The organism is Leisingera sp. MMG026, from assembly GCF_021654205.1.
Lineage (GTDB): Bacteria > Pseudomonadota > Alphaproteobacteria > Rhodobacterales > Rhodobacteraceae > Leisingera.
The window spans coordinates 1-113,970 of the sequence record NZ_JAKFZM010000006.1 but is presented as its reverse complement, the minus strand read 5'-3'; the positions used below and the strand labels follow the sequence as shown (position 1 = coordinate 113,970).

At 62.5% G+C, this 113,970-nt stretch carries 104 protein-coding genes, 1 tRNA gene, 2 pseudogenes and 1 riboswitch (1 of these 108 only partly in view); of the genes and pseudogenes, 42 read left to right on the top strand and 65 right to left on the bottom strand.

Translation table 11 applies throughout. From position 1 onward, the window contains the following. Positions 1–546, top strand: the final stretch of a protein-coding gene (locus tag L1069_RS04930) for a DUF2254 domain-containing protein (RefSeq protein WP_237454987.1). Its footprint begins 648 nt before the window's first position; 546 of the gene's 1,194 nt are visible here — the last part of the coding sequence; its start codon lies beyond the left edge, outside the window; its stop codon occupies positions 544–546. Between the two features lie 241 nt (positions 547–787). Here the strand turns inward: L1069_RS04930 and gltX are convergent, their stop codons facing one another. Together gltX and L1069_RS04920 are read right to left on the bottom strand one after the other, a co-directional pair. Further along, the gene (gene gltX / locus L1069_RS04925; RefSeq protein WP_237454986.1) at positions 788–2,113 is read right to left on the bottom strand and encodes a glutamate--tRNA ligase; all 1,326 of its coding nucleotides are present in this window, start codon (positions 2,111–2,113) and stop codon (positions 788–790) included. 123 nt (positions 2,114–2,236) lie between these two features. Continuing rightward, a complete protein-coding gene (locus L1069_RS04920; RefSeq protein ID WP_237454985.1) occupies positions 2,237–2,665 on the bottom strand; it encodes a DUF1801 domain-containing protein in 429 nt (142 codons plus the stop codon). A 110-nt stretch (positions 2,666–2,775) separates the two neighbouring features. Between L1069_RS04920 and L1069_RS04915 the strand changes: the two genes are divergently transcribed. Next, positions 2,776–3,708, top strand: coding sequence for an MBL fold metallo-hydrolase (locus L1069_RS04915; protein WP_237454984.1), 933 nt, complete (start codon positions 2,776–2,778; stop codon positions 3,706–3,708). Positions 3,709–3,718: 10 nt separating this feature from the next. On the opposite strand, the gene L1069_RS04910 is transcribed toward L1069_RS04915, so the two are convergent. Next, positions 3,719–5,050: an FAD-binding oxidoreductase gene (locus L1069_RS04910; protein ID WP_237454983.1), complete on the bottom strand. Its 1,332-nt coding sequence runs from the start codon at positions 5,048–5,050 to the stop codon at positions 3,719–3,721. Between the two features lie 178 nt (positions 5,051–5,228). After that, a complete protein-coding gene (locus L1069_RS04905; protein ID WP_237454982.1) occupies positions 5,229–6,887 on the bottom strand; it encodes an NAD+ synthase in 1,659 nt (552 codons plus the stop codon). 180 nt (positions 6,888–7,067) lie between these two features. Here L1069_RS04905 and L1069_RS04900 point away from each other — a divergent pair, with 180 nt between their 5' ends. Beyond that, positions 7,068–8,489 (top strand): 2-isopropylmalate synthase, encoded by a 1,422-nt coding sequence (locus tag L1069_RS04900; RefSeq protein ID WP_237454981.1) that lies wholly within the window; start codon positions 7,068–7,070, stop codon positions 8,487–8,489. A gap of 58 nt (positions 8,490–8,547) precedes the next feature. Here the strand turns inward: L1069_RS04900 and L1069_RS04895 are convergent, their stop codons facing one another. After that, the gene (locus L1069_RS04895) at positions 8,548–9,213 is read right to left on the bottom strand and encodes a pyridoxamine 5'-phosphate oxidase family protein (RefSeq protein WP_237454980.1); all 666 of its coding nucleotides are present in this window, start codon (positions 9,211–9,213) and stop codon (positions 8,548–8,550) included. 96 nt (positions 9,214–9,309) lie between these two features. Here L1069_RS04895 and L1069_RS04890 point away from each other — a divergent pair, with 96 nt between their 5' ends. Together L1069_RS04890 and L1069_RS04885 are read left to right on the top strand one after the other, a co-directional pair. Then, entirely contained in the window at positions 9,310–10,683 is a 1,374-nt protein-coding gene (locus L1069_RS04890) for a PLP-dependent aminotransferase family protein (RefSeq protein WP_237454979.1), read from the top strand. 241 nt (positions 10,684–10,924) lie between these two features. After that, on the top strand, positions 10,925–12,523 hold the full coding sequence (locus L1069_RS04885) for a 2-isopropylmalate synthase (protein ID WP_129369533.1): 1,599 nt from the start codon (positions 10,925–10,927) through the stop codon (positions 12,521–12,523). A gap of 99 nt (positions 12,524–12,622) precedes the next feature. Here L1069_RS04885 and rlmJ read toward each other — a convergent pair whose 3' ends face one another. Beyond that, entirely contained in the window at positions 12,623–13,417 is a 795-nt protein-coding gene (gene rlmJ, locus L1069_RS04880) for a 23S rRNA (adenine(2030)-N(6))-methyltransferase RlmJ (RefSeq protein WP_237454978.1), read from the bottom strand. A gap of 120 nt (positions 13,418–13,537) precedes the next feature. Between rlmJ and L1069_RS04875 the strand changes: the two genes are divergently transcribed. The 7 genes from L1069_RS04875 to L1069_RS04845 all read left to right on the top strand — a co-directional run bounded on the left by L1069_RS04875 (position 13,538) and on the right by L1069_RS04845 (position 21,166). After that, on the top strand, positions 13,538–14,320 hold the full coding sequence (locus tag L1069_RS04875; RefSeq protein WP_134828906.1) for a hypothetical protein: 783 nt from the start codon (positions 13,538–13,540) through the stop codon (positions 14,318–14,320). A 220-nt stretch (positions 14,321–14,540) separates the two neighbouring features. Beyond that, on the top strand, positions 14,541–15,587 hold the full coding sequence (locus L1069_RS04870) for a rod shape-determining protein (protein WP_027257685.1): 1,047 nt from the start codon (positions 14,541–14,543) through the stop codon (positions 15,585–15,587). Positions 15,588–15,652: 65 nt separating this feature from the next. Then, a complete protein-coding gene (mreC, locus tag L1069_RS04865) occupies positions 15,653–16,594 on the top strand; it encodes a rod shape-determining protein MreC (protein WP_237454977.1) in 942 nt (313 codons plus the stop codon). Continuing rightward, positions 16,587–17,126 (top strand): rod shape-determining protein MreD, encoded by a 540-nt coding sequence (locus L1069_RS04860; RefSeq protein ID WP_237454976.1) that lies wholly within the window; start codon positions 16,587–16,589, stop codon positions 17,124–17,126. Before mreC ends, L1069_RS04860 begins: the two co-directional genes overlap by 8 nt. Then, positions 17,123–19,069 (top strand): penicillin-binding protein 2, encoded by a 1,947-nt coding sequence (mrdA, locus tag L1069_RS04855; protein WP_237454975.1) that lies wholly within the window; start codon positions 17,123–17,125, stop codon positions 19,067–19,069. The genes L1069_RS04860 and mrdA overlap by 4 nt, the downstream gene beginning before the upstream one ends. Further along, complete coding sequence (gene rodA / locus L1069_RS04850) at positions 19,066–20,217, top strand: rod shape-determining protein RodA (RefSeq protein ID WP_237454974.1); 1,152 nt, start codon at positions 19,066–19,068, stop codon at positions 20,215–20,217. Before mrdA ends, rodA begins: the two co-directional genes overlap by 4 nt. A gap of 16 nt (positions 20,218–20,233) precedes the next feature. Then, the gene (locus tag L1069_RS04845; protein ID WP_237454973.1) at positions 20,234–21,166 is read left to right on the top strand and encodes a glyoxylate/hydroxypyruvate reductase A; all 933 of its coding nucleotides are present in this window, start codon (positions 20,234–20,236) and stop codon (positions 21,164–21,166) included. 132 nt (positions 21,167–21,298) lie between these two features. Here L1069_RS04845 and L1069_RS04840 read toward each other — a convergent pair whose 3' ends face one another. Next, positions 21,299–23,314, bottom strand: a complete 2,016-nt coding sequence (locus L1069_RS04840; RefSeq protein ID WP_237454972.1) for a M3 family metallopeptidase — start codon at positions 23,312–23,314, stop codon at positions 21,299–21,301. A gap of 139 nt (positions 23,315–23,453) precedes the next feature. Between L1069_RS04840 and L1069_RS04835 the strand changes: the two genes are divergently transcribed. Beyond that, on the top strand, positions 23,454–23,576 hold the full coding sequence (locus L1069_RS04835; RefSeq protein WP_217621269.1) for a PLP-dependent aspartate aminotransferase family protein: 123 nt from the start codon (positions 23,454–23,456) through the stop codon (positions 23,574–23,576). 18 nt (positions 23,577–23,594) lie between these two features. Here L1069_RS04835 and L1069_RS04830 read toward each other — a convergent pair whose 3' ends face one another. The 6 genes from L1069_RS04830 to L1069_RS04805 form a co-directional block, all read right to left on the bottom strand. Then, on the bottom strand, positions 23,595–23,945 hold the full coding sequence (locus tag L1069_RS04830) for a hypothetical protein (protein ID WP_129369524.1): 351 nt from the start codon (positions 23,943–23,945) through the stop codon (positions 23,595–23,597). Between the two features lie 12 nt (positions 23,946–23,957). Next, on the bottom strand, positions 23,958–25,007 hold the full coding sequence (locus L1069_RS04825; protein ID WP_237454971.1) for a HesA/MoeB/ThiF family protein: 1,050 nt from the start codon (positions 25,005–25,007) through the stop codon (positions 23,958–23,960). After that, a complete protein-coding gene (dut, locus tag L1069_RS04820; protein WP_237454970.1) occupies positions 25,007–25,462 on the bottom strand; it encodes a dUTP diphosphatase in 456 nt (151 codons plus the stop codon). Before dut ends, L1069_RS04825 begins: the two co-directional genes overlap by 1 nt. A gap of 38 nt (positions 25,463–25,500) precedes the next feature. Continuing rightward, positions 25,501–26,697 carry a bifunctional phosphopantothenoylcysteine decarboxylase/phosphopantothenate--cysteine ligase CoaBC gene (gene coaBC, locus L1069_RS04815; RefSeq protein WP_237454969.1) on the bottom strand — a complete coding sequence of 399 codons (1,197 nt, stop codon included), beginning with the start codon at positions 26,695–26,697 and terminating at the stop codon, positions 25,501–25,503. A gap of 219 nt (positions 26,698–26,916) precedes the next feature. Next, positions 26,917–27,753: a ChaN family lipoprotein gene (locus L1069_RS04810; RefSeq protein ID WP_237454968.1), complete on the bottom strand. Its 837-nt coding sequence runs from the start codon at positions 27,751–27,753 to the stop codon at positions 26,917–26,919. Continuing rightward, entirely contained in the window at positions 27,750–28,628 is an 879-nt protein-coding gene (locus tag L1069_RS04805) for an RNA polymerase factor sigma-32 (RefSeq protein ID WP_129369519.1), read from the bottom strand. Before L1069_RS04805 ends, L1069_RS04810 begins: the two co-directional genes overlap by 4 nt. 280 nt (positions 28,629–28,908) lie before the next feature. On the opposite strand from L1069_RS04805, the gene cobU reads away from it, so the two are divergent. The 4 genes from cobU to L1069_RS04785 all read left to right on the top strand — a co-directional run bounded on the left by cobU (position 28,909) and on the right by L1069_RS04785 (position 32,370). Further along, positions 28,909–29,427: a bifunctional adenosylcobinamide kinase/adenosylcobinamide-phosphate guanylyltransferase gene (cobU, locus tag L1069_RS04800; RefSeq protein WP_237454967.1), complete on the top strand. Its 519-nt coding sequence runs from the start codon at positions 28,909–28,911 to the stop codon at positions 29,425–29,427. Continuing rightward, on the top strand, positions 29,424–30,005 hold the full coding sequence (locus tag L1069_RS04795) for a histidine phosphatase family protein (protein ID WP_237454966.1): 582 nt from the start codon (positions 29,424–29,426) through the stop codon (positions 30,003–30,005). Before cobU ends, L1069_RS04795 begins: the two co-directional genes overlap by 4 nt. 58 nt (positions 30,006–30,063) lie before the next feature. Continuing rightward, on the top strand, positions 30,064–30,747 hold the full coding sequence (locus tag L1069_RS04790) for a glutathione S-transferase (protein ID WP_237454965.1): 684 nt from the start codon (positions 30,064–30,066) through the stop codon (positions 30,745–30,747). 114 nt (positions 30,748–30,861) lie between these two features. Next, the gene (locus L1069_RS04785; protein ID WP_237454964.1) at positions 30,862–32,370 is read left to right on the top strand and encodes a YifB family Mg chelatase-like AAA ATPase; all 1,509 of its coding nucleotides are present in this window, start codon (positions 30,862–30,864) and stop codon (positions 32,368–32,370) included. Here the strand turns inward: L1069_RS04785 and L1069_RS04780 are convergent. The 4 genes from L1069_RS04780 to rsmI all read right to left on the bottom strand — a co-directional run bounded on the left by L1069_RS04780 (position 32,359) and on the right by rsmI (position 35,509). Continuing rightward, a complete protein-coding gene (locus L1069_RS04780; RefSeq protein WP_237454963.1) occupies positions 32,359–33,267 on the bottom strand; it encodes an alpha/beta hydrolase fold domain-containing protein in 909 nt (302 codons plus the stop codon). The two genes, L1069_RS04785 and L1069_RS04780, sit on opposite strands and share 12 nt — an antisense overlap. Then, positions 33,267–34,202 carry a glutathione synthase gene (gene gshB, locus L1069_RS04775; protein ID WP_237454962.1) on the bottom strand — a complete coding sequence of 312 codons (936 nt, stop codon included), beginning with the start codon at positions 34,200–34,202 and terminating at the stop codon, positions 33,267–33,269. The genes L1069_RS04780 and gshB overlap by 1 nt, the downstream gene beginning before the upstream one ends. Before the next feature lie 71 nt (positions 34,203–34,273). Next, complete coding sequence (locus L1069_RS04770; RefSeq protein WP_237454961.1) at positions 34,274–34,648, bottom strand: YraN family protein; 375 nt, start codon at positions 34,646–34,648, stop codon at positions 34,274–34,276. Between the two features lie 3 nt (positions 34,649–34,651). Next, positions 34,652–35,509 carry a 16S rRNA (cytidine(1402)-2'-O)-methyltransferase gene (gene rsmI / locus L1069_RS04765; protein WP_237454960.1) on the bottom strand — a complete coding sequence of 286 codons (858 nt, stop codon included), beginning with the start codon at positions 35,507–35,509 and terminating at the stop codon, positions 34,652–34,654. Between the two features lie 87 nt (positions 35,510–35,596). Between rsmI and L1069_RS04760 the strand changes: the two genes are divergently transcribed. The 3 genes from L1069_RS04760 to murJ are packed head-to-tail and all read left to right on the top strand — an operon-like array spanning position 35,597 to position 41,110. Then, a complete protein-coding gene (locus tag L1069_RS04760) occupies positions 35,597–36,763 on the top strand; it encodes a penicillin-binding protein activator (RefSeq protein ID WP_211038006.1) in 1,167 nt (388 codons plus the stop codon). Next, on the top strand, positions 36,723–39,563 hold the full coding sequence (locus L1069_RS04755; protein ID WP_237454959.1) for a [protein-PII] uridylyltransferase: 2,841 nt from the start codon (positions 36,723–36,725) through the stop codon (positions 39,561–39,563). Before L1069_RS04760 ends, L1069_RS04755 begins: the two co-directional genes overlap by 41 nt. Then, entirely contained in the window at positions 39,560–41,110 is a 1,551-nt protein-coding gene (gene murJ, locus L1069_RS04750; protein WP_237454958.1) for a murein biosynthesis integral membrane protein MurJ, read from the top strand. The genes L1069_RS04755 and murJ overlap by 4 nt, the downstream gene beginning before the upstream one ends. 85 nt (positions 41,111–41,195) lie before the next feature. On the opposite strand, the gene L1069_RS04745 is transcribed toward murJ, so the two are convergent. Next, positions 41,196–41,882, bottom strand: a complete 687-nt coding sequence (locus tag L1069_RS04745) for a rhomboid family intramembrane serine protease (RefSeq protein ID WP_129369507.1) — start codon at positions 41,880–41,882, stop codon at positions 41,196–41,198. A gap of 100 nt (positions 41,883–41,982) precedes the next feature. On the opposite strand from L1069_RS04745, the gene trpS reads away from it, so the two are divergent. Next, complete coding sequence (trpS, locus tag L1069_RS04740; RefSeq protein ID WP_129369506.1) at positions 41,983–43,011, top strand: tryptophan--tRNA ligase; 1,029 nt, start codon at positions 41,983–41,985, stop codon at positions 43,009–43,011. A gap of 67 nt (positions 43,012–43,078) precedes the next feature. Here trpS and L1069_RS04735 read toward each other — a convergent pair whose 3' ends face one another. The 5 genes from L1069_RS04735 to paaG all read right to left on the bottom strand — a co-directional run bounded on the left by L1069_RS04735 (position 43,079) and on the right by paaG (position 46,549). Continuing rightward, a complete protein-coding gene (locus L1069_RS04735; RefSeq protein ID WP_237454957.1) occupies positions 43,079–43,294 on the bottom strand; it encodes a hypothetical protein in 216 nt (71 codons plus the stop codon). Positions 43,295–43,397: 103 nt separating this feature from the next. After that, positions 43,398–43,994, bottom strand: coding sequence for a TetR/AcrR family transcriptional regulator (locus L1069_RS04730; protein ID WP_129369504.1), 597 nt, complete (start codon positions 43,992–43,994; stop codon positions 43,398–43,400). Between the two features lie 15 nt (positions 43,995–44,009). Beyond that, a complete protein-coding gene (gene paaK, locus L1069_RS04725) occupies positions 44,010–45,320 on the bottom strand; it encodes a phenylacetate--CoA ligase PaaK (RefSeq protein ID WP_237454956.1) in 1,311 nt (436 codons plus the stop codon). Between the two features lie 15 nt (positions 45,321–45,335). Next, the gene (paaI, locus tag L1069_RS04720) at positions 45,336–45,761 is read right to left on the bottom strand and encodes a hydroxyphenylacetyl-CoA thioesterase PaaI (protein ID WP_129372811.1); all 426 of its coding nucleotides are present in this window, start codon (positions 45,759–45,761) and stop codon (positions 45,336–45,338) included. Between the two features lie 2 nt (positions 45,762–45,763). Beyond that, positions 45,764–46,549 (bottom strand): 2-(1,2-epoxy-1,2-dihydrophenyl)acetyl-CoA isomerase PaaG, encoded by a 786-nt coding sequence (gene paaG / locus L1069_RS04715; RefSeq protein WP_237454955.1) that lies wholly within the window; start codon positions 46,547–46,549, stop codon positions 45,764–45,766. Positions 46,550–46,675: 126 nt separating this feature from the next. On the opposite strand from paaG, the gene paaZ reads away from it, so the two are divergent. The 3 genes from paaZ to L1069_RS04700 all read left to right on the top strand — a co-directional run bounded on the left by paaZ (position 46,676) and on the right by L1069_RS04700 (position 49,868). After that, positions 46,676–48,706: a phenylacetic acid degradation bifunctional protein PaaZ gene (paaZ, locus tag L1069_RS04710; protein ID WP_237454954.1), complete on the top strand. Its 2,031-nt coding sequence runs from the start codon at positions 46,676–46,678 to the stop codon at positions 48,704–48,706. 84 nt (positions 48,707–48,790) lie between these two features. Further along, a complete protein-coding gene (locus tag L1069_RS04705; RefSeq protein WP_237454953.1) occupies positions 48,791–49,591 on the top strand; it encodes a PaaX family transcriptional regulator C-terminal domain-containing protein in 801 nt (266 codons plus the stop codon). A 200-nt stretch (positions 49,592–49,791) separates the two neighbouring features. Further along, a tRNA-Met gene (locus L1069_RS04700) sits at positions 49,792–49,868 on the top strand. A gap of 341 nt (positions 49,869–50,209) precedes the next feature. On the opposite strand, the gene L1069_RS04695 is transcribed toward L1069_RS04700, so the two are convergent. From L1069_RS04695 to L1069_RS04685, 3 genes are all read right to left on the bottom strand, one after another. Then, positions 50,210–51,193, bottom strand: coding sequence for a GlxA family transcriptional regulator (locus L1069_RS04695; protein ID WP_164982668.1), 984 nt, complete (start codon positions 51,191–51,193; stop codon positions 50,210–50,212). 22 nt (positions 51,194–51,215) lie between these two features. Beyond that, positions 51,216–53,690, bottom strand: coding sequence for an FAD-dependent oxidoreductase (locus L1069_RS04690; RefSeq protein WP_237454952.1), 2,475 nt, complete (start codon positions 53,688–53,690; stop codon positions 51,216–51,218). 75 nt (positions 53,691–53,765) lie between these two features. Then, the gene (locus tag L1069_RS04685; RefSeq protein ID WP_237454951.1) at positions 53,766–55,286 is read right to left on the bottom strand and encodes a trimethylamine methyltransferase family protein; all 1,521 of its coding nucleotides are present in this window, start codon (positions 55,284–55,286) and stop codon (positions 53,766–53,768) included. A 94-nt stretch (positions 55,287–55,380) separates the two neighbouring features. Here L1069_RS04685 and L1069_RS04680 point away from each other — a divergent pair, with 94 nt between their 5' ends. Continuing rightward, on the top strand, positions 55,381–56,295 hold the full coding sequence (locus L1069_RS04680; RefSeq protein WP_237454950.1) for a LysR substrate-binding domain-containing protein: 915 nt from the start codon (positions 55,381–55,383) through the stop codon (positions 56,293–56,295). Between the two features lies 1 nt (position 56,296). On the opposite strand, the gene L1069_RS04675 is transcribed toward L1069_RS04680, so the two are convergent. The 4 genes from L1069_RS04675 to L1069_RS04660 all read right to left on the bottom strand — a co-directional run bounded on the left by L1069_RS04675 (position 56,297) and on the right by L1069_RS04660 (position 59,952). Then, positions 56,297–57,157 (bottom strand): metal ABC transporter permease, encoded by an 861-nt coding sequence (locus L1069_RS04675; protein ID WP_129369496.1) that lies wholly within the window; start codon positions 57,155–57,157, stop codon positions 56,297–56,299. Beyond that, a complete protein-coding gene (locus tag L1069_RS04670; protein WP_237455006.1) occupies positions 57,157–58,035 on the bottom strand; it encodes a metal ABC transporter permease in 879 nt (292 codons plus the stop codon). Before L1069_RS04670 ends, L1069_RS04675 begins: the two co-directional genes overlap by 1 nt. Further along, positions 58,035–58,952, bottom strand: a complete 918-nt coding sequence (locus L1069_RS04665; protein WP_275423049.1) for a manganese/iron ABC transporter ATP-binding protein — start codon at positions 58,950–58,952, stop codon at positions 58,035–58,037. Before L1069_RS04665 ends, L1069_RS04670 begins: the two co-directional genes overlap by 1 nt. A gap of 97 nt (positions 58,953–59,049) precedes the next feature. After that, positions 59,050–59,952, bottom strand: a complete 903-nt coding sequence (locus tag L1069_RS04660; protein WP_237454949.1) for a metal ABC transporter substrate-binding protein — start codon at positions 59,950–59,952, stop codon at positions 59,050–59,052. A 280-nt stretch (positions 59,953–60,232) separates the two neighbouring features. Here L1069_RS04660 and L1069_RS04655 point away from each other — a divergent pair, with 280 nt between their 5' ends. Together L1069_RS04655 and L1069_RS04650 are read left to right on the top strand one after the other, a co-directional pair. Continuing rightward, positions 60,233–60,637 (top strand): hypothetical protein, encoded by a 405-nt coding sequence (locus L1069_RS04655; protein ID WP_129369494.1) that lies wholly within the window; start codon positions 60,233–60,235, stop codon positions 60,635–60,637. A gap of 27 nt (positions 60,638–60,664) precedes the next feature. After that, positions 60,665–63,721, top strand: coding sequence for a M10 family metallopeptidase (locus tag L1069_RS04650; protein WP_237454948.1), 3,057 nt, complete (start codon positions 60,665–60,667; stop codon positions 63,719–63,721). 84 nt (positions 63,722–63,805) lie between these two features. Here L1069_RS04650 and L1069_RS04645 read toward each other — a convergent pair whose 3' ends face one another. The 6 genes from L1069_RS04645 to L1069_RS04620 form a co-directional block, all read right to left on the bottom strand. Then, on the bottom strand, positions 63,806–65,377 hold the full coding sequence (locus L1069_RS04645; protein ID WP_237454947.1) for an alkaline phosphatase family protein: 1,572 nt from the start codon (positions 65,375–65,377) through the stop codon (positions 63,806–63,808). Positions 65,378–65,519: 142 nt separating this feature from the next. Then, complete coding sequence (locus L1069_RS04640; protein WP_237454946.1) at positions 65,520–66,275, bottom strand: aspartate/glutamate racemase family protein; 756 nt, start codon at positions 66,273–66,275, stop codon at positions 65,520–65,522. A gap of 13 nt (positions 66,276–66,288) precedes the next feature. Beyond that, entirely contained in the window at positions 66,289–67,455 is a 1,167-nt protein-coding gene (locus L1069_RS04635; protein WP_237454945.1) for a Xaa-Pro peptidase family protein, read from the bottom strand. Beyond that, positions 67,448–68,638, bottom strand: a complete 1,191-nt coding sequence (locus tag L1069_RS04630) for a diaminopropionate ammonia-lyase (RefSeq protein WP_237454944.1) — start codon at positions 68,636–68,638, stop codon at positions 67,448–67,450. Before L1069_RS04630 ends, L1069_RS04635 begins: the two co-directional genes overlap by 8 nt. A 2-nt stretch (positions 68,639–68,640) precedes the next feature. Next, a complete protein-coding gene (locus L1069_RS04625; RefSeq protein ID WP_237454943.1) occupies positions 68,641–69,786 on the bottom strand; it encodes an amidohydrolase in 1,146 nt (381 codons plus the stop codon). 167 nt (positions 69,787–69,953) lie between these two features. After that, positions 69,954–70,496: a hypothetical protein gene (locus L1069_RS04620; RefSeq protein ID WP_237454942.1), complete on the bottom strand. Its 543-nt coding sequence runs from the start codon at positions 70,494–70,496 to the stop codon at positions 69,954–69,956. Positions 70,497–70,730: 234 nt separating this feature from the next. Between L1069_RS04620 and L1069_RS04615 the strand changes: the two genes are divergently transcribed. Further along, a complete protein-coding gene (locus tag L1069_RS04615) occupies positions 70,731–71,210 on the top strand; it encodes a YHS domain-containing (seleno)protein (RefSeq protein WP_237454941.1) in 480 nt (159 codons plus the stop codon). A 107-nt stretch (positions 71,211–71,317) separates the two neighbouring features. On the opposite strand, the gene L1069_RS04610 is transcribed toward L1069_RS04615, so the two are convergent. The 12 genes from L1069_RS04610 to miaB form a co-directional block, all read right to left on the bottom strand. Further along, positions 71,318–71,950 (bottom strand): d(CMP) kinase, encoded by a 633-nt coding sequence (locus L1069_RS04610; RefSeq protein ID WP_129369485.1) that lies wholly within the window; start codon positions 71,948–71,950, stop codon positions 71,318–71,320. Next, positions 71,947–73,293 carry a 3-phosphoshikimate 1-carboxyvinyltransferase gene (gene aroA / locus L1069_RS04605; RefSeq protein ID WP_237454940.1) on the bottom strand — a complete coding sequence of 449 codons (1,347 nt, stop codon included), beginning with the start codon at positions 73,291–73,293 and terminating at the stop codon, positions 71,947–71,949. Before aroA ends, L1069_RS04610 begins: the two co-directional genes overlap by 4 nt. 100 nt (positions 73,294–73,393) lie before the next feature. Next, the gene (locus L1069_RS04600) at positions 73,394–74,170 is read right to left on the bottom strand and encodes a tRNA (guanine(46)-N(7))-methyltransferase TrmB (RefSeq protein ID WP_237454939.1); all 777 of its coding nucleotides are present in this window, start codon (positions 74,168–74,170) and stop codon (positions 73,394–73,396) included. A 90-nt stretch (positions 74,171–74,260) separates the two neighbouring features. Beyond that, complete coding sequence (locus tag L1069_RS04595; protein WP_237454938.1) at positions 74,261–74,917, bottom strand: hypothetical protein; 657 nt, start codon at positions 74,915–74,917, stop codon at positions 74,261–74,263. A gap of 260 nt (positions 74,918–75,177) precedes the next feature. Next, positions 75,178–76,359 (bottom strand): methionine adenosyltransferase, encoded by a 1,182-nt coding sequence (metK, locus tag L1069_RS04590; protein ID WP_134828865.1) that lies wholly within the window; start codon positions 76,357–76,359, stop codon positions 75,178–75,180. A 6-nt stretch (positions 76,360–76,365) separates the two neighbouring features. Further along, positions 76,366–76,415: riboswitch (SAM-SAH riboswitch) on the bottom strand. Between the two features lie 61 nt (positions 76,416–76,476). Then, on the bottom strand, positions 76,477–77,976 hold the full coding sequence (lnt, locus tag L1069_RS04585) for an apolipoprotein N-acyltransferase (RefSeq protein WP_237454937.1): 1,500 nt from the start codon (positions 77,974–77,976) through the stop codon (positions 76,477–76,479). Continuing rightward, positions 77,973–78,872, bottom strand: coding sequence for a hemolysin family protein (locus L1069_RS04580; protein ID WP_129369479.1), 900 nt, complete (start codon positions 78,870–78,872; stop codon positions 77,973–77,975). Before L1069_RS04580 ends, lnt begins: the two co-directional genes overlap by 4 nt. A 22-nt stretch (positions 78,873–78,894) precedes the next feature. After that, on the bottom strand, positions 78,895–79,407 hold the full coding sequence (ybeY, locus tag L1069_RS04575; protein WP_237454936.1) for an rRNA maturation RNase YbeY: 513 nt from the start codon (positions 79,405–79,407) through the stop codon (positions 78,895–78,897). A gap of 80 nt (positions 79,408–79,487) precedes the next feature. Then, positions 79,488–80,498: a PhoH family protein gene (locus L1069_RS04570; RefSeq protein WP_134828862.1), complete on the bottom strand. Its 1,011-nt coding sequence runs from the start codon at positions 80,496–80,498 to the stop codon at positions 79,488–79,490. A gap of 141 nt (positions 80,499–80,639) precedes the next feature. After that, the gene (locus tag L1069_RS04565; RefSeq protein ID WP_129369476.1) at positions 80,640–80,945 is read right to left on the bottom strand and encodes a hypothetical protein; all 306 of its coding nucleotides are present in this window, start codon (positions 80,943–80,945) and stop codon (positions 80,640–80,642) included. A 13-nt stretch (positions 80,946–80,958) separates the two neighbouring features. Next, positions 80,959–81,540 (bottom strand): OmpA family protein, encoded by a 582-nt coding sequence (locus tag L1069_RS04560; protein WP_237455005.1) that lies wholly within the window; start codon positions 81,538–81,540, stop codon positions 80,959–80,961. A 273-nt stretch (positions 81,541–81,813) separates the two neighbouring features. Further along, positions 81,814–83,136 carry a tRNA (N6-isopentenyl adenosine(37)-C2)-methylthiotransferase MiaB gene (gene miaB, locus L1069_RS04555; protein ID WP_237454935.1) on the bottom strand — a complete coding sequence of 441 codons (1,323 nt, stop codon included), beginning with the start codon at positions 83,134–83,136 and terminating at the stop codon, positions 81,814–81,816. Positions 83,137–83,264: 128 nt separating this feature from the next. Here miaB and L1069_RS04550 point away from each other — a divergent pair, with 128 nt between their 5' ends. Next, the gene (locus L1069_RS04550) at positions 83,265–84,134 is read left to right on the top strand and encodes a hypothetical protein (RefSeq protein WP_134828860.1); all 870 of its coding nucleotides are present in this window, start codon (positions 83,265–83,267) and stop codon (positions 84,132–84,134) included. 61 nt (positions 84,135–84,195) lie between these two features. Here L1069_RS04550 and L1069_RS04545 read toward each other — a convergent pair whose 3' ends face one another. Further along, positions 84,196–85,530, bottom strand: a complete 1,335-nt coding sequence (locus tag L1069_RS04545) for a PLP-dependent aminotransferase family protein (protein WP_237454934.1) — start codon at positions 85,528–85,530, stop codon at positions 84,196–84,198. A gap of 89 nt (positions 85,531–85,619) precedes the next feature. On the opposite strand from L1069_RS04545, the gene L1069_RS04540 reads away from it, so the two are divergent. Continuing rightward, positions 85,620–86,798 carry an MFS transporter gene (locus tag L1069_RS04540; RefSeq protein ID WP_237454933.1) on the top strand — a complete coding sequence of 393 codons (1,179 nt, stop codon included), beginning with the start codon at positions 85,620–85,622 and terminating at the stop codon, positions 86,796–86,798. A 26-nt stretch (positions 86,799–86,824) separates the two neighbouring features. On the opposite strand, the gene L1069_RS04535 is transcribed toward L1069_RS04540, so the two are convergent. The 9 genes from L1069_RS04535 to L1069_RS04495 form a co-directional block, all read right to left on the bottom strand. Then, the gene (locus tag L1069_RS04535; protein ID WP_237454932.1) at positions 86,825–87,619 is read right to left on the bottom strand and encodes a hypothetical protein; all 795 of its coding nucleotides are present in this window, start codon (positions 87,617–87,619) and stop codon (positions 86,825–86,827) included. Then, a complete protein-coding gene (locus L1069_RS04530) occupies positions 87,619–87,999 on the bottom strand; it encodes a hypothetical protein (RefSeq protein WP_237454931.1) in 381 nt (126 codons plus the stop codon). Before L1069_RS04530 ends, L1069_RS04535 begins: the two co-directional genes overlap by 1 nt. Before the next feature lie 65 nt (positions 88,000–88,064). Beyond that, a complete protein-coding gene (locus L1069_RS04525) occupies positions 88,065–89,024 on the bottom strand; it encodes a dynamin family protein (protein ID WP_237454930.1) in 960 nt (319 codons plus the stop codon). Further along, positions 89,021–91,066, bottom strand: a complete 2,046-nt coding sequence (locus tag L1069_RS04520; protein ID WP_237454929.1) for a dynamin family protein — start codon at positions 91,064–91,066, stop codon at positions 89,021–89,023. The genes L1069_RS04525 and L1069_RS04520 overlap by 4 nt, the downstream gene beginning before the upstream one ends. Positions 91,067–91,151: 85 nt before the next feature. Beyond that, positions 91,152–92,345: a hypothetical protein gene (locus tag L1069_RS04515; protein WP_237454928.1), complete on the bottom strand. Its 1,194-nt coding sequence runs from the start codon at positions 92,343–92,345 to the stop codon at positions 91,152–91,154. Next, complete coding sequence (locus L1069_RS04510; protein WP_237454927.1) at positions 92,342–93,325, bottom strand: protein phosphatase 2C domain-containing protein; 984 nt, start codon at positions 93,323–93,325, stop codon at positions 92,342–92,344. Before L1069_RS04510 ends, L1069_RS04515 begins: the two co-directional genes overlap by 4 nt. Next, complete coding sequence (locus L1069_RS04505; RefSeq protein ID WP_237454926.1) at positions 93,309–94,688, bottom strand: FHA domain-containing protein; 1,380 nt, start codon at positions 94,686–94,688, stop codon at positions 93,309–93,311. Before L1069_RS04505 ends, L1069_RS04510 begins: the two co-directional genes overlap by 17 nt. A gap of 11 nt (positions 94,689–94,699) precedes the next feature. Continuing rightward, complete coding sequence (locus L1069_RS04500) at positions 94,700–96,058, bottom strand: protein kinase (RefSeq protein ID WP_237454925.1); 1,359 nt, start codon at positions 96,056–96,058, stop codon at positions 94,700–94,702. A 600-nt stretch (positions 96,059–96,658) separates the two neighbouring features. Beyond that, entirely contained in the window at positions 96,659–97,249 is a 591-nt protein-coding gene (locus tag L1069_RS04495) for a TetR/AcrR family transcriptional regulator (protein WP_237454924.1), read from the bottom strand. Between the two features lie 96 nt (positions 97,250–97,345). On the opposite strand from L1069_RS04495, the gene L1069_RS04490 reads away from it, so the two are divergent. Continuing rightward, a complete protein-coding gene (locus L1069_RS04490; protein WP_237454923.1) occupies positions 97,346–98,209 on the top strand; it encodes an NADP-dependent oxidoreductase in 864 nt (287 codons plus the stop codon). 76 nt (positions 98,210–98,285) lie between these two features. Here the strand turns inward: L1069_RS04490 and L1069_RS04485 are convergent, their stop codons facing one another. Genes L1069_RS04485 through gstA form a run of 4 tightly spaced genes read right to left on the bottom strand, consistent with a single transcriptional unit; the run spans position 98,286 to position 100,446 of the window. Further along, complete coding sequence (locus L1069_RS04485) at positions 98,286–99,236, bottom strand: nitronate monooxygenase (RefSeq protein WP_237454922.1); 951 nt, start codon at positions 99,234–99,236, stop codon at positions 98,286–98,288. Next, positions 99,233–99,454: a 4-oxalocrotonate tautomerase family protein gene (locus tag L1069_RS04480; protein ID WP_237454921.1), complete on the bottom strand. Its 222-nt coding sequence runs from the start codon at positions 99,452–99,454 to the stop codon at positions 99,233–99,235. Before L1069_RS04480 ends, L1069_RS04485 begins: the two co-directional genes overlap by 4 nt. A gap of 3 nt (positions 99,455–99,457) precedes the next feature. After that, positions 99,458–99,838 carry a nuclear transport factor 2 family protein gene (locus L1069_RS04475; protein WP_237454920.1) on the bottom strand — a complete coding sequence of 127 codons (381 nt, stop codon included), beginning with the start codon at positions 99,836–99,838 and terminating at the stop codon, positions 99,458–99,460. Next, positions 99,835–100,446, bottom strand: coding sequence for a glutathione transferase GstA (gstA, locus tag L1069_RS04470; protein WP_237454919.1), 612 nt, complete (start codon positions 100,444–100,446; stop codon positions 99,835–99,837). The genes L1069_RS04475 and gstA overlap by 4 nt, the downstream gene beginning before the upstream one ends. 108 nt (positions 100,447–100,554) lie before the next feature. On the opposite strand from gstA, the gene L1069_RS04465 reads away from it, so the two are divergent. Both L1069_RS04465 and L1069_RS04460 read left to right on the top strand, forming a co-directional pair. Continuing rightward, the gene (locus L1069_RS04465) at positions 100,555–101,439 is read left to right on the top strand and encodes a LysR family transcriptional regulator (RefSeq protein ID WP_237454918.1); all 885 of its coding nucleotides are present in this window, start codon (positions 100,555–100,557) and stop codon (positions 101,437–101,439) included. Between the two features lie 206 nt (positions 101,440–101,645). Continuing rightward, entirely contained in the window at positions 101,646–102,665 is a 1,020-nt protein-coding gene (locus L1069_RS04460) for an AraC family transcriptional regulator (protein WP_237454917.1), read from the top strand. 446 nt (positions 102,666–103,111) lie between these two features. Here L1069_RS04460 and bla read toward each other — a convergent pair whose 3' ends face one another. Beyond that, complete coding sequence (bla, locus tag L1069_RS04455) at positions 103,112–103,993, bottom strand: class A beta-lactamase (protein ID WP_237454916.1); 882 nt, start codon at positions 103,991–103,993, stop codon at positions 103,112–103,114. A 126-nt stretch (positions 103,994–104,119) separates the two neighbouring features. Here bla and L1069_RS04450 point away from each other — a divergent pair, with 126 nt between their 5' ends. Next, entirely contained in the window at positions 104,120–105,028 is a 909-nt protein-coding gene (locus L1069_RS04450; RefSeq protein WP_237454915.1) for a LysR family transcriptional regulator, read from the top strand. Between the two features lie 13 nt (positions 105,029–105,041). After that, positions 105,042–105,182: pseudogene (locus L1069_RS04445) on the top strand (integrase core domain-containing protein); the annotation flags it as partial. A 201-nt stretch (positions 105,183–105,383) separates the two neighbouring features. Here L1069_RS04445 and L1069_RS04440 read toward each other — a convergent pair. After that, positions 105,384–106,031 (bottom strand): TetR family transcriptional regulator C-terminal domain-containing protein, encoded by a 648-nt coding sequence (locus L1069_RS04440; RefSeq protein WP_237454914.1) that lies wholly within the window; start codon positions 106,029–106,031, stop codon positions 105,384–105,386. Between the two features lie 243 nt (positions 106,032–106,274). Here L1069_RS04440 and L1069_RS04435 point away from each other — a divergent pair, with 243 nt between their 5' ends. The 6 genes from L1069_RS04435 to L1069_RS04410 all read left to right on the top strand — a co-directional run bounded on the left by L1069_RS04435 (position 106,275) and on the right by L1069_RS04410 (position 113,539). Then, positions 106,275–107,138, top strand: coding sequence for an ABC transporter permease (locus L1069_RS04435; RefSeq protein ID WP_237454913.1), 864 nt, complete (start codon positions 106,275–106,277; stop codon positions 107,136–107,138). A gap of 32 nt (positions 107,139–107,170) precedes the next feature. Further along, positions 107,171–107,986 carry an ABC transporter permease gene (locus L1069_RS04430; RefSeq protein WP_237455004.1) on the top strand — a complete coding sequence of 272 codons (816 nt, stop codon included), beginning with the start codon at positions 107,171–107,173 and terminating at the stop codon, positions 107,984–107,986. Between the two features lie 14 nt (positions 107,987–108,000). Further along, positions 108,001–109,107 (top strand): ABC transporter ATP-binding protein, encoded by a 1,107-nt coding sequence (locus L1069_RS04425; protein WP_237454912.1) that lies wholly within the window; start codon positions 108,001–108,003, stop codon positions 109,105–109,107. Positions 109,108–109,120: 13 nt separating this feature from the next. Next, complete coding sequence (locus L1069_RS04420) at positions 109,121–110,179, top strand: extracellular solute-binding protein (protein WP_237454911.1); 1,059 nt, start codon at positions 109,121–109,123, stop codon at positions 110,177–110,179. Positions 110,180–110,264: 85 nt separating this feature from the next. Then, positions 110,265–112,340: an FAD-dependent oxidoreductase gene (locus tag L1069_RS04415; RefSeq protein WP_237454910.1), complete on the top strand. Its 2,076-nt coding sequence runs from the start codon at positions 110,265–110,267 to the stop codon at positions 112,338–112,340. Beyond that, positions 112,340–113,539 carry an aromatic ring-hydroxylating dioxygenase subunit alpha gene (locus L1069_RS04410; protein WP_237454909.1) on the top strand — a complete coding sequence of 400 codons (1,200 nt, stop codon included), beginning with the start codon at positions 112,340–112,342 and terminating at the stop codon, positions 113,537–113,539. Before L1069_RS04415 ends, L1069_RS04410 begins: the two co-directional genes overlap by 1 nt. Here the strand turns inward: L1069_RS04410 and L1069_RS04405 are convergent. Further along, positions 113,526–113,750: pseudogene (locus L1069_RS04405) on the bottom strand (IS481 family transposase); the annotation flags it as partial. The gene L1069_RS04410 and the pseudogene L1069_RS04405 overlap by 14 nt on opposite strands. Before the next feature lie 57 nt (positions 113,751–113,807). Here L1069_RS04405 and L1069_RS04400 point away from each other — a divergent pair. After that, on the top strand, positions 113,808–113,970 hold a 163-nt coding region (locus L1069_RS04400), incomplete at its 3' end, for a transposase (protein WP_237455003.1).

The window sequence follows — 113,970 nt, the reverse complement described above, 5'->3', positions numbered from 1 at the left end:
CTGACCCAGCTGAACGATCTGGCTGAGGAAGCCGGCACGCAGATCACCCTGGCGCGCGCTCCCGGCGAATACATTCTGCGCGGCCAGCCGGTGGCCTGGGCCACCGCCGGGGACAATGACTTCTGCAAGGCGGCTTCAGCTGCGATCGACATCGGGGATGTACGCAGCTTTGATCAGGACCCGTCTTTCGGCCTGACATTGCTGGCAGAGACCGCGCAAAAGGCGCTGTCGCCCGGCGTTAATGACCCCGGCACCGCGGTTGAAGTCATGGGCCGGCTGGAACGGTTGCTGTGGGAGAACACGCCCGCGGATGAGACCAGCGACGCCCGCAAGGCTGCCTTTCCCAATGTCTGCATCCCGCCGGTCACCGCACAGCATCTGCTGGCCTGCGCCTTTCCCCCGATTGCCCGCTGCGGCAGTGATGCCCCATCAGTCATGCGCTGGATGGGAAAATCCCTGGACGCGCTTGGCGAGCATCCGAACCCGGATATGGCCAAAGCCGCCACGGAAATGTGCCGGGAACTGAAGGATGGCAGCTGGGGCTAAGCGGCCTGTGACTGGCAAAAGGGTGTGCTCCCGCCTGTTCCGGCGCATGAAATATGCGCTTTGCACAGTTGGGCATGGCACCGCTCCCTATGGGAGCGGTGCAGCGCCGCGCCTCCGCGCGGCGCCGGGCCCAACCGGCGGCACGGCATCTTTGATGCCGGTCCGGCGGGCGGGAGCCCCCGATAGCAAATAGGCGGCCCCCTGAAGCGCCGCCTATTTTTTAAATTCTGGCGAACCTCAATCAGCCGCGGGCGCGGACAGTTTCCATCAACGCCAGAAGCGCCGACATGTCCGGGCCGCGCTCCATGCCGGTGACCGCCTTGCGCAGCGGCATGAACAGGCCTTTGCCCTTGCGGCCGGTCGCCTCTTTCACTGCGGTGGTCCAGTTCTTCCAGCTGTCCGCGTCATACGGGCCTTCCGGCAGCAGCGCCATCGCTTCGGCGATGAACGCCTTGTCCTCGTCGGCTACCAGCGGTTCGGCACCGTCGCGGCACAGCTCCCACCAGCCCGCCAGATCCTTCAGCGTGGTGATGTTTTCCTTGGCCACATCCCAGAAGGCTGCCTGTTTCGCGGCAGGCACGCCCAGTGCGTCTACATGGCTTTGCACCGCCTCCAGCGGCAGCGACTGCAGGTAGCGGGCGGTCAGCGGATAGAGATCCTCGACATCGAATTTGGTGGGGGCTGCCCCAAAGCGGTTGATGTCGAAGCCATCGATCAGCCCGGCCAATTCCGAACGCAGCTCCACCGGGTCGGAAGAACCAAGGCGGGCCATCAAGGACAGCAGCGCCATCGGCTGCACCCCGGCTTCACGCAGGTCGCGCAACGCAAGCGTGCCCAAACGTTTGGACAGCGCCTCGCCCTGCGGGCCGGTCAGCAGCGAGTGGTGGGCAAAGGACGGTACGGTACCGCCCAACGCTTCGATGATCTGGATCTGAGTGGCAGTGTTGGTCACATGGTCCGAACCGCGCACCACATTGGTCACGCCCATTTCGGTGTCATCGACAACCGAGGCCAGCGTGTAGAGGAACTGGCCGTCACCGCGGATCAGCACCGGGTCCGAGACCGAAGCCGCGTCGATGGAGATATCGCCCAGAATGCCGTCAGGCCATTCGATGCGCTGATGATCCAGCTTGAAGCGCCAGACGCCATCGCCGCGCTCGGCGCGCAAAGCGGCTTTTTCGTCCTCTGACAGAGCCAGCGCAGCGCGGTCATAGACCGGCGGCTTGCCCATGTTCAGCTGTTTCTTGCGCTTCAGGTCCAGCTCGACCGGGGTCTCGAACGCCTCGTAGAAACAGCCGATTTCGCGCAGCTTGTCCGCGGCTGCGACATAGCGGTCGAGACGCTCGGACTGGCGCTCCACCTTGTCCCAGGTCAGGCCCAGCCATTCCAGGTCCTGCTTGATGGCATCGACGTATTCTTCCTTGGACCGCTCCGGGTCGGTGTCGTCAATGCGCAGGATGAAAGTGCCGCCGGCCTTGCGGGCGATCAGGTAGTTCATCAGCGCGGTGCGTAGGTTGCCGACGTGGATATAGCCGGTCGGCGACGGGGCAAAACGGGTGGTGGTCATCACGGTTCTCCTGTTGCCGATGCCTTGTCACATGGGCGGCGGATTGTCCAGTTTCAGCAGGGTTAACGCGCCTCGCGGCGCGTGCCTCCGGCGGGGATATTTGGGGCAAGAGGAAAGCGCGGGTCAGCTTGGCTGCACCGGCCAGATTGCGTTGAGGTCTTTCAGGCCGGTGCGGATCAGTTCAGCCAGGACTTCCAGATCGATATCGGCCAGCTTGTTCACGTAAAGACAGCTTCTGCCCAGCTTGTGTTTACCCAGGCGCGCCAGGATAGCGCCGTAGTCCTGATAGCCCGGCATGATGTAGATCGAATGGCGCGCCTTGCGTGGCGAGAAGCCGGTGGCGAGGAAGTCTCCCTCGCGTCCCGTGGCATAGCGGTAGTGGTAGCGCCCGTAACCGATGATGGAAGGCCCCCACATCTGCGGCATAAAACCGGTGGTTTGGCGGAACAGGGCATCCAGCTCTTGTGCTTCTGCCGCCTTGCGCTCTGGTTCAACCGTGGCAAGGAAATCTGCAACGCTTGCTCCGGTCGGGACGGTCTTGTTCTGGCTCATGGCGGGGGCCCTCCTGCCTGCATCCTAACCCGCATCACGGGATTGTTTACAGTCCTCTGCCGACGCGGCGCTAGGATGCGGGCAGTCCAATGCAACTTGGAGGTTCCCAAATGACTGTTTCCCTGTCCCGCCGTGCGGCCCTGGCCGGTGCCGCCGCCCTGCCCCTTGCCGCTACCGCAACACCGCTTCTGGCCGGCGCCCACGGCGGCCGCGCCGAAGCACCCATTGCCCATACATTCAAGCTGGGCGAGATGCCGGTCACCACGCTGCTGGATGCCTCATCCTTGCGTGACGGACCGAAACCGCTGTTTGGCCCGGCGGCCAGTGATGCGGAGTTTGCCGAAGTTTCTGCTGAGAACTTCGTCTCAGCAGAAACACTGCAATTCTACTTCACGCCTACGCTGGTGGATACCGGGGCGGAGCTGGTGCTGTTTGATACCGGGCTTGGCGCAGGCGGTATTGCCAAGGCGCTGGCCGCAGCCGGAGTCACCCCGGACCAGATCAATGTGGTTGTGATCACCCATATGCACCCGGACCACATTGGCGGGCTGATGACAGACGGTGCGCCCACCTTTGCCAATGCCCGCTATATCATGGGATCTGCCGAGTATAATTTCTGGTCCCAGATGGAGGCAGGCAACCGGGTTGGTGATCTGGTAGCCAGCAATGTGACGCCGCTGGCAGAGAAAACCACATTCATTGACGACGGCGCCAGCGTGGCGCCGGGGATCACTGCGATGGCAAGCTTTGGCCACACGCCGGGGCATATGGGCTTCATGCTGGAAAGCGGCAACCGGCAGCTGTTGCTGACGGCGGATCTGGCCAATCATTATGTCTACAGCTTTGCCCGGCCCGACTGGGCGTTCAGTTTTGATGCCGATGCAGAGGCCGCCAGCGCGTCGCGCCGGCGGGTGCTGGGGATGCTGGCTGCCGACAAGGTGCCGATGATCGGATATCACATGCCCTTCCCCGCCGCCGGTTTTGTCGAGACACGCGGCGAGGGCTTTCGCTATGTGCCGGTCAGTTATCAGCTGATGGGCTGAGCGGCCCGGTTCAATAGCCGGTTTGCGGCCCGTATCTGCTGCCGTCCGTAAACCGCGACAGGCGGAAGGCGTACGGATCCACCACGGGGGCGTCGCCAGTCACCAGATCGGCGGCCAGTTTACCTGCCGCCGGTCCAATGCCGAAACCATGGCCGGAGAAGCCCGTGGCAACAAACAGCCCCGGCAGACCGTCGGCCTGCGAGATCACCGGGATCGCATCCGGAGTGACATCGATCAGCCCGCCCCAGCTTTGCACCACATCGGCGCCTTGCAGCACTGGGAATGCCTTTTGCGCCGTTGACCAGCCGCTTTTCAGCGCCTTTTGCGACGGCGCAGGGTCCAGCACCCGGCACAATTCAAACGGGGTGGTCTGGTTCGGCTGCCAGTGGCGGGCCTGCGCCGCCTCTTCGCGCCAGCGGTCTGACAGGCGGAACTGCAGCGCACGCCATTCCTGGCGGTAGCTGGGCAGGAATTTCCAACCCAGCCGGAAACTGTCGGGCACGATATCGACAATGTTTTCATGAGCATCGGCCACGGTGTAGCCGCCGTCAGCGCGCTTGCGCAGGCCAAGGTTGGCGGCACGGATGGCTGTTTCCGGACCGCCCTGCACCGGCGACGTGCGCAGGACCGAGTTCAGAACCTTGAGCTGCGGCAGGTTGATACCGGCATTGCCCAGGAACAGTCGCGACCAGGCACCGCCAGCCACCACCACGGTGGAACAGGCCACGCGGCCGCGTTCGGTCATCACGCCGCTGATGCGGCCTGCAGCGGTTTCAACGCTGCGCACGGCACATTCGGTCATCACCTTGGCACCTGCCGCCTGCGCTGCGGTGGCGATGGCATGGGTGGCCAATTGCGGCTCCGCCCGCCCGTCTATCGGCGTCAGCAGCGCGCTGCGGGTCTTGGTCTGATGGCCCGGCATCAGCTGCTCGATCTGGTCACTGCGGATCATACGGGCGTTCTGCCCCCAGTTGTCAAGATTGCGCAGCCAGCGCTCCAGCTGTGCCTCGCGCATGGCGGTTTCCGCAGTGTAGAGGATGCCGGAGCGGGTAAAGCCGGTTTCCTTGCCGGTGCGTTCGGCCAGCCCTTCCCAGAGCCTGAGCGCCTCGGCCATCAGCGGAATTTCGCGGGGATCGCGGCAGGACATCCGCACCCACCCCCAGTTGCGCGAGCTTTGCTCTGCTGCAATCTGGCCTTTTTCGCACAACAGCACGGAATGTCCGCGTTCAGCCAGTTCCAAAGCCGTCGCTGCGCCAATGATACCACCGCCGATCACAACGGCGTCGACGGCCTTAGGCAGGGCCAGATCGGATTGAAAGTGAGGCAGCTTTGGTCCGGGCATGCGGGCATCTATGCCCGCTGCGGAAACGCCGGTCCAGCATGCAGGCACGCGCCATGCGCTGGTTTCCGGCATTGTGATTTTTCCGCCGCATATCAGAGCGTTGCCGACACCGGGGCAAGGCTTTAGCGGCGGCCTGGATACTGTAAAAATCTACGCCCTCAAGGGGTTAGCGCCTGAATCAGGACGGGTCGCGCCAGCGGTTCACGATCGGATAGCGCCGGTCCAGCCAGAACGCGCTTGGGGTCAGGCGGGCGCCGGGCGCGGACTGGAAGCGTTTGTATTCGCTGATGTAAACCAGATGCTCGACCCGTTTGGCCACATCCCGGTCGAAACCGGCGGCAACACAATCTGAGATTGAACCATCCTGATCGACCAGAATATCCAGGATCGCGTCCAGCTCAGGGTAGTCCGGCAGGCTGTCGCTGTCCTTCTGATCCTCGCGCAGCTCGGCACTGGGCGGCTTGTCGATCACATTGGGGCGGATCACCTCACCCTCCGGGCCCTTCATCCAGGGGCGGTGATTGGCGTTGCGCCAGCGGCAGGTCTCAAACACCCGGGTTTTGTACATGTCCTTGATCGGATTATAGCCGCCGTTCATGTCGCCGTAGATGGTGGCATAGCCCACCGCGACTTCGGATTTATTGCCGGTGGTCAGCAGCATTTCCCCGAACTTGTTGGACATCGCCATCAGCAGCAGCCCGCGCAGGCGGGATTGGATGTTTTCTTCGGTCAGGTCCGGCTCCATGCCTGCGAACAGCGGCGCCAGCGTGCTGGTGATCGCTTCGCGGCCTTCGGAGATCGGCACATAGTCGTAATGAACGCCCAGCGCCTTTGCGACGGCTTCGGCATCCTCCAGCGATTCCCGGCTGGTGTATTCCGAAGGCAGCATCACGCAGCGGACATTCTCGGCACCCAGCGCATCCACCGCAATCGCCGCGACAATCGCCGAATCGACACCGCCGGACAGTCCCAGCAGCACCTTCTTGAAGCCGGTCTTGCCCATGTAGTCGCGCAAGGATTCGACCATCACCCGGTAATCCTGTTCCCACGCGTCCGGCAGATGCGCCTTAGCGCCCTCCACCGCGCGCCAGCCGTCTTCGGTGCGCTCCAGGTCGAGATGGGCATAAGCCTCGTCAAACACCGGCATCTGCAGCGCCAGGGCGCCGCCCGGGTTCAGCACAAATGAGCCGCCATCAAACACCTGATCGTCCTGGCCGCCGACCATGTTGAGGTAGATCACCGGCAAATGGGTTTCGACCGCGCGCGCCACCATGTGGTTGAAACGCACCTCCATCTTGTTGCGGAAATAGGGCGAGCCGTTGGGGATCAGCAGAAATTCGGCACCGGTTTCGGCAAGGGTTTCCGCGACATCCTCGTGCCAGCCATCCTCGCAGATAGGTGAGCCGATACGGGTGTTGCCGACTGCATAGGGACCGCCCAAGGGGCCGGCATCAAAAATCCGCACCTCGTCGAACACAGTTTCATTGGGCAGGTGGTGCTTGAGGCTGCGCGATGCGATCTTGCCGCCCTTGAGGATCAGGTAGGCATTATAGAGCCGCCCGCCCTCGATCCAGGGGCCGCCGATTGCCAGCGCGGGACCATCGGCACAGTCTGCTGCCAGCCTTTCAACTTCGGCGATGGCCGCCGTATGAAAGGCCGGTTTCATCACCAGATCCTGGGTGTTGTAGCCGGTGATGAACATTTCCGGCAGCGCCACCAGATCGGCGCCGGCGGTGCGGCCCTCCTCCCAGGCGGCTTTGGCCTTGGCGGCATTGCCCGCCAGATCGCCCACGGTTGGGTTCAGCTGCGCCAGTGTCACGCGGAAACGGTCTGCCATGCTGCTTGGGCCCTTTGCAAAACTCACTCAGAGCCATTTACCAGATTGACCGCCAAGTAAAAGAGCAAGGCGCGGAGGCCGGGTAAAAGACATTGCGGCCCCGCCTGCGGTAGCTTAGTTTCCGGGCGAGCAACCCACTATGGCAGCAGCACCGTAATTCCTGGGCAGGCAGAGGTTTCAATGACCCGTTTCGGCACCGCATTCGCGCTTACCACACTTCTGGCACTGGCCGCACCGGCGCTGGCCCAGGAGAGTGACGTCATAACCACCCAGGACGAAATCGGCGGTGTCTACCAAGGCACCTTCAGGGGCGGGCTGCAGCATGGCACCGGCACTTACAAGCTGCCAAGCGGCTATGAATACACCGGTGAATGGGTCGATGGTGAAGTGCGCGGCCAAGGCGTGGCGCGCTTTCCGGACGGCTCGGTCTATGAGGGCGGGTTTGCGCAAGGCAAGCCGCACGGGCTGGGCAAACTGACCCGCGCCGACGGCAGCACCTATGAGGGCGGCTGGCAGGATGGGCAAATCCACGGCGACGGCACCTCGGTCTATGCCAGCGGCGTGCGGTATCACGGCAGCTTTGCCGATGGTAAGCGGCACGGCAAGGGCGCAATGTCCTCCCCCGACGGCTATTCCTATGATGGCGATTGGGTTGCGGGCCGCCAGCAAGGCCAGGCCAAGATCACCTACGGCGAGGGCACTGTTTATGCGGGCGCTGTGGCTGACGGCCAGTTGCAGGGCCAAGGCAAGCTGGAGACCTCGGACGGGCTGGTCTACGAGGGCGAATGGGCCGCAAGCCAAATGCATGGCACCGGCCGCCTGATGCAGCCCAACGGCGATATCTACGAAGGCGAGCTGCAAAACGGCCGCCGTCATGGCACCGGCAAGCAGACCTATGCCAACGGCGATGTCTACGCCGGCGATTTCCTGGACGATCAGCGCCACGGCATGGGCACTTTCACCGAGAAAGACGGCTACACCTATACCGGCGAATGGGTGAAGGGACAGATCGAAGGCAAAGGCAAAGCGGTCTATCCGGACGGGTCGGTTTATGAGGGTGACTTCCGGGACGACCTGGCTGAGGGTCAGGGCAAGATCACCTATCCCGACGGCTCTACCTACCAAGGCGCTTGGATGGCCGGCGTGATCGAAGGCAAAGGCACCGCGACCTATCCCAACGGCATCACCTATTCCGGGGATTTCCAGAATGCCAAGAACCACGGCCAGGGTGTCATGACCTATGCCGACGGTTACCGCTATGAGGGCGGCTGGCAGAACGGGCAGCGCCATGGCGACGCCAAGGTGACCTATGCCGACGGCTCGGTCTATACTGGTGCGTTTGCGGACAGCCAGCGGCACGGTCAGGGCAAGATCGAAATGCCCGACGGCTTCGTCTACGAGGGCAGCTGGCAAGAGGGTAAGATCTTTGGCGACGGTGTCGCGACCTATGCCAACGGCGACGTCTATGAGGGCAGCTTTGTCAACGGCAAGCGGCAGGGGCCGGGCACGATGAAATACGCCAGCGGCCAGCAGGCGGACGGCACCTGGGAAAACGGCGCGCTGGTGAGCCGCGAGGCCGGGGACGCCGCGCAGACCGAGTAAGCCTGGCGGGAATTCCGGGCCGGAATTCAGGCGCGCCGGAGTGGCGCGCCTTTTCGTTTCAGCCAATGCGGATGCGGCTCAGGTGGTCGGGCATCGCCACGCCTTCCAGATTGGCAGGGTCCGGCTGCGGCGGCTTCAGCTCCAGTGCCATCGGCACCACCCCGGCCCAGATCGGCAGCGCGTAATCCTCCTCGTCGTCCTTGGGCGGGCCGGACCGGACCTTGGCGGCGCCTTCCTCGATCGGCATTCGCAGCAGGGCTGTTGCTTTCAGCTCCTGGCTGGTCATCGGGCGCAAAGCCTCCCAGCGGCCGGGGAAGATGTGGTCCACCATCGTCTTGAGGCTAGCAGCCTTGGCGTCTTCATCCGTCACTTTCTCAGCCACCCCAAACAGCATGGCAGAGCGGAAATTGACCGAGTGGTGAAAGGCCGAGCGCGCCAGCACATAGCCATCCATGCAGGTGACAGTCAGGCAGACCTCGGCCCCTTCCATCGCGCGGATGGCGCGGCTGGCTGCGGAACCGTGCCAATAGACGTGATCGCCCTCGCGCCACTGCAGCGTCGGCAGAACCGATGTGCTGCCATTGATCTGATAGCCGATATGGCCAAGCGGCATGGCATCCAGCACCTGATACACGGCTTCGCGGTCGTATACCCCGCGTTCATGCGCGCGGCGCAGACGGCTGCGTTCGGATTTCAAGGCGGTTTCCACATCGGACTGGCTCATCGGCTGATCTCTTGTTGCTGATTGTCTTTTCACGACAGCTATGCGCAAATTGGCCTATGATTAAGCTCCAGTTCCTTGCAAAATGAGCAGTCCACTATGATTGATCTGTCCGGTATGCTCTCCGGTGAAAATGCTGAACCGCTGTATCAGCAGATCGTCACCGCACTGCGCGGGCGGATCAGTGAAGGCAGCCTGGCTATCGGCGCCCGGCTGCCGTCATCGCGGGCGCTGGCGCAGGATCTGGGGGTGGCACGATCCACTGTGGTGACGGCCTATGATCAATTGGTGGCCGAGGGGTTCGCCGAACCCCGGCGCGGCGCGGGGATCTTTGTCTGCGATGTCGCCCCGATCCGCCCGCCGGCGGCCCCGTCCCGGCCTCTGCCGACGGTGACAGCGCCAGCCCCGGGGATGCTGCTGCCCGGCGCGCCGGATCCGGCGGTGTTTCCGGCGCGGTCCTGGGCGCGCTGTGTTTCACGTGCGGCAAGGATGGATCCGCTTAGCCTCAGTCACCAGGAAGATGCTTTTGGCGATCCTGAGCTGCGCCGCGAGATTGCTGCATATGCCGCCCGCTGGCGCGGGATCGACTGCAGTGCCGAACAGGTTCTGGTCACCAGCGGCGCCCGCGAAGCGCTGGAGCTGACGATGGATTTCCTGGTTGGCGGCGAAGACATCGCGCTGGAGGCACCCGGTTTCACCCCGACGCAGCGGTTTGCCCTGTCGCGCGGCTGGGAGGTGCGCTGGCTGCGGGCCGGGGAACGCGGCGCGGAAGTGCCGCCGCAGATGGCCAAGGTCACGCTGCTGACCCCGTCGCATCAGTTTCCCCTCGGCGGCACCCTGCCCGTTCCGCAGCGGCAGGCCTTTCTGCAAGCGGCCAAGGACCGGGACGGCTGGATTATCGAGGATGATTTCGACAGTGAGTTCCGCTATGCCGGGCAGCCGGTTCCCGCCATGGCCGCGCTCGACCGCGAGGGGCGCTGCATTTACGCAGGCACGTTTTCCAAGACATTCTCCCACGCTTTGCGGCTGGGATATGCGATCCTGCCGCCCGCGCTGGTGCCGCAGTTCCGCGCCCGGTTCATCCATCCCAGTGCAGGCGCCGCGATCACCGCACAGCGGCCCCTGGCCGAGTTCATGGCCTCGGGGCAGTACGACCGCCACATCCGCCGCGCCCGCAGGCTCTATGCCGAACGTTATGCTGCCGCGGCAGAGGCGCTGGCCGCATGGCCTGAGGATTTGGGTTCCTTCCAGCGCCACAATGCCGGGATGCAGATCGCCTTTCACTTGGCAGACGGACACAGTGACACGCGGATCTGCCGCAATGCTGCCAAAGCGGGCTACGCCGTCCGGCCTTTGTCGCCGCATGATCCGGCCAAGCAATCCCAGGGGCTGCTGATCGGATTTTGCCAAAGCCAGCCCGATGTCCTGCCCGGCCAAATTGGAGCGCTGCGCCGGATCGTGGCACAAAGCTGAAATTCTCTGCCTATGGGCTTTTCATTTACCATTGCCTCTGTATAAATCCCTGCATGACCATTTGCGCAGATATCCCCCTTGCCGCCACCGCGTCCCGCGGTGCCGCTCTGCGCGCCCTACTGATCCTAGCCCGCCTCTGAGCGTGCCCTTCCGGCGCGCCCGCTCAGAGGATTGCCGCACGCGCGCCACGATAGGCTTATGATGCCCCAAAGGGCTTAGGACAGAGACAAGAGATACCGACATGACCAATAATTCCCCGACTGCCGGCGCAAATTCCGGCGACAAATCCCGTGTTGTCATTTTCGACACAACCCTGCGCGACGGCGAACAAAGCCCCGGCGCCACCATGACCCATGACGAGAAGCTGGAGATTGCCGGGCTTCTGGACGATATGGGCGTGGACATCATCGAGGCCGGCTTCCCGATTGCGTCTGAGGGCGATTTCCGCGCGGTGTCCGAGATTGCGGAACGCTCCAAGAATTCGGTGATCTGCGGCCTGGCACGCGCCAGTTTTAAGGATATCGACCGCTGCGCCGAGGCCGTGCGCAAGGCCGCGCAGCCGCGCATCCATACCTTTATCGGCACCTCGGCCCTGCACCGCGCCATCCCGAACCTGACCATGGATGAGATGGCCGACAAGATCCATGAGACGGTCACTCACGCCCGCAATCTGGTGGACAACGTGCAGTGGTCGCCGATGGATGCGACCCGGACCGAGTGGGACTACCTGTGCCGGGTGATCGAGATCGCGATCAAGGCCGGCGCCACCACCATCAACATCCCCGACACTGTGGGCTATACCGCGCCGATGGAGTCGGCCGACCTGATCAAACGCCTGATCGAAACCGTGCCTGGTGCTGACGAGGTGATCTTTGCCACCCATTGCCACAACGACCTGGGCATGGCGACCGCCAATGCGCTGGCCGCGGTTGCGGGTGGTGCGCGCCAGATCGAATGCACCATCAACGGCCTGGGCGAGCGTGCCGGCAACACCGCGCTGGAAGAGGTGGTGATGGCGCTGAAGACGCGCAATGACATCATGCCCTGGCACACCGGCATCGACACCACCAAGATCATGCATATCTCGCGCCGGGTTTCGACTGTCTCCGGCTTTGTGGTGCAGCCGAACAAGGCGATTGTCGGCAAGAACGCCTTTGCGCACGAGTCGGGCATCCACCAGGACGGCATGCTGAAGAACCGCGAAAACTTTGAAATTATGCGGCCCGAGGACGTGGGCCTCTCCGGCACTTCGCTGCCGCTTGGCAAACATTCCGGCCGCGCCGCGCTGCGTGATAAGCTGGAGCATCTTGGCTATGAAGTTGGCGACAACCAGCTGAAGGATGTCTTTGTCCGCTTCAAGGAACTGGCCGACCGCAAGAAAGAGGTGTTTGACGACGACCTCATCGCGTTGATGCGCACCGGGGTAGACGCCGAGAACGACTACCTCAAGATCGTTTCCATGAAAGTGGTCTGCGGCACCGGCGGCCCGGCAGAATCTACAGTCGAGATGGAGATCGACGGCAAGGACGTCACCGAGACGGCTGAGGGCGACGGCCCGGTTGATGCGACCTTCAAGGCGATCCGCATGATCCACCCGAACTCTGCCCGGCTGCAGCTGTATCAGGTGCATGCGGTGACCGAAGGCACCGATGCGCAGGCAACAGTGTCGGTGCGGCTGGAAGAAGACGGCATCATCGCCACCGGCGAAAGCGCCAATACCGATACGGTGGTGGCGTCTGCCAAGGCCTATGTGAACGCGCTGAACCGCCTGATCGTGCGCCGTGGCCGGGTTGGCGAAGGCGCTGACACCCGCGAGATTTCCTATAAAGACCTCGCCTAAGCCACTGCTGGCTGGACAGTACAAACAAAGGGCGCCCGCTGCGGCGCCCTTTCTTGTTCTATGCGAAACCTCTGGCCGCACAGATCGGGTGGTGCGCGGTTACTTGCGGGAAATCCCCTCAAACAGCGCCGACAGCCGGGCAGCTTCTTCTTCGATGCCAAAGGGAGCGTTGACCACAAACATGCCGCTGCCAATCATCCGGTGCCCGTCACGGACCGGCGGAAAGGAAACCTCATGGCGAAGGGCACCAGGCAGGTCTTGCGCCTCCAGCGCTGTCAGCATCTGCCGGTGCGCACCGTCCTTTAGGATCGGATACCACAAGGCGATGATCCCCACATTCCACTTCTTGTGCAGCTGGCCGATGATGCCGGGAATGCGGGCATAGTCGGTTTTGATCTCGTAGCTGGGGTCGATCAGCATGAGGCCGCGGCGGGGTGCTGGCGGCGCCAGTGACATGGCCAGCTCAAACCCGTCTTGCTGATGCACCTTGGCTTTCCAGGGTCTCAGCGCGGCGCGCAGGGCGGCATGTTCCTGCGGGTGCAGTTCGGCAAAATGCATCGCATCGCCCGGGCGCAGCAAAGCGGCCGCAACCAGCGGCGACCCTGGATAGGCAGCCCCGCCATGCCGATTGCGGGTTTCCGTCAGGGCGTGGTGCAGCGGGTGATCCGCAGCCAGGCCCTGGTCCGCCAGAATGCGGGTGATGCCCTGCTCCGCCTCGCCGGTCTTGACCGCCTCAGCCGCGTCCAGCCGATAGAGACCCCGGCCTGCATGAGTCTCAATATAACTGAGCGGTTTGTCCTTGCGGGTGAGATAGGCCAGCATCCAGGCAAGCAGCGCATGCTTTTGGACATCGGCCAGATTCCCGGCGTGGTATATGTGCTGATAAGAGAGCATAGGCCCCCTCTAGCGGCAATTACCGCAGGGCGGAAGGGGCAGCGGACGCAGGATAAACGGAATCTCAACCCCGATGGGGCAGACTGCAGCCAGTCGAGATACCGCAGAATGCAGGTCCCTATGCCCCTCAGAACGAGCGCCGTTGCCCTCTTCCTTACATTTCTGGCTATGCTGCTGTGCGCCGCAGGGGCCGTCAGCGCACAGGGGTATTCGCTGGTTGGCAACCAGTTCTTCCTGCACAAGGCTTCTGCCCCCCAGCCCGGCGCAGCGCCGGGCCCGGCGCCTCAGGCGCTGGCCAGCATTTTACCCGATACGCTGCCTGGTGCAGATCCCGGGCGCGGCGCGGTCTCGCTTGATCCCGGAGCCGCCAGCCTGTTCCGCGGCCGCAGCGGCGGCAGCCTGTTCGCCCCGCTTCTCAGCGCGCCGCCAAGCGTAAGCCGCCTGCTGACGCTGATCGCCAGCGCCGAGGCGGGCAAGGCAAATTATGATGCCGTGCAGCACGGCGCCAAACGCAAGCCGCCAAAGAAACCCACGCAGATGACCGTTGCCGAGATCAACGCCTGGATCAAAGCAACGCCGGGACAGCCCCATGCCATCGGGCGCTACCAGCTGATCCCCGCAACCTTCCGGCGGCTGGTCAAGCATCAGGGTGTGAAACCGCAGGCCCGCTTTTCGCCCGAACTGCAGGATCAGCTGGCGCATCAGCTGATCGAAGAAGCCGGCTACAGCGCTTTTCTGCAAGCTGAAATGCCGCGCAAGACCTTCATGCTGAACCTGGCCAAGATCTGGGCCGGGCTGCCGACCTCCAGCGGCAAATCCTATTATGAGGGTTATGCCGGCAACAGCGCCAGCCTGACCTGGTCGCATTTTGACACTGAAATGAAGCGGATTTTCTCCAGTTGACCTGATCCCGCTGCTGCCCGCCCAGGCGGGCTTCTGCGCCCATCCTGGCCTGACCGCTTGGACGGGGCCTGTAATGACGCCGTGGACTTGGCGGAAAGGCGCTGTTTCACCATAATACGCCCTTTCGCGGCACTGCACTGCCGCTTATAAGGTTGGTGCTGGCGGCCCCACCGGGAGTCGCCTAAGGTAAAAATGACAGCACTCACAGGATCCCTTCTATATGGCGCTTTTCGGAAACTTGGGCGGTCTGTTCTCTTCGGACATGGCCATCGACCTCGGCACTGCGAACACGCTGGTTTACGTCAAGGGCCGCGGTGTCATCCTTTCCGAACCGTCGGTGGTGGCCTATCACGTCAAGGATGGCGTCAAAAAGGTGCTGGCCGTGGGCGAAGACGCCAAGCTGATGCTGGGCCGCACCCCCGGCTCGATCGAGGCGATCCGCCCGATGCGCGAAGGCGTGATTGCCGATTTCGACACTGCCGAAGAAATGATCAAGCATTTCATCCGCAAGGTGCATAAACGCTCGACCTTCTCCAAGCCCAAGATCATCGTCTGCGTGCCGCATGGCGCCACTCCGGTTGAAAAGCGTGCGATCCGTCAGTCGGTTTTGTCCGCTGGTGCGCGCCGCGCCGGGCTGATTGCCGAACCGATTGCCGCAGCCATCGGTGCAGGCATGCCGATCACCGACCCGACCGGCAACATGGTTGTCGACATCGGCGGCGGCACCACCGAGGTGGCAGTTCTGTCATTGGGCGATATCGTCTATGCCCGTTCTGTCCGCGTCGGCGGCGACCGTATGGATGAAGCGATCATCAGCTACCTGCGCCGCCAGCAGAACCTGCTGGTGGGTGAAGCCACCGCTGAACGCATCAAGACCTCAATCGGTACCGCCCGGATGCCCGACGATGGCCGCGGCCAGTCGATGCAGATCCGCGGCCGCGACCTGCTGAATGGCGTGCCGAAGGAAATCGAGATTTCCCAGGCCCAGGTGGCCGAGGCGCTTGCCGAACCGGTGCAGCAGATTTGCGAGGCGGTGATGACCGCGCTGGAAACCACCCCGCCGGATCTGGCCGCCGACATTGTCGACCGCGGCGTGATGCTGACCGGCGGCGGCGCGCTTTTGGGTGATCTGGATCTGGCCCTGCGCGAACAGACCGGCCTGGCCGTATCCATCGCCGACGAAAGCCTCAACTGCGTGGCGCTGGGGACCGGCAAGGCGCTGGAATATGAAAAGCAGCTGGCCCACGCCATCGACTACGACAGCTAAACGCCCCTGACCGCCTGAATGGCGCCAGCTGACAACGGGCTGGAGGGGCGGCTGGAAGGAGAGACGTGGCAAAGGACAAGTCACAGCGCGACGATTATGCAACCCCGCTGCGGCGTCTGCTGACAGCGGTTTTGTGCCTGTGCCTGGCTGCTGTGTTCATCGTCTGGCGGATCGACAGCCCGCGCGTGGAACGGTTTCGCGCCCAGGTGGCTGACCGCGTGGTGCCCAGCATGGATTGGGCCATGGTGCCGGTCACCGCCGCCGTAAACTTGATGCGCGATTTCCAAAGCTATCAGCGACTGGCCGAGCAGAACCGCGAGCTGCGCAGCGAACTGCGGCAGATGCGGGCCTGGAAAGAGGCCGCACTGCAGCTGGAACAGGAAAACGCCCGGCTGCTGGATTTCAACAACGTGCGGCTGGACCCGCAGCTTACCTATATCACCGGGGTGGTGATGGCCGACAGCGGTTCACCCTTCCGGCAATCGGTGCTGCTGAATGTGGGTAGCCGCGACGGGGTGCATGACGGCTGGGCCGCGATGGACGGGATCGGGCTGGTGGGCCGGATTTCAGGCACCGGGCACGACACCGCGCGGGTGATCCTGCTGACCGACGCCGCCAGCGCAGTGCCCGCCACCATTCAGCCCTCCGGACAGACAACTCTTGTCACCGGTGACAACAGCGCCGCGCCAGTGCTGAGCTTTCTGGAAAATCCCGACCTTGTGCGGCCCGGCGACCGGGTGATCTCCTCCGGTGACGGATCGGTGTTTCCAGCGGGCCTGCTGATCGGCCAGGTGGCCAAGGACCGCTCGGGCCGGATGCGGGTGCGGCTGTCCGCCGATTACAGCCGGCTGGAATTTCTGCGGGTGCTGCGCCATCACGGCACCGAGGTGATCCAGGATCCCGGCGGGCTGGTCGGAGCAGCCCCGGGTGATCCGGTTCCGCAGCCGCGGCCCGAAGGGCTGGGCGGCGGCAGCGCCGAAGGCACTGCTGAGGCCGGCAATGGCTAATACCTCGCCCGCCCGGATCTGGGCTATGCGCGCAGCCTTTCCCGCGCTGGCGCTGCTGATCATGTTTTTTCATCTGCTGCCGTTGAACACCGAGCCGAGGTTCTGGGCGCCGCCGGATTTCCTGCTGCTGCTGGCAATCACCTGGTCGCTGCGGCGGCCCGATTTTGTGCCTGCGCTGTCGATTGCGCTGGTCATGCTGCTGGCCGATCTGCTGTTTCATCGCCCGCCTGGATTGCTGGCGTTGCTGACAGTGCTGGCCTGCGAGTTTCTAAAGGCGCGTGCGGCCCCGCACCGGGAAAGCACCTTCGTCAGCGAATGGCTGGCAGCCGGCGTGACCCTGATCGGGATGGCCGTTTTGAACCGGCTGGTTCTTGTGGTTTTTGGCGTGGCGCAAGCGCCGCTTAGCCTGACCGTGATCCAGATTGTGATGACCATCGCTGCCTATCCGCTGGCAGTTTGGGTCAGCCAGGCTATTCTGGGTGTGCGCAAATTGTCCCCTTCCGAAGCCGAAACCCTGATGAGCCGCCGATGAAACGCAATTCCAAGGATCTGGACGTCTCTCATGGCAAGATGACCCGGCGGGCACTGCTGCTGGGCGGGCTGCAGGTGGCCTTTGCCGGCGGGCTGGCAGCAAGGATGCGCTTTCTGCAGGTGGATCAAGCGGATGAATTCCGCCTGCTGGCCGAAGAAAACCGGATCAACATCCGCCTGCTGCCGCCTGCCCGCGGGCAGATCTTCGACCGCAACGGATTGATCATCGCGCAGAACTCCCCCTCCTACAGGATTACCGTGGTACCCGAGGACGCCGGCGATGTGGAGGCGGTGATTGATAAACTGTCGAGCCTGCTGCCGCTGGACCCGGAAGACCTGGAGCGCGCCCGCACCGAGATGCGGCGGTCGCCGCCATTCCTGCCGATCACTCTGGCCGACCGGATCGGCTGGGAGGATATCTCCAAGGTGGCGGTGAACGCCCCCGCCCTGCCGGGTGTAACCCCCGAGGTCGGCCTGACGCGGATTTATCCGCAGCTTGGTGATTTCGCGCATGTAGTGGGCTATGTCGGGCCGGTGTCCGACTATGACCTGAGCAAGATGGAAGACCCCGAGCCGGTGCTGCTGATCCCGCGTTTCCAGATCGGCAAGGTTGGATTTGAGGCCAAGCGCGAAGACGTGCTGCGCGGCAAGGCCGGCGCCAAGCGGGTGGAAGTGAACGCCACCGGCCGGGTAATGCGTGAACTGGACCGGCGCGAGGGTATTTCCGGTGCAGACATGCAGCTGACCACTGACGCTGAGCTGCAAAACTACGTGCAGGCCCGGCTGGGCCGGGAAAGCGCCGCAGCGGTGGTGATTGACTGCGAAGACGGCGATATCCGCGCGATCTGCTCTTCTCCCAGTTTCGACCCCAATCTGTTTGTGCGGGGCATCTCAGTCGCTGACTACCGGATGCTGACCGAGGACAACTATAGGCCCCTGTCCAACAAAACCGTGCAGGGCACCTACCCGCCCGGCTCCACCTTCAAGATGATCACGGCGCTGGCAGCGCTGGAACAGGGTGTAATCGGGCCGGAGGAAACTGTTTGGTGCCCGGGCCATCTGAAAGTTGCCGGCCGCCGCTTCCATTGCTGGAAACGGGCAGGCCACGGGCATGTGGACCTCAACACTTCGCTGAAACGGTCCTGCGATGTTTATTACTACGACGTGGCGATCAAGACCGGGATCGACAATATCTCGGCGATGGCCAACAAATTCGGGCTGGGCATCAGGCACGATTTGCCGATGTCGGCTGTGGCTCAGGGGATTACGCCGACCAAGGAATGGAAAGCACGTTCCTATGGCAAGGACTGGCTGATCGGCGACACCGCAAACTCCTCGATCGGCCAGGGCTTCACCCTCGCTTCGCCGTTGCAGCTGGCGGTGATGACCGCACGGATCGCCACCGGACGCAGTGTAACGCCGCGGCTGCTGAAATCGCTCGACGGGGTGGAACTGCCCAGCGGCGCGGGCGACCCTTTGGATGTCAGCGAAAACAGCCTGCGCATGGTGCGGCGCGGCATGTATTCGGTCAGCAACGACCGCCGGGGCACCGGCTACCGCTCCCGCATCATCGCTGACAACATACGGATGGCCGGCAAAAGCGGCACCAGCCAGGTGCGCAACATCACCGCCGCCGAACGGGCCGCAGGGGTGATCCGCAACGAGGATCTGCCCTGGGACCGGCGCGACCATGCGCTGTACGTCTGTTTTGCTCCCTATGATAAGCCGAAATACGCGGTGGCTGTGGTGGTTGAACATGGCGGCGGCGGCTCCAGAGCCGCTGCGCCGATTGCCCGCGACGTGCTGCTGCAGGCGCTTTACGATGGCACCCCGCCGCTGGAGGCCTACCCCAAAGGGGACCGCAGCCGCATCAAGGCACAGCAGGAGCGGCTGGAGCGCGAGCGCGTCAAGCGCCCCTTGGGCAGCAGGAGCAGCAAGGCATGAGCTATCTGGAGTATCACGCCAAATCGACGCCCTCCGGCCTGCGCAAGATACTGTATTTGAACTGGGGGCTGACACTGCTGCTGATCACGGTGTCCAGCGTCGGCTTTCTGATGCTCTATTCGGTGGCCGGCGGATCCTTCAGCCCCTGGGTCGAGCCGCAGGTCAAACGCTTTGCCCTGGGCCTGGGCGTCATGTTTGTGGTGGCGATGATCCCGATCTGGTTCTGGCGCAATGTGTCGGTGCTGGCCTATTTGGGATCCTTGGCGCTGCTGGTCGCGGTGGAGCTGTTCGGCACCGTGGGCATGGGCGCACAGCGCTGGATCGACATCGGTTTCATGCGGCTGCAACCCTCAGAGGTGACCAAGATCGCCTTGGTAATGCTGCTGGCGGCCTATTACGACTGGCTGCCTGCCGAGAAGACCTCGCGGCCCATGTGGGTGCTGCTGCCGGTGGCGCTGATCCTGGTGCCAACGGCGCTGGTGCTGAAACAGCCGGACCTTGGCACCTCGATCCTGCTGATGGCGGCCGGCGGCGGGGTGATGTTCCTTGCGGGCGTGCATTGGGCTTATTTCGTGGCGGTGATCGCAGCCGGCGCGGGGCTGGTCAGCGCGGTATTTCAAAGCCGCGGCACCGACTGGCAGTTGTTGAAGGACTACCAGTTCCGCCGCATCGACACTTTTATGGACCCCTCGCAGGATCCCTTAGGCGCGGGCTACCACATCACCCAGTCGCAGATTGCGCTGGGATCCGGCGGCTGGTCCGGACGGGGCTTCATGCAGGGCACGCAATCGCGGCTGAACTTCCTGCCGGAGAAACACACCGACTTCATCTTTACCACCCTGGCGGAGGAGTTCGGCTTCATCGGCGGCGTTACCCTGCTGTTCATTTACATGCTGATCATCCTGTTCTGCATTGCCTCGGCGATTGCCGCCAAGGACCGGTTTTCTTCGCTGGTGATCCTGGGCATTGCCATCACCTTTTTCCTGTTCTTTGCCGTCAACATGTCGATGGTGATGGGTCTGGCACCAGTGGTCGGCGTGCCGCTGCCGATGGTCTCATACGGCGGCTCGGCAATGCTTGTGCTGCTCGGGGCCTTCGGCATTGTGCAAAGCGCCCATATCCACCGCCCGCGCCAATCCTCGCGCTGAAGATCAGGGAGTTTCCATGACCGCCAATGTCCTGTTTGCCGGCCGCGCCGATGCATGGCCCGTTTACCAGCCGCTGCTGAACGCGGAATTCGCCCGTTTGGGTCTGGATGCCGAACTGCGTAATGGTTTCGCTCCGGAAGATGTGGATTACATCGTCTTTGCGCCCAGCGGACCCATCAGCGACTTCACCCGCTTTGATCGCTTAAAGGCCGTGCTGAGCCTTTGGGCGGGTGTGGAAAAGGTCGTGCCCGCCGTGCCTGCCTCCGTGCCGCTCACGCGGATGGTGGATAGCGGGCTGGAGCAGGGCATGACCGAATGGGTGGTTGGCCACACTCTGCGCTATCACCTTGGAATGGATGCGCATATCCTTGGGCAAAACGGGCAATGGGAACCAAAGGCGCCGCCCCTGGCCAAGGACCGCCATGTGACCGTATTGGGTCTGGGCGCCCTTGGAACTGCTTCGGCCAGTGCGCTGTCAGCCCTGGGGTTTCAAGTATCGGGCTGGAGCCGGTCGCAAAAAGAAATCGAAGGCATCACCTGCCACGCCGGGCCTAAGGGTATGAAGGACGCGCTGGCGCAAGCGGAAATTGTGGTCCTACTGCTGCCCGATACACCCGCCACCGAAAACACGCTGAATGCCGAGACGCTTGGCTGGCTGCCCAAGGGGGCAAAGATCATCAACCCTGGCCGCGGACCGCTGATAGATGATGACGCCCTGCTGGCGGCACTCGGCAACGGCCGGATCGGGCACGCAACTCTGGATGTGTTCCGCGTTGAGCCGCTGCCGCCGGAGCATCCCTTTTGGGCGCACCCCAATGTGACAGTGACTCCGCATATCGCCTCGGAAACCCGCGAAAGCACCGCTGCCGAAGTGATCGCCGAGAACATCCGCCGCGCCGAGGCTGGAGAGCCGCTGCTGCATTTGGTGGACCGCAACCTCGGTTATTAGGGCGGGGCTTTGCCCCCTGCGCCTGACGGCGCATTCCCCCAGAGTATTTTCGACCAGAAAGAAGCCCGGGGTCTATCGCTTCTTTCTGGTCCTAAATACCCAGTTCAGGGGCATCGCCCTGCGCAATGCCGGCTATTGTGCGGTCAAGCCGCGGCCTTGCAGCAGCGCTTCCACACCGGGCAACCGCCCGCGGAACGCCGTGTAAAGCTCAGCCGGGTCAACCGAACCGCCAGTGGATAGAATATGCGCCTCCAACGCCTTAGCGCGTTCGGCATCAAAGGCACCGCCTGCTTCCTCAAAAGCCGCAAAGGCATCAGCATCCATCACCTCAGACCACATGTAGCTGTAATAGCCCGAGGAATAGCCGTCGCCGGCAAAGACATGGGCGAAATGCGGGGTGGCGTGACGCATGATAATCGCCCGCGGCATCCCGAGTTCTGCGAGCACTTCAGCTTGCTTTGCCATAGGGTCGGAAGGCGCAGGACCGTCGTGAAAGGCCAGATCCACCAGGGCGGAGGCGACGTATTCCACCGTCTGGAACCCCATGTCGAAGTTGGCGGCACCCAGCACCTTCTCCAGCATCTCCTGCGGCATCGGTTCGCCGGTTTCCGCATGGGTGGCAAATTCCTGCAGCACCTCCGGCACTTCCAGCCAGTGTTCATACAGCTGGCTCGGCAATTCGACAAAATCACGCGCGACCGAGGTGCCCGAGATGCTTTCATAGGTCACATCCGACAGCATTTGATGCAGCGCGTGGCCGAACTCATGAAACAGGGTGCGGGCGTCGTCCCAGGACAGCAGCGCCGGGTCGCCCTTGGCGAAGTTGCAGACGTTGATCACCACCGGCGCCTGTACCTGCGGGAATTTCGCCTGCTGGCGCATTGCCGAACACCAAGCGCCCGAGCGTTTGGAACCGCGGGCAAAATAGTCGCCGATGAAGACCGCCACATGGGCACCGTTCCGGGTCACCGCCCAAGCGCGGCAATCCGGGTGGTAGAGCGGCACGTCCAGCGGCGCGAACTCCAACCCGAACAGACGGTTTGCGCAGGCAAAGACGGCCTCGATCATCCGGTCAAGCTGCAGGTAAGGTTTCAGCGCCGCTTCATCCAGATCGTGCTCGGCCTTGCGGCGTTTCCCGGCGTAGTAGCGCCAGTCCCAAGGTTCCAGGTCACCGTTGATGCCGTCCGCCTGCATCATCGCGGTCAGGACCTTGGCGTCTTCATCGGCGCGGGCCTTGGCCGGGCCCCAGACATCCATCAGCAAGCCGCGTACCGCGTCCGGCGTCCTGGCCATTTCGGTTTCCAGTTTGTAGGCAGCGAAATTCTTATACCCCAATAGCCGGGCACGCTCTTCGCGCAGCTGCAGAGTTTCCGCTGCAATGGCGCGGTTGTCGGTTTCGCCGCCGCCCGCACCGCGGGCTGCCCAGGCGTTAAAGGCTGTCTCGCGCAGATCCCGGCGCGGGGAAAACTGCAGGAACGGCGTGATCAAGGACCGCGACAAGGTCACAACCGGACCGTCCTTGCCCATTTCCTGCCCCGCCGCACGGGCCGCGCTGATCACGAATTCCGGCAGGCCTTCCAGATCCTCTTCGGTCAGCTCCATGAACCAGCTGCGCTCATCAGCCAGCAAGTTCTGAGTGAACTCAGTGCCGAGTGTCGCCAACCGCCCCTTGATCTGCTGCATCCGCGTATCCGCCTCGCCTTCCAGCGCCGCGCCGCCACGGACAAAGCCGCGGTGGGTCAGCATCAGGACGCGCTGCTGCTCCTGCGTCAGATCCAGCACATCGCGCTGATCCCAGACCGCCTTGACCCGTGCATACAGCGCCTTGTTGGCGGTGATCGCCGAGAAATGCGCGGCAAGTCTGGGCGAGAACGCCCGCTGCAGCTCCTCGCGCTTGGGGTTGCTGTCGGCGCCTGCCACAGTAAAGAACACACCCAGCACCTGCTCCAACTCACGGCAAGGAGTTTCCAACGCCTCGATCACATTAGCAAACCCAGGCGCCTCGCTGCTGTTTGCGATGGTGTCGATCTGTGCGGCGTGCGCCGCAAGTGCTTGCTCCAGCGCAGGGGCAAAATCGTCGTCAGAGATGCTGTTGAACGGGGCAATTTCAAACGGCGTGTCCCAGCGGGACAGAAGCGGATTGGACATATACGGGTCTCCTTTGCCGGGAACGCTAACGGGAAAGCCATGGAGCTGCAATTGGGCTTGCAAATGACTGGACGCACCAGTCTGGAATTTGCGGAACGTCAGTTGGTTCCGATCGCCCAGGGCAATATCTGCAAAGGCATTGCGTCCCGACCCGGCGCAGGAGGCAGAATACCGCATCTATGCAGGCGACGGCATTTTCCGCCTGTCCGCCGTACTGGAGGACACCGAAGACCTGATCGCCGCTCGGAACCGGTTGCTTTGACCTTGTGGCACGGGCGGGTCAGCCGCCAGCGCCATCGCCTTTGGTCAGTGCCGCTGGCACGATGCGGATCGGAACATCCGCGATATTGGCCGCCCGGGCGATCCGCCACTCGAAACGGCCCATACGGCTATCGGTATCGATAAGAACCACCACCGGCTCCTTACCGGTGATCTCTGCCGCAAACAACGCCTGCTGAATGCTGTCCAGGCTGCTGCGCTTATCGAGGCCGAACTCGATGACCCGGTTACTGTTTTCGCAATCTGTGCGGATCGACGCCGCACCGCCGGGATAGGTGAACTTATGCACTGTCTCCGGCTGGCCGCCGAACAGGGCGCCGCAGAGCAGCGAAATGAAATAGGCTTCGTTCACGGGGAGGTCTCGTCAGGAGTGTCCGGCGCTGCCGCAAACCGGGCAATCTTGCCGCCTGGCCATGCGGATTTTGCGGGTTTCGCCATAGAGCCCGTCATAGATCAGCATCTCACCTTGCAGAACCGCACCGGCACCGGTGATCTGCTTGACCGCCTCGACTGCCATCATTGCCCCGACAACACCGGGCAGCGGGCCAATCACCCCGGCCTCCGAGCAGCTGGGGGCAAGACCGGGCGCCGGTGCCTCGGGGAAAATGCACTGGTAGCAGGGTCCGCCCTTGGCCGGGTGAAAAACGCTCAGCTGGCCTTCCCATTGCGACAGCGCGCCAGAGATCAGCGGCTTGCCCAGCGCCACTGCGGTGCGGTTGGCGAGATAACGGGTTTCGAAATTGTCGGTGCCGTCGAGGATCAGATCATATTCCGCAAACAGCTCCTCCGCGGCCTCCCCGGTCAGGCGCCGGTTGTAAGGGCGCACGTCGGCATAAGGGTTCTGCGCCTGCATCGCGGCCTGGGCCGAAAACACCTTGGGCTTGCCGATGTCTGCGTCGCGGTGGATCACCTGTCGCTGCAGGTTGGCATTATCGACCACGTCGTCGTCGATCACCCCGATTGTGCCCGCGCCGGCGGCAGCCAGATACTGCAGCGCAGGCGCACCCAGCCCGCCGGCACCGATCACCAGGACCTTGGCCTGCTTCAGCTTCTTTTGTCCCGCCCCGCCCAGTTCCCGCAGGACAATATGACGGGCATAGCGGTCAAGCTCGCTTTCGGTGAAGGTGCTGGCAGGCTGGCTCATGTTCGTTTCCTGAGGCTGGGCGCGGGTCTTCAGGGCGGCCACGATACGCGCATAGAAACCAGCCACAATGGCAAAACCGCCCAAGAGAAGCCAAGGCGCTGCCGAGCCCCCGGTGCCCTCCCGCAAACCGTGCCCGTCCGGCAGGGTCAACTGCACCGCCAGTACAGCCGCAAACAGCACAACCAGCAAACCAAAACGCAGATTGCGCGGCAGGCCAAGGAAACGCCCGCCCCACCAGATCAGCGCTGCCAGGATCAGAATGCGCAGCATCAGCCGCGCCCGGTTGAACCAAAGCCGCCGTCGCCGCGGGTGGTGCCGGAGAGCGCCTCCGCGCGCTCAAACCGGGCTTGAAGCACCGGCGCCACAACCATCTGCGCGATGCGTTCGCCATGGCGGATTTCAAAGGATTCCTGTCCTGCATTCAAGAGGATCACCCCTAGCGGCCCGCGGTAGTCACTGTCGATTGTGCCGGGCGTGTTGGGCAGAGTGATCCCGTGCTTCAGAGCCAGGCCCGAGCGCGGGCGGATCTGCACCTCGTAGCCTACAGGAATTTCGATGCGCAGCCCGGTTTGCACCAGTGCCCGTGCCCCCGGTTCAAGCGTCAGCGTGCCCCCGCCCGGCAGGTTAGCGCGCAGGTCCGCTCCCGCAGCGCCAGCTGTCTCATATGCCGGCAGCGGCACATCCCGGTCCGCGCCTTCGTCGTGGATCACACGGATTGTTACCATCCCCGTCCCCTGCTTCATCTTTGTTCAAATACTCAATTTCACCCGGCCAGCGCCGCAGCGATCCGCGCAGCCAGTTTACGGGCGACGTCATCCTTGCCCATGCGCGGCCACTCCTCGGCACCGTCATCAGAGATCAGGACAACTGCGTTTTCGCTGCCGCCCATGATGCCGGTTGCGGGAGAGACGTCATTTGCAACGATCCAGTCGCACCCCTTGCGCTTGCGCTTGGCGGTGGCGTTTTCCACCACGTCGTTGGTCTCGGCGGCAAATCCAACCACTAGCTTGGGACGGCCCTTTGGCATCCGTGCAACTGTTTTCAGAATGTCCGGGTTTTCTGCAAATTCCAGCACCGGCAACCCGTCCTTGGACTTCTTCAATTTGCGGTCCGAGGCGCTGGCGACCCGCCAATCCGCCACCGCCGCGGCAAACACCCCGGCATCAACAGGCAGTGCCGCTTGCACAGCCGCTTCCATTTCGCGGGCGCTTTCAACCGCCACAACCTGCACGCCCTCAGGCGGGCGCACCGCTGCCGGGCCCGTGACAAACACCACTTCCGCGCCAGAATCGCGCAGAGCACGGGCCACCGCTGCCCCTTGCGCCCCGGAGGAGCGGTTGGCGATATAGCGCACCGGATCAATCGGCTCATGCGTCGGGCCGGAGGTCACCAGAATGCGTTTGCCTCTCAATGGTCCATCCGAAAATTTGGCAGTGATCGCAGTCACGATCTCATCCGGTTCCGCCATCCGGCCCGGGCCGAATTCACCGCAGGCCATGCTGCCGTCATTCGGACCCGCGAAAGACACCCCATCCTCCTTCAGGACCGCGATGTTGCGCTGTGTCGCCGGATGCTCCCACATCCGTACATTCATCGCAGGTGCCAGCATCACCGGGGTGTCGGTGGCCAGCAGCAAGGTAGAGGCAAGATCGTTTGCCAGCCCCTGCGCCATCTTGGCCATCAGATCCGCCGTGGCCGGCGCTACAACCAAGAGGTCGGCGCTGCGCGACAGCTGAATATGGCCCATCTCGGCCTCGGAGGTCAGATCGAACAGTTCCTGATGCACAGGGGTTCCGGCAAGTGCCGAGACAGACAGGGGTGTCACAAATTCCGCGCCGGACTTGGTCAGCACCGGGGTCACGCGCGCCCCTTGGTCCTGCAAGCGGCGGATCAGCTCCAGCGACTTATAGGCCGCGATACCGCCGCTGATTATCAGGAGAATATGTCTGCCAGCCAGCATTTGTCCGCCCTTGTCCCGTTTCCCGCGACCTTACTGCGCTGCGGCGAAAGTGTGAAACGGTTTTCCCAGCGAGAGACGGCCTAAGCCAAAGCAAAGGCTCCCGCCCCCGCGCGGCAGGGGCCCGCGGCCCCCGCCCCTGACGGTGTTGGGCCGGGCGCCGTGCTGCGCACGGCGCGGTACCGTTTCCAATCAGACCGGCCCTGTGCTGCACAGAGGCCTTCAGCCGCCTTTTTGGAAGGCCAGGCAGGGATCAGGGCGGCTGACCGCGTCCGCGTCCAGCAGCAGATCGAAAATCCCGCTGATCCGCCCGCCCTCGGACTGGCCCAAGCTGCGGATCTGCACCCCCGGACGGGCCTTGGCCAAATAGACTGCCAGCCCGCGGTCGGTGCGGGCATGGCCATTGCCGGTGATCACAGCCACTGGACCGCCGGTTTCCGCAATTGCCATATCCGCGGCCTCTGCCAGGGCGGCGTCCCGCAGACGTTGAAAGTCCACCAGGACAGGCAGCATCTCAACCGGCATCGCATTGCAGTGATTCGCCTGCTGGTCCGCCTCGCGCGCGGCCTGTTCTGCCTCCGGCAACGGCTGATCAAGGCCAAAGCGGGCGGCGTCTTCAGCCCCGAAATAGACAGCAACGCCGCGTTCCAAGGCCTTCGCAGCCTCTGTCCGCGGCACCTGTGCGCCATACTGGCGGGCATTGGCAGCAGCTGCAAACACCGGCGCGTAAAGGCTGAAGTCCGGCCAGCCGGAATTCGGCCAATCCAGTTGCCGGGCCGTCAGCTGTGCATTTGCCAGCGTTTCAGGATCCAGTGCGGCTGCCTGCTTTGGAGTGATCATCTCCCAGACCACCGCCTTAGGCTGCAGCTTTGCCAGCAGAATTGCCTGCTGCTGGTGATGCACTGGATTGTCATGCACCTCGCCGAGAATCACTACGTCAGCGCCGCTCAGCAGCCGGGCTGCCGCGGACACATCATCCGCTCGGGCGCCAGACAGGCTAAGCGCCGCCAAACAGGCAGCGCTTAACATTACTTTCAGGAAATTGATCTGCTTTCTCATGAAAGCAATCTGTGCACCTCGCGCGACTGTCCTTCAAGGCATTTGCGCATTTTCTGGAACGCCCCGGCCTCCAGCTGGCGGACCCGTTCCTTGGACAGCCCCAGTTCGGTTCCCAGGCTTTCCAAAGTGCGCGGGCGTTCGCGCAGCTTGCGTTCCGTGATGATAAAGCGCTCACGGTCATTCAGCGCCTGCAACGCCCCCACCAGCCATTTGCGCAGCTGGCGGCGGTCGTGCCGCTCCTGCACCAGTTCATCGGCCTGAGACGTGTCATCTTCCAGAGCGTCGATCCACTCGCGGCCCTCTTCATCGGTGGACTGCACCGCGTTGAGCGAAAAGTCGGCACCCGACAGGCGCCCCTCCATCATCTCAACATCACGCAACGGCACCCCGATTTCAGTCGCAATCTTCTGATGCAGCTGATGCCGGTCCAGCCGCGCCCCCGAGGCACGCGCCTCGCGTTCAAGCTGCGCCTGTACCCGGCGCATGTTGAAAAACAGCGATTTCTGCGACGACGTGGAGCCTGTGCGCACCATGGACCAGTTGCGCATCACGTAGTCCTGAATCGACGCCTTGATCCACCAGACCGCATAGGTCGAGAACCGCACCCCCCGGTCAGGGTCGAATTTGTCGGCGGCCTTCATCAGGCCCAGGCCCGCCTCCTGTATCAGATCGTTCATCGGCGCGCCGTACCGCTTGAACTTGGACGCCATGGAAATCGCCAGACGCATGTAGGCATTGATGAGCCGGTGCAGCGACTTCACATCGCGGTCATCGCGCCACGCGTAAGCCAGACGCCGTTCGGTTTCGGCGTCCAAAAGTTCTGCCTTCATTGCCTGCCGCGGCAATGGGTTTTCGATTGTGGAATCTAGTGCCATTTTATTTCCCCCCGGAAACTAATTAACAAACTACCGGCGCCTGGGGACGCGCATGAAACAAAGTTGAGCCCGGGTCTTCTGCAGACCGGCAGTATCAATGCACTGGATACGACTCTCGGCACATCCACGGGCCAAAAATGGAAAACAAAATGGTTTTTTGGCCCCTGTGCAGACTTTCCCGGCCTTAATAAGTGGAACCCCGGGATACTGCGGTCTCTTGTCTTAACCGGGCCCTGCGTTTACCCACAGGAACGGCTTCGTTCTTACAGGTTAGCAAAAAATGCCTGCAAATGTAACTTTTATTCTGGGCGGGGCGGCCTCTGGAAAGTCGGCCTTTGCCGAACAGCTCTGTATAAACACTGAAAAAGACAGGGTTTACTGGGCGACTGCACAAATTTTTGACAGCGAAATGCGCGAAAAAGTGTCCCGCCACCTCGAACAAAGGGGGGAAGGCTGGGCAACTGTCGAAGAACCGGAAACAGCCGGCCGGGTTCTGGACGCGCTGGCTGCGGGGCAAATCTGCCTGATGGACTGTGCAACCATGTGGCTGACCAACCATCTGCTGGCCGGGCATGATTTGGCGTTTGCACAAGAGGACCTGCTGGCCGCAATCGGCCGCTGCCGCGCGGATCTGGTGATCGTCTCGAACGAAACCGGTCTTGGCATCGTGCCTGAGAACAAGCTGGCCCGCCGCTTCCGCGAAGCGCAGGGGCGGCTCAACATCGCACTGGCAGCACGTGCAGAGACTGTTGTGCAAGTGACCGCCGGGCTGCCGCTGGTGCTGAAGGGGGCGTTATGACAAGCCGGCTGTTTCTGGTACGGCACGGGCCAACGCACGCAAAATGCATGGTGGGCTGGTCCGACCTGCCCGCGGACCTGTCTGACACCGCCGCGCTGAAACGCCTGTCGGATTACCTGCCGGCCGACGCGCTGATCGTGTCGTCCGACCTGTTGCGCGCAGTGGAGACTGCCAACGCCATCCAAGGCAGCCGACAGCGCCTGCCCCATGTTGAAGCGCTGCGCGAGATCCATTTCGGCGCCTGGGAGCTAAGAACCTGGGCCGAGGTGGACGCCGAGGATCCGGACCGGATCCGGGCCTATTGGGAGACGCCGGGTGATGTAACACCGCCGGGCGGCGAGAGCTGGAATCAGGTCCGAAACCGGGTGAACGCAGCAATTGACGGGCTGATCATTGCGAATCAGGGTCGCGATTTGATTGTTGTCGGGCATTTCGGTCAAATCCTGACCCAGGTTCAGCGGGCGGAGATGCTGACCGCAGAGGAAGCCTTTGCCCACCGAGTCGACAATCTGTCGGTCAGTGAAATCGCGTTCGGCCCCGAAGGCTGGCGGGCGGGGGCTATCAATCATCTGCCGTGACGGATGCCATCACAAACATTCCGTTTCACGATGGAACACACCGCGCTAGCCTTTGCGCATGGCTTATGAAATCTATATCGGCGACCGCATGTTCTCCAGCTGGTCATTGCGCGGCTGGCTCATGCTCGAAAAATTCTCCCTTCCCCATACGGTGCATCTGGTGGGGCTGTACTCAGGAACCATGGCGCAAGAGATGGCGCATCTGGCCCCGGCACGGCTGGTGCCCGCGTTGCGCACGCCTGAAGGCACGGTTGTTGGCGAAAGCCTGGCGATAGCCGAGACCCTGGCCGAACAGAACCCGGACGCCGGGCTTTGGCCCGCGGACCCGGCACAGCGTGCCGCTGCACGCTGGCTGGCGGCAGAGATGGTTGCGGGCTTCAGCGCGCTGCGCAGCGAATGCCCGATGCAGCTGGCCCATATCTACGAAGGGTTTGAGACCTCCGGCGCGGTTCAGGCGGATCTGGACCGGATCGAAACGCTGTTTGGCCATGCGCGCCAGGTGTCCGGCCAGTCAGCGGGCTGTCTGTTCGGAGAGTATTCGCTGGCGGATGCGTTCTATACCCCGGTTGCCGCACGCATCATCGGTTACGGGCTGCCGGTTTCTGCCGCCACGCGTGCCTATTGCAAGCTGCTGCTGTCCGACCCGGCAGTACTGCGCTGGCAAGAGCAGGCGCATGAGGTCAGCTATGACCCGGAGCCTTATGCGCGGGATCTGCCGCGGCGGCCCTGGTCTTTGGACTGAACCGGCGGCCAGCGCGAATTCTGCGTGAATTCGCCGGGCGGCACCGCTGGCGTTAACACTTCGGAAACCACGATCGCCAAGCATTTCTCCCTGAACCAGAAGGGGCGGGGAGAAATGACGGCACGGTCGTACACAGTTGCCTTTCAAGGGGTTGAGGCCCGGCTGGTCGAGGTGCAATGCGCAGTCGCCCCCGGCCTGCCAGCGTTCTCGGTAGTTGGATTGCCGGACAAAGCCGTCTCCGAGGCCCGCGAACGGGTGCGGGCGGCCTTTGCGGCGATGTCGATTGCCCTGCCCTCCCGCCGGATCACCATAAACCTGTCACCCGCGGACCTGCCCAAGGAAGGCAGTCATTTCGACCTGCCGATTGCGCTGGCCTTGCTGGCGGCAATCGGCATCATCCCAGCGGAAAAGGCCGAGGAGACCATAGCCCTGGGTGAACTGTCGCTGGACGGCCAGCTGATGCCTGTCGCGGGCGCCCTGCCCGCAGCCGTCACCGCGGCAGAGGAAGGGCGCATGCTGCTCTGCCCGGAACCATCCGGACCCGAGGCTGCCTGGGTCGATGCGGCACAGGTCATCGGTGCGGCCACACTGACCGAGGTGGTCCAGCATTTCACCGGCCAGCGGCGTATTGAGCCGTCCATGCCCGGTGAAGCCCTCAGCGGGCTTGGCGGCAAGGACCTGCGCGACGTCAAAGGCCAGGAGCAAGCCAAGCGCGCGCTGGAGATTGCTGCCGCCGGACGCCACCACATGCTGATGATCGGCCCGCCCGGATCCGGCAAATCGATGCTGGCGGCACGGCTGCCATCGATCCTGCCGCCGCTGTCTCCTGCCGAGGCATTGGAAACCTCGATGATCCATTCCTTATGCGGGCTGATCGATGCGGGCGGCATCAGCCGCGCCCGCCCTTTCCGCGAACCGCATCACACTGCCTCCATGGCGGCGATTGCCGGTGGCGGGCGGCGGGCGCAGCCGGGGGAAATCAGCTTGGCGCACAATGGCGTGCTGTTTCTGGATGAGCTGCCGGAATTCGGCCGTCCCGTGCTGGAAACCCTGCGCCAGCCGCTTGAGTCCGGAGAGGTGATGGTGGCACGCGCCAATGCCCATGTGAAATACCCCAGCCGTTTTATGCTGATCGCTGCGGCCAACCCCTGCAAATGCGGATATCTGGCTGATGCCAACCGCGCCTGTTCGCGGGCACCATTGTGCGGTGCGGATTACCTGGGGCGGATTTCCGGCCCGCTGCTGGACCGGTTCGACCTGCATCTGGACGTGCCGCCGGTGGATGTGTCCGACCTGGAGCTGCCCGCCAGCGCCGAAGGCTCGGCGCAGGTGGCGCAACGGGTCGCAGTTGCCCGGAACACCCAGGCTGAGCGGTTCCGCAGCCATCCCGGCCTGCGCCAGAACGCAGATGCCGAAGGCGCAGTGCTGGAAGATATTGCAGCGCCGGATGCCGAAAGCCGTGATCTTTTGCTGCGGGCCGCCGAAAGGTTTGGCCTCAGCGCCCGCGGCTACCACCGGATTCTGCGCGTTGCGCGCACCATTGCCGATCTGGCCTGCGAAGACCGGGTGCAACGCCCGCATTTCGCCGAGGCGCTGAGTTTCAGGCTGCCCTCAGCCCGCTGAGTCGCCGTCGAAGGCGGATATGGCGAAGGTGGCAGCTTCGTCCAATGCTGCCTGCCCCTCGGGCAGCTGACCCGCCATAAATTGCCAGACATGCGGCACATCGCGCCACAGGCTGAGCCGCACAGCGCCGCCTGCCTGCTCCAGACGCTGCACCATACGCTGCGCATCCGACAGCAACACCTCGGTATCCCCGGCTTGGATCAGCACCGGCGGCGGGTTCGGGAAGTCAGCGAACAAGGGCGAGGCGCGGGCATCTGATGGATCCGCACCCGCGAGATACTGATCAACGGCTTCCTTCATCCGCCCTGCCGGGATGATCACATCCCTGGAACGGTTGACCTCAATACTTGCCCCGCTCAGCGTCAGATCGCACCAGGGGGATAAGGCCACAAGGCCGGCGGGGCGTTCCCCTTCCCCCAGCAGGGCCGCGAGCAAGGCCAGCGCCAGCCCGCCGCCGGCACTGTCGCCTGCCAGCAGGATATCGGCGGCGGCATAGCCCGTGCTTCGCAGGTATTGCCAGGCTGCCAGCGCATCCTCGAAAGCCGCCGGAAACGGTGCCTCTTGCAGCAGCCGGTAGTCGGGCACAGCAATCTCCATGCCCGCGGCAAAAGAAAGACGGGACAAAACCCCCTGATAGGCACGGGCGCTGCCTGCCAGATAGGCGCCGCCGTGCAGGAACAAAATGATCTGCTTGCGGCGCGTCCGGCCCACTGAAATCAGGTTCAGCGGCACCGGCGCGGGCCGCGGCAACAGCCGGGTATAGGGCAGCGGCGGGCAGAACAGCGGCGCCAGCAGCTCGAAACTCCGGCGTGCCAGTTCCGGGCTGCTGGTGCGCTGCAGCACCGGCTTCATGCCATAGCGCATCCACGCGTTCAGGGCCCGGCGCCGCCAGCTCATCAGCTGATCTTGGCTTCGATCGCCTGCCAGACCTTTTCGGCGATGTTCACACCGTCAAAACGCTCCAGCTCCTGAATACCTGTCGGCGAGGTCACGTTGATCTCGGTCAGGTAGTCGCCGATCACATCAATGCCAACAAAGATCTGGCCTTTTTCGCGCAGCAGCGGGCCGATGGCGGCGCAGATCTCCAGATCGCGCTCGCTCAGCCCGATTTTCTCGGGCCGTCCGCCCACATGCATGTTCGAACGGGTCTCGCCCGCTGCAGGCACCCGGTTGATTGCGCCCACGGGCTCGCCGTCGACCAGAATCACCCGCTTGTCGCCGTTGCTGACGTCCGGCAGGAACTTCTGCACAATCAGCGGCTCGCGGCTGAAACCGGTGAACAGCTCATGCAGCGAGGTGAGGTTGCGGTCGTTTGCATCCAGCCGGAACACCCCGGCGCCGCCATTGCCGTAAAGCGGTTTCAGGATCACATCGCCATGCTTTTCCTTGAACGCCTTGATGGTTTGCAGGTCGCGGGCAATGGTGGTCGGCGGGGTCAGGTCCGGGAAGGTCAGAACCAGCAGTTTTTCCGGATAGTTACGCACCCAGAACGGATCATTTACCACCAGCGCCTGGCCCTTCAGCATGTCCAGCAAGTGGGTCGAGGTGATGTAATGCATATCAAACGGCGGGTCCTGCCGCAGCCAGACCACGTCGAAATCCGCCAGATCCACCTCGCGCTCCGGGCCAAGCACCGCCGGAGCATCTGCCACCCGCTGCACGGTCATGTCATAGCCACGGGCGGTGATGCGGCCCTCCTGATAGGCCAGCTGGTCGGGGGCGTAGTAGAACAGATCGTGCCCGCGCGCCTGCGCTTCTTCGGCCAGGCGGAAGCTGCTGTCCGCGTTGATGTCCACGCCCATGACCGGATCCATCTGAAAGGCGATTTTCATGGCAGTATCCCTTGTAAACTGGCCAGATACATGGCCCACCGCGCCCCGGGGTTCAATGGGGCGGCAGCGGATCAGTCCAGGCCGATGGCGTTTTCGATGATCTCAACCGCGCCGGTGCCGTCCACCAGTGCGGCGTCGAACCGGGCAGGGGTCAGCTGTCCTTGCGGCTCGTTTTCCAGATATTGCCCGGCGCTGGCATAGATGCGCTCCACTTGCCGTGGCGTAATCCGCAGGGCCGCAGCGGCGCTGGTAGAGCTGTGTTTCACTTCCACAAACACCAGCTCTTCCGGACCGCGCAGGATCAGGTCGATCTCGCCACCCGGCCCGCGCCAACGGCGTTCCGCAACGGTGTAGCCGCGGTTTTCATAGTGGCGCGCAACAATCTCTTCCGCCGCCTCTCCCGCCAGATGGGCACGGGCACCGCGATTCTGCCGGGCACGGGACACGGCCTAACTGTCCTTCGCCAGCTGCAACGCCAGCTGATAGATCTTGCGGCGCGGCAGCCCGTGCATCTCAGCCACGATCCCGGCGGCGTCCTTGACCGAATTTTCCTTTAGAGCTGCCTGAAGATCGGTTTCCAGATCACCCTCGCTCACCTCGGTCTCTTGCGCCCGGTCGACCAGCAGCACGATCTCGCCCTTGACCGGTTTTTCCTCCAGCCCCGCGGCCAGATCCGCCAGCGGCGCGCGGCGCACTTCTTCGAATTTCTTGGTGAGCTCCCGGCACATTGCCGCCGGGCGGTTGCCCAGCACCGCCGCCATATCCGCGACCGAAGCCGCAACACGTTTCGGGGATTCATAGAAGATCAGCGTGCCGGGGATTTCCCGCAGCTCTTCCAGCCGTTTGCGCCGGGCACCGGAGGCATTGGGCAGGAAACCCGCAAAGAAAAACGCATCAGTCGGCAGCCCCGCCAGCGTCAGCGCCGTGGCTGCGGCCGAGGCGCCGGGGGCGCAAGTGACAGTGTACCCTGCCTCCGCCGCCTCCCGGCTGAGATGATAGCCCGGATCAGCAATCAGCGGCATGCCAGCTTCAGACGCATAGGCAACCGACTTCCCTGCGCCCAGCGCCTCCAGCAGTTTCGCCCGCGCGCCGGTGCCGCTGTGGTCATGGTAAGCAATGATCCGCCGCCCGCCCAGCGGCACGCCGTGAATCTCCATCAGCTTGCGCAGCGAGCGTGTATCCTCAGCCGCAAGTACATCGGCCGAGGCCAGCACATCCAGCGCACGCAGGGTAATGTCGCGGGCCGTGCCAATGGGCGTGGCAACAAAGTAAAGCCCTGGGGCCAATATGACATTCTGGTGATTCAACGCTGGACCCGCCTTTTTGGTCGTTTATGATCCGCCCATAAACCCACACGGCGCAACGCGCCGGGAGAACGGAGTTTCAAGTCCATTATGTTTGCTGTTTTCAAACGCGCCCGCAAGGCGGCACTGACAGCTGCCGCGGCAGTTTCCGCCATTGCCCTGACTGCCTGTGACCCGGTTTCCCTCGGCACTGGTCCGACAATCAACACCTCCAAGCCGGTGCCGGTGGCGCTGCTGGTGCCGCGCGGATCGGCGCAGCAGGGCGACAGCGTGCTGGCGCAAAGCTTGGAAAACGCGGCCCGCATGGCGATTGCCGATCTGCAAGGCGTGCAGATCGATCTGCGGGTCTATGACACGGCGGGCAGTCCCGAAGTGGCCTCGGGTGCAGCGCAACAGGCGCTGAAGGACGGCGCCCGTATCATTCTGGGCCCGGTATACGCCGAAGCCGCAAATGCCGCGGGCATTGCAGCACGCCAGCGCGGCGTCAACGTGCTGGCCTTCTCGAACAACCCTGCGATTGCCGGCGGCAATGTCTTTATCCTGGGCCCGACCTTTGACAATACTGCGCGCAGGCTGACCGGTTTTGCATCCCGCAACGGCAAACGGAACATTCTGATTGTAGGCGGCAATGATGCTGCCGGGGTTGCCGGGCGCACCGCCATTCAGCGCGCCGCAAGCCAGACCGGGGCCAATATCGCTGGCAGTGTCGGTTATGAGCTGTCCCAGCAGGGGGTGATCAACGCCATTCCTGCCATCCGCAATGAATCGCGCCAGGCGGATGCGGTATTCCTGACCTCGACCACCGCCGGAGCACTGCCGCTGCTGGCGCAACTGCTGCCCGAAGCCGGTGTGGACCCGGCAGAGAAGCAGTATATCGGCCTGACCCGCTGGGATATTCCGGCCCAGACCCTGGCCCTGCCCGGCGTGCAGGGCGGCTGGTTTGCGATGCCCGACCAGGGCAAGGTGCAGCAGTTCAGCGCCCGCTACCAGGCAAGCTATGGCGGATCGCCGCATTCGATCGGCAGCCTGGCCTATGACGGGATTGCCGCAATCGGCGCGCTGGTGGCTGCTGGCAAATCCGATGCTCTGACCGGCGCGGCCCTGACACAAGGGGCCGGTTTCCAGGGGGCCGGCGGCATCTTCCGACTGCTGCCTGACGGCACCAACGACCGCGGCCTGGCGGTTGCCACCATCCAAGAACAGAAGGTCGTGATCATTGACCCTGCCCCAAGCAGCTTCACCGGCGCCGGATTCTGAACCCGCTGCCGGCCCCGCGCAGCCCGCCGCCAACGGCTTTCCCGAACCGCAGGGTCCGCTGATCTGCGATCCTGCGGACATCTTTGATGCCGCAGCCGTGCGGTCCCGGATCATAGCCTTGGCGGAAGACAACACCCCCGCGGCCCTACGCGCGGAAACGGTGAAGATCCTGAAGGCGGCAAACAAGGCCGGCCGCGCAGCGATCGCCGAAGCCTTCGCCGCGGCCCCCTTTGCTGCGCGGGACTTGACCCGCTCTTACACTTTCCTGACCGACGGCCTGGTGACCACGGCACTGTATGTCGCCGGCGAATTGCTTCACCCGCTGGCCAACCCGACCCGCGGCGAACGCATCGCGGTCATCGCGGTCGGCGGCTATGGCCGGGGGGAAATGGCCCCGGCCTCGGATGTCGATCTGCTGTTTTTGACCCCCTACAAGATCACCGCCTGGGCCGAGAGCGTGATCGAATCCATGCTCTATATCCTGTGGGACTTGCGGCTGAAGGTCGGCCATTCCAGCCGCACCATCAAGGACTGCATCCGGCTGGGCGGCGAAGATTACACGATCCGCACTGCGATGCTGGAACAACGGTTTCTGGCCGGGCACGCGCCGCTGGCCAAGGAGCTGGAAAAGCGGCTGAAGTCGGAGCTGTTCTCGAAGGATGCGCCTGATTTCATTGAGGCGAAACTGGCCGAACGCGACGCCCGCCACCTGAAGCAGGGCCAGCGGTATATGGTTGAGCCTAACGTGAAAGAGGGCAAAGGGGGCTTGCGCGACCTGCAATCGCTGTTCTGGATTGCCAAGTATCTGTACCAGGTGCAAGACGCCGAAGACCTGGTGCCGCTGGGCCTGTTCCGCCCGGCAGAGCTGGAGCGGTTCGCCAAAGCCGCGACTTTCCTCTGGGCGGTGCGGTCGCATCTGCACCTTGCCACCGGCCGCGCCACGGAACAGCTGACCTTTGATTTGCAGGTCGAGGTTGCCAGCCGCATGGGATACAAGGACAAGGCCGGCCGCCGCGGGGTGGAAATCTTCATGCAGGAGTATTTCCGCCATGCGACGCGGGTCGGCGACCTGACTCGGATTTTCCTGACCAAGCTGGAGGCCAGTCAGCAAAAAGGCGCACCGCTGCTGGAACGCATCTTCCGCCGCCGCCCGCGAATCAAGCCCGGCTACAAGGTGGTGCACAACCGGCTGGATGTGCTGGACCCGGCGGCATTTTTGGCCGACCGGGTGAATTTGCTGCGGATTTTCGAAGAAGCCCTGCGCACCGGCATGCTGATCCACCCCGATGCCATGCGGCTGGTCACCGCCAATCTGCGCCTGATTGATGACGGCATGCGCAACGACAAAGAAGCCCGGCGCATCTTTCTGGACCTTTTGCTGAAACACGGCAATTCCGAACGCGCGTTGCGGCGGATGAACGAACTTGGCGTGCTATCCGCCTTCCTGCCCGAATTCGAACCCATCGTGGCGATGATGCAGTTCAACATGTATCACTCCTATACCGTGGACGAGCACACCATCCAGGTAATCGCCAACTTTGCCGCAATCGAGCGCGGCGAGCTGGAGGATGAGCTGCCGCTTTCTTCCTCAATCCTGCGCAAGGGGCTGAACCGCAAGGTGCTGATGGTGGCGATGCTGCTGCATGACATCGGCAAGGGACGCGAACAGGACCATTCGATCCTTGGTGCGCAGATCACCCGCAAGGTGGCGCCGCGGCTGGGGCTGAAGCCATCCGAATGCGAGACCGTGGAATGGCTGGTGCGCTACCACCTGCTGATGTCGGATATGGCGCAGAAACGCGACATTGCCGACCCGCGAACGGTGCGTGACTTCGCCAAGGCGGTGCAAACGGTCAAACGGCTGGATCTGCTGTTGCTGCTGACTGTCTGCGATATCCGCGGCGTTGGTCCGAACACATGGAACAACTGGAAGGCGGCCCTGCTGCGGGCGCTTTACGGCCAGACCCGTGCAGCGCTTGAGGGCGGCATGGAAGCCTTGAACCGCGAACACCGCGGTGCGTCGGCCAAGAAGGCCCTGCGCGAGGCGTTGCAGGACTGGACCAAAGCCGACCTCAAAACCGAAACCGCCCGGCATTATCCGCCGTACTGGCACGGGCTGCACATTACCGCGCATGTGGATTTCGCCGAGATGCTGCGCGACTACATCGCCAAGGGCGACGCGGGCGAGGTGATGATCCGGCTTTATCCGGACGTGGACCGTGACGCGACCCGCGCTTGTTTCGTGATGGAGGATCACCCCGGCATCTTTGCCCGCATTGCCGGCGCGCTGGCGCTGGTCGGCGCCAATGTGGTGGATGCGCGCTCCTATACGACCAAGGACGGATATGTGACCGACGCCTTCTGGATCCAGGACAGCGAAGGCCACCCTTTCGACCCGATGCGCCTGCACCGGCTTAAGCAGATGATTGAAAAGACCCTGAAGGGCGAGGTGATCACCCGCGACGCGTTGAAGGCCCGTGACAAGATCAAGAAACGGGAACGCGCCTTCAAGGTCCCGACCCATATCACCTTCGATAACGACGGCTCGGAAATCTACACCATCATCGAGGTCGACACCCGCGACCGGCCAGGGCTGCTCTATGATCTGGCCCGGGCACTGGCGGCCGCCAATGTCTATATTGCTAACGCAGTCATCGCGACCTATGGCGAGCAGGTGGTGGACGCCTTTTATGTCAAAGACATGTTCGGCCTGAAATACTATGCGGAGTCTAAACAGCGGACTCTGGAGAAGAAACTGCGCGAGGCCATCACCGCAGGCGCAAAACGGGCGGATGTATGAAACCGATCAAACTGCTTTCGGGCTTCCTGACCGTCGGGTTCTGGACGCTAGCCAGCCGCGTGCTAGGGTTCGCCCGCGAGATCCTGATTGCCGCCTTCATCGGCCCCGGCCCGGTGCTGGATGCCTTTATCGTGGCCTTCCGCCTGCCCAACATGTTCCGCCGCTTCTTTGCCGAAGGTGCATTTAACGCCGCCTTTGTGCCCGCTTTCTCCAAGCGGTATGAGGCCGGTGAGGACGCCAGAACTTATGCCCAGCAGGCCTTCAACCTGCTTGCCGCTGCGGTGCTGGCGCTGGTTGGCCTCGGCATGGTGTTCATGCCGGGACTGGTCTGGCTGACGGCCGGCGGATTTGTCGGCGATGCCCGGTTTGATATGGCGGTGGGCTACGGCTACATCGTCTTTCCATACATCCTGTTCATGTCGCTGGCCGCATTGTTCTCAGGCGTGCTGAACGCCACCGGCCGCTTTGCCGCCGCCGCGGCGGCGCCGGTCCTCCTTAACATTTTTGCCTGTGCGGCGATGACAGCCGGCGCCCTCATGGGCGGCGATGTTGTCCTGTGGCTGGTCTGGACCATCCCGGTGGCGGGCGTCGCGCAGCTGGCGCTTGTCTGGGCCGCCGCCGCCCGTGCTGGTATAACCTTGCGGCCCGGTCTGCCCCGTTGGAACACCGAAATGCGCAGCCTGATGCGTGTTGCCGTGCCCGCTGCTCTGGCCATGGGAGTCACCCAGATCAATCTGGTGGTCGGGCAATACGTGGCCTCTGACATCGAAAAGGCGGCCAGCTGGCTGTTCATCGCCGACCGTCTGTATCAACTGCCTTTGGGCGTGGTTGGCATTGCTGTCGGCATCGTGCTGCTGCCTGCCCTTTCCCGCCGCCTGCGGGCCGGGGACAGCGCCGGTTCACAGGGCGCCTTGTCCCGCGCCGGAGAATTCTCGCTGCTGCTGGCCGTGCCCTCTGCCGTCGCCTTCATCACCGTGCCCGTGCCGCTGGTGTCTGTGCTCTATGAGCGCGGTGCAACCGGCCCCGAAGACGTGGCCGCCATCGCCATCGCCGTCGCTATCTATGGCGCAGGCCTGCCAGCCTTCATGCTGCAAAAGGTCCTGCAGCCGCTCTACTTCGCGCGGGAGAACACCAAAACCCCCTTTCGCTACGCGCTGGTTGCGATGGCTGTCAACGCCGCGCTGGCCTTTGGCCTGAAGCCTGTATTGGGCTGGATCGCCCCCGCAATCGCCGCCTCCGCTGCCGGCTGGGTTATGGTGGCACTACTGGCACTCGGCGCCCGCGGCATGGGGGAAGAGGCCCGCTTCGACGCCCGCTTCCGCACCCGCGCCTGGCGCATCCTGGCAGCCTCTGCTGTGATGGGGGCAGTGCTCTATGCTGTTGCTTCGGCTGCGGGCTGGCTGTTCACGCTGGGTTACTGGCGCTACCTGTCCCTGCTAGGCCTGGTGGTGCTGGGCGGCCTGGTCTACTTCGCCGCAGGCCAAGCGCTTGGCGCCTTCCGCCTGTCCGAGTTCCGCACCGCCCTAAGCCGCCGGAAACAGGCCTGACGCCGGCGCCCCTTCAGGCCGGCCCCGGCCCAACGGCTGGAAATGCCCCGCCAGGGGCTTTGACAGCAGGCGGAAGCCCCCGGCGTCAATCGTGCCGGATGCGGTTGCGGATCCGCGCCCAGCCGCCCGGCGCCAGGAAGAACGACAGACCGAACCCGGTGGCAAAGCCTGCCAGATCCGCAACCCAGTCCTTCTGGCCGCCAAACAGCAGCCCGAACAGCAGCTGCGCCCCCATCAGAAAGGCAATCAGCGAGAACGCCCGGCTTTGCTGCGCCCCGACCAAAGCCAGCGAGCGCCACAACAGAAAGGTAAAGGCCCCGATCAGCCCGTAGACCGCCGGAAAGCCGCCGATCAAAGGCTGGCCGCCGCTGACCAGCAGCGCATAGCCCAGTGCGCCGCCGGCACCGGACAGCACAAAGATGATCACCATCGCCAGATCGCCCATCACCTCGCCCACCATCTTGCCCATCGCCAGCACAAAGACGCAGACAAACAGCGCATGGGTAAAAGCGCCATGCACAAAGATGTAAGAGACAAAACGCTTCAGATGCTCAGGCAGCCAGCGGCCGCTTTCCTGCATCCACCAGAAGATCTCGCTGGAAAACGCATAGGATTGGACTGCCTCCAGCCGCCAGCCGATGGCCTCAGGCCCGCCCAGGATTCCGCGGGCGCCAAGCGAGAACACCGCTTCGATCCCGATGATGATCAGCACTATCGCAACGACGGCTGCAGGCAGCGGGTTGACGGGTGCGGTGTTATTCGGGCTGCTCATTGAGTCTCCTTGCAGTGCAGAACCCTCTGCACCTGTTGACCTATCCAAGCCCCATGGGTAAGCCACCGGGGTCGCTATTTCCAGACGGGAGTTACGCTAGATGAGCGAAACCACATTCACCCCGCGCGTCTTTTCGGGGATTCAGCCCTCCGGCAACCTGCACCTGGGCAACTACCTTGGTGCCCTGAAGCGGTTCGTCGACTGGCAGGCCAAGGATGTGGAGTCCATCTATTGCATGGTGGACCTGCATGCGATCACTGTCTGGCAAGACCCCAAGGACCTGATGAAATCCACCCGCGAGCTTTGCGCAGGTTTCATCGCCGCTGGCCTGGATCCGGAAAAATCCATCCTGATCAATCAGTCCCAGGTGCCCGAACACGCGCAGCTGGCCTGGATTTTCAACTGCGTCGCCCGCATGGGCTGGATGCAGCGGATGACCCAGTTCAAGGACAAGGCCGGCAAGAACGCCCAGAACGCCTCGCTTGGGTTGTTCGCCTATCCGGCGCTGATGGCAGCTGATATTCTGACCTACCACGCCACCCATGTGCCGGTGGGCGAGGATCAGAAACAGCATCTGGAGCTGACCCGCGACATCGCCGCCAAGTTCAACCATGACTATGGCGTCGATTTCTTCCCGATGACCGAACCGGTGATCGAGGGCGCCGCCACCCGTGTGATGAGCTTCCGCGACGGCTCCAAGAAAATGTCGAAATCTGACCCGTCGGATGCCAGCCGCATCAATATGACGGATGACGCCGACACCATCGCCAAGAAGATCCGCAAGGCCAAGACCGATCCGGAAGGGCTGCCGTCCGAAGCCAAGGGCCTGGAAGACCGCCCCGAGGCGCGCAATCTGGTGAACATCTATGCGGCGCTGAACGAGCAGACCGTGGATCAGGTGCTGGCGGATGTCGGCGGCAAGCAGTTCTCGGAATTCAAGCCGATGCTGGCGGATCTGGCAGTGTCGAAACTGGCGCCGATTTCGACCGAGATGGCGCGGCTGATGGGTGAACAGGACGAGATCGACCGCATTCTGACCCGCGGATCCGAGCGTGCGCGCGAAATCACCGCGCCGATCCTGCGCAAAACTTATGAAATCGTCGGTATGGTGCCGCCGGTCCAGATCTGACAAAACCGGTTACGCCATTGGCCTTGCACAAGGCTGGTGGCGTAGCCTTTGCTATCCCTGCGAGCGCCTATTCCGCGTCCGGGGACGGCCGGCGCCGGGAGATCAGCCCGTACTTCAGCGCAAAAGACCGCAGTGAAAATCTGCGGCCAAAGGATTTCAGCTGCGGGTGGCCCGATTGACGGTCGAATTCGTGGTTGTCGATCACCCGCTCGGCGCAGCCGCAGCCCTCGCCCAGCCCGACCTTCTTGTAGTAGAATTTTTCGAAACTTTCAGGGTTTGACATGCCGCCCTCCTATTGGGGCGATAGCTTAGCGCGAAGCGGCGCAAACGCAAAAGAAACTGTGCCGCCTGTTAGCTTCAAGCATTTGTGCAGGCCTGCGCGGGCGTCAAAGCCCTTTGACGCCATTCAAAACCAGATCTGCCGCCAGCCGCGCATAGTCATCACGTGCCTTCGCACCAGCACCGGAATTCCACATGTAGTACCAGTTCAGCATGCCGAAAACCGACATGGTGGCGCCGCGCAGCTTGGCCGTTTCGCCCGCAAACACCCCGGGTGCCACAGCCGCCAGCGCGTCGCTGACAAACTGCACCATTTCACGCTGATAGGCGCGCAGCAGCTTTTGCTGATCCTCGGGCAGCGCGCCCATGGCGCTGATCTGCACCTGATGCTCATGATCCGCGCCCTGATAGGCCAGCATGATTTCCGACACGATACGGCGCAGCCGGTCCTCGGGGCCAAGCCCCTCCAGCTCCGCCCCGCAGACCCGGTCGCGCAACTCGCATAGATAGGTATCAAGAAGGCCGAAGAGAACGGCATCCTTGCTGTCATAGTAGTGGTAGATATTCGCCTTGGAGATCCCGCATTCCCGCGCCAGCTGGGTCATTGACGCGCGGTCATAGCCTGCCTCCGCAAATACTTTGGCTGCGGATTTCAGGATCTGCACGCGTTTCTGATCATGGTCTTTTGCGATGGTGCGGGCCAAAACTCACTCCCCTGTTCAGGACTTGCCGCGGTTGTCGACGACACGCTTGGCCTTGCCCTGGCTGCGCTCGACCGATCCCGGGTCGCCTACAATGATCTCAGTGGAAACACCAACCATATCCTTGATCCGCTTGGTCAGCATCCGCGCCGCGGCGGTTTTGCTCAGCTCATCCGTGGCATCAGGATTGGCCTCCACATAGACCCGCATCGCATCCATCCGGCCGGATTTATACAGCTCGATCTGGTAATGCGGCGCCAGCCCGCCGGTGGCCATCAGCTGCTCCTCCACCTGGCTGGGAAAGACGTTGACGCCGCGCAGGATGATCATGTCGTCGCTGCGCCCGGTGATCTTCTCCATCCGCCGCATCGTGCGCGCAGTGCCCGGCAGCAGCCGCGTCAGGTCGCGGGTGCGGTAGCGCACCATCGGCAGGCCTTCCTTGGTCAGCGTGGTGAACACCAGCTCCCCCATCTCGCCGTCCGGCAGCACCTCGCCGGTCTGCGGATCAATGATTTCCGGCAGGAAGTGGTCCTCCCAGATCACCGGGCCGTCCTTGGTCTCGACGCATTCATTGGCCACCCCTGGCCCCATAATCTCGCTGAGCCCGTAGATATCGACCGCATGCATGTCGAAAGCCTGTTCAACCTCTTTGCGCATCGCATCTGTCCAGGGTTCGGCGCCGAAGATGCCGACCTTCAGCGAGCTTTCCCGCGGGTCCAAGCCAACCTTGTGGTACTGCTCCAGGATGTTGAGCATGTAGGAGGGCGTCACCATGATGCCATCGGGCTGGAAATCGGTGATCAGGCCAACCTGTTTTTCGGTTTGCCCGCCGGACATCGGCACCACGGTCGCGCCCAGGCGTTCGATCCCGTAATGGGCGCCCAGGCCGCCGGTGAACAGCCCGTAGCCATAGGCGTTGTGCACCATGTCGCCCTTGCGCAAACCAGCCGCGCGCAAAGACCGCGCCACCAGATCGGCCCAGTTGCTGATATCATTTGCCGTATAACCCACCACCGTCGGCTTGCCGGTGGTGCCAGAGGACGCGTGCAGGCGCATAATCTGTTCGCGCGGCACCGCAAACAGGCCAAAGGGGTAATTGTCGCGCAGGTCGTTTTTGTAGGTGAAGGGAAACTTGGCCAGATCCGGCAACTGCTGCAAGTCGTCCGGATGCACACCCGCCTCGTCGAACCGCTGCTTATACATCGGCACGTTGTCATAGGCGTGCCGCAGCGACCATTTCAGCCGTTCCAGCTGCAGAGCGCGGATTTCGTCGATTGAGGCGATCTCGATCGGATCCAGATCAGCCTTGTTGGGGGTCAGGTCTTTCATGGCATCCTCCACGCCTTATTCGTCGAACAACTGGCCTTTGACCGCCCGGGAAAAGCCCCGGAATTCGGCAATCTGCCGGCCGTCCTGATTGGTCACAGCCACATCATAAATGCCGCTGCGCCCGGTCAGGGAAATCTCGCGGGCCTTGGCAATCAGCCGATCACCCAGCCGTCCCGGCGCGGTGAAGCTGATCACGTTGTGCTGCGCCACGGTCGCCTGATTGCGGCTGTTGCAAGCAAAGGCAAAGGCGCTGTCGGCCAGCATAAACGTGACGCCGCCGTGGCAGATGCCATGGCCGTTGCAGTGATGCTGGGCGATGGTCAGCTCCAGCGTCGCCTCGCCCTCGTCCGCATGGGTGATCTCCATCCCCGCCCACTTGGATGCATGGTCGTCCGCCCACATGGCAGCTGCGGATTTTTCGGCGCGTTCCTTGGGGGTCATGGTCATTTCCCCATGAACGCGGGGGCGCGTTTTTCCAGGAAGCTGGCAACGCCCTCGGCATAATCCGCGCTCTCACCGCAGGTTTTCATCGCATCCGCTTCAATCTCCAACTGATCGGACAGCGTGTTGACTGCCGCAGCCTGAATGCACTGTTTGGTCAGGCCCAGCCCCAGCGTCGGGCCGTTGGCGAATTTCTCCGCCATTGCGCGGGCCTCGGCCATCAGTTCCTCATCCGGCAATGCCTTCCAGATCAGCCCCCAGTCCTCAGCCTTCTTGGCAGGCAAAGGTTCGGCGGTCAGCGCAAGCCCCTTGGCGCGCGCCTCGCCCAGCAGACGCGGCAAGTGCCAGCTGCCGCCGGTATCGGGGATCAGGCCAACCTTGGAGAATGACTGGATGAACTTGGCGCTTTCGCCAGCCAGAACCATATCGCAGGCCAGCGCCAGATTGGCCCCCGCCCCGGCCGCCACACCGTTCATCGCGCAGATCACCGGGAAGTTCAACTCGCGGATCAGCCGCACCAGCGGCGCGTAGAATTTGCGCACGGTCTGGCTCAGGTCCGGCGGCCCGTCCATCTTGCGCGGATCGCGGTCGCCCAGATCCTGCCCGGCGCAAAAGCCCCGCCCGGCGCCGGTCAGCAGCACCGAACGGGTACCGCCATCGCGCGCCGCCTCAAGCGCTGTGCGCAAAGCGTTGTGCATCTCTTCGTTAAAGCTGTTCAGCCGGTCCGGGCGGTTCAGGGTGATCTCCACCCAGGTCCCGTGATCCTCCACCAGAATTGTATCGCTCATCGCTCCCTCACCCTGTCAGCGGCGCATTTGACAAACTTCTTGCATAAACCGACCGGACGGTCAATATATCTCAGCATCGGATTCCACCAGCCGGCCCGGCGCCGGCCTGATGAAAAGGACAGCATCATGAGCCTTCTTGAGATTTCCAGCTTTGCAGCGGGTCAATGGGTCGCACCGGGCGCAGGTGCCCGCAACATCGCCAGCGCCATCACCGGCGAGGTCATGGCCACAGCCGGCAACGATGCGCTCGATGTGCAGGGAATGCTCGACTACGCCCGCAGCGTGGGCGGTGCAAACCTGCGCAAGCTGACCTTCCACGACCGCGCCCGGATGCTGAAGGCGCTGGCGGGTCATCTGAACCAGCACAAGCAGGCGCTGTATGATCTCAGCTTCAACACTGGCGCCACACAAAGCGATCACATGATCGATATCGACGGCGGCATCGGCACCATGTTTGTCTTCGCCTCCAAAGGCCGCCGCGAGATGCCGGATGGGCATGTCTATCTGGATGGCGAAGTAGAGCAGCTCAGCCGCAACGGCACCTTTCTGGGCCAGCACATCTGCACCCCGCTGCGCGGCGTTGCGGTGCATATCAACGCCTTCAACTTCCCGGTCTGGGGCATGCTGGAAAAACTCGCCCCGACCCTGCTGGCCGGCGTTCCGGCCATCGTGAAGCCCGCCACCAACAGCTGCTATGTAACAGAGCTGGCGGTGAAACTGATGCTCGACAGCGGCATTCTGCCCGAAGGCGCTCTGCAGCTGGTCTCCGGCGGCTTGGGCGACATGCTGGACCACCTGACGATGCAGGACGTGGTCAGCTTCACCGGCTCTGCCAATACCGCGCTGAAACTGCGCGCCAACCCGGTGATCCTGGAAAACTCCATTCGCTTCGTTGCCGAACAGGACAGCCTCAACGCCTCGATCCTTGGCCCCGACGCGGCCCCCGGCACGCCGGAGTTCGACCTCTTCGTCAAGGAAGTCAGCCGCGAGATGACTACCAAGGCGGGTCAGAAATGCACTGCCATCCGCCGCATCATCGCACCGCAGTCGCAGGTGGACGCGGTGATCGAAGCGCTCTCTGCCCGGCTCGCCAAGACCACAATCGGCGATCCCCGGCTGGAAACCACCCGCATGGGCGCGCTGGTCTCAAACAGCCAGAAACGCGACGTGCTGGAAAAGGCCGCGATCATCGGCCAGGAAGCCGAGCGCGTCTTTGGCGACCCGGAAAACTTCTCCGTTGACGGTGCCGACGCAGACAAAGGCGCCTTTGTGCCGCCGATGCTGTTCCACTGCGCCGGCCCGGACAATGCGAGCCGCGTGCACGACACCGAGGCCTTCGGCCCCGTCTCTACCATCATGGGCTACCGCGATCTGGACCACGCCATCGACCTTGCCAACCGCGGCCAGGGCTCGCTGGTGGCCTCAGTCATCACCCATGACCCGGCCGTCGCCCGCGAGGTTGCCATTGGTGCGGGCGCGTACCACGGCCGCCTCTATTTCAACAACCGCGACTCGATGAAGGAATCGACCGGCCATGGCTCCCCCCTGCCCCATATGGTGCACGGCGGTCCGGGCCGCGCCGGCGGCGGCGAGGAACTGGGCGGCGTGCGCGGCGTCAAACATTACATGCAGCGCACAGCGATACAGGGTTCCCCGGATATCCTGTCGGCGATCGGTGAGAAATGGGTCCCCGGCAGCGCTGAGGTCACAGGCCCCGCGCACCCCTTCACCCGCAAATTCGGCGAGCTGTCCATCGGCGAGACCCTGCACACCGCGCCGCGCACCGTGACGCTGGAGGATATCGAAACCTTCGCCCATTTCACCGGCGACACCTTTTATGCCCATATGGACGACGACGCCGCCAAGCGGAACCCGTTCTTCCCGGGCCGGGTGGCGCATGGCTACCTGCTGCTGTCCTTTGCCGCCGGCATGTTCGTGCAGCCTGACGAAGGCCCGGTTCTGGCCAATACCGGCCTGGATAACCTGCGCTTCATGAAGCCCATTTCCGCGGGCGAAAGCATCAAGGTCCGCCTGACCGTCAAAAAGAAGACCCCGCGCAATGAGGACTATGGCGAGGTGCGCTGGCACGTCACCCTGACCAATCAGGACGATGAAATCGCAGCAGAGTATGAGCTGCTGACGATGAACGCCTTCTGAACCTGCGCAAAAGTGGTAGGCAGCGGTAACGCTGCCGTGCGCCCGGGCTGGTCTAACCTGTCCGGGCGAACTATGTTTATCTCTATGAACGAACAGCAAAACCCCTGGTTTGACGCGACTGTCCAGCAATTGAATGATCCGCAGAACCAACGGGTCTGGTCGGTGATTGTTTCGCTGTTCGGCGATCTGGCACAGGAAAAGGGCGCCCGGATCAGCGGCAGCGCCCTGACCCGCATCATCACCCCGATGGGGATCAAGCCCGAAGCCATCCGTGTGGCGCTGCACCGGCTGCGCAAGGACGGCTGGATCGAAAGCGCCCGCGCAGGCCGGGCATCTATCCACTATCTGACCGAATACGGCCGCAACCAATCCGCCGCGGTGACGCCCCGGATTTACGGCCGCAGTGCCGCGGCGCCTGGCGACTGGCATGTGCTCATCGCCGAGGACGGCACCGGCCAAACCACCCTGGACGAGGTTCTGCTGCTGCCCAACTACGTGGCCGTGAACCGCACCACTGCCCTGGGGCATGGGCCGGTACCGCACAATCTGGATGACATGATGGCCGCAAAGGTCAGCAGCATCGCTGTTCCAGGCTGGCTGAAGGCACGGCTGTTTCCGCTGCCACTATGTGAAGCCTGCAAGGAATTGCAGCAGGATCTGAAACAAATCACCCCGCCGCCATCCCGGCTGTCTCCGGCTCAAACCGGCACTCTGCGCACCTTGATTGTGCACCGCTGGCGCCGCGTGGTTCTGCGCCATCCGGATTTACCGCCCTGCTTTCATCCTGCGGACTGGACAGGTGAAACCTGCCGCGCACTGGTGTTTGGCCTTCTGGACCAGCTGCCCTTGCCTGAACTGGCTGCCCTGGACACCCCGAGTGATTAAGGCCGCCCGGGCATGGCCTGCCAACTCCGGCCACGGCTGACCTTGCAGGCCAGAGACGCCAATCCCGCTCCCTACACAAGTGTTTGTTTTTAAAAAGCTTAATCATCCAGCCGGAAAAACCTCAACGGAATCTGCAATTCTTCCGCTTTTCTTCTTGACCCGACCGGCAGCATTCCGTAAATCGCCTCCACACAGCGAGCGGCGGAGTAGCTCAGTTGGTTAGAGCAGCGGAATCATAATCCGCGTGTCGGGGGTTCAAGTCCCTCCTCCGCTACCACCCTTCCCCAAGCATGAAGATCAAGCTCATCCATGCTTAGGAATGGGCCGCGCGTGCGCATTTTCTCTCAAGCTTTTGGCCTCACCCCACCCGGGTTTCTCCTTGCGTCACAGATGGCTGCGTTGGCCAAACCGCCCCCTCGGTTGGGCCGTATGGCGCTCCGCTTCGCCTTAATCAACGACTTGAAAACCAACGGAGAAGACCGCCTGTTCCACTGGCCGCAATGCCCGCGTCCGGCGGATCAACCCGGCCTCAGTGATCGCTGTCTCTGATCAAAAGAGGGACACCGCCCTATGCCTTGCCGGGCAAATCACCGGGGCCGGCAAGGCCCAGCCCAAGGGCTAAAACGGCCGTTCCTGATGCGGTGACTTGCCGAAATACCGGCGGTAAACTTTGGCAAAATGGGTCTGGCTGTTGAACCCCGACGCCAGTGCCACATCGATGATCCGCATGTTGGTCTGCAACAGCAGGCTGCGCGCATAATCCAGCCGCAGCCTTGTGTAATAGACCTTGGGTGTGGTCTGCAGGTACTTGGAGAACAGCCGCTCCAGCTGACGGACCGACAGGCCTACCAGATCGGAAATGCCGCCCGGTGTCAGTGGCTCCTCCAGGTTGCTGCGCATCAGGCTGAGCGCGGCAGCAAGTTTTTCATGCCGAACGCCAGTCCGGCCGTATTCGGAAACCGTCTGATCCTGATTGCCCTTGCGCGCCGAGGAACAGACCATCAGATCCGCCGCACCCGTTGCCACGGCCGCCCCGTGATGATCCGAGATCAAGTTCAGCATCATGTCGATGGTAGCAGTCCCGCCAGCGCAGGTGATCAGCTTGCCCTCCATGGTGAACAGCGAATTCTTCACCTCCACGTCCGGATGCGCCTCGGCAAGAACCGCCCGCAGCGCCCAGTGGGCCGAGACCTGGCGCCCTGCCAGCAGCCCCGAGCGCGCCAGCGCCAGCACACCGCCGCCCAGCGCACCCAGAGCTGCCCCCATGCGTTGCGCTTTGCGCAACCAGCCCAGCACCTTAAGCGATATCCCCGGCTCCTGCCCCTGGCCGCCGCAAACAAAAATCATGTCGCCGCGCACCAGATCCGGCAGGCCGCCGTCTACTGCCACGCCAAGGCCGTTAGGGGCGGTGACGGACAGGCCGTCTTCGCTGACCACGCGCCAGTCATAGCGCGCAGTCCCGTCATGCTGGTTTGCCGCCTCCAGCGCTGCCACCGCGCTGGACAGATCCAGCGGCGAGAAGGTGGGCAGCAGCAGGAAGATGCAGCGGCAGGCCGGAGCGGCCTGGGCCGCCTCGGGGAGCGTCCGCATGGGGTGGCTCATGATATCCGCTCCCTTGGTCCGGTCAGGCGCGCATATTGGCGCCGTTGGCGTCATAGATCGGCGCGCCCAGCACCTCGGCGTCATACATCTCGCCCAGGATCTCGACCTGCAGCCTGGTGCCCGCCGCCGCATGTTCCGCCGAGACATAGCCCATCGCCATCGACGTCTGCGCGTGATGCGCATAGCCGCCCGAGGAGATATAGCCCACCGCTTCGCCATCCTTCAGGATGGCCTCGTCATTGGAGACATCAATGCCGTCCACGTCGATGGTCATGGTGACCAGCTTGCGGTTTGGTCCGGCTTCCTTGGCGGCCAGCGCGGCTTCCTTGCCAACAAAACCCTTCTTCCAGTTGATGAAGACATCCATGCCGCTTTCCGCCGCGTCGAAGTCAGGACGGAAGTCCAGCGTCCAGACACCCCAGCCCTTCTCCAGACGCATCGACATCAGCGCCCGCGCCCCGTACCAGCGGTAGCCCAGATCGCTGCCCGCCTCCTCGATCGCCTCCGCCAGGCGCAGCAGATACTGCGGCTTGCAGTAAATCTCATAGCCCAGCTCGCCCGAAAAACTGATCCGGTTCAGGATCACCGGCACGCCGCCCACAAATGTCTGGCGCAGGTCGCGGAATTTCATTGCTTCGCCCGAGATATCCTCGCGGGTGATCCGCTGCAGCAGCTGCCGCGATTTCGGACCCGACAGCGCAATGCCGTGCCAGTCATCCGAGACATTCTGATAGCTCACATCCTCCGGCAGATCCTTCTCGAACCAGCGGCGGTGCGCCTCCTGCATGGCGCCGGAGCCGAACAGCATGAAGTGTTCCTCTGCCAGGCACGCCACGGTCAGATCGCCGTACAGCTTACCCTTGGGCGTCAGCATCGGTGTCAGCGTCAGCCGGCCCGGTTTCGGCACATAGCCCGCCAGCACCCGGTCCAGATAAGCCCGCGCACCCGGTCCCTTGAACTCATGCTTGGCAAAGTTGGCAACCTCGATGCCGCCCACTGCCTCGCGCACGGCTTTGACCTCGCGCGCCACATAATCGTGGCTGCGGTTGCGCTCGAATGTCGGCTCCTCATGCGCGTCTTCCGGCCCGTCGGCAAACCAAAGCGCGTTCTCCAGGCCAAAGCCCTGGCCCATCCGCGCGCCCTTGGCGACCAACCGGTCATAGAGCGCGGTGGTCTTCTGCATCCGCCCCTTGGGCAGCGTTTCATTCGGGAAGGTCATCACGAAACGGCGCTCGTAGTTCTCGGTCGATTTCACGGTGCCCCAGTCGGGGGTCGCAAAGTCGCCAAAACGCGCCACATCCATCGCCCAGACGTCAATCGACGGCTCGCCGTCGATCATCCACTCGGCCATGGTCAAACCAACGCCGCCGCCCTGGCAGAAGCCCGCCATCACGCCCACAGCACACCAGTAGTTCTTCATGCCCGGCACCGGGCCGATCATCGGGTTGCCGTCGGGGCCGAAGGTGAAGGGGCCGTTGATCATGTCCTTGATACCCGCCTCGCCAATCGCCGGGATCCGCTCAAACGACATTTCCAGCCGGTCGGCAATCCGGTCCAGATCCGGCTGCAGCAGCTCATGCCCGAAATCCCAGGGCGTGCCATCAACCTTCCAGGGTGTACCCTTCGGCTCATAGGTGCCCAGCAGCATCCCCTGGCGTTCCTGCCGGAAGTAGATGTTCGCCTCGTAATCAATACCGGCCGGCAGGCGGGTCGGGTGGTTTGCCACCGCGTCGATCTTGTCGGTGATCAGATAGTGGTGCTCCATCGGCTGCACCGGCAGGTTGATGCCCTGCATGTGGCCGACTTCACGCGCCCACAGCCCGCCGCAGTTCACGATATGCTCAGCATTGATCACCCCGCGCGGCGTCACCACGTCCCAGCTGCCATCGGGGCGCTGAGTGGTCGCGGTGGCTGGCGTATGGGTGAAATACTGCGCGCCGTGCACCTTGGCTGCCTTGGCAAAGGCATAGGTGGCGCCCGACGGGTCCAGATCGCCGTCCTGATCATCCCACAGGGCAGCATGGTAATGTTTCGGGTCGATCAGCGGATGGCGTTCGGCCACTTCCTTGGGGCTGATGAATTCCTGGTTCAACCCCATGTAACGCGCCTTGGAACGCTCGCGCTTCAGGTAATCATACCAGGTCTTGTTCGACGCCAGATAGAACCCGCCGGTGATGTGCAGGCCAACGGAATGGCCAGACAGTTCCTCAATCTCTTTATACAGATCAATGGTATAAGACTGCAGCCGCGAGATGTTCGGGTCCGACGAGATCGTATGGATCTGCCCCGCCGCGTGCCAGGAAGAGCCGGAGGTCAGTTCGTCCCGCTCCAGCAGCACCACGTCTTTCCAGCCGAACTTGGCCAGGTGGAACAGGATCGAGCAGCCAACAACACCGCCGCCGATGATCACCGCCTTGGCGTGGCTGGGCAGTTTCTTGTCGCCAGTGCTGTCCTCCTTGTGAATGTTGAGCGTCGATTGGGCAAAATTGTCTGACATGGGTTATGTCCTCAGGTCTGGGGCAAGCGGCAGCTGGGCCGTGAGAGATCTTGGTTAGCGGGCCGGAGCAGCGGGTTAGTACCAAGCATCCGGAATTTCTTGTTTACGGCGGGCGACATAGGCGGCCAGTTCCTCTTTCACCGCCTCATCCATCGGCGGCGGCGCATACTCGTTCAGCATCTGGTTCCAGCGCTCATAGGCGCGCTGGCGCATGTCCTTGCAGCCGCCCTCTTCCCAGCTTTCGACATTCTCGCTGTCGCTCAGCTTCGGCTCATAAAACGCGGTCTGATAGTTGCGCATGGTGTGGCCCGATCCCAGGAAATGCCCGCCCGGCTCCACCTCAGCATAAGCATCGCGCGCCATAGCCTCGTCGCTGGTGTCCAGCCCCTGGCTCAGCACCTTCTGGTAGGAACCCAGCCGGTCGGCATCCATGATCAGCTTTTCGAAACCGGTGCACAAACCGCCCTCCATCCAACCGGCAGAATGCAGCACAAAGTTGGCTCCAGCCAACATGGTGGAGTGCATCGAGTCGGCACTTTCATAAGCCGCTTGCGCATCCTCGATCTTGGACGCGGTCAGCGACCCGCCGCAGCGCAACGGCAGTCCGGCCCGGCGGGCCAGCTGACCAATGGCATAGTTAGAGACAACTGGCTCCGGCATCCCAAATGTCGGCGCGCCGGATTTCAGCGACATCGACGACAGGAAGTTGCCCAGCACAAACGGCGCACCAGGACGCACCAGCTGAGTAAAGGCGCAGACCATCATCGCCTCGGCCATCGCCTGCGCCACAGAGGCCGCGGTGGACACCGGCCCCATCGCGCCGGTCAGAATGAACGGCACAACGATCATCCCCTGCCCGCGGGCGGAATAGGTGCGCACGGCCTCGGTCACCACCTTGTCCACCAGCAAGGGTGAGTTGGTGTTCACATTGCCCATGATCACGCAGTTGTTGTCCATGACCTCACGCCCAAAGACAATCTCGGCCATGTCGACACTGTCCTGCGCGCGGGACATTTCGGTGATCGCGCCCAAATGCGGTTTGTCGCTAAGGGTCATATGAGCATAGAGCATGTCAAAATGGCGCTTGCTGACCGGCACATCGCAGGGCTCGCAGATCACCAGCCCGCCATGGTGCAGGTTCGGATGCATATAGGTGAGCTTCACCAGCTTCTCGAAACTCTCCATGTCGCCATAGCGGCGGCCGCCCTCCAGATCGCGCACAAACGGCGCGCCATAGATCGGGGCAAACACCTGATTATTACCGCCGATGGTGACCGACCGTTCACGGTTGCGGGCCAGCTGGGTGAATTCCCGCGGTGCCTTGGCGCACAGCGACCGGACCCACTGCGCATCCGCCCGCACGATGTCGCCATCAATTCGCGCGCCGGCCTCTCTCCAGATCTTCAGCGCTTCGGGATCATCGCGAAAGGCAATGCCGACGTCTTCAAAGATCCAGTCCACCTGGGCCTCGATCCTGGTCAGTTTTTCCTCATCCAGCACATCAAAGAACGGCAGTGTGCGCTGGATAAATGGCGATGCGGGGGCACCCGCCGGGGCGGTGTTTCTATCGCGGGATGCGCGGGCGCGTCGGGCCATGGGGCTCTCCAGTATCCAAATGATGAATTACGATACTTCTGGCACCCGCGTTTGTGACGGTTGAAAAATCTGATCGTTTGGATAATCAAGAGTTATGCAAGAACTCTGGAAACTCCTCACCAGCCCCCGTCACCTGATTGTTTTTGAGGCCGCCGCCCGGCACGGCTCCTTTACCCGTGCGGCGGAGGAGCTGAACGTTCAGCAACCTGCTGTCAGTGCGGCCATAAAGCAGATGGAGGCGTCGTTAGGTGTTATTTTATTCCGCCGCGGCCACCGCAAAGTGGAGCTGACCGGGGCGGGAATGCGGCTTTACACCGATGTGTCCAAGGCCTTAGAGGACATCCTGTCCTCTGCCAAAGCGGTACGCCAGTTCGGACGCAATGACCACGTTACGCTCAATTGCTCCTCGGCTTTTGCATACTACTGGGTGATGCCAAGACTGCCCCGGCTGCATGATGCGCATCCCGATATCGACCTGCGCCTGCAAAGCTCGGACCGGGAGCCGGATATCAATACCGAAGGCATCTCGCTGGCGGTGCGGCGCGGGCACGGCAACTGGCCGGACTGCCATTCCGCCCTGATTGCGCCCGAGGTGATCTATCCGGTGGCCAGCCCGCGGGTGATGGCCTCGGCCGTCAACCTGGCGACAGTGCCGAACCTGCTGCACGAGCGGCTGATACATCTGGAGGAACCGATCCGCGAGCGCCCCAGCTGGCAGCAGTGGTTTGCCCATTTCGGAGTTACAGGCCCCCTGCCCGCGGCAGGTCTGCGGCTCAATGATTACGCGCTGGTACTGCAGGCGGCGATAGCCGGCGAAGGCTTTGCCTTCGGCTGGCAGCACGTGACGCAACCGCTGATCAAGCAGGGGCTGCTGGCCGCACGCAAGAACTGGTCCTGGACCACCGGCGCCGGGTTTTACCTGGTGTGGTCCAAGACCCAGGATCTGGTCCCCACTGCCGAATTGGTGCGGCAGTGGCTGTTGGAAATGGCCCAGCCCGGCGCCGCGTGACTTACGCGATCCCGGAAGGGTCCTTGGCCCGCTGCATCGAGGTCTTGCGGGTCACATACAGCCGCCGCACAAAGGCGAGGATGAACAGCGCGGTCAGGATCAGCACAATGGTCGGCGCCGGCGCACTGTCGAGGAAGAAGCTGGCATAGGTCCCCGCCAGCATCGAGAACATGCAGATCAGAACAGACACCCAAAGCATGGTGCTGAACTTGCGCACTACCAGAAAGGCGATGGCCCCCGGCGCGATCAGCAATCCAATCGCCAGGATCAGCCCCGCCGCCGACAGGGTGGCCACAATCGTCAGCGACAGGGCCGCCAGCAGCCCATAGTGCAGCACCGTGACCGGCAGCCCGGACGCCTGCGCCTGTGCCGGGTCAAAGCTGTGCAGCAGCAGATCTTTCCATTTCAGGACAAGCGCCACACCCACCACCAGGGAAATAATCCCCGCCGTCAGCAGCTCGTGCCCTTCAACCCCCAGCATATTGCCGAACAGGATGTGATCCAGGTGGGCGTTGGTCTCAACCGAAACATAAAGCACGATACCGAGGCCGAACATGCCAGAGAACACCACCCCCATCACCGTGTCCTGCTTGACCCGGCTGTTGCCGGAAAGATAGCCGGTCGCAACCGCGCAGAGCATGCCAGCGGCAAAGGCGCCAAGGATCAGCGGCAGCCCCACGATATAGGCCAGCACGATCCCTGGCAGCACCGCATGGCTGACCGCATCGCCCATCAGCGCCCAGCCCTTCATCACCAGGAAGCAGGACAGCAACGCGGTCGGGATAGAGACGATCAGTGAGATCAGAAAGGCGTTCTGCATGAACGCAAACTGAAACGGCATCAAAAGCGTATCAAGGTCCATCACGCAGCTCCCTGTTGTGCGGCGGGGCCGCGCTTCAATGCTTCGCGTGCTTTACGTTTTGCCGCCAGCAGCCCGTGTTTCGGAGCAAAAACAAAGACCGCCAGGAAGATCAGCGTTTGCAATGTCACAATGATGCCACCGGTGGCACCGTCCAGAAAATAGCTGGCATAGGCGCCAAAGAAGCTGGTGAGCGCACCGATCAGCACCGAGACAATGATCAGCCGCGGGAACCGGTCGCAGAGCAGATAGGCAGTGGCGCCCGGCGTCACCACCATGGCAATCACAAGAAACGCCCCCACGGTCTGCATCGCCGCCACGACAGAGGCCGACAGCAAGACAAAGAACACCGCCTTCAGCAGCCCGGGCCGCAACCCGATGGTGCGGGCGTGGTTTTCGTCAAAGAAGGTGACCATCAAGTCCTTCCACTTGGCCAGCAGCACTGCCAGCGAGACAAAGCCGATGATTGCAAGTTGAGCCGTGTCCTCGGGCGTGATCGCCAGGATGTTGCCCATGGTGATGGTCTGGATTGACACCGACATCGGGCTGATTGAAACAATGAACAAGCCAAGCCCGAAAAAAGAGGTGAAGATCAGCCCGATGATCACATCCACCTTAAGGCCCGAGCGTTCCGACAAAAACAGCATCGCCCCCGCCGCCAGCCCGCCCGCAATAAACGCGCCCAATGCAAACGGCAGACCGAGGATATAGGCCCCTGCCACCCCCGGCACCACGGAGTGGGACAGCGCATCGCCAATGAGCGACCAGCCCTTGAGCATCAGATAGGCCGACAGGAAGGCGCAGACGCCGCCCACCAAGGAAGAGACCCACATCGCATTGGTCATATAGCCGTAGGTGAACGGCTCCAGCAGGTATTCCATCACGGCTTGCCCCCGCCCTCAGCCTTGCCCTCGCTGGTTTGGGTTTTTTCGCCGTATTGGACAAAGGGCCGCTCGTCGTCGGTCAGGATGGTGACCTCGCGGGTGTCGCCGTCGTCATGCAACGCATCGCCGCCCAGGGTGAAATGGCGCAGAACACCGCCAAAGGCATGTTCCAGATTGGCGCGGGTAAAGGTGGTCTCGGTCGGGCCGAACCCCAGCACGGTGCCCTTGACCAGCACGGTACGGTCGCAGAATTCCGGCACGCTGCCCAGATTGTGGGTGGAAACCAGCATTACCCGGCCCTCGGCACGCAGCTCTCGCAGCAGGGCAATGATCTGCTCCTCGGTCTTCACGTCCACGCCGGTAAAAGGTTCGTCCAGCAGGATCACCTGCCCGTCCTGCGCCAGGGCGCGGGCCAGGAACACCCGTTTGCGCTGGCCGCCGGACAGCTCGCCGATCTGGCGGTGGCGGAAGTCCTGCATATTGACCCGGCGCAGTGCCTCGTCCACCGCCTCGTGATCCGCCGCCTTGGGCCGGCGCAAGAACCCCATATGGCCGTAACGCCCCATCATCACCACATCCTCGACCAGCACCGGAAAGGCCCAGTCGACCTCCTCGGATTGCGGCACATAGGCAACCAGATTCTTGCGCAGTGCCTCCTTGACGGTCAGGCCGAGGATGCGGATTTCACCCTGTGCGGCCGGCACAAACCCCATGATCGCCTTGAACAGGGTCGATTTGCCTGCCCCGTTCACCCCGACCAGCGCCGCAACGGTGCCGCGGGGAATGGAAAAACTGGCATCCCACAGGGCCGTGTGGCCATTGCGGTAGGTGACGGTGACATTCTTTGCGGCGATCCCGTCATCTGCGGGCGTGGCGCTGGTATTCATTATGTGGGTCTCACTGGCATCAAGCATGGGGCTGTCCTGCAGAGTTACACACAGAAAATGTGCTTTGTGAAATGAAACACCCCGCAGCGTGAACTGCGGGGCGTAGGGATTTCCGTTGGAAGGCTTAGTTGGTGACCTCGGTCAGGCCGCGTGCCACGGTTTCGGATGTGACCCTGAGCAGATCCAGATAGGTTGGCACCGGGCCGTCCGCTTCGCTGAGCGAGTCCACATACAACTCACCGCCATAGGCCACTCCGGTTTCACGGGCCACCTGTTCGGCCGGGGCGGTGTTGACGGTGCTTTCGCAGAACACCACAGGGATATCATTGACCCGCACCCCGTCGATCACACCGCGCACCTGCTGCGGAGTGCCGACCTGATCGGCGTTCATCGGCCACAAATACAGCTCCTTCATGCCGAAATCGCGGGCCAGGTAGCTAAAGGCGCCCTCGCAGGTCACCAGCCAGCGCTTGTCCTCCGGGATTTCGGCAATGGCGCGGCGCAGAGGTTCGATTGTGGCGCGCAAGCGGTCTTTGTATTCACCTGCGTTCTTGACATAGACTGCGGCGTTCTCCGGGTCGTGCTCGGCAAAGGCCTCGACGATGTTGTCGATATAGATCAGCGCGTTATCCAACCCCATCCAGGCATGCGGGTTGGCCTTGCCCTCATAAGAGCCCGCTGCAATCGGGATTGGGTCAATGCCATCGGTCAGCGTCACCGAGGGCACGTCTTCCATATTCGACAGGAACTGCTCGAACCAAAGCTCCAGGTTCATCCCGTTCCACAGGATCAGGTCGGCATCGTGTGCCCGTACGATGTCACGCGGGGTCGGCTCATAGCCGTGGATCTCGGCGCCCGGCTTGGTGACCGAAACAACCTCGGCAGCATCCCCCGCCACATTTGCCGCCATATCGGCCAGCACGGTAAAGGTTGTGACAACCTTCATCTTGTCGTCAGCCATGGCAGCGCTGGCAGCAACGGCCGCAACAGCGGCGGCGGAAACTGTCTTGAGCAGGTTCGGGAACATCCGATTCTCCGTTTTGAAGATGTCTTTGATCTCCTGTTATTGCAAATCATTCGCAACTGTCAATGAAATTGCGAATGATTTGCAACAACAGGGCATCGCCCGACCGGGGCCGAACCGCCGCCGTTTCCCTGCCAAATGGTTAACGGCGGTTAATGACGTCTTAATATTGCCCGTATCGCAACCGGCATTTCGCCCCAATCACCGCCTAAACCTGAAGCTGCAGCCAGAACGGCGCGGGACTGAACCTGATCCTTCGACCTACTGAGCGAGCACATTCCCCATGACTTCACCTGGAAATCTTTCCAGCTGTTCCGATGCAATCCAGCTGCTGATCACTGACACTTCTGTGGCTGGCAGCCCGGTGCAGATTGTTCAGCTGCAATGCAGCGGATCTCTGCAGCAACCGCTCTGCGATGCGCTGGCCGGCGGCTTGCGCCAGAAATTCACCGGCGCCGCGGTTACCGCTGCTGACGGCTTGCAGGCCGGTCCGGACCTGACCTTGCGTTTCGTCGAACAGAACCGGTCGGCGGATTGGATCTCTGGCTGGTTGGCCTGGCGGCACAGCGACGGCCGCAGCGGCCAAGGCCCGGTCATCGAACAGTCGGTCATGGATGGGCAGCTGAGCGGTGACAGCCTTGCGGGCTATGCCGGCCAATTGGTCCAGCACACTGAATTCCCTTTGTAATTTAAAGATCTAGGATGGAGCACGGACATGTGTGAATATTGCGGTCAAGCCAATCACAGAATTCCCGAAAGCACCGATGGCAGCGGCACAGGCTCGGGCGGCCAGTCTGCTGGTAGCAAACCCACCTATACTGTCGATCAGGTGGCAGAGTATCTTTACAAGGGATATTGGCAGTCGACCGGCCGCACAGAGCGCTCCTTTGATGTGGAAACCGGCGGTCAGCTCACTGTCAACCTCAGCGGGTTGAATGGAACCGGAAAAGAAACCGCACGCAAGGCGCTGGAGAGCTGGACGGCGCTGAGCGGGATCGAATTTGTCGAAACCACCGGCAGCGCCAAGATCACTTTCGACGACAACCGGTCCGGCGCCTATGCCAGTTCTTCGGTCAGCAATGGCACCATTCTAAGCTCCAGCATCAATATCGACGATGCCTGGGCCCAATACGGCAATTACTACCTGCAAACTTACATCCATGAGATCGGCCACGCCCTGGGCCTGGGCCACACCGGCAGCTACAACGGCAGCGCCAGCTACGGCTCGGACGCGCATTTTGCCAATGACAGCTGGCAAATGTCGATCATGTCCTACTTCAGCCAGTCCGAGAACACCGCGGTGGATGCGTCCTTTGCCTATCTGGCAACCGCTCAGCTTGCTGATATCGCAGCGGTTCACCATCTCTATGGCACACCCGTGGACATCGAAACGGGCGACACCATTTATGGCGACGGGCAAACCACCGGCCGCTTCGGCATGGATTTGAACGGCAGCTTCGGTGTGGCTGTTGTAGATAACGGCGGCATAGATCTGATCAGCCTCAGCTCGCGCAGCTACAATCAGACGCTGAACCTGAATGAGGAAACCTTTTCCAGCCTCAACGGTAAGACCGGCAATTTCGCCATTGCCCGCGGCACCGTGATCGAAAACGCGATTACCGGCTCGGGTATCGACCATATCACAGGCAATGCAGCGGATAACCAGCTGGAAAGCGGCGCCGGAAATGACCAGATTGAGGGCGGTGACGGCAACGATACCTTGATCGGCGGCGATGGTGCTGACCTGCTGACAGGCGGCAATGGTGCGGACCGGTTCGTATATACAAGCCTCAGCGAGGCCGGCGATTCCATTGCTGACTTTGATCTGGCAGCAGGCGACAGGATCAACATCGCGCAGCTTCTGCAAACAATCGGCTATGAGGGAGATGATCCGGCAGGCGACGGCGTTGCAACGCTGCAGGCCGGCAGCGGTGGATCCTGGCTGAAGATTTCACACGGCGGCAACAATGCTCTGTTGGTCTTTCTTGTCGGCGTGAATGAGGACGCCAGCCTGGCAGAGATCATCAACACTTCCGGCACCCCGGGGCCGGCACCGGACCCAACACCCGATCCTGAACCCGCACCGGATCCTGATCCAACACCCGATCCTGACCCGACACCCGATCCGGATCCGACACCTGACCCTGATCCCACACCTGATCCGGACCCGACTCCCGACCCGGACCCGACTCCCGACCCGGACCCGACCCCAGGGACTATTGATAACGTGTATGTCTTCGATGACACCTTCATGACGCAATGGACCATTCAACTCGGCACCGTCACTGACACAAATGGCGGCATTGACACACTGGATCTTAGTGCCGTCACGCGGGGTTCCACGATCGACCTGGCAAGCGGGGCAACCAGCAAAATAGGCTCCAAAAGCCTGACAATCAGTGAAGGCACCGAGATTGAGAACGCCATCCTGGGCAGCGGCAATGACAAGGCCTATGGCAATGACCTTGCCAACTTGATCGAAGGCCGTGCCGGCAACGATCTACTGGAAGGGCGCGGCGGCAATGACACGCTGGACGGCGGTATCGGTAACAACAAGATCTATGGCGGCCTGGGCGATGACAGCCTGACAGCCGAGGACGGAAACGACAAAATCTATGGCGGCGACGGGGACGACGCGATCCACGGCGGCGGCGGAAGGAACTTCCTGACCGGTGAAGAGGGTGACGACACTTTGACAGCCGGCTCCGGCACAGACCGGATATATGGCGGTCTGGGCAATGACAATTTGGACGGGGGCGATGGCAAGAACCGGATTGAAGGCGGCGAAGGGGACGACGCCATAACCGGCGGCATTGACAAAGACCGGCTGTCAGGCGGCGGTGGCGACGACACAATGTCTGCCGGCGATGGCGACAACAGGCTGGACGGCGGCGAGGGCGATGACAGCATGTCCGGCGGCAGCGGAAAGGACAAAATGTCAGGCGGCGAAGGCGATGACACGATGTCTGCCGGCGATGGCGGCAACAAGCTGGATGGCGGCAGCGGTGATGATGTCCTCACCTCGGGCAGTGGCAAAGACAAGCTTATTGGCGGCGAAGGCGATGACACGCTATACGCCGGCGATGGCGAAAACAAACTGAACGGCGGTGAAGGCGATGACAGCTTGTCCGGCGGCAGCGAAAAGGACAACATTAAAGGCGGTGAAGGGGACGACACGATATACGCCGGTGATGGCGAAAACAGGCTGTTTGGCGGTGACGGGAACGACCAGATCACCAGTGGCGCAGGGGACGACAAACTGAAGGGCGGCCTGGGGGATGACACGCTTTCGGCTGGCGACGGCAATAACAAGACCGATGGCGGCGATGGCAATGACATGCTCAGCAGCGGCAGCGGTTTCGACCAGCTGAAAGGCGGCAATGGTGATGACACGCTGTCGGGTGGCGCAGGAAGTGACAAGCTGGATGGCGGGACCGGCATGGACCGGCTGGAAGGCGGCGCCGGGGCGGACCTCCTTAAAGGCGGCAGGGATGCCGATGTGTTTATCTTTGCCGCGGCCGAGGACGCAGGGGACACCATCAGCGATTTCAAGCTGAGCGATGGGGACTTGCTCGACATCGACGGGCTGCTTCAGGATCTGGGCACCAATCTTGACGACGCCTTGTCCAGCGGCAACCTGAGCCTTAGCGACAGCCGTGCAGTTTGGCTGGAATATGACGCTGACGGTGAGGGGGGCGAGGACGCGTTTCAGATCGCCTATCTGAGAGGGGTGAGGTCAAATGCCGAGCTGACCGACGACTGGTTCATCTAAAGCCCGCATGAAAACAAACGCCCGGTCTCCGTCAAGGGGGCCGGGTGTTTGTTTTTTCCCGTTACAGCCCGCAAAAAACCGCGGTCAGGTTTTCGACTGCGGAAACCGGGCCACGCCGCGCGCGCCATCCGGGGTGATCGACATCAGCGACAGCGTGTGATCCATGTTTTTCATCCGGTGCCGCAGCATCATCCGGGTCAGCCGGTTCAGATCGCTTGCGTAGTCCGGCTGCCCGGCCACATTCTCCAGCTCCCCCTGCCCTTCGCTGTCAAACAGCATCGGCGGCAGATCAGCGGCAAACTCAACCAGTGTGAACCGTTCGTCCCGCAGGATGCCCAGGCCGCTCTCGCTTGGCGATGTGCCCAGCGCCTGCTGCCACAGCGTCGGCTTTTGCGGCTCTGAGAAATCCAGTTCCGAGAAGGAATACTGCCGCCAGTCCTGCGGCTCCTCTCCCCGCAACAGCGGCAGCAGCGACCGCCCGTCCATCGAATTCGGGATCTCCTGCCCGACCCATTCCAGAATGGTCGGCGTCACGTCAATCGACTCGGTGATCTGGCTGAGGCAGGCTCCGGCATTCGCCTCATTGCCCGGCATCCGGATGATCAGCGGCGTGTGATAGGCGGCGTCATAGACCGTCATTTTTCCCCAGGAATGCCGGTCGCCCAGCATCTCGCCGTGGTCGGCAGTGATCACCACCATCGTGTTGTCGTACTGGCCCGTGTCTTTAAGAAACTCGATCACACGGCCGACGTGATGGTCCACCTCGCTCGCAAGCCCCAGATAAACCGCGCGCAAAGTGCGGATGTTATCATCCGTCGGCTCAAGATCCGGGAACCCTTCTACGAAGCCCGCGATCGTGCTCTTGCGCAGTACCGGATCAAAGAACGGATGCTGTTCGCACTCCGCATCCGGTGTCGCCAGCCGCTTTGGCAGCGGTAGCGAGGCAGGATCATACATAGTGTTATAGGGGGCTGGCGCCACCAGCGGCGGGTGCGGGCGGATATAGGTCAGATGCGCGAACCAGCTTTCCTTGTGGTAGGCGGTCATTTTACCAAGGAAGGAATTGGTCAGAAACGCGGTGTCACTGTCTTCAGCGGCATAGAGCGCCGGATCGTTCAGCCTGGGCGCGCCGCCACTTGGCGGCACCGGTTTGTAGACATCCCAATAGTTTTCGAACGCATAGCCCCGGTTCATCAGATGCGACTGCCACGGATAGGACATCTCCATCCGCATCTCGGTCATCTCATGAAACCCGTTCATCGGGAATTCATAGGTTCTGAGCGCCGGATCATTGGCATCAAATGCCCGCGGGTCCTGCGACGTATCAGTATAGCCGAACAGCATCGGCATATAGCCTGCCTTGCGCATTTCTGTCGCAATGTTCGGCGTGTCATGACGCAGCGGCGTGCCATTGCGGACCGAGCGATGGTTCATTGCGTATTGCCCGGTCAGGATTGAGGCCCGCGACGGCCCGCAAGGGTTGGTGACCGAGAAATGCCGTTTGAAGGACACCGCATCCTTCATGAAGGCACGGATGTTCGGCAGCTCCACATGTTCCGCCAATGCGCCAAACAAACAATCCGCGCGCAGCTGGTCGATGATGATGAACAGCACGTTCCGGTTTGCGGGACGGGTCTCGGGGTGATTGGCAGGCATCCGGGCATCCTTGCAGGCACAAGACAGATTTAGACTGGCAATCTGTCGCGATCTGCACAGGGATTTCAAGCACCGTGTACACCGCTCTGCAGGATGCAATCTGAAAAGTTGTCAGCTGACAAATCCTGGACAATTGTATCTATCAGACGGCCAGGCCCCGTGTGAACAGCCTGCCGAATTGCGGTTGCGGCTCCGTAACACCTGCAAGACGCAGCATGTGCCAGGCCAGCGCCTGATTGCTGGAGATCACCGGCACCCCGGTTTGCGCCTCAATCTCTGGAATGATTTGCAGGCAACGCAGGTTGGTACAGGAAATCACGATGGCATCGCAGTCCCCTGCCTGGGCCACCTGCTGCGCCGCATCCGCAATGGCCGCCTCGGTGATCCGCGCCACCACCCGGTCGTCCATTTCCTCAAACGAGCCAAAGCCTGCAATTGCAAATCCCGCCTCTTCCAAATTGGCCCGCATCTGCGCTGAAACCTCTGGCAAATACGGCGTGACAAACCCCAGCCGGGACACGCCCAATGCTTTGCCAGCCGCGATGATCGCCGCCAGCGGGTCTGTCACCTTGGCCTTAGGCAAGACCGTCTGCACCGCCTCGGAAACCTTGGCCGAGCCGATCACGGTTGACGCCGAGGTGCAGCCGTAACCGATCACATCAAAGTCGAGGGAAGACGGGAACAACCGGGCCGAGGCCGGCAGATCCGCTTGCATCTGTACCAGGGTTTCAGGCCGGACCTCAGGCACCATCGGAATGCGGCTGTGATAAAGCGCCACGCCGTCCCGCGCCATCATCCGGGAGAATTCCGGCTCCAGCGTCTCATCGGTTTCCAGAACGATCACACCCAGGGTCGCGCGGGTGCCGATGCCGGCGTCCGTGTCATAAGGGAGCTTCATCGCGGGTCCTCCTTCAGATCACCGGCAGTTCAGGCGCGGCGCGGGTTGTCAGCAATTCCGCACCACCAGCGCGCACCACAATGTTTTCCTCATGCACCATGATCTTGCCGTCACCGTACCCCAGCGAAGGCTCCAGCGTCAGCACCATGTTTTCCTCGATCACCGTCCCGTCAAACACCGCGTGCGAGGGCCATTCGGTCAGCTGCATTCCCAATCCGTGGCCCAGCCGGCCTACATCGCCGCCCTGATCGTCCAGCTCTGCAATCACGTCCTGCATCGCCTGGAACAAATCCCGGCAGGTGGCGCCGGGTTTGGCGGCAGCAATCCCGGCCTCGGTCGCCCGCCACAGCACGTCATAGGCCCGGCGCGACAGATCGTCGGCGCGGCCGATGGCAAAGTTGCGGTCAAAATCGCAGAAATACCCGTCCCAAGTGGACCCGGTATCCAGCATCACAATGTCGCCTGCCTGCAACGGCCGGCCGGTCGGTGGTGAAATCACGTCGCTATAGCCGCCCTGATCGGCGCCGCCGACCAGATATGGAACGTCATCCGCGCCTTGCGCCAGGGCTTCGCGGCGGAAGGCGCGGAACAGATCCTCGAACGGCTGGCCTTCCTGGGCGATCTGCGGCACCTGCGCAAAGCTGCGTGAACCGATGGCGCAGATATGCGACAGCTTTTCGATCTCCGCCGCGGATTTCACCATCCGCAGGCTGCGCACCAGCGGTGTTGCATCCGCGATTTTCAACCCCGGCAAGCCAGTCATCAGGCGTTCATAATCACCCAGCGGCATCCGCAGCGCGGTTTCATGCCCTTTCATGATGCCAATGCTGCCGCCGAGGCCGGCAATCGGCGACAGCAGCTCTGTCAGCAGGCTAAGGCCGTCGTCCTGGGGCGCAGGGGCGCTCCAGGTGCGGATATCCTCGATCCAGGTGCGGCGCATCAGGTCGGCGCCGATTTCCGGGATAATCGCAATGGGTTTGCCCGCAGGCGGCACAAACAGGAACCAGGGCCGGGTCGGGCTTTGCCAGAACAGGGTGTGAAAACCACTGAAATAGCGCACTTCAGGCTCGGTCAGCAGCAACAGCCCATCAAGCCCCTGCTGTGCCATCAGCGCCTGTGCCTTTTGGGTCCGGGCAGCGAATTCCGCGTCCGGGAACCCGCGCATGGGCGCATTAGACATTGTTTTCTCCGGCCATGATCGCAGCGTAGATCGCCGGGTCGGTGACACCTTCAGAGCCGATCAGCAGAACCCTCGAGTCTGGCCCCAGCCCCAGCTGTTCGGCTAGATCCGGCGCCTGGCAGGCGGCAATCAGGGCTGCAAGGCCCGCAACTGCGCTTTCACCCGCTTCAACCGCCGGATCGCCGGTTTCCGCATTGGCCAGCAGCCGCACCGCAGGGGCCACAATGCTGTCCGGGATGGTCAGAAAATCCGAGGCTTCCTCGGCCAGGATTTCCCAGGCCATTCCCGACGGCTCGCCGCAGGACAGGCCCGCCATGATGGTTTCTTCCCGGATTGCGAAATTGGTCGCCTTGCCATTGCGGGCGCTGTCGAACAGGCAAGCGGCCAAGTCCGGCTCAACGATCACAACCCGCGGTGCCTCGGCGCCGTAGTACTGCCGCAGCGCCGCCGCGACCGAAGCCGCCAGACCGCCGACACCGCCCTGCAGAAAGACGTGTGTCGGCGCTTGCTCCAGAGTCTCGCAAACTTCGCGGGTCATCACGCAGTAACCGGCCATCACATCGCGCGGCGGCTCGGTGTAGCCTTCCCAGGAGGTATCCGAGACCACAAACCAGCCGTTTTCCTCGGCTTCTTTCTTGGCCAGCAGCACGGATTCATCGTAATCGCCGGTGATGCGGATCACCTCGGCACCCAGTTCGCGCATGGCGACAGCGCGGCCTTCGCTGACCTCGGCGTGTATGTAGATCCGGCAGGGTGCGCCGAACCGCTGGCAGCCCCAAGCCAGAGAGCGGCCATGGTTGCCATCAGTGGCAGACACCAGGGTGATCCCGGCGCAGGCCTGTTTATGGGCGCCCTTGCGGATATCTTCCAGGCTGACGTCCTGGCCCGATTGGCGGCTCAGCTCGCGCTGCAGCACCCGCAACGCGGCAAAAGACCCCCCCAGCGCCTTGAAGCTGCCCAATCCGAACCGCGGCCCTTCGTGTTTATAATCAATCCGATCCACGCCGATCTTGTCCGCCAGCCCTGCCAGCGAGACCAGCGGCGTCGCTTCATAGCCGTCCCAAGCGGTGATTTCTGCACAAGCATTGCCAAAATCCTGCTCGGACAGAACGGTATAAGCGGCATCGCCGGGTTTCGGGCTGCCTGCCGTGTGGCGCATGGCAACGGTAAATTGTTCAAACATGGTCAGTCCTTTCCCGCTGGCAGCCGGTCACGCACCAGCTGCACCCAGAACTCTGCGCCGATGGGCAGCAGAGCGTCGTTGAAATCATAATCCGCCGCATGCAGCGGCTGGCCGTTCGGCCCGTCCTCGCCATTGCCCATCAGCAAAAAGCAGCCCGGAACAGCGGCGGCGAAATGGGCAAAATCTTCGGAAAAGCTCATCGGCGGACGGTTGCGGATCACCTCGCAACCCGCCGCTTCGCCCGCACGGCAGGCAGCTTCGGCCGGGCCTTCCGCATTGATGGTTTCGACAAATTCGGTGTTGAAACTCATCTCAACCTCCACCGCATGGGTAGCGGCAACGCCAGCAGTTATCTGGCGCATGAAACGTTCAATAGCCTCGCGGTCCGCAGGCACCCGCGCGCGCACGTCGCCCTTCAGCACGGCGTGGCCCGGCAGCACATTGCGCTGGCCGTCAGTCAGAAACTCGGTGACCGAGACCACCGCGCCCGCCCCCGGCGCCAGCTTGCGCGAAACGATGGTTTGCAGCGCCAGCACCATTTCCGCCCCGACGGTGATGGCATCAACCCCCGCCTGCGGCATCGAGGCATGGCCGCCCTGCCCCTTAATCGAGATTTCAAACAGGCTTTCGCTGCCGCAAATCTGGCCCGGACGGGTCGAAACCTGCCCTACCGGCGCGCCGGGCAGGTTGTGAATGGCATAGACTTCTTCGATCGGGAACCGCTCCAGCAGCCCCTCGGCAATCATCGCCTGCGCGCCCAGCCCGTGTTCCTCATTGGGTTGAAAGATGAACACTACAGTGCCGTCGAAACCCTGCTCCTGCACCAGCCGTTCCGCGGCGCCCAACAGCATCGTCATATGGCCGTCATGGCCGCAGGCATGCATTTTGCCGGGCGTTTCAGAGACATAATCGTGGGTGGAGATTTCAGTGATCGGCAGCGCATCCATATCGGCCCGCAGCCCGATGGCCCGGTTGCCGGTGCCCGCCCGCAGCAGGCCGGCAACGCCAGCCCCTTCATGCACCTCCAGCCCAAGGCCGCGCAAATGATCGGCAACCTTGGCCCTGGTCCGATCTTCCTGAAAGCCAAGCTCCGGGTGCCGGTGGAAATCCCGGCGCAGCGCGGTCAGGCGGTCCTGAAAGCTGTTCATATGCGTTCCCCAAGCTGTTTGCAGCGACCTTATTCTGCGAAACATGACTTGGCGCGTATATTTCCCGAGCGGCTGTGACGAAATTTATTGCCGTGGGCGGGTTACGGGCTGAAATTCGTATCTGTCAAAAATGCAGGCCGCGCGGGTTGCAGTCCGGGATCAAAGGCCTATATTTCCTCTCCCTTTTCCAGCAGTTCCTCAATCAGCTGCCGCTGGATGCCGGGGCTGTCGCCACCGCCGAACTGCAAGGCGCCACCGGTGTAAAGCGTGCCATAGGTGCGGGCGATATTGACCGTCTGGCCGAGCGAGGAAATCAGCTGATCTTTCTCCAAGGATGACAGCGGGTGGATGAACACCGCCCAAAGCCGCCCCTTGGCCACGGCATAGCGTGCATCCAGAGCCGTGTCGAAATTGGCCTGCATCATCCGCATCATATCTTCCGCTGTCAGCCCCTCGGCCGGGCGCAGCGGCACCATTGCGCGCATCCGGTCTGCCGTCCGGTCGGTCACGATCAGCATCGGCACGCCGGAAATGGTCAGCTGAAACCCGGTGCCCGCGGGCTGTGCGTTTTCGTCCAGCGCAAAGAGTATCCGCCCCAACCGTTCATAGGTCATCGGCGGCTCCGGGGCTTGGGGGGCTTCGGGCGCCTCCTGCGCCAAGGCAGGCACCGCAAGAACACACGCTGTCACAATCGTCCGCAACCAGGCCATAACGGCATCTCCTCATTGACACATGCACACAGGCTACTGCGCTGCGGCGCGAGGCTCCATGCACAGATGAGTGAGGCTCGGTGACTAAGCCCAAACGAAGATCTGGACGATCTGCAATGTCAGGCGAACGAAGGGGAATTAAACGTCCAAGATTCCGGACCTAAATTCAACTCATCGGGCTGCACAGCCTGAACTGAACAGAACAACCCGCAACTGAACCTGATGAGGACACCCATGAAAATTCTTCTGACAACCGCCCTGATTTCGCTCTCTGCCGCGCTAGCTGCCCCGGCCTTTGCCGCGGATGAGCTCAATGTCTCCAACGGTATCTCTGCCGGCGGTGCGCCGCTGGCCGCGCATGGTGTTGACCTTGTGTCGCTGCTGGACAGCCGCAACCCGGTGGGCGGCGTGGCAAACTACTCTGCCACTGTGGATGGCGCCTCTTATTACTTCACTTCTGAGGAGAACAAGACCGCGTTCGAGGCCGATCCGGCGAAGTACCTGCCGCAGCACGGCGGCTTTTGTTCCTATGGCGTGTCTGTTGGCAAGAAGTTCGACGGCGACCCGGACCAGTATCTGGTGCACGACGGCAAGCTGTTCCTGTTCCTGAACGCTGCCACCCGCGCCGCCTTCCTGGAAGACGTGCCCGGCACCGCCAAAACCGCAGACACCCAGTGGGGCCAGATCAAGCACACCGCCGTCAGCGAGCTCTGATCACGCACCACCCTGCGTCCCGGAGGGCCAGGCGGTCCGCTCCGTCCCGCCTGCCCTTGCACCCGCGGCTGATGCGTCAGCTGCGGGTGTTTTTGGTTGTTTGATGACTACGCCAGTGTTTCGCCGGCCTCGCGGCGGGCTTCGATCACGGTGATCGCCTTGGCCAGAGCTTCCTCGATGCTCAGATCGCTGGTGTCGATCAGGATGGCATCAGCCGCCGGCCGCAACGGCGCCTCGGCACGGTTCATGTCGCGCTCGTCGCGGGCCTTCACGTCACCCAGCACCTCATCCAGCGTGGTTACCTTGCCCGCAGCGGCGAGTTCCAGAAACCGGCGCCGGGCGCGGACCTCGGCACTGGCGGTCACAAAGAATTTCACCTGCGCATAGGGACAGATCACGGTGCCAATGTCGCGCCCGTCAAGCACTGCGCCCCCGGCCCGGCGGGCAAAGGCGCGCTGGAAGTCAATCAATGCGGCGCGCACTTCGGCAATCACCGCAACCTTGGAGGCTGCCTGTGCCACCTCCCGCCCGCGCAGGTCGTCGCGCGCCAGGTCTTCCGGTGTCAGGTTCTGCGCGGCCTCTACTGGCGCCACACCATCCAGCATCTTGGCACCCACCGCCCGGTACAAAAGACCGGTATCCAGATGGCTAAAGCCGTAATGGGCCGCCAGCGCCTTGGACAGCGTTCCCTTGCCAGCCGCCGCGGGGCCGTCGACAGCTATGGTGTAACTTTCGCTCATGTGCGCTCCAGCTTGGCGCCGAGGTCCCCCATCAGGCTCTCAAAGATCGGGAAAGATGTTGCAATCGGGCCGCCGTCATCGACAGAAACAGCCTTCTGGGCCCCCATGCCCATCACCATAAAGGACATGGCGATCCTGTGATCCAGTACGCTTTCGCAGGTGCCGCCGCCAGGCACACCGTCGATGCCAAGGCCGGTGACTTCCCACCAGTCGTCGCCTTCCTCAACCGTCACACCATTGATGCGCAGCCCCTTGGCCATCGCATCAATCCGGTCGCTTTCCTTCACCCGCAGTTCCTTGACGCCCCCCATCATGGTCTTGCCTTCCGCAAAGGAGGCAACCACCGACAGCACCGGGTATTCGTCAATCATCGAGGCGGCGCGTTCCGGCGGAACCTCGATGCCTTTCATGCCGGGCGAGTATTTGGCACGCAGATCAGCCACCGGCTCGCCGCCCTCTTCGCGCATGTTCTCGAACGTCAGATCTGCGCCCATGTCCTGCAAGGTATAGTAGAGGCCCGCGCGGGTCGGGTTCAGGCCGATGTTCGGCACCAGCACGTCGGAACCGGGGGTGATCAGCGCAGCACAGACCGGGAAGGCCGCCGAGGACGGATCGCGCGGCACTGCGATCACCTGCGGTTTCAGCTCCGGACGGCCGGTCAGAGTGATGACGCGGCCCTCTTCGGTTTCCTCGGTGGTGATCTCGGCGCCAAAGCCCGCCAGCATCCGCTCGGTATGGTCGCGGGTGGCTTCCTTTTCGATCACTACGGTTTTGCCCGGTGCGTTGAGGCCGGCAAACAGCACTGCGGATTTCACCTGCGCCGACGGCACTGGCACCTCGTAGCGCACCGGCACCGGGTCAGCCGCACCCACGATGGTCATTGGCAGCCGCCCGCCGGAGCGGCCCACGGATTGGGTGCCGAACAACGCCAGCGGGTCGGTGACGCGCGCCATCGGGCGCTTGTTCAGCGATGCATCGCCGGTGAAGGTCGCGGTGATCGGAGAGGTCGCCATCACCCCCATGATCAGCCGCACCCCGGTGCCCGAGTTGCCGCAGTCGATCACATTGCCCGGCTCAGCAAAACCGCCGACGCCAACGCCGAACACCGACCAGCTGCCGCCGCCATGGTTCACCACCTCGGCGCCAAAAGCCTGCATCGCCTTGGCGGTATCCAGAACGTCCTCGCCCTCCAGCAGGCCGGAGATCCTGGTCTCCCCCACCGACAGTGCGCCCAGGATCAGCGAGCGGTGCGAGATCGACTTGTCGCCGGGCACCTCTGCCACGCCCTTAAGCGGGTCGGCACGGTGGGAGGTCATCGGGATGGGCGTGCCGTGTCCGGACATGGGGCTTCCTTCGTCTGTCGGTACTTACTTAAGTTGGCGCTATCGGTAACGGATTGGCGCTGGACGGTCCAGAGCCTTTGCCCGCCGCCCCTCCGCTGCCCTAGCCAAGGCGGCGGAAGGTCAGATAATGCGGCGTGCGGCCTTCGCGCAGGGCTTTCTGCTCATAACGGGTGGAAATCCAGTCATCCCAGGACTGGCGCCAGCCTTCGGGACCTTCGGCCAGCCATTCGAAACCGGCCTTTGGCACCTCTTCCAGGGTCTGGCGCACATAGTCGGGAATATCGGTTGCCACCCGGAAAATCGCACCCGGCTTCAGGCAGCGGGCCAGCGGCTCAAGATGCTCTTGGGTCACAAAGCGGCGGCGGTGGTGGCGGGCCTTGGGCCAGGGATCTGGATACAGCAGAAAAGCGCGTGAAATGGAGGCCTCGGGCAGCACATCCATCAGATCGCGCGCATCGCCGGGATGCACCGCGATATTGCCGGCACCGGCTTTGCGGATCTTGCCCAGCAGCATGGCAACGCCGTTGATAAACGGTTCGGCCCCGATGATACCGGCATCGGGGTTGCTGGCAGCCTGATGCACCAGATGCTCACCGCCGCCAAAGCCGATCTCAAGCCAGACTTCTTTGCCGCCGAACAGCGCGTTCAGGTCCAGCGGGGTGCGGTCCGGGTTCACATCCCAATCGACCGCACCGGGGCTGAGGCTGGCCAGATCTTCGTCAAGATAGCGCTTCTGGCTGTCTTTCAGGGTCTTGCCCTTGAAGCGGCCGTAAAAGTTGCGCCAAGGCGCGCCGCTGGCATGTTTATCGGCCGCATTGGCAACAGCGGTCCGGGCATTCTTGGTCTGGTCGTCGCGGGGCTTCTGGTCGCCGGACATACGTCTGGGCTCCTGTTCAGGGCGTCTTTTGAAAGGCTGGCCGCTCCTCTGCCGCATGCGGGCCTCGTGGTCAAGCCTGTGTCAAGCCGACTAGCGGGTTTGCCCCTGCCGGGCCTCGCGCAGAACGCCCGCTGCAATCAACCGCAATCGGCTGGGATACCATTCGCCATCCGGGTCCGTGCGCAGCGTCTCAATCGCAAAGCCTGGATCGACACCGCGCGCCACCATATAGCTGAGATGGTCATAAACCTCGCGCTGAGTATCCTCGTATATCCAGGACCCTAAATCATACGGAGTTGCCCAGCGGCGTTTTTTGCGTTCGCTGCGATAGTATTTATGCACAGCATCAGCAGGCCAGTTGCGCTGATGAAAACCGATGCTGGACCCGATTGTCATCCGCCGCCGGCTGCCGGCCAGAAAGACATCGACACAGGCACTGATGCAGGTGCCATCAACCAAAGTGTCCAGCCCGTGTTCCAGCACCAGCCCGGCAATCTCTTCCCCGGCATAGACACTGCCGCCAATGCTGTTGAGCTGCAGCTCCGAGATTTCCGGGTTTTTCGTCAGGATATCCCGCAGCTCTAAGACATCGTCATCGGTTATTTCTGCCGGTTTTCCTTCCACCTCTGTTTCGGTGTCATAAACCAGCGTTCCGCCTTGCAGGCTGAACTTTTGCGGTAATGCCTCTTTAGCGGCCGCGGCAGACGCCAGAACCAGGCAGAAAAGTACAGTTATCACGCGCAGCATCGCGGTCCCGGCAGCTGGAAACAATCTTCCTTGCACTATGGTGCAGCAAACCGGTGTCTTCCAGCCTCAAAACGCCAGCTCTTCTGCCTCAATACTTCGCGCGCGAAACACCCGGTCAGCATTGCTGACCGGTCCGCAGCGCGGCGCCCGGCCCAACGGGAGAGGCGCATTCCCAGAATGCGCCGAAACGGGCGGGAGTATCACCCAAACGAAAAAGAGCGGCCCCTGCGGCCCGCTCTCTTGTTTCGATCAGCCCGGTGTCAGACTGCTTTCTTCAGCGCCCCGGCCAGGTCAGTGCGCTCCCAGCTGAAACCGCCATCGGCTTCCGGGTCGCGGCCGAAATGGCCATAGGCAGCGGTGCGCTGATAAATCGGCTTATTCAGGCCCAGATGCGAACGGATGCCGCGCGGGGTCAGATCCATCACCTGGTCGATCGCCTTTTCAATCGCTGCGGCGTCCACTTCACCGGTGCCATGGGTGTCTGCATAAATCGACAACGGCTTGGACACGCCAATGGCATAAGACAGCTGAATGGTGCATTTCTCCGCGATGCCCGCAGCCACCACGTTTTTGGCCAGATAGCGCGCGGCATAGGCTGCCGAGCGGTCCACCTTGGTCGGGTCCTTGCCGGAAAACGCGCCGCCGCCATGCGGGGCCGCACCGCCATAGGTGTCCACGATGATTTTACGGCCGGTAAGGCCTGCATCGCCATCCGGGCCGCCGATCACAAATTTGCCGGTCGGGTTCACATGCCATTTGGTGGCGTCCGTCAGCCAGCCTTCGGGCAGGGTTTCACGGATGTAGGGTTCCACCAATGCACGGATATCAGCCGAGGTCAGGCTTTCGTCCAGATGCTGGGTCGACAGCACCAGCGAGCTGACGCCCACCGGCTTGCCGCCATCGTATACCACCGACAGCTGCGATTTCGCATCCGGGCCCAGCGCAGGCTCAGTGCCGTTTTTGCGCACTTCCGCCAAGCGGCGCAGGATCGCGTGGGAATACTGGATCGGCGCAGGCATCAGCGCATCGGTTTCATTGGTGGCAAAACCAAACATGATGCCTTGGTCGCCAGCGCCTTCGTCCTTGTCGCCGGACGCATCCACGCCTTGCGCGATATGGGCGGACTGCTCGTGCAGCAGGTTGGTCACCTCCACGGTTTCGTGGTGGAATTTGTCCTGCTCGTAGCCGATGTCCTTGATGCAGGCCCGGGTGATCTCATCGATCTTGCCCATGTAATCGTGCAGCTTGTCCTGGTCGGACAGGCCGACTTCGCCCCCGATGACAACACGGTTTGTGGTGGCGAAAGTCTCAGCTGCCACTCGTGCTTCGGGTTCTTCCGCCAGGAAAGCATCCAGCACCGCATCTGAAATGCGGTCGCAGACCTTGTCCGGGTGGCCTTCGGAGACAGATTCCGAAGTGAAAGTGTAGTTCATACGGGTCATGAAAAGTGCTCCACTGGTTCCATCCTTGCCACGCCAGGAAGCCGTTGTGGCAGGTATCAAGCCGCAGTACGCGGCCCATCCGCGCGGGTCAATCTATATTCCAATAGAGTTAAGCAGCTATGACCGCGGCACAAGGGCGCGGGAGCGCAAAAAAACCGCGGCTGTAGCCAACAGGCACAGCAGGAACATCGGCCAATCCCCGGTGCGGCTGTAGAGCGTCGGCGGCAGCGGCGCAGGCAGCGCCGCGTCAATAAAACCCGCTTCACCCAGCGGCAGGCTGTTCAGCAGGGTTCCGTCCGCACCGATCATTGCAGACACACCGGTATTTGCAGCCCGGATCATTGGCAGGCCCTGCTCGATGGCCCGCATCCTGGCCTGCACCAGGTGCTGGTACGGGCCGGACCGGGTGCCGAACCAAGCGTCATTGGTGACCTGCACCAGCATGTCAGGGCGGGTCTCTGCGGCATTCACATCCTGTGGGAAAACAGCCTCGTAGCAGATCAGCGGCAAGGCGCGGCCAATTGGCAGATCCATGACTTGGGGGCCAGGCCCGGCGGCATAGCCCGCACCTGCCCGCGACGCAAAGCCATAGATCCCGAACCGGGCCATGACGTCGCCAAAGGGCACATATTCCCCGAACGGCACCAGATGCGCCTTGTCATAGGCGGCAGCGGGTTGGCCATCCGTGTCCAGCAGCACCGCAGAATTGTAAAAGGCGCCAGCCTCCTCCCGCTGGATGCCCAGAAGTACCGGAACCCCGCCGGCGTTTTCGGAAATGACCCGCAGGGTGTCATCCGCATAATTCAGCAGCTGCGGCACCGCGGTTTCCGGCCAGACAATCAGATCCGGACGCGGCGCTTCGGCAGAAAAGGCAACAGCGCGGCGGACAAATTCCCAGCGGTGATCCGGATGCCACTTCAAATCCTGCGGTGCGTTGGGCTGAACGATTCGCACGGTCTTGCCTGTTGGATTTGCCTGCGGCGGGGCGGGAACGGCAAAGGCAGCGGCTGCCGCCAGTCCCAATGGCGCCAAGGCTGCCGCCGGGGCCTGCCGCAGCAAGGTCAGCGGCAGGAAGGCCGCAAGCGTCAGCAGCGCCAGCCCTTGCGGGCCGATCCATGGCAGCAGGTTTGCGGCAGACGTATCAATCCAGAACTGTCCGAAAGCCGCCCAGGGAAAGCCGGTCAGCAGATAAGCGCGGCCAATTTCCGCCAGGGACCAGGCGGCCACCAGCATCGGGATCCGCCAGGCGCCGGCGCTGAACCGGACGGCCAGTCCAAACGCAGCGCCCCAGAACAAAGCAAGCCCCGCCGCCAGAAACAGCAGCGCAAAAGGCGCCATCCAGGCATGGCGTTCCGGATCAATCTGAAAGGGTTCCAGGATCCAGGACAGGCCAAAGGCAAAATACCCCAGCCCGAACAGCCAGCCGGCCAGCATCGCCGCGCGCGCCGTGGCGGCCTGCAGAACCAGCCAGCCTGCGGCACCCAAGGCAAGCGGCAGTCCGAACAAAAAACTCCAGGGGGCAAGTGCCAGAGACGCCAGCGCGCCGCCGCCAAAGGCCAGCCCGGCCCGGGCCGGGCGGAGCTGCCGCACGGCCTGCCGCAGCCGGATTGCCGTCATGCAGCGGCGTCCGGCAACCGCACCCGCAGCCGCTTAATCCGGCGGGGGTCGGCGTCCATCACTTCAAATTCAGTGCCTTCGGGGTGTTCGATCACCTCGCCGCGGGCTGGCACCCGGCCCGAGAGCATGAAGACCAGCCCGCCCAGGGTCTCGATCTCCTCCTCGTCCACGTCATCGTGGCTGGTCAGAGACTGGCCGATCTCAGTCTCGAATTCCGGCAGCGGAGTCCGGGCAAGCGCGATGTAGCATCCGGGCTTTTCCTCGAACCAGGTCTGCAGTTCATCCGCGTCGTGCTCGTCCTCGATCTCGCCCACCACCTGCTCGATCAAATCCTCGATGGTGACAAGCCCGTCCACACCGCCGTATTCGTCGATCACCAGCGCCATATGGCGGCGCTCGGCCTGCATCTTGGTCAGCAGCACCCCGATCGGCATCGAAGGCGGCACAAACAGCAGCGGACGCAGCATTTGGGACAGCTCGAAGTCCGAGGTGCCGCCGTTGAAGCCGTGGGTCAGCGAGAAATCCTTGAGGTGGACAAAACCCAGCGGCGTGTCCAGCGTGCCCTCATACACCGGGATCCGGGTAAAGCCGCTTTCGCGGAAAATGCCGACAAGGTCTTCCTTGGCGATGGAAACCGGCACGGCAGCGATTTCTGCAGATGGAATAGCGACATCCTCAACCCGCAGCCGGCGCAGGTTCATCATGCCGCGCGGTTCTGTGCCGGAAACGGGCTGTTCGCGGCCACTGTCTTCTTCGGACTGCGGCTCTGCGCTGAAGGCCCCGAAGAGCCGTGCCCAGAAACCGGTTTTCCCAGAGGCCGGCGCATCCGCTGCCGTGCCATTGATGTTCTGCAGCGCGCCCTGCGCCGCGTTAGAACTGCCTTCTATGTCGCCCATCGATCCTATCCAAAGGCCCCGCTTAAGGGGCGTCCTCACTCATATATGGGTTCGCGATACCCATTTTGCCAAGTAGCAGCACCTCAATCCCTTCCATCAATGCGGCATCGCGGTCACGAATGTGATCATAACCGAAAAGATGCAACATTCCGTGAACGATCAAATGGCGGGTATGATCGCCCAGCGGCTTGCCTGCTTCCGCCGCTTCACGGGCGCAAGTGTCATAAGAAACCGCAATGTCGCCCAGCGGGTATTCGCCGGTGAAATCCGCCTCGGGCAGCGCCGGGGTGCCGCCGTCTTCTTCCGCAGCAAGGTCTTCGGCGGGCCAGCTCAGCACATTTGTCGGCTTGGCCTTTTCGCGGAATTCGGCGTTGAGATCCGCAATGCGCGGATCATCACAGGCCAGAAGCGAGATTTCGCAATCCTCCGGGTCCAACGCAAAATGCGCCAGAACCGCTGAGACAGCCTGTTCAGCCAGTGCTTCAAGCCCGGCCTCTTGCCAGCGGCTGTCTTCGATCGTGATGTCGAGCGTCATGGAGCCGTTGCACATACGGGGGCCAGCCCCCGCACCCCCGGAGTATTTTTACAAAGGTGAAACCCGGCAGAGCCTTTGCATCAGGCCGGTTTAGCATCCGCGTCATAGGCTTCGATGATCGCCGCCACAAGGGGGTGCCGCACCACGTCGCGGGCAGTGAAGTAATTGAAGCTGATTTTCGGGATCGCGTTCAGCAGCCGTTCCGCGTCTGCCAGACCCGATTGCACGCCGCGCGGCAGATCGACCTGGGAGCGGTCGCCGGTTATCACCATGCGCGAGCCTTCGCCCAGGCGGGTCAGGAACATCTTCATCTGCATGGTGGTCGCATTTTGCGCCTCATCCAGCACCACAAAGGCGTTGGACAGCGTCCGTCCGCGCATGAAAGCAAGCGGCGCGATTTCGATGCGTTTTTCCTCGATCAGTTTGGCCGCCTGTTTTTCCGGCAGGAAGTCGTTCAGCGCATCGTACAAAGGCTGCATGTAAGGATCGACCTTGTCCTTCATGTCGCCGGGCAGGTAGCCGAGCTTTTCGCCCGCCTCCACCGCCGGGCGGCTGAGGATGATACGGTCCACATGGCCGGTGATGAACATGGAAACACCCACCGCAACGGCGAGATAGGTCTTGCCCGTGCCTGCCGGGCCGATCCCGAAGGCCAGTTCACTTTCGAACAACGAATGCACATAGGCCTTCTGTGCTTCGGTGCGCGGCTCCACCAGTTTTTTGCGGGTTTTGATTTCCACCCGGCCGCCGCGGAACATTTGCAATTGGCCGTCCGGTTCGGCATCCGCAGTCTCTTGCCCCATGCGCAATTCGCGGTCGATATCGCCGCTTTCGACGCTGCGGCCGGTTTCCAGCCGGTCATAAAGCGCGGTGAGCACGCCTGCCGCCTGTCCGCGTGCCGACTCCTCGCCCATCACCGATAGCTGGTTGCCGCGGCGGACGATCTGCACGCCCAGTTTCTGTTCGATGTCAGCCAAGTTGCGGTCGTATTCGCCGCACAGGTCGATCAGCAATCGGTTGTCGGGAAATTCCAGAAGCACTTCATGGGTTGCGGACTGGTCTTGCGCGTCATTCAGGGCACTGATGGCCAAGCTGATCTCCTCAATCTGGCGTTGCCCTTTCAGTTTGCCGCCGTTGTCCCGTTTGCGCAAGCATCAGCAGCGGAAAATCACTCAATTGAAACAAAAGAGCCGCCCCGGAGGGCGGCTTCTTAGCGTGCCGTTCTTTCCGTATTATAGCGCGTCGGCAAAAGTTGAACCTGCCTTGAACGGGCCGGTGGCAGTGTTGCGCGGCAGGTTGCTGTTGCAGACCGGCTTGCCGTCGGGTGTGCGGCGCAGGTCGGCGTAGCCTTCGAGACCGTCGTCGATGATCCAGTGTTCGCAGCCCTGCGGGTCGACCCAGATGCCCGCGGTCATGTTCGACAGATGGCTAGAGGAGCCATCGCCGGCATGCTGGTCACGGGTTTTGTCCAGGGTTTCGGAACAGGCCGGGACCAGGGCCGCGGCGGCGAGGAGCAGAAGTGTTTTACGCATCAGCATGGGTTTTGTCTCCTCAGCGCAGGCAATAGATTTCGACACGGCGGTTTTGCGCCATATTTCCGGCACTGGTGTTAGGCACCCGCGGATCGCGTTCACCGTAGGCGCGCACATCCTTGATCCGCGCACCCACCGAACGGCCCGCCTGAGCCACGGCATGGGCGCGACGCTCGGACAGGCGGATATTGTATTCATCCGAGGCCCGGCTGTCGGTATGGCCTGCCACGATAAAGGCGCGGGCGCCATTGGATTTCGCCTGATGGAAAAATTCCCCCAGGCGCTTGCGGCCTGCGGCATTGATGTAGTGTTTGTCTGTGGCAAAAAACTGATCTGTCGGCATCACGCCGCAAATGTTGCCGCGGCGGCAGACCGGCTTGCCATCCGGGGTCACATGCGGGGACATGAAGCCTTCGGCACCGTCATCCATCACCCAGTGTTCGCAGCCGTCCGGGTCAACCCAGATGGTGGGCACATAACGTTCGCCCTTGATGGTCCGCTGAGTTTGCGCGCTGGCAGGCGCGGCAGCGATGCTGAGCGCGGCCGCAGCAGCGGCGGCCAATGCAACCGCCTTATTAAATTTGAGTATCAACACAACCAGATTTCCTTCACCTAAGTTCCCCCAGCGCGCTTGCCGCTTACGTGCCCACCGCTCAGGCCATAAGAGTCAAACTACCTGAAATTGATGCAGTATACCTGCTAAATTAATTGTTATTCCGCGCAGATTAATCGCATTTTCCGGGACACTCAAAGCACCAAAAGGAAATTGTCGCCGGAACCGATGCAATCGGGACTCACCTGCGTATTCAGAATAAACGGAAATTGAGCCGCCCTGTAAAAAGCGGCTGGGAAGATTCGCGCTGTGGCGGGAGTTTTAGCCGATCAACTCCCCGGCCAGGGAATTTGCGCCAGAGGAAATGATGCGCACCCGGGCCAGGTCCCCCGGCGCGCGGTTGCAATCAGCGACATGGACGGCGTGGAGGTAGTCGGATTTACCGACCATCTGGCCCGGCCGGCGGCCCGGCTTCTCAAACAGAACACCCACCTCGCGGCCCACCATGCTGTCCTGCACCTCGCGCTGCTGCCGGGTCAGCAGAGCCTGCAGGCGCTGCAAACGGTCATCCGCCGCGGCCGGATCGACCTGGGCGCGTTCGGCTGCAGGGGTGCCGGGGCGGGTCGAGTATTTGAAAGAATAGGCAGTGCCGTATTTCACTTCTTCCACCAGGTCCATGGTGGCCTGGAAATCGTCCTCGGTTTCTTCCGGGAAACCGACGATGAAGTCGCCGGAGATCAGGATGTCGGGCCGCGCGGCGCGGATGCGCTCAATCAGGCGGAGGTAGCTTTCGGCGGTGTGGGCGCGGTTCATCCGCTTCAGGATCTTGTCAGACCCCGCCTGCACCGGCAGATGCAGATAAGGCATCAGCTTGGCGCAGGTGCCATGCGCCTCGATCAGGTCGTCCTGCATGTCGTTGGGATGCGACGTGGTGAAGCGGATACGCTCCAGCCCGTCGACCTTGTCCAACTCCCAGATCAGCTGCGCCAGGGTCAGGTCGCCATTGGGGCCGGCACCATGGTAGGCATTCACATTCTGGCCCAGCAGGGTGATTTCGCGCACGCCGCGCTCCACCAGATCGCGGGCTTCGGTCAGGATGCGGTCCGCGGGGCGCGAAACTTCGGCGCCGCGGGTATAGGGCACCACGCAGAAGGCACAGAATTTGTCGCAGCCTTCCTGCACCGTCAGAAACGCGGTGGGGCCGCGCTTGGCCTTGGGGCGGTTCTTGAGTTTTTCGAACTTGTCTTCCTCGGGGAAATCGGTGTCCAGCACCTTTTCCCCTTCGCGCGTCTTGGCTTCCATTTCGGGCAGACGGTGATAGCTTTGCGGGCCGACCACCAGATCCACCAGCGGCTGGCGGCGCATGATCTCTTCACCCTCGGCCTGGGCGACACAGCCGGCGACACCGATCTTCAGATCCGGCTTCTCTGCCTTCAGCCCTTTGAAACGGCCCAGCTCGGAATAGACTTTCTCGGCGGCCTTTTCCCGGATGTGGCAGGTATTGAGCAGGATCATGTCGGCGTCATCTGCCGATTTGGTCTCGATATAGCCTTCACCGCCCAGCGCTTCGGCCATGCGTTCGCTGTCATAGACATTCATCTGACAGCCATAGGTCTTGATAAACAGCTTCTTCGGGGCGCTCATGCGGGTCAGCCTTCCAGCCAAGGTGGGTAAACAGCGGCCTGCCTTACAGACAAATGCCGCCGCTTGCAATGAGGCGGGATTTACCCGATTTTGGCCGCAATGGCCAGAAAGGCAAAAGGCAGACAGGCATGATGTATTCTTCGCTGCAGGATTTCCTGAAAGAGGGTAAGGCGTTGCTGGCCAAAGGACCGGTTGCGCTGGTCTTTGTCGAGGATGAGGTGGAGATCGCCACCACGCTGCGCCACCACCTGCAAAGCGGTTTCAAAGCGGTTGTGGCCCTGATGCCGGATGCCTTTGACTTGCCGCAGGATGTACGCGCCAAGGTGCACCGGGTGCCGTTTGACTGCGCCCCTGAGGGCGCGCTGACAGGGGCCGTCAATGCTGTGATCGCTGCCGCGCAACCCGGTTGCTGGCTTTATTACTGCTACAATGCCGAATATCTGTTCTACCCGTTCTGCGAGACGCGCAGCGTTGGCGAAATGCTGACCTTCCACACCGAAGAGCGGCGGGATGCGGTGCTCAGCTATGTGATCGACCTTTATGCCGGCGATCTGGAGGCCTGCCCCGGCGCTGTCTCGCTGGAGGCGGCCTATCTCGACAAATCCGGTTACTATGCCCAGTCGCGCAAGGACCCAGAAACCGGCCATCCGCGCGAACGGCAGCTGGATTTCTTTGGCGGGGTGCGCTGGCGGTTCGAAGAGCATATCCCGGAGAAAAGCCGTAAAATCGACCGGATATCACTGTTCAAGGCCAAACCGGGACTGGTGCTGCAGCAGGACCACACTTTCAACGACCAGGAATACAACACCTATGCCTGCCCCTGGCATCATAACCTGACTGCTGCGGTCTGTTCTTTCCGCACCGCCAAGGCGCTGAAACGCAATCCTGGCTCCACCTTCGATATTGAAACCTTCCGGTGGCACAACTCCGCGCCGTTTGAATGGCATTCGCGCCAACTATTGGATTTGGGGCTGATGGAGCCGGGGCAGTGGTTCTGAACCCAGCCGGCAACGGCTGAAGAAACACATGACCAGCGGGCCGCATTTTGGGATGCCCGCCCTAGCCTGCCCTCTCAGCTTGAACCGCTTGGCGCACCGTCTCCAGTGTGCCGCGCAGCTCTGCCATCGGCAAACCGCCAAACGCCAGCCTCAGGGCCTGCGGAGCTGCGGCAGCTGTTGCAAAAGCGTCTGCGCCGGATACCGAGATCCCCTGACCGTTCAATCGCGTCACGATAGGTTGCGCACGGGCACCTTTTTCAAGCGGCAGCCAGGCAAACCCCGCGTTTCGATGCGAAATGACCGAAGCCTCGCCAAAGACCTCCCGGCATACCGATTGGCGCGCGGCGCCATCCTGCCTGCGGGCTTCCTCGGAGTTTTTCAGCGTCCCGTCTTCGATCCAGCCTGTGATCAATGCGGAAATCAATGCGGGCGCGTTCCAGGTCGTCGCGCGGATCGCTTCCAGCAGCGCTGCAGTGCGGTTTGCAGGCGCGACCGCATATCCCAACCGCAAACCGGTTGCGAGGCTTTTGGAAAAACCGCCGATATGCACCGTCCGGTCCGGTGCCAGCGACAGGAAAGCGGGCGGCGGATCCGGTTCCAAAAACGCATACGCCGCGTCCTCAATGATAAGGAGGTTGTGCCGCTGCGCCACGTCAAGCATGCGCAGCCGGACTGTTTCATCCATGACGGTTCCCAGCGGGCTTTGGACCGTCGGCATCAGATAGACAGCAGTTATGTTCCGCATGCGGCATTGCCGGTCCAGATCATCCGGGTCCATGACACCCTGCTGCGTCCCGACCGGGGCAAGTTCCAGACCATTCAATGCGGCAGCGGATTTGAACCCTGGATATGTAAGCGCATCAGCAGCGATCACATCGCCGGGCTGAAACAGCCCCAAACAAGTGATCGCCAGCCCATGCTGGCTGCCTGAGGTGACCAGCAAATGCTCAGGGTCAATCCGGCCTAGCGACCGTCCAAGGCTTTCGGCGATGATCCGGCGTTCGTGCATGCGGCCGCCGTGGGGCTGATAGCGCAGCATCGCATCCAGATCGCCCGCCGCCGCCAGCCGCCGCAATCCGGCCCGCAAAATGTCTGCGTCCGCGGGTCCGCCTGGCATATTGAACACCAGATCCGTGATCCCCTCAGCCGCTGTTTGATGCACCCCCAGTGTCATGGGCAGGCCAGGATCACGCACAAAGGTGCCGCGCCCGGCCTCGCCGCTGACAAGCCCCCTGCGCTCCAGTTCCTTGTAGACACGGGTTGCAGTCGCCAGCGCGACGCCGGATTTCTCCGCAAAGGCCCGGTGTGTCGGCAGTCTGGAGCCCGGCGCCAGTTTGCCCTCGCGGATCGCATTGGCGAGCATATCGGCAAGGCGGATATATCTGGCTTTCTTCATCTGCTCACTGTCATTAGGACAATAGAAAAATTGTCATACGTCGAAACTTCATGGCATTGCGGAGCAAGTCAACCTGCGAGGTCCGCCCAATGCTCCGTTTCCTGTCTGCTGCTTTGCTTGCCGTGATTCTGTTCGCTGTGACCTTTGCCGTTAACCTGCAGGCGCCGCTGTATGACGCCTACGCCGCGCAGAACACTGCCGGTGCCACTGCTGTTACAATTGCCTTCGCCGCCTATGCAGGTGGCCTGATGCCAACGCTGCTGCTGCTTGGCGGGCTGTCAGACCGGACCGGGCGGCGTATCCCTCTTGCTCTGGCCCTGGTCCTTGGCGCGGTTGCGACAGCGGTGCTGGTACAATTCCCAAACTGGGCAAGCCTGGTCACGGCGCGGGTTTTGCTGGGTATCGGGACCGGGTTGGCGACCACTGCAGGCACTGCGTATATGGCCGAAATCCTTGGCGCCACCCGGGCACGCACCGCGGCCTTGATTGTGACATCGGCAACGTCGCTTGGCTTCGGCGGCGGCGCTCTGGCAACCGGGCTTAGCCTTGGCCTGCAAGGGCCGACATTCCTGCCGTTCAGCTATCTTGCGCTTCTTGCAGCAGCGCCGGTTCTGGCCGCAGCCGCCTTGGCCCTGCCCAAGGCGGACAGTCCGAAACCCGTCACACCGCTGCGGCTGCCGGTCTTTCCGTCCGGCACCTGGGTGTTCGGTGCGGCAATGGCGCTGGCCTGGTCGACAACCGGCATGACCATTGCCGTCGTGCCGTTGCAATTGGCCGCCAATGGGCTTGGCGGATGGACCGGGCTTGTCATTTTTCTGGCGATCTTCGCAGGGTTTCTCTGCCAGCCCATCGCCCGGCGTATGTCCAACGGCCGGGCACTGGCACTCGGGTTTGTGCTGATCCCGCTGGGCTTTCTCGTGCTCCTGGCCGGCGTCTGGCTGACATCACTGGTGCTGGTCCTTGCCGGAACCTGCATCACCAGCGCGGCAAGCTATGGCTTTACCTATCTTGCCTCCCTGGCAGAGGTGTCGCTGCGCGCACCTGATGACAGGGCGCGGGCAACGGCGGGCCTGTTTGTCTATGCCTATTGCGGGTTTTCGCTGCCGGTCATTGCCAGCGGCGCGCTGGCCGACACCTTTGGGCTGCTGGTTGCAATGGCCCTTTTTGCCGCCGCGCAAATATCCGCTACGGGGGTTATCGTCCTGTTCTGGAGGAAAAGCTATCATCCGGACCGGTCAGGAGCGGAACAGGGCTTGGGCATTGTTTGATGCGGGCGGATTTCTGCAAGCACGGATCAAGAGCCGGGAAACATTTCCGTCCACACACGCAGCATCGTATCTGCCGCGCCGGCACGCAGGGCCAAAAGCAGCTGTTCGCCGCAGGCTGAGACCACGATGATGCACCCCTGAGGCGAGACCGGCAGCAGCAGGCATTCCGGCTTGGACGCAGGCATTCTGGCCGTGGAGGGGCAAGCACCCTTGGCCGCGAGGACGGTATGCACTGCCTCCAACTGGCAAAGCAGCTCCTCCGGCCCGCCGCTGCCGGACAGATTCCCACCCCGCCCGCATGAAATCCAAGCCTCTGCCTGAGGGGTAGCGCGAGCGTGGAACCGGTCCAGCGGGCTGCTGCTTTCGGCTGCGCCCATGGCGTCGCTCAGCATCTTGGCAGTACAGCTGCCAGCACCTTCGGTTGCCTTGCAAGGACGGCGTTTGATTGTGAAACCTGCGCCACCGGCAACGGCATCCAATGTGCGCAGCCGCGCGGCAAATATCCGGGCTGCTGTGTCTGGATCCTCTGCCCCGTCCGCGGGATCTGCGGAGCGACCCAGGGTCAACCCCGTAAGCCTGCGTTGCGCAACGGTGAGCACCGCGGCGGGCTGCTGGCCGACACAAATGGTCAGTTCCCGGGGCAATACGGTTTCGCTGATTTCGCGCAACACAGTGACGGCGAGCGGTTCCTGCCCGGCAGCAGCCTGTTGCATGCCTGCACGGATTGCGGTTGGTGTTTCTGCCAGCCGGTTCAATGCCTGCTGCAGCGCGCCGGCTGCTCCGGCCGGATGCGGCAGGAGATAAGCAGCCGCGTCTGCCATCATGCCCCCCCGGCCATTGCTGCCAGCAGGCTCCGCGCCGGGGCAGCAAGCCGCCCAGCGCTTGCCGCATCGGAGCAGACACACAACACCGCATCATCCGAACCATCTGCGGCGCGGATGAAAACGCGTGCTTCGCCCGGGGTCAGAATCAGGACATCATCGGGCGGCGCTGCGGTTTGCGGATCTCCGGCTGCCACAGCCGCATCAAGCAGCAAGAACCCCAGCCGGGCCTGCTGGCAGAGGCCGTCAAGATATTCCTGCGGATGGCTGGCGGCGCTGCTGCTGCGCAGGACAATGCTGGCGCCGAGATCACCAAAGGCGGCCAAACGGCAGCCCTTGGCGGTCTGACGCAGCGTATCAAGCTGCAGGGAAAGCGTCACAGAATCCTCCCGTTCCCGGCAAGGGCCGCTGTCCATTCTGCTGCGGGACGTTTGGGTATCATGAGCTATTCACCAGTAGGATGGGTTTCGGGCCGGGACCGGGCCGGCCGCTTGCTGCGCTTGACCGGGGTGACCCGGCGCGGTGTCACACGGTCGCCGGCTTCCGCGCAGGCAGGGCTTTCTTGCAATTGCGGCTGTTCACCGCTCTCGCGTCTGCCGCCAAAGTCCAGCACGTCAGCCCCTAAAGGCTGCTCCGTTTGCGGATTTGGTGCAGAAGCCGCAGGGTTGGATTGTGCAGGCGCAACGCGGTTTGGCTGTGCCCAAGTCACCAGCATATCCACCAGATATTCAATGAAACTGTCAGCGCCGCTGGTCTTCCAAACTTCCATGTCCTCGCCCGCAGCCAGCGCCTGGCTTAGCGACAGCGGAAAGATTGCGCCGAAGGCATCGCCGGTTTCCTTTCTGACACGCCGGACCACACGGTCCTGATCACGGCTGTTTCGCAGCTTGTCGAAATGTGTGATCAGCAATGTACTCGGGCCTTCAAAGCGGTGTGAAATTTCCTCCCACACGGCGGCTTCGGACTGACGCCAGGCCTGGGTGGCATGGGTGCACCAGATAACGCCGTCAACTTCGGGCAGCAGGTTTTGCCAGACACTGGACGGCATGTTGGGGTCCGAAATGCCGGGCATATCAATAAGATCGCACAGCTCCAACGCCTCTGCCGGGAGGGTCAGGCGGATCAGCGCAGTGGTGTCCATCGGCACATTGGCAAGGTCGCCGAGCAGCAGCGGAGTTTCGCCGCCATCGATGCCGGTGATGCTGGCCGCCTCGGGCCCGTGCGATATCCAGACCGGCGGCAACCGGGTGGCGGTCACGCGGGTGGGCAGCGGCTGACGCCCCACAAGCAAGTTGGTCAGGGTGCTTTTGCCGGCGCTAAACTCGCCCATCAGTGCCAGGCGTGGCTTGCGCTGTGGTACAGCAGCCGGGAAGACGGGAGTGTGCATGGCGGATTCCTGTGTCATTCGGTGAAGCTCCTGAGCGTTTGCAAGGCGTCGTCGGCCTGTGTCCGGCGGCTGTCATTGGCAATCAGCCCCTGAACATCACCGCCGCGGCGGCTGTGGTCCGCGATTTCCATCAGGATGTCGCGCTGGTCGTCGAAAAAGCCCTGCAGCCGGGCAAGGACAGCAGCGCCGGCATCTGCTGTCTGCACGAATTTAAGCTGGGTCATGAAATCTTCGGTCTCGCCCGCGATCAGGCTGCGGAAACGTTTGGCAAAAGCCTGATAACCACGGGTGCGGCGCCACCAGGCGGCCCACCAGCTGTCATTGAAATCCAGTGCGATGGCCTGCCCCAGAGCAATCGGAGAGCTGGCCGGGGGCACCTCGGGAACTGACAGCTGAATACCCTCGACCGCTGCGCCGAAACCGTCATAGAGCAGTTCCGCAATGTCCTGCACCGCGGCCTTGTACCGGGCCTGGGCGGCAGCCTGCAGGCGGCTGGTCATCACCGAATAAGCAGAGCGCAACAGCATCCGCAGCCCGGCGGGATCATATTCCCAGTGGCAGTCCTCGCCCCATTTCTCCAGATGCTCGATCAGCGCGTGGGTGGCGCGGTCTGTAAAGGTGGCATGAGCCCGGTCGGCGCGGTCGCGGAAGCCGTCGAGGATTTGCGCGGTCTCGGCCTCCAGTGCGTCCAGATGGGATTTGCAGATACTCTCAAACGCGGCGCTTGTGTCGTGAAGACCGGTCTGCGCGCCGCCCTCGACCTGCACTCTGACCGCATCTGCCGCCTGCTGGCCGGTGGCGGCGGTAACGGCAGAGCCGGCAACGCGGGTCAGCAGCGGCGTGCCAAGGTCGGTCACGATCCGCTCAGCCACCACCCGGTTCAGCGCTGGCAGCCCGGACAGCTCCCAAACCATGTTCTGGGCCGACAGATCCGCATGGGAACTGTTGACCGAGGCTTCGGCCCAATTGAGCAGCGCGGCGGAACTTGCCTTGTCCATGTCCTCCAGCCCGCCGGTCAGCACCTTGTTAGCCCAATAGGCGCTGCCGAAGAGAACGGTTGCGTCCTCGGGCCCGTGATGAGTGTCCAGTGTCTGGCGGATGCTGGCCTCGATCTCGGGGATCTGGGCGGCGGGGTCGGCGAGTTCGTCGATGCGGTTGACGAAGATCACCACCTCGCGGGACTTGAGGTTGGAGATCATCCGGATCAGCCCCATGTCGACCGAGGTCAGCGCCTGGCCTGCCGACAGCACCACCACGCAAAGGCGGCTGTCGCGGATTGCCTGGATGGTGATCTGCTCGCGCATCATGAAGGTGTCGTTCACGCCAGGCGTGTCACGCAGGCACAGGCGGTGGGGCACGCTTTGGCAATTCAGGTACAGGTCGGCCGCGCGGGTGATATCGGCAAAGCGCCCCTGTTCGCCGGCGCCGCCCTCCTCCTCGTCAAAGTCGTCGCCCAGGCAGATGTAGCGTTCGATCAGGTTCTTATCGAAATAGCCGTATTCGTGTTTCTGCCCCATCAGCAGTTCGAATTTACGGCCCAGCCGCTGGCGCGAGCGTTCCCGCATCTCTTCGATCTGGATACGGATTTTTTGCAGCTCGCTGCTGGCGCCGGCACGGCCCGCCATTTCACCGATGCGCCCGCCCTTGGTCAGCAGCCGGTCCCATTCATCCTCGGTCATGAACTGGAAACAGGCCTTGTTCTCAATCCGGGCATCGCCCGGTGTCAGATGCAAGGAGGTGACAACCGAGGTCCAGGGATTCACGTCCGACGGCAGCAGGTCAGCCCAGCCCGCCATCGCATTGACCAGGGATGTCTTGCCCGACTTCACCTGTCCCAGCAGCGTGACACTGGGTTCAAATGTGCTGAGTTCCGACTGCAGCCGCGACAGGCTGCGCTGGACGCGCATCCCCGAAACCGCGGACAAAGCAGACAGGGCGGTTTCAATCCGCTGCGCTTTGCGGGCGAATTCCAAGAGCGGTTCCAGCCCCGCATTCAGATTGGTCGGACGCGCGGAGGCGTGGATGTCGGTGGCACTCTCGATCTGAGCTTCCATATTCATGGCTGAACCTTGCTGTGTCTTGCTTTGGCGTGTGTCTCTGCTCTGCCGGGCCGCGAGGCGGCGGGAAAGGAGGTGCGGCTGGTCATCATTCAGTGGTGTCTTCGATCAGCTCCTTTTTCAGCTGTATCAGCAGCGTCACCGCGTCGATGGCCGCGTCTTCGTCCTGCTCCAGCTGGCAGAGCATCAGCATTTCCTCCCCGTCCTGCGCTGCTTCGCGGGCTGCCTCAACGGCTGTGCTGCCTGGCATTGCCGCCAATGTCTGCGACAAGCCTCGGATCATCTCCATGCATTGCGCCAGCACCGGGCCGGCCTGCGGGCCGCCTGCGGCTTCGGCCTCTGCCAGCATTTCCTCTGCGCGGGCTTGCATCTGGTCCAATGCGCTGCTGAGGCCGGCGGCAGCGGTCAGCGGCGGGGCCGCAGCAGGAATTGCGGACTGCAGGGCGGCAGGGCCAGCTGTTTCACCGCCAAACTGGCGGATCAGCAATTCGGCCTGATCCACGTCCGAGGCACGGCCCGTTTCAACCTGCCGCATCACGCCATCCGCCAGTTGCTTGCCACCGCTGGAGCGCCAAAGATCATGTGCCGGTGCGGCTGCTGTCCGGGCTGTCAGCCCCTGGATCGCGGCAACCGGATAAACGCCCAGGAACTCCTCAGCGGCAACCGGTTCCACCGTCTTGATCAACCCATCCAAGGTTCCCCGCATGATCTGCCGGTCGGCCATTGTCAGCACCAGGAAGCTGTGATCCTTGGTGCTGTCAGGAATTTCAGCCCACAGGGCCTGCTCCGTGTCCGGAAACGCCTGGCTGCACCACAGGATAATATCCGCCGCGCCAGAGGCCTGCTGCAGCAGGTTCTGCTGGCGGGCCTGCGGGCCTGCAAGCGGCAGTTCCGTGTAACTGTGCGTGCGCAGCCGCGGGTCCGGCAGAAACTGGCGGATCCGCAGCGTGCCTGCCGGCATGTCAAGATCAGCCAGAACACCCGCCTGCTGCAGGCGCTCGCCCTTGACGGTTTCAAAAACCGCGCATTCCTGATCGCCATAGCAAATGTCAATGACCGCGCTGCCCGCGTTGCGGCCTATGACCACCCGCCCCAACAGCATATCAATCAGCGCCGACTTGCCCGAACCGGTGACGCCGGTGACAATGATCTGCACCGGCTGGCGCAGCCGGCGCAGCAACTGGCTGCCCCAGCCTGAAAACTCTGTCGGCAGCTGCCCTGCGCTGAGCGTGTGCTCCAGCTGGCCTGCCAGCGGGCTGATATCTGTCTGAGGAAGGCTCAAGCCGATGCATCCGTCTTATTGCGGCGGGCGGCGGGTGCTGAATCCCACGTCGCCGAAGCCAGGAGGGTGATCACCCGGCGGCCGCTGCGCTGACGCGGCGGCGCGGGCGGCTGTTCGGGCGGCGGCGGGTCCAGAACCGGCGCGTCCATCGGCAGCGCTGATGGCTTTGCCTGGGCAGGAAGAGCGGCCTGCGGGTCAATGGGTTTGATCACGCAGAACGCGGCATTGTCCTGCTCCGGGGCATTCAGCACCTCCAGCTGCCGCATCAGCGCCGCACCGATACGGGCGCTGGAGCTGCCGCATTCTGCAGCGAGGACGGCGGCGATCTCGTCCTCCTCCAGGAATTGCAGCCCGTCGCTGGCGGCCAGAACTATATCGCCATGCTGCAGCCGGACGGGTGTGCTGCGGCAGTCGATGCGGGGGATTTCCGCCCCGGTCAGCACCGAAGTCACGCAATGCCGGTCCGGATGGCTGGCGGCCTCAGCCGGGTCCATGCGGCCCTGGGCGGCCAGCCTGTCGATCTCTGCTGCCATCGAGTGATCGGCGTTGAGCCGGATCAGCGCACCGTCGCGGAACAGGTAAAGCGGCGAGTCACCAACCGAGATCCAGTAAAGCCGGTCGCTGAACAGCACCGGAGCCAGCAGCGTCGCGCCCATTCCGCGGGCCTGAGGCTGATGGCTGGCGTATTCGCCAAGGCAGGCATTTGCGCCGCTGGCAGCCTGCTGCAGCACTGCGCCGATCGACTGTTCCAACGCACCCGGGTCGTCCGCGCGCAGTTTCAGATCGCTGAACACTTCGGTGACCACGATTTTGCTGGCGACATCTCCGGCGGCATGGCCGCCCATGCCATCGGCCAGCACCGCAAAACCAGTGCCGGTACCGGCCAGGAAATCGGCGGCAAGCGCGTCCTCCTGGCGCTCGCGGCGGCCCTTGCTGATGGCCGTCGCAGCATCATATTCGAACTCAGCGGTGCACTGCATGGTCGGTATCGCTGGGTTGCGGCTGGTCCCAGCCGAAATCGGCGCCGCACAGCGGCACGAAGCGCAGGGTAGTTTCGCCAATGCGGATCACATCACCCGCCGCAAGGGTTTCGGTGCTGAGCACAGGGCGGTTGTTGCGGCGCACCAGATTCGCCTTGCCGCCGTGGCCGATATAGAAAGCCTTCTGTTCCGGGTCATAGGCGATGGCTGCGTGGTTGTCGCGCGAGATGCTGTTGTCACCAAAGTCCAGCCTAACGGTCTGGTCGGCACCGCGGCCGATCACAGTGACACCGCTGAACAAAGTAAAGGCAGCACCGCGGCCCGGCCCCTGCACGATGGCAAGCCAGCCGACGGGGAAACGGGTGTAACCGGGCGCAGTGTCTTTCTGGCTGCGGGCAAAGGGATCGCTGTCTTCGGTTTGAGCCGGGCTGAAACCCAGCAGGCGGGTCTTGACCCGTCCCGCCCGGCTGGCGCCGCGTCCCATCGACGGTGCCGGCACATCAATTGACGCGTCTGCCGGGCTGTCCATGGAGGCCACAGGTTGCGAAGCTGCCGGCGCCGGCTGCGGGGCGGCAACAGGAGCCGCCTGCGGAGCAGGGGCAGCCGGTTGGGGGGTGCCTGCCAGGATACTGGCAGGCTGTGCTTCGACGCCGCGCGGGCTGATTTCTGGCTGCTGCTGAGGCTGAGGCTGAGGCTGAGGCTGAGGCTGAGGCTGATTTACTGGGGCAAAGGCTGCAGAAAAAGTCTCCTCAACATCTGGCGCGCTGCCTTGCTCCTGTACGTCGGCCTGGGTTCGCTTGAAGACCCTGTAGGATTCGCTGCTTTCGGCTGCTGGTTCAGCCAGTTCCGGGCTGCGGAAACTATCCTCAATGCCAACGCGCGCAGGTATTTCGGCGCCAGCTGCGAAGGGATCATCTGATGCGGCGCCTGCGAGGCTGCCAAGAGTTCCGGCATCCCTAGGGTCAGCACTGGCCGCTGGTGCTGCCACGGTTTCTTGCTCGCGGGCGAAAAAGGCCGCAATGGCCGGGTCCTGGGGCTGCTCTTCAGCAAAGCCTGGCAAGCCTTCGCCTTCTGCCAGCGCGTCATCAGGCCCTGCGTCATAAGTCCAGCCGTCATCCGCGGGCTTGCCAGCCAGCGGAGCAGCAGTCTCCACGGGGGATGCCGCCTGAGCTGTTTCCGGCACTGCATCCAGCAGGAAACCACGGTCGAGGCTGAGAGGCGGAGGGGCAGCCCCGGTACTGGCGACGTCAGGAGCAACCGCATCCTGCACAGGCGCCTGGGCCGGGTCTGCTTCTGGTGCGGCATAACCGTCCAGGCGGACCCTCTCCCGCTTTTCGCCGATGATATCCTTGATGAACTTCATACCCATTCCCTTCAGTTCTTAACCGTTTCCGGGGTGCTGCGCTGGCGCCCGAAGATTTTTCGCAGCCGGCCCGCGAAACCGGGCTTTTCCTGGCGCAGTTCCAGAACCGGGTCAGCCTGGAGGTCCGCAGCAGATACGGCAGCGGGCAGCCGTTCCACGGCGGGAGCGTTTTTCTTCCGCCGGGGGATTGCGTCCTGTTCCTCCAGCCAGGCTTCCACGTCGCTGACCGGCTCGCCGAAGATATTCACCAGCTGGCGACGCGGCTTGGAGGGCTTGCTGGCAGGTGCGGTCTGCTGCTGCCTGGCCGAGCGCGGTTGCCCAGGTGTCAGGCCGCCATTGGCCGTCGCGACCAGCTCGGCGATGACGGCGTCCAGATTGGCATTGTCTTCTGGCGCTGGCGCAACCGTGCCGGGCAGTTGAGCGTCTGATTCCGCAGCGTTCTGTGTTTCGCAGCCGTTTTCGGCCAGCGCGCCCGCCCAGTCATGCGCCGATTGGAACCGTTCAGCCGGAAGCACGGACATCGCCATATCCACGGTGGCAAGCACCGCAGGATCCGCGTTCCACGGTCTGCCCAGCAGCGGATTGCACGGGTCCGGGTCACCTGCCATTACTGCGCTCAGCCGCTGCTGGCTGCTTGCGGGCACGTTACCGGTAATCAGGTAGTACAGCGTGGCACCCAGCGCATAGAGGTCACAGGCCGGGCGTTGAGGCAACTCGGGCTTGTACAGCTCATGCGCGGAATACCCATCCTTGACCGCGAGCAGCACCGGCAGCGCGGTATCATCATTGGGAAGAGTGCCGCAGGCGGCCCCGAAATCGATCAGCGTGAGGCTCCCATCCTTTCCAAGGATGAAGTTGTCCGGCGAGATGTCGCGGTGCAAAATCCCTTGCCCGTGCAGGCAGTCGAGCGCTTCCAGTGCCTGGCAAAGAATGTGCCGCAGAAGCGGCCCGGTCAGCCGTTCAGGCTGGTCCTCCCGCACGGTCAGCAAGTCCAAACCGTCGACGAATTCCATCGCGATATAGGCGGTTTGATTTTCCTTGAACACCTGATGCACGCCAACGATGCCGGAATGCCGGGCGCGGGCCTGCAGATGCGCCTCGCGCAGAAAATTGCGCAAGACATTGCGGCAGGATTTGGCGTGCTCTTCCGTATTGGGTTCGACATCCGTGCCACTGCGGCGGCAGATACCTGCCGGAAAGCACTCCTTGATGACAACGCGGCGTTCCAGGCTGTCGCGGGCCAGATAGGTGATCCCAAAGCCACCGCTGAGCAGCAGCTGCTCGATCTGGTACTGGCCTTGCAGCAGTTTGAAGCCGCAAGGCAGTTCACAGGCGAGAGCCGGGTCAGCAGAAGATGTGTCGTCAGGCACAGCGTCAATTCCTTGTGGCAGCCTGGGCTTTGGCCGGAGCGGGGCGGATGAACCCCAACGCTGAAAGCAGAATGCGGAAAGATCGCGGCGCCATTCAGGCAATCAAGGCGGTTGCGTCCAATTTCCGCCGCAATTGGCGCGGGACGCTTGGAAAGACTGAGTTAACGGGCCCGTAACTACTTGCGTCGAAGTTAGTTAAACTGCGTGTGTAAGTGATGATTGTCCGTAGCCTTGGCCAGGACAGCGGTGGATTTGGCTGTAAACGCAGCGGCATCGAGATTTGCGAGAGGGATTCCAATGCCCCGTTTCAGCCAAAGGCCCGGCAGCATTTTTGCTTGCCGCGGCCGCGGGCACCAGCCTGCCCGCCAGCGGCTAAGGCCGCATGCCTTAGTCTGACAAAGGCAGCTTTGGGACTTGGTGTTTTCCAGGTGATGCAAGAATCTTACGGACAACAAACATGTGCTTGGGAACAGATCCGGGCCTTAAAACAGGTCTGCAGACACGTTCTTTGGAACCTCTGAACATATTTCAGATGCGGCAGCAGTTAAGCTTGACCCAGCGGTTTTAAAGATAGGACTAGCAGACGGGCATCCTTGGTTTCTAAGGAAAAACAGCAACTTGACCCAGCGCCAGTTCAGCCACGCTGTGCAAAGCATCAGCTGTGGCGCCATCGCGGGCTTGCGCCGCAAGCCCCTGAATCAGAACTGCAATGTACTTCGCCAACAGATCCGGATCGCTTGCTGCCGGCATGTCTCCGTCTTCGATACCACGCCGGATCCGGGCCGCGACCATTGCCTCGCTGGCCTGCCTGTATCCGGCGAGCAGTTTCTGCGCGCCGGTACTGGCGGTACCGCAATTGGTTGCAGCACTGACCAGCAAGCAGCCTTTGGGTCTCTCCTGGCCGGAAAACACTTCGATGGCCTCAAACACATAGCGGCGCAGGGCTTTGGCAGCCGTTGCTTCCTCGTCCAGTGCGCGGGGGGCATAGGCCGCAATGTTCTGCGCGTAGTGGCTCGCACAGCGCTCAAACAACGCCTGTTTGTTGCCAAAGGCCGCATAGATGCTTGGGGGGTTCACCCCCATGGCCGCGCTGAGATCGGCCATCGATGCGGCTTCATATCCGCGCTCCCAGAATAGAAGCATCGCCTGTTCAATCGCATGGCCGGTGTCAAAAGATCTTTGCCGCCCCAAGGTCGCCTCCAAATTACTTATCGATCATTACACAAAACACTTGACCCGGCAAGCAGCCCATTATTTAACGATCACTACAAAATAGTGGAGGCACGGATGAAAGCTGCAATCATAGGATCTTTTGGCGACGTGGATGTGTTCCGGATGGCAGACCTGCCGCGTCCCGACCCCAAGCCGGGAGAGGTACTGATCCGCATCCATGCGTCCAGCGTGAACCCGGTGGATGCGGGCGTGCGGTCAGCGGCCATCCTGCCCGATGATCCCGCCCTTTTCCCGATGATCCTGGGTTGGGATGCGGCAGGGACAGTCGAGGCGCTTGGCCCGGAAACAGAGGGGTTTGCCCCCGGCGACCGGGTGATGGCAATTTCGCCGCAGCCGGGATCACTGGTTGGGACCCACGCGGAATTTGCAGCATTGCCAGCCAGTCAGGTTGTAAAGATTGCGGACACGGTTCCCTTTACCACTGCCGCCGCAGTGCCGCTGACCGGCAGCACAGCGCTGGCGGCTCTTCAGGCTCTGGCTTTGCCGCCGGGCGCGCGTGTCCTGATCAACAACCCAAAGGGGGCGGTTGGCGCAATGGCGGCAGCAATTGCCCCTCTGCTGGGGTTCGAACTCGCCGCCCCGGACACGCGGCAGGTGGACGGCGCTATTGACGTGCGCGGGCACAAACACGCGCAGCAGGCATTTGCTGCCGTGAAAGATGGCGGCGCCTATGCAACCATTGTCCCGGAGTGGTGGAAGCCAGGCGGGGTATTCACGGAATCGCGGGGTATTTGCCCGGTGACGGTTCAAAACCCCGCCATTCAGGAGGTTCTGCAGCCATTGGCGGGTTGGCTGGCCCAGGGCGTCCTGGCGCCGGAGGTCCAAGATATCCTGCCGCTTGACCAGATCGCGGAAGCGCACCGCAGGCTGGAGACCCCCGGGTATACAGGCAAATTTGTTCTGGACCATGCATTCTGAAACCTGCTGAAAATGGAACAGACGGGAGCGTTCCCGCCTGTTCCGGCACAATTGTTCACTGCAGTCCTGACCGGCTTTATCCTGCCAGACACCGCTCCGCATGGGCCGTGATGCCCGCCAGAATTTCGCTGGCGGCCTGAACATTTTTGATCAGGCCGATGCCTTCACCGGCAAAAGCGGTTGCAACATCCGGATCGCCAGCCTCCTGGGCTGCCGACCATTTTGCGGCCTCTGCGCCCGCTTCCAGTTTCAAGGCCTCCTCGGAACCGTGCCATTTTTGAATGAACCGGTTGCGCAGAACGCGGCCGTTGTAACGGCCGGGCCAGTCGTAACCGCGGACCACATCCACCACACGTGTGCGGATCGTGTCGTCTCCCGTTGCCGCCAGCGCGCGATCAAGAATGCGCGGAGGCACCAACGCCTCGCGCGAGGCCCAGAACCGCGTGCCGATCACCGCCCCATCCGCCCCCAGCATCAAGGCCGCTGCAAGGCCGCGGCCATCCGTGATACCGCCTGCTGCACAGAGCAGCACTTTGCTGTTCCGGCGTGCGATCTCGTCAGCGATCTCCGGCACCAAGGCAAAGGTGCCGCGGGCTTCGCCATGGCCGCCGGCGTCCGCACCCTGGGCGGCAATGATGTCTGCGCCGCAGCCCAGCGCTTGCCGCGCGTCGCGCAGTGTCTGCACCTGGCAGATCAGCGTTACACCCGCGTCCTTGATCACTGGCGCAAATGGTGCCGGGTCGCCAAAGGACAAGAACAGCGCCGCTGGATCGCGTGCCAGCACCCGGTCCAGCAGCTGCGGCTGTTCCGCAAGTTTCCAGGTGATCAGCCCGCAGCCGACGCGGGCGCCCGCTGCAATGCCGAACTGCTGGTCGATCCAAGCGGCATCGCCATAGGCGCCCCCGATCATGCCCAGCCCGCCGGCGCTGGAGACAGCGCTGGCCAGCGCGCCGCCTGCAGCAAAGGCCATCGGCGCCTGGATCACCGGGCAAGTGATCCCCAGCGCCTCTGTCAGCCGCGTTTTCATTGCGCCTGCTTCCGGTACTCCTGCACCGGCAGGCCGCCAACACCCCAATCCTCCAGAGGAACCTCGTTGATCACCACAAATGTGGTTGCCGGGTTCTTACCCAGAACCTCCTGCAGCAGGCCCGTAACTCCGGTGATCAGCTGCGCCTTTTGGTCCGCACTCGGGCCGGTGCCATCGGGGCCGCCTTCGCGGGTGACTTTGATATTCACATAAGGCATCGGTCAGCCCTTTCGCGGTACGTATGAGAACACTTTTGCAACGATGCGCCATTCGGTGCCGTGGCGGACAAGGGTAAGCAGGTCATGGAAATCCCGGCCCATCATGGTCATCCGGGCACTGACACGGGCCAGCCGGTCGCTGGCAAAGGCAATCTCCAGGATTTCCTCCTCGCGCGGGTCGCCGCGCTTGGCAGGCGGCTCGCGCCCATCGACGCGGGCCATGTAGGTTTCAAGATCCAGGGCCAGTTCATCGCCTTCGGTTGCGCAGATATAGGCCAGTTGCGGGTGAAAAACTTCACGCAGCATGGTGCTGTCGGCGTGATGGAGGCCCTCGAAATAGGCCTCCATCAATGCGCCGACCACTTTGTGATCGGCTGGTGTCATTGGATCAGCCCTTCTGCGCGCATTGCAGCCTGAGCGGACGGGCGGGACGCGCTGCGGCTCACGAACGCCGCCAGCCGGGGCCAGCGGGCCAGGTCGATGCCGGTGAAGTTCGCCCAGTTCGAGACCGCGAACAGATAGGCGTCCGCGACCGAGAACCGGTTCTCTACCAGCCACTCGCGGCCATCCTCCAGCTGCGTCTCGATGAAATCGAACTTGCCCGCTACAGCGGTGCGCGCGTCGTCTTTACCGCCCTCGGATATTCCGTCGCGGAACAGCGGGTTAAAGGCCTTGTGCAGCTCGGTCCCGATCCAGTTGAGCTGTTCCTGCATCCGGGCACGGGCCAAGGTGCCTGCCGCCGGCGCTAAACCCGCTTCCGGGTTGCTGTCCGCGATATACTGCAGAACCGCCGCCCCTTCGGTGAGAACGCTTCCGTCGTCCAGGCCCAGGGCCGGAACATAGCCTTTGGGGTTGATCGCGCGGTAGTCCGCGCCGCTTGCGGTCCGGCCCGCGGCGGTATCGACGGCTTCGATTTCAAACGATTGGCCTGTCTCATACAGGGCGATATGGCTGGCCAGCGGGCAAGCGCCGGGTTTGTAGTAGAGCTTCATCACTATCTCCTGTGCTTGGTGATGCTCCTGTCTACCCCTTGACATGATTTGTTGATAATATTGTGTTCTCACATTAATGATTAGGAAAACAGGTCATATGGCAACTGCATGAAACACGACCAGCTTGTTGCCCTGGAGGCGATTGTCTCAACCGGCACCTTCCGCGGTGCGGCGGAGCGGCTGCACAAATCACAGTCCGCCATCAGCCACACAATCCGCCAGCTGGAAGAGGAACTGGAGCTGGAGCTGTTCAGCCGCGCGGCCTACCGGCCGGCGCTTACCCCGGCTGGTGAAATCTTCTACCGCGAGGCGTCGCGGGTACTGCGGCAGATGCAAGGCCTGAAAACCACTGCCGCCCGGCTGCGCGCCCGCGAAGAGCCAGAACTGAACATTGCCGTCAGCGCCACAATGGATCTGGATCCTTTGCTGCCGGCGCTTGCCGAAACCGGGCGGCATCACCCGGCCACCCACCTGCGGCTGCGGATGGAAATGATGGGCGGCCCGATTGCCCGGCTGATGGAGGGCAAGGCAGATATCGCGCTTGCTTCGCTGGAAGGGGTGCCGCTGGATGATGTGGAAGCTGAGCCGGTTACGGAGGTGACAATACGGCCAGTGGCCAGCCCCGGGCTGAATCTGCCGGCCGGCTCCCGTGCGTTTTCAGCATCCGAAATGCAAAGCCACGTGCAGGTGGTCGCGGCGGGCACAGGCGGCGCCGCGCATGAACAAAGCCGCGATCTGCTGCCGGGCGGACTGAAGTGGACCGTTTCCGATCTTGCCGCCAAGAAAAAGGTGATCCTCGCCGGTCTCGGCTGGGGCGGCCTACCGGACCATATGACCGAGGCGGAGCGGCTGTCCGGTGCTTTGCTTCCCCTCAACCTGGAACGATTTCCTGTACGCCGAACGATGATCTTCAAGATAAGACGCCGAGACCGCCCGCCCGGCGTCGTTGCCAGTGAGCTTTGGAACAGAATTGGGGCAGCCGAACCGGCCTAGGGCCTGAGAATGCCCGGCAGCAGGTCACGCCACAATCGGCGGCGATTTCACCTGAGGGCACACAGAAGCGGTCCCGCGGCTGTTGCTTTTCGCCGTGGGTGCGTACTGTTACTTCATGCCAGATGCCTGTAGCAGCTGACCAAATTCACGCTTAAAATAGGCGATATGTTCTCCAAAAATGACAACCGGCGCTGGAGCCTATGGAAATGACAACCTCGGATCCTTCAAGCCTGGCCACGGTTTCGTCGCAGTTTGCCGGGAATTGGATTATGGCCTTGCGGCACTGTTGCACGGATGCCCAATTGGCCTCCTTCCTGCAGCGCGCAGGGATGCATGCGGTCCAGGGTCAGATTGCCCACCGCATTACTTTGGATCAGATTGTCCGGCTTTACCAAATCGCTGCCATCGAAACCAATGATGAAATGATGGGCCTGTGGAGCCGGCCGATCCGGGCCAGAGCACTGCAGCACCTGCTGACAACGGTCCGCGAAGCCAGCTCTCTTCCCTCAGCCTTGCACCGGTTCTCTACGTTCTGGAACCTGCTGCTGGACGATTACCAGATTGAACTCGCGTCCGGAAACGGCAGCATCAGTCTGCGGCTTGTGCCGCGCGGTGCGCAGCCCTGTCAGCAGTTCGGCCATATGCTGATCCTGAAACTTGCGCATGGGCTGCTGTCCTGGCTTGCAGGATATGAAGTGCCTGTCCAGGCGGTTCAATTTGCCTTTGAGCGCCCTGGGTTTTCAGACGATTACGCGGTGATATTTCCGGCGCAGATCAGCTTCATGGCACCGTGTTCGGCAATTACGTTTGAGGTCGCGAAACTGGGGCCAACAAAAAGACGCAGCTCTGCGGAACTGAAGGAGTTTCTAAGCCGGGCCCCCCGCGACTGGATGTTCACAGGGTATAGGGAACATAAGCAGTCTTTGAGAGTGCGGGAGTTCCTTTATCAAACAAGCTGGGAGGGCGGCCACTTGGCAGATGCCGCCCGCGCATTGAACGTCACACCTAGAACCTTGATGCGGCGGCTGGATGCAGAAGACACCTCCTTTCAGGCGATCAAGGACGGGCTGCGCCGGGACATAGCCATTCATGACCTGCAGGCCGGGAGCAAGAGCATCGAAGAAATCTCTCAGGATGTCGGGTTCTCCTCTCCCGCGAATTTCCACCGCGCTTTCCGGCGGTGGACAGGTGTAACACCAAGTTCGTACAGAGCATCGAAAAACTGATCACTGGCTCTGCCCCCGAAGAAGATCGCAGAAGTGCTCAACAAGGAAGGCGTGACGGGCCCGTCCGGCGCCATCGGGGCGCCTCGACCATCCATGGCAACCGCCAAAGGGGCACCGGCATCCTGAACAATGAACTCAATAACGGACGCCAGTTCTAGAACCGGCTGTGCTACGATAAAGCCGCTCAGACAAACCGCGGATTCCCGCCTGAACCCGGAAAGTGAATGGACCTTCACCGAGGTTCCAGAGCTGCGCATTGTTGTGCGGCATTTGCAAATCCATCCCTGCCGCCAGATCCGGCATTGATTTTCGCTGTACCGCCACGGTCCAAACCGGCCGGCAGCCAGGCGGAGTGCCGGCATTCGACCGGCACAGTTTCATGCTGAACTCTGCCGCGCTGCAAGACTTGACCTGACCCGAATTTCCGCGCCCCGGCCCGAGCCTGCTCAGTCCCGGATCACTGCCATGACTGCACTGCCAAGTTTCTGCAGGGCCGCGTTGCGGGTGTCGAAATCCGCATCGGCGTCTGACAGAAAGATGGTGATGATCCACGGCGCCCCTTTGCCGGGTGTGACCATTGCGATGATATTGCGGGTGTGGCTGCCGCTGCCGGACTTGTCGAGGACTTGCCAGTCCGCAGACGCGTCAGCGCGCAGCAAGTTGCCCGTCACGCCGCCATGGCTCATCCAGTCCGCCAGCTGGTCGCGCGATACCGGGGACAGCGCACTGCCCAGCAGCAGCTTTTCCAGCGTGACGGCCATTGCCGCCGGGGTCGTGGTGTCGCGCGGATCGCCGGGCACAAAGGTGTTCAGACCGGGCTCACGCCGGTCCAGACGGCTGACCGGGTCGCCGATGCCGCGGAAGAATCGCGTAACTGCCTGCGGGCCGCCTAGCCGGTCGATCAGAATGTTGGTTGCGGTGTTGTCGCTCATGTCGATGGCGGCGAAGCACAGCGCTTCGATCGTCATGTCCTTGCCAACCCGCGTTTTGGTGACCGGCGCGTAGGACTGCAGATCCGCCGCGCGCACCGGCAGCGCGTCAGAAAGAGCCAGGGCCCCCGCATCGCGCTGCGCGAGAACGGCCCCGCAGATCGGCGCCTTCACGGTACTGTTCATCAGGAAGCGTTCATCCTCCCGGTGCGACCAGGACGTCTGCCCGCCGACCTCTTCGAGCGACAGGCCGACACGCCCGCCAAGCCTCTGTTCAACTTGCGACACGGTTTCGGCCAGCGCCTCGAGGCGCGTGTCAGCTACGGACATGGTGGCCAGAGACAGGCCAAGAGCAAGCCCTGCCGCTGCGCGCGACAGGACGGAAGCGGTGAACCGCATGGGGTGTTCCTTTCCGGATATGTGCCATAGACGACATCAGGTGATGTCATGCGTCTGGTATACTTCAGCTTGATCCGGCGCTACAAACGACAAATCTTATCGCCTGTCATTAGCTGAGGTATCGACATGGATCGCCCCGACCTGCCGTTGAACGCTCTGCGCGTGTTCGAGGTTGCCATGCGCCAGGGCAGTTTCACCAAGGCCGCCGTCGAACTGCGCGTGACCCAGGCCGCAGTCAGCCATCAGATCGCGCGGCTGGAGGATCTGCTGGGCGTCACCCTGTTCCTGCGCACCTCGCAGGGGCTGGTGCCGACCGACGAGGGGCAGCGGCTTTTCCCGGTGCTCGAACACGGGTTCGACGCGATGGCGAGGGTGCTCGACCGCCTTGGCGGGCAGCGTGACGTAGAGGTGCTGAAAGTCGGAGTGAACACGACCTTTGCGCTCGGCTGGCTGATGCCGAGTGTCGATACCTTCCGGCAGGCGCATCCGGAGATCGATCTGCGGATTTCGACCAACAACAACCGGGTGGATATCCTGCGCGAGGGGCTGGACATGGCTATCCGTTTCGGCACCGGCGGCTGGACCGGCCATGACGCGATCCCGCTGACGGAGGCGCCGTTGGCACCGCTCTGCGCGCCGGAGCTGGCGGCGCGCCTGCAGCATCCATCGGACCTCGGGCAGGTGACACTTCTGCGCAGCTACCGCAGCGCCGAATGGCCGGGCTGGTTCGAAGCCGCAGGTGCGCCCTGTCCGATGGTCACAGGTCCGGTTTTTGACAGCTCGGTGGCGCTCGCGGAACTGGCCGCCTCGGGGGCAGGTGCTGCGCTGTTGCCAGTCGCCATGTTCGAGAGTTTCATTGCCCAAGGCCGGCTGGCACAACCCTTCTGCGTCACCTTTTCCGCCGGGCGCTACTATCTTGCCTGGCCCTCAGACCGCCCTGCGACACGGGCGATGAACGCATTTTCCCGATGGCTCTCTGGGCAGAGCGCGGGAGAGGCAAAGCTGATGCCTCCTGTTGGATCGGGAGACGTTTGATTCGTGTCAGCCTTGGCTGGGGCAATACATCTTTGAAACCGTCGAGGAGGCGCAGAACCAGGCAACGGAATGGCTCTGGATTTACAACAATGAGCGACCCAACATGGGCATCAGCGGCATGACACCCGTAAGGAAACTGAAAAAAGCCGCATGAATTCTATGGCTGAGCCCGGCCGCAACTGTCTTGAGCCAGTCCCGATTTACAGACTCAAATAATCTGAACCGAATTCGCCGATAATCCCGGCCCGACGATGGATGGTCTCAAGCCGCTGCATCCAGGGTGAGATCGGGGTCGCTGACGCAGGGCTTGCCCTGATGTGCGGCGCGGCTGTAATTTGTAACCGCGCCGAGGTGCCTATACTTTCAACGGGCGCACGGCACCCCTCAGCGAAAAATGCGCCGGGAACATGGCCGCCAGGAAGCGGAATATGATCCGCGATGCCTCTTCCCGGTCGAAGCGGTCAGGGTGCAGCAAGAAGTCGGTCCACATGCCCTCCAGCAATGCCAGGGTGCCGTGGGTGGCATCACGGGCGGCCTCGAAAGGGGCCGGGGTGCCGGACTCGCAAACGATTCGGGAAAAAGCGCTGTGGATCATGCCCCGCAGCCTCCCGTCGCGGGTGTCGGAGTACTCGGCGACGGCTTTGCGGTTCCGGGCCTCGCCGCGGAAGGCATACCAGATGCTGACATTGCGCCGGTTCAGCACCCGTTCGCTAAGGTCGCCGCGCACGATCATCTCGATCCGCTCCTGCGGGCTCTCGCCAGCGGTCTGCAAGAGAGCCTCCAGCTCGTCATAATATTCTTCCGAGGAATGATGCGCGGCAGCGTGAACCAGGTTGTCCTTGCCGCCGAAATGCAGGTGGATCATGCCGCGCGACAGGCCGGCGCGCTGGATGATCTCACTGACAGAGGTTTCGGATATGCCCTTCTCTGCCACTGAATCCAGCACGGCGCCGATCAGGGCTTGGCGGTTCTGCTCGCGGTTCTGTTCCCTTTTCCCGGTCATTTGATCCCGAATTTTTGATCCCTGCCGAATCTGGCCCGCCTGATACATGGCGCGAACCTATGCAGCAGGCAGGTGTATTTTGCCAGTCTAGGCACACCAAAGGAATTTCTCCACCATAAATGGACGTTTGTACATTTTTTTGGAAACCCTGTTGACAGAGGGCCCTTCCAGCCGTCAGATTTGATGGACGATTGTCCATTTTTATGGGCGGCGCCGGACTCGCATATCAGACACTGGAGTGACATGGCCGGATTTCTCAGAACCGAAGCAGGCAAGGGTTATGCATTGAGCGCCCCTGCGTCGCTATATGTGGGGCTTCTGGTAGCTGCGCCGCTGGGCATTCTGGTGGCCTACAGCTTCTGGACCCAGTCCTATGTCGACATCGACAAGACGCTGACCTGGGCCAATTACACCGAGGCCGCCACCGATCCGCTGGTGCGGCATCTGATGCTGCGCTCGATCCTGATTGCCGGGGCGGTGACCATGGCGACGGTGGCGCTGGCCTATCCGATTGCCTATTTCATCGCCTACCGCACCCGCAAGAAAACCCTCTGGCTCTTGCTGATCACCATCCCGTTCTGGTCAAGCTACCTGCTGCGGGTGTTCAGCTGGAAGCTGATCCTCGGGTTCAACGGGGTGATGAATTCCGCGCTGCTCTCAATGGGGCTGATCAATGAACCGCTGACCTTTCTTCTCTACAATGAATTCGCGGTGGTGCTGACCCTGGCCCATGCCTGGGCGCCGTTTGCGATCCTGCCGATCTATGTGTCGCTGCAGAAGATCGACCGGGCACTGCTGGAGGCCGCCACCGATCTCGGGTGCTCCAAGCTGGAACGGTTCTTCCGGGTCACCCTGCCACTGTCGGTGCCCGGCATCATCGCCGGCAGCCTGATCATCTTCATTCCCACAGTGGGCGACTACGTCACCCCGTCGCTGGTCGGCGGCTCGCAGGGCAAGATGGTGGCGAACCTCATCCAGGTGCAGTTCGGCCCCGCCAACAACTGGCCGCTGGGCGCGACGCTGTCGCTGGTGGCGATGGCCTCGGTCGGCTTTGTCGCCATCCTGTTCGTGATCCTGGCGACCGCTTTGGGGAGGAGAATCCGTTGAGCGCTCCGGCAAACGAACCCCTGAACAAGCCGCTGAACGCTGCTGCCAGCAAGCCGCGGCGCAGACCCTTCCGTTTCCCCTGGCTGCTGGTCTATGCTATCGGCTACCTGATCTTCCTATATCTGCCGGTGCTGCTGCTGCCGCTGTTCTCCTTCAACGACGGCACCATCGTGGCCTTCCCGATGAAGGGCTTCACCCTGAAATGGTACGCCCAGCTGGGCGAACAGGACACGCTCTTGCAGGCGATGATCAATTCCCTGATCGTCGGCGCAGTGACCGCAATGGTGGCCACCTCGCTGGGACTGTTCGCGGCCCGCGCCTATGTCCGCTACCGCTTCAAAGGGCGCGAACTGTCGGAGGGGCTGGTGATGCTGCCGCTGGTCATTCCGGGTATCATCGTGGCCTCCTCAATGCTGGTGCTGTTCATCTCGCTGGGGCTGCGGCCGTCGCTGACCACGGTGATCCTCGGCCATGTCTTTGTTGCGCTGCCGTTTGCCGTATCAATCATGAAATCCGCCTTTGACGACTTTGACCAATCGTTGGAGGAAGCCGCCTTTGATCTGGGCGAAAGCGTCATCGGTACCTTCCGCCGGGTGACCCTGCCGATCGTGGCGCCGGGCATTGTCGCCAGCCTGCTAGTCACGTTCACCGTGTCGTTTGACGAATTTGTGCTGGCCTTCTTCCTGTCCGGCAACCAGCCCACCCTGCCGGTCTACATCTGGAGCCAAATCCGCTTTCCGGCGAAGCTGCCGAACACGCTGGCGCTTGGCTCCTTGCTGCTGCTGGCCTCGGTGCTGTTGTTGCTGACCGCCGAATATTTTCGCCGCCGCTCCACCAAATCCGCCTGAATGAAGGACAGAAGATGACCAGCCAGAACATCATCGAAATCTCCGGGGTGGAAAAGAGATTTGGCACCTTTGTGGCGGTGCGCGATCTGAACCTCGAACTGAAGGAGGGCGAATTTTTCTCGCTCCTTGGCCCCTCCGGCTGCGGCAAGACAACAGCGCTCAGGATGATTGCCGGTTTTCAGGATCATGACGCCGGCACCATCCGCATCAGCGGCCAGGAGATGGCGGAGATCCCTGCCAACAAGCGCCCCACAAATATGGTGTTCCAGTCTTACGCGATCTTCCCGCATCTGAATGTCGGCGACAATGTCGCCTTTGGGCTACGCAAGCTGAAACTTAAGAAGGCCGAGATCAGCGCACGCGTGGCCGAGGCGCTGGAGATGGTAGAGCTGGGCGGGCTGCAGGCGCGCAAGGCAGATGAGCTGTCGGGCGGCCAGCGCCAGCGGGTTGCCCTGGCCCGCGCGCTGGTGATGCGGCCCAAGGTGCTGCTGCTGGACGAGCCGCTGTCGGCGCTCGATAAAAATCTGCGCGAGGCGATGCAATTCGAAATGCGCCGCCTGCAGCAGAAGCTTGGCATCACCTTTGTCATGGTCACCCATGACCAGTATGAGGCGATGACCATGTCCGACCGCATCGGCGTGATGTTCCAGGGCCAGCTTAAACAGGTCGACAAACCCGAGGTGCTTTATGCCCGCCCCGCAAGCCGGGAAGTGGCGGCCTTCATCGGTGGCATGAACTTCCTCGACGCGGCCGTGACAGGTGAGGCGGACGGCAAGCTGAAGGCCCAGGTACAGGGCTTCGGGCCGCTCACAATCGACGTGAACCCCAATGTGGCGCGGCGCGGGCCGCAACTGCTGGCGGGGATCCGTCCCGAACAGCTGGAGATTTCGGCGCAACGGCCGGATGGCTACGACGGCTACCTGCAGGGCACCGTCACCAATGCCGCGTTTTACGGCGAGAATGTGCATTACCACGTCACCACTGACGGGTTGCAGCAGCCCATTGCGGTGTCGGTGCCGAACTATTTTCACACGGTTGATCACAAGCAGGGCGATCCAGTCTGGCTGGGGGTGCAGAACGCCTCGGTCATCGACCTCGGCGCCCGCGAGGCATCAGAATAATGGGAGGAAGACAATGAAACATTTCACAACCGTACTGGCCGCTGCCACGGCTTTGACCGCCTCGGCAGGTATCGCATCCGCCGATGCCGCCAGCCTGTCGGTCTTTGACTGGTCAGGCTATGAGGATCAGGGCTTCTATGGCGACTACGTCGCCAAATACGGCGGCGCCCCCAGCTATACCTACTTCGGCAGTGTTGAGGAGGCCTTTACCAAGCTGCAGTCGGGCTTTGCCGCTGATCTTGCCCATCCCTGCACCGACGGCTTGCGCAAATGGATCGCAGCGGGGCTGCTGAAACCCATTGACACTTCCAAGATCAGCAACTGGGACAATCTGCTGCCGCAGATCAAAGATGTGGACGGCGTCACCATCGACGGCAACACCTATATGGTGCCGTTTGAGTGGGGCAACACCGGGCTGATCTACCGCACTGACCAGATCAATGCTGCGGACGTCTCGTTGCAATTGCTGGGTGATCCGGCCCATCAGGGCAAGATCGCCATTCCCGATGCGGCCTCCTCGGCCTATGCAATGGCGGCGCTGGCAACCGGCGCCTCAAGCTATACCGATATGTCGGATGAGGAGTTCCAGAAAGCCTCGGACTTCCTGCGCGCGATCCACCCGAATGTGCGTTTCTACTGGTCCGATGCGGGCCAGCTGGATCAGGCCCTTGCCTCGGGCGAGGTGACCATGGGCTGGGGCTGGAACCAGTCTGAGCTGAACCTGATCTGGAACGAAACCCCTGCAAAGATGATGCGCGACGTGGACAAGGGCATCGCCACCTGGGTCTGCGGTTATGTGCATCTGACCTCCTCGACCCAAAGCGACGAGCAGGTCTATGACATGCTGAATGCGCTGAGCGCCGAGGCCAGCGGCAAATACATCATTGAGAGCTGGGGCTACGCGCATGCCAATGCCGATGCCTTCAAATCCGCCGATCAGGAGCTAATCGAAACCTACGGCTTTGCTGATGTCGACAAGTTCTTCGAGGGCAGCTTGTTCTTCGACGCCGTCACCCCCGCGCTTGAAGGCCGCATGCTGAAGGAATTCGAGCGCATCAAGGCCGGGTTCTGAGCCCGCGCGCGGCGGGCGCTGACGCCCGCCTTTTCCGGCCTCCGGCTCTTTCTGCAATCACTCACGACACAAAGGATGCGCGGCCATGTCAGGCGCTCATGGGTATTCCATTCTCTTCGAGCCGGTGAAAATCGGCCCCGTCACCGCACGGAACCGATTTTATCAGGTGCCCCATTGCAACGGGATGGGCCATGTGCGCCCCCAGGCAGAGGCCGCGATGCGCACCATGAAGGCCGAAGGCGGCTGGGCCGTCGTCTCCACCCAGGAGACGGAAATTCATCCGACCTCGGACCTTGGGCCGTATGCGGAAAACCGGCTTTGGGATGAGCATGACATCCCCGCCCTCCGGCTGGTGACGGAAGGTGTGCATGACAAAGGTGCGCTTGCGGCGATCCAGCTCGCCCATAACGGCCATCATGCCACCAACCATTTGACCCGCGCGCCGGTGCTTGGCCCGTCGGACATGCCGATCGACACACCATTCCCGAAACAGGCTCGTGCGATGGACAAATCCGACATCCGCGACCTGCGCCGCTGGCACCGGGCCGCCGCGCGGCGGGCCAAGGAGGCGGGTTTCGATATTGTCTATATCTACGCCGGCCACCAGATGACCCTGCCGCAGCATTTTCTGCTGCCGCAGTACAACAACCGCAGCGATGAATACGGCGGCAGCCTGGAAAACCGGCTGCGCCTTACCCGCGAACTGCTGGAGGAAACCCGCGAGGAGCTTGACGGCCATTGCGCGGTGGCCTTCCGCTTTGGCGTGGACCAGATGGCCGGACCGGACGGGATGCAGGCGAAGGAGGAAGGCCGCGCCGTGGTGGAATTGCTGGCCGATCTGCCCGATCTTTGGGATGTGAATGTCTCGGACTGGAGCAATGACAGCCAGACCACCCGGTTCCAGCCGCAGGACGGGTTTCAGGTTCCTTACATCGAATTCGTCAAACAGGTGACTTCCAAACCCGTCGTCGGTGTCGGCCGTTTCACCTCGCCGGATCTGATGGCCTCGCTGGTCAAAACGGGGGTGCTTGATCTCATTGGCGCGGCCCGGCCCTCGATTGCCGATCCGTTCCTGCCTAAGAAAATTGAAGAAGGCAGGATTGAGGAAATCCGCGAATGCATCGGCTGTAATATTTGCGTTTCTGCTGATATGCTCGGGGTGCCGATCCGCTGCACCCAGAACCCGACCATGGGCGAGGAATGGCGGCGCGGATGGCACCCTGAGGTGATCGCATCAAAGGGCCATGAGGAGCACGCGCTGGTGGTCGGTTCCGGACCCGCCGGGCTGGAATGCGCGATGCAGCTGGCCAAACGCGGCTATGACGTGACCCTTGCCGAAGCCGGGGAGGAGTTTGGCGGGCGGGCGTTGCGCGAAAGCCGCCTCAAAGGGCTGGCAGCTTGGAGACGGGTCGCGGACAACCGTCTGTGGCAGCTGCAGCAGCGGGCCAATGTCCAGATGTTCACAGACAGCCCGATGACCGCCGAAGAGGTGGGGGATCTCGGCATTCCCAATGTCTTCCTCGCAACCGGAAGCCAGTGGCACCGCGACGGACGCGGGCGCTCTTCGCTGGCGCCGCTGCCGGTGCAGGATATGCCCTGTTTCACACCGGATGACATCATGGCTGGTGAACTGCCGCCGGACAGCGGGCCGGTGCTGCTCTATGATGACGACCAGGGGTATCTGGGCGGGGTGCTGGCCGACCACCTGGCCGCCGCGGGCCGCAAGGTGATCCTGGCCACGCCCGGCGCTGTGGCTTCTGTCTTTACCGACCTGACGCTAGAGCAGGCCCGGGTGCAAACCAGCCTGTTGCAGGCAGGCGTCGAGATCGTGCCGCTGCATCTGCTCCAATCGGCGGATGCCACCGGCGCGGCACTCGCCTGTGCCTACACCGGCCGCATCCGGCAAATCAGCTGCGCCAGCCTTCTGATGGTGACGTCACGCCAGCGCGATACGGCGCTTTTTGATACCCTGCGCGCAGACTACGGGCACCGGTTCACCACGCTGGAACTGATCGGCGACGCCGCCTCGCCCGGCCTGATTGCCGATGCGGTCTTTGCCGGCCATTTGGCGGCACGCAACTTTGAACGCGACCCGGCGGCAGCCGATGCTGAATGGTTCCGCCGCGAACTTATCTCACTCAACGATATGGGAGGCGTATAATGCCCAAAGATGACCTGCAAGTGATGCGTGACCTGATTGAAACCCATCAGCCCGGATTTGCGCTTGAGCGGCATTTCTATACCTCTCAGGCGGTTTATGACCACGACATCAAGGCGTTCTGGAACCGCAACTGGATCTGGGCCGGCCATGTCAGCCAGATCGCAGAGCCGGGCGACTATTTCCTGTTCGACTACGGCCCGGAATCAATCATCGTGGTGCGCGACCGCAGCGGCGATGTCCGCGCCCATCTGAATGTCTGCCGCCATCGCGGATCCCGCGTGTGCCTGGAGAAACAGGGCTCAGCCCGGGTTTTCTCCTGCCCCTATCACGCCTGGACTTTCGGTCTGGACGGAAAACTGCGTGGCGGCCGTGCCATGGGGCCGGATTTCGACCCCGGCGAATACGGGCTGTTCCCGGTGCAGGTGCAGATTTTCCAAGGGCTGATCTTTGTCTGCGCCGACGAAAACCCGCCGGCACTGCAGGACAGCCTGGACAAGCTGGCACCGCTGTCCGCCCCGATGCAGCTGGAAAACCTGACGCTTGCACACGAGGCCTCTTATCCGGTGACCGCCAACTGGAAGCTGGCGCTGGAGAACTATCTGGAGTGCTACCATTGCGCGCCCTCGCATCAGGAATATTCGCGCAGCCATTCGCTGAAAGACCCGGCGGATGTAGTAAAGCATGGCGAAGCCCTGCGCGAACGCTCAGCCTCCATCGGCCTGCCGACCGAAGAACTGGACCTCACCGGCCCCAATGCCTTGGCATCGGGCGCGGATGTCTACTGGCGCCGCTACCCGCTGTTTCCCGGCTATCAGACCGGCAGCAGGGACGGCGCACCGCTGGCGCCTCCGCTGGGCAAGCTCAGCGGCCATGACGGCGGCGCCACCGACCTTGCGGTCGGCACGCTCAACTATTTCCTGATCTACGCCGACCACTTTGTCGGCTACCGCTTTGTGCCGCGCTCTCTGCAGGAGACCGACATACAAATCGCCTGGTATGTGCGCGGCGGTGCGGAAGAGGGGCGCGACTACGACAAGGAGGCGCTTACCTGGCTCTGGCATGTGACTTCGCTCGATGACGAAAAGATTATCCGCCACAATCAGGAAGGGGTGAATTCGCACCGTTTCATTCCCGGCCCGCTGTCGGAAATGGAATGGAGTCTGCCCGGCTTCTACCGAAGCTATTTCAGCATGATCTGAACGCCTTACACCCTAGCAACTGTGTCCAGGTGTTCAGTCCCGGCATCTGGTGGATCGGAATTAGAATGAAACGATCTGGCTCTGCAGTCCAGACCTTGCAGGTGTATTCGCAGGGTGTGAGGCCGCTGAGCGTCTTCAGCCTGCGAGCGAAGTTGTATGCATCCATGAAGCCGGCGAGGTGAGTGCGCAGCTGATCATGGCTGTCGTAATAGTGAGCCTCCCCAACTGAACTGGTCCAGCGCTATGTTTAGGAAACGGAAGACCGAGAATGGCAAACAAGCGACCCAAGCCGGAAGAGATTGTCTCGAAGTTACGGCAGGCTGAAGTTCTGATGGGTCAAGGAATGTCCCGTCTTGATGCGATCAGGCAGATCGGCGTTGTTGAACAGACCTATTACCGCTGGCGCAAGCAGTATGGCGGAATGGGCGTAG

Bases quoted from the DNA above. Each gene is read 5' to 3' on its own strand.
- gltX (WP_237454986.1), bottom strand. From the start codon at position 2,113: ATGACCACCACCCGTTTTGCCCCGTCGCCGACCGGCTATATCCACGTC.
- L1069_RS04920 (WP_237454985.1), bottom strand. From the start codon at position 2,665: ATGAGCCAGAACAAGACCGTCCCGACCGGAGCAAGCGTTGCAGATTTC.
- L1069_RS04915 (WP_237454984.1), top strand. From the start codon at position 2,776: ATGACTGTTTCCCTGTCCCGCCGTGCGGCCCTGGCCGGTGCCGCCGCC.
- L1069_RS04910 (WP_237454983.1), bottom strand. From the start codon at position 5,050: ATGCCCGGACCAAAGCTGCCTCACTTTCAATCCGATCTGGCCCTGCCT.
- L1069_RS04905 (WP_237454982.1), bottom strand. From the start codon at position 6,887: ATGGCAGACCGTTTCCGCGTGACACTGGCGCAGCTGAACCCAACCGTG.
- L1069_RS04900 (WP_237454981.1), top strand. From the start codon at position 7,068: ATGACCCGTTTCGGCACCGCATTCGCGCTTACCACACTTCTGGCACTG.
- L1069_RS04895 (WP_237454980.1), bottom strand. From the start codon at position 9,213: ATGAGCCAGTCCGATGTGGAAACCGCCTTGAAATCCGAACGCAGCCGT.
- L1069_RS04890 (WP_237454979.1), top strand. From the start codon at position 9,310: ATGATTGATCTGTCCGGTATGCTCTCCGGTGAAAATGCTGAACCGCTG.
- L1069_RS04885 (WP_129369533.1), top strand. From the start codon at position 10,925: ATGACCAATAATTCCCCGACTGCCGGCGCAAATTCCGGCGACAAATCC.
- rlmJ (WP_237454978.1), bottom strand. From the start codon at position 13,417: ATGCTCTCTTATCAGCACATATACCACGCCGGGAATCTGGCCGATGTC.
- L1069_RS04875 (WP_134828906.1), top strand. From the start codon at position 13,538: ATGCCCCTCAGAACGAGCGCCGTTGCCCTCTTCCTTACATTTCTGGCT.
- L1069_RS04870 (WP_027257685.1), top strand. From the start codon at position 14,541: ATGGCGCTTTTCGGAAACTTGGGCGGTCTGTTCTCTTCGGACATGGCC.
- L1069_RS04860 (WP_237454976.1), top strand. From the start codon at position 16,587: ATGGCTAATACCTCGCCCGCCCGGATCTGGGCTATGCGCGCAGCCTTT.
- mrdA (WP_237454975.1), top strand. From the start codon at position 17,123: ATGAAACGCAATTCCAAGGATCTGGACGTCTCTCATGGCAAGATGACC.
- rodA (WP_237454974.1), top strand. From the start codon at position 19,066: ATGAGCTATCTGGAGTATCACGCCAAATCGACGCCCTCCGGCCTGCGC.
- L1069_RS04845 (WP_237454973.1), top strand. From the start codon at position 20,234: ATGACCGCCAATGTCCTGTTTGCCGGCCGCGCCGATGCATGGCCCGTT.
- L1069_RS04840 (WP_237454972.1), bottom strand. From the start codon at position 23,314: ATGTCCAATCCGCTTCTGTCCCGCTGGGACACGCCGTTTGAAATTGCC.
- L1069_RS04825 (WP_237454971.1), bottom strand. From the start codon at position 25,007: ATGCTGCGCATTCTGATCCTGGCAGCGCTGATCTGGTGGGGCGGGCGT.
- dut (WP_237454970.1), bottom strand. From the start codon at position 25,462: ATGGTAACAATCCGTGTGATCCACGACGAAGGCGCGGACCGGGATGTG.
- coaBC (WP_237454969.1), bottom strand. From the start codon at position 26,697: ATGCTGGCTGGCAGACATATTCTCCTGATAATCAGCGGCGGTATCGCG.
- L1069_RS04810 (WP_237454968.1), bottom strand. From the start codon at position 27,753: ATGAGAAAGCAGATCAATTTCCTGAAAGTAATGTTAAGCGCTGCCTGT.
- L1069_RS04805 (WP_129369519.1), bottom strand. From the start codon at position 28,628: ATGGCACTAGATTCCACAATCGAAAACCCATTGCCGCGGCAGGCAATG.
- cobU (WP_237454967.1), top strand. From the start codon at position 28,909: ATGCCTGCAAATGTAACTTTTATTCTGGGCGGGGCGGCCTCTGGAAAG.
- L1069_RS04795 (WP_237454966.1), top strand. From the start codon at position 29,424: ATGACAAGCCGGCTGTTTCTGGTACGGCACGGGCCAACGCACGCAAAA.
- L1069_RS04790 (WP_237454965.1), top strand. From the start codon at position 30,064: ATGGCTTATGAAATCTATATCGGCGACCGCATGTTCTCCAGCTGGTCA.
- L1069_RS04785 (WP_237454964.1), top strand. From the start codon at position 30,862: ATGACGGCACGGTCGTACACAGTTGCCTTTCAAGGGGTTGAGGCCCGG.
- L1069_RS04780 (WP_237454963.1), bottom strand. From the start codon at position 33,267: ATGAGCTGGCGGCGCCGGGCCCTGAACGCGTGGATGCGCTATGGCATG.
- gshB (WP_237454962.1), bottom strand. From the start codon at position 34,202: ATGAAAATCGCCTTTCAGATGGATCCGGTCATGGGCGTGGACATCAAC.
- L1069_RS04760 (WP_211038006.1), top strand. From the start codon at position 35,597: ATGTTTGCTGTTTTCAAACGCGCCCGCAAGGCGGCACTGACAGCTGCC.
- murJ (WP_237454958.1), top strand. From the start codon at position 39,560: ATGAAACCGATCAAACTGCTTTCGGGCTTCCTGACCGTCGGGTTCTGG.
- L1069_RS04745 (WP_129369507.1), bottom strand. From the start codon at position 41,882: ATGAGCAGCCCGAATAACACCGCACCCGTCAACCCGCTGCCTGCAGCC.
- trpS (WP_129369506.1), top strand. From the start codon at position 41,983: ATGAGCGAAACCACATTCACCCCGCGCGTCTTTTCGGGGATTCAGCCC.
- L1069_RS04735 (WP_237454957.1), bottom strand. From the start codon at position 43,294: ATGTCAAACCCTGAAAGTTTCGAAAAATTCTACTACAAGAAGGTCGGG.
- paaK (WP_237454956.1), bottom strand. From the start codon at position 45,320: ATGAAAGACCTGACCCCCAACAAGGCTGATCTGGATCCGATCGAGATC.
- paaI (WP_129372811.1), bottom strand. From the start codon at position 45,761: ATGACCCCCAAGGAACGCGCCGAAAAATCCGCAGCTGCCATGTGGGCG.
- paaG (WP_237454955.1), bottom strand. From the start codon at position 46,549: ATGAGCGATACAATTCTGGTGGAGGATCACGGGACCTGGGTGGAGATC.
- paaZ (WP_237454954.1), top strand. From the start codon at position 46,676: ATGAGCCTTCTTGAGATTTCCAGCTTTGCAGCGGGTCAATGGGTCGCA.
- L1069_RS04705 (WP_237454953.1), top strand. From the start codon at position 48,791: ATGAACGAACAGCAAAACCCCTGGTTTGACGCGACTGTCCAGCAATTG.
- L1069_RS04695 (WP_164982668.1), bottom strand. From the start codon at position 51,193: ATGAGCCACCCCATGCGGACGCTCCCCGAGGCGGCCCAGGCCGCTCCG.
- L1069_RS04690 (WP_237454952.1), bottom strand. From the start codon at position 53,690: ATGTCAGACAATTTTGCCCAATCGACGCTCAACATTCACAAGGAGGAC.
- L1069_RS04685 (WP_237454951.1), bottom strand. From the start codon at position 55,286: ATGGCCCGACGCGCCCGCGCATCCCGCGATAGAAACACCGCCCCGGCG.
- L1069_RS04680 (WP_237454950.1), top strand. From the start codon at position 55,381: ATGCAAGAACTCTGGAAACTCCTCACCAGCCCCCGTCACCTGATTGTT.
- L1069_RS04675 (WP_129369496.1), bottom strand. From the start codon at position 57,157: ATGGACCTTGATACGCTTTTGATGCCGTTTCAGTTTGCGTTCATGCAG.
- L1069_RS04670 (WP_237455006.1), bottom strand. From the start codon at position 58,035: ATGGAATACCTGCTGGAGCCGTTCACCTACGGCTATATGACCAATGCG.
- L1069_RS04665 (WP_275423049.1), bottom strand. From the start codon at position 58,952: ATGCTTGATGCCAGTGAGACCCACATAATGAATACCAGCGCCACGCCC.
- L1069_RS04660 (WP_237454949.1), bottom strand. From the start codon at position 59,952: ATGTTCCCGAACCTGCTCAAGACAGTTTCCGCCGCCGCTGTTGCGGCC.
- L1069_RS04655 (WP_129369494.1), top strand. From the start codon at position 60,233: ATGACTTCACCTGGAAATCTTTCCAGCTGTTCCGATGCAATCCAGCTG.
- L1069_RS04650 (WP_237454948.1), top strand. From the start codon at position 60,665: ATGTGTGAATATTGCGGTCAAGCCAATCACAGAATTCCCGAAAGCACC.
- L1069_RS04645 (WP_237454947.1), bottom strand. From the start codon at position 65,377: ATGCCTGCCAATCACCCCGAGACCCGTCCCGCAAACCGGAACGTGCTG.
- L1069_RS04640 (WP_237454946.1), bottom strand. From the start codon at position 66,275: ATGAAGCTCCCTTATGACACGGACGCCGGCATCGGCACCCGCGCGACC.
- L1069_RS04635 (WP_237454945.1), bottom strand. From the start codon at position 67,455: ATGTCTAATGCGCCCATGCGCGGGTTCCCGGACGCGGAATTCGCTGCC.
- L1069_RS04630 (WP_237454944.1), bottom strand. From the start codon at position 68,638: ATGTTTGAACAATTTACCGTTGCCATGCGCCACACGGCAGGCAGCCCG.
- L1069_RS04625 (WP_237454943.1), bottom strand. From the start codon at position 69,786: ATGAACAGCTTTCAGGACCGCCTGACCGCGCTGCGCCGGGATTTCCAC.
- L1069_RS04620 (WP_237454942.1), bottom strand. From the start codon at position 70,496: ATGGCCTGGTTGCGGACGATTGTGACAGCGTGTGTTCTTGCGGTGCCT.
- L1069_RS04615 (WP_237454941.1), top strand. From the start codon at position 70,731: ATGAAAATTCTTCTGACAACCGCCCTGATTTCGCTCTCTGCCGCGCTA.
- L1069_RS04610 (WP_129369485.1), bottom strand. From the start codon at position 71,950: ATGAGCGAAAGTTACACCATAGCTGTCGACGGCCCCGCGGCGGCTGGC.
- aroA (WP_237454940.1), bottom strand. From the start codon at position 73,293: ATGTCCGGACACGGCACGCCCATCCCGATGACCTCCCACCGTGCCGAC.
- L1069_RS04600 (WP_237454939.1), bottom strand. From the start codon at position 74,170: ATGTCCGGCGACCAGAAGCCCCGCGACGACCAGACCAAGAATGCCCGG.
- L1069_RS04595 (WP_237454938.1), bottom strand. From the start codon at position 74,917: ATGCTGCGCGTGATAACTGTACTTTTCTGCCTGGTTCTGGCGTCTGCC.
- metK (WP_134828865.1), bottom strand. From the start codon at position 76,359: ATGACCCGTATGAACTACACTTTCACTTCGGAATCTGTCTCCGAAGGC.
- lnt (WP_237454937.1), bottom strand. From the start codon at position 77,976: ATGACGGCAATCCGGCTGCGGCAGGCCGTGCGGCAGCTCCGCCCGGCC.
- L1069_RS04580 (WP_129369479.1), bottom strand. From the start codon at position 78,872: ATGGGCGACATAGAAGGCAGTTCTAACGCGGCGCAGGGCGCGCTGCAG.
- ybeY (WP_237454936.1), bottom strand. From the start codon at position 79,407: ATGACGCTCGACATCACGATCGAAGACAGCCGCTGGCAAGAGGCCGGG.
- L1069_RS04565 (WP_129369476.1), bottom strand. From the start codon at position 80,945: ATGCTGATGCGTAAAACACTTCTGCTCCTCGCCGCCGCGGCCCTGGTC.
- miaB (WP_237454935.1), bottom strand. From the start codon at position 83,136: ATGAGCGCCCCGAAGAAGCTGTTTATCAAGACCTATGGCTGTCAGATG.
- L1069_RS04550 (WP_134828860.1), top strand. From the start codon at position 83,265: ATGATGTATTCTTCGCTGCAGGATTTCCTGAAAGAGGGTAAGGCGTTG.
- L1069_RS04545 (WP_237454934.1), bottom strand. From the start codon at position 85,530: ATGAAGAAAGCCAGATATATCCGCCTTGCCGATATGCTCGCCAATGCG.
- L1069_RS04540 (WP_237454933.1), top strand. From the start codon at position 85,620: ATGCTCCGTTTCCTGTCTGCTGCTTTGCTTGCCGTGATTCTGTTCGCT.
- L1069_RS04535 (WP_237454932.1), bottom strand. From the start codon at position 87,619: ATGGCAGACGCGGCTGCTTATCTCCTGCCGCATCCGGCCGGAGCAGCC.
- L1069_RS04525 (WP_237454930.1), bottom strand. From the start codon at position 89,024: ATGACACAGGAATCCGCCATGCACACTCCCGTCTTCCCGGCTGCTGTA.
- L1069_RS04520 (WP_237454929.1), bottom strand. From the start codon at position 91,066: ATGAATATGGAAGCTCAGATCGAGAGTGCCACCGACATCCACGCCTCC.
- L1069_RS04510 (WP_237454927.1), bottom strand. From the start codon at position 93,325: ATGCAGTGCACCGCTGAGTTCGAATATGATGCTGCGACGGCCATCAGC.
- L1069_RS04505 (WP_237454926.1), bottom strand. From the start codon at position 94,688: ATGAAGTTCATCAAGGATATCATCGGCGAAAAGCGGGAGAGGGTCCGC.
- L1069_RS04490 (WP_237454923.1), top strand. From the start codon at position 97,346: ATGAAAGCTGCAATCATAGGATCTTTTGGCGACGTGGATGTGTTCCGG.
- L1069_RS04485 (WP_237454922.1), bottom strand. From the start codon at position 99,236: ATGAAAACGCGGCTGACAGAGGCGCTGGGGATCACTTGCCCGGTGATC.
- L1069_RS04480 (WP_237454921.1), bottom strand. From the start codon at position 99,454: ATGCCTTATGTGAATATCAAAGTCACCCGCGAAGGCGGCCCCGATGGC.
- L1069_RS04475 (WP_237454920.1), bottom strand. From the start codon at position 99,838: ATGACACCAGCCGATCACAAAGTGGTCGGCGCATTGATGGAGGCCTAT.
- gstA (WP_237454919.1), bottom strand. From the start codon at position 100,446: ATGAAGCTCTACTACAAACCCGGCGCTTGCCCGCTGGCCAGCCATATC.
- L1069_RS04465 (WP_237454918.1), top strand. From the start codon at position 100,555: ATGAAACACGACCAGCTTGTTGCCCTGGAGGCGATTGTCTCAACCGGC.
- L1069_RS04460 (WP_237454917.1), top strand. From the start codon at position 101,646: ATGACAACCTCGGATCCTTCAAGCCTGGCCACGGTTTCGTCGCAGTTT.
- bla (WP_237454916.1), bottom strand. From the start codon at position 103,993: ATGCGGTTCACCGCTTCCGTCCTGTCGCGCGCAGCGGCAGGGCTTGCT.
- L1069_RS04450 (WP_237454915.1), top strand. From the start codon at position 104,120: ATGGATCGCCCCGACCTGCCGTTGAACGCTCTGCGCGTGTTCGAGGTT.
- L1069_RS04440 (WP_237454914.1), bottom strand. From the start codon at position 106,031: ATGACCGGGAAAAGGGAACAGAACCGCGAGCAGAACCGCCAAGCCCTG.
- L1069_RS04435 (WP_237454913.1), top strand. From the start codon at position 106,275: ATGGCCGGATTTCTCAGAACCGAAGCAGGCAAGGGTTATGCATTGAGC.
- L1069_RS04425 (WP_237454912.1), top strand. From the start codon at position 108,001: ATGACCAGCCAGAACATCATCGAAATCTCCGGGGTGGAAAAGAGATTT.
- L1069_RS04420 (WP_237454911.1), top strand. From the start codon at position 109,121: ATGAAACATTTCACAACCGTACTGGCCGCTGCCACGGCTTTGACCGCC.
- L1069_RS04415 (WP_237454910.1), top strand. From the start codon at position 110,265: ATGTCAGGCGCTCATGGGTATTCCATTCTCTTCGAGCCGGTGAAAATC.
- L1069_RS04410 (WP_237454909.1), top strand. From the start codon at position 112,340: ATGCCCAAAGATGACCTGCAAGTGATGCGTGACCTGATTGAAACCCAT.